The organism is Devosia indica, assembly GCF_003056405.1.
In the GTDB taxonomy this organism is placed as follows: domain Bacteria; phylum Pseudomonadota; class Alphaproteobacteria; order Rhizobiales; family Devosiaceae; genus Devosia; species Devosia indica.
Map to the genome: position 1 here is coordinate 1 of NZ_PYVZ01000014.1, position 115343 is coordinate 115343.

At 60.0% G+C, this 115343-nt stretch carries 108 protein-coding genes, 3 pseudogenes and 1 riboswitch (1 of these 112 running past the window's edge); of the genes and pseudogenes, 51 read left to right on the forward strand and 60 right to left on the reverse strand.

Annotated elements, in window-relative coordinates:
• Window positions 1-410 precede the first annotated feature (410 nt).
• The gene (locus DDE76_RS13665) at window positions 411-1610 is read right to left on the reverse strand and encodes an IS91 family transposase (protein WP_104893630.1); all 1200 of its coding nucleotides are present in this window, start codon (window positions 1608-1610) and stop codon (window positions 411-413) included.
• A gap of 3 nt (window positions 1611-1613) precedes the next feature.
• Window positions 1614-2522 (reverse strand): tyrosine-type recombinase/integrase, encoded by a 909-nt coding sequence (locus DDE76_RS13670; protein ID WP_104891359.1) that lies wholly within the window; start codon window positions 2520-2522, stop codon window positions 1614-1616.
• 439 nt (window positions 2523-2961) lie between these two features.
• Here DDE76_RS13670 and DDE76_RS13675 point away from each other — a divergent pair, with 439 nt between their 5' ends.
• The 9 genes and pseudogenes from DDE76_RS13675 (at window position 2962) to DDE76_RS13710 (ending at window position 21836) form a co-directional block, all read left to right on the forward strand.
• Complete coding sequence (locus DDE76_RS13675; RefSeq protein ID WP_104891360.1) at window positions 2962-3513, forward strand: hypothetical protein; 552 nt, start codon at window positions 2962-2964, stop codon at window positions 3511-3513.
• Window positions 3495-3617: pseudogene (locus DDE76_RS20135) on the forward strand (DUF4037 domain-containing protein); the annotation flags it as partial. The gene DDE76_RS13675 and the pseudogene DDE76_RS20135, both read left to right, overlap by 19 nt.
• A gap of 6 nt (window positions 3618-3623) precedes the next feature.
• A complete protein-coding gene (locus DDE76_RS13680; RefSeq protein ID WP_245891923.1) occupies window positions 3624-4049 on the forward strand; it encodes a DUF4037 domain-containing protein in 426 nt (141 codons plus the stop codon).
• A 396-nt stretch (window positions 4050-4445) separates the two neighbouring features.
• Window positions 4446-9593, forward strand: a complete 5148-nt coding sequence (locus DDE76_RS13685) for a VCBS domain-containing protein (RefSeq protein WP_108463697.1) — start codon at window positions 4446-4448, stop codon at window positions 9591-9593.
• Window positions 9594-9603: 10 nt separating this feature from the next.
• Window positions 9604-11373, forward strand: coding sequence for a type I secretion system permease/ATPase (locus DDE76_RS13690; RefSeq protein ID WP_104891363.1), 1770 nt, complete (start codon window positions 9604-9606; stop codon window positions 11371-11373).
• A gap of 1 nt (window position 11374) precedes the next feature.
• The gene (locus tag DDE76_RS13695; RefSeq protein WP_157955802.1) at window positions 11375-12673 is read left to right on the forward strand and encodes an HlyD family type I secretion periplasmic adaptor subunit; all 1299 of its coding nucleotides are present in this window, start codon (window positions 11375-11377) and stop codon (window positions 12671-12673) included.
• 296 nt (window positions 12674-12969) lie between these two features.
• The gene (locus DDE76_RS13700) at window positions 12970-18969 is read left to right on the forward strand and encodes a DUF4011 domain-containing protein (RefSeq protein WP_158672361.1); all 6000 of its coding nucleotides are present in this window, start codon (window positions 12970-12972) and stop codon (window positions 18967-18969) included.
• A 783-nt stretch (window positions 18970-19752) separates the two neighbouring features.
• A complete protein-coding gene (locus DDE76_RS13705; RefSeq protein WP_104891366.1) occupies window positions 19753-20046 on the forward strand; it encodes a hypothetical protein in 294 nt (97 codons plus the stop codon).
• A gap of 149 nt (window positions 20047-20195) precedes the next feature.
• Entirely contained in the window at window positions 20196-21836 is a 1641-nt protein-coding gene (locus tag DDE76_RS13710) for an ATP-binding response regulator (protein ID WP_245891924.1), read from the forward strand.
• A gap of 11 nt (window positions 21837-21847) precedes the next feature.
• Here DDE76_RS13710 and DDE76_RS13715 read toward each other — a convergent pair whose 3' ends face one another.
• The 4 genes from DDE76_RS13715 to DDE76_RS13730 form a co-directional block, all read right to left on the reverse strand.
• Window positions 21848-22471 carry a LuxR C-terminal-related transcriptional regulator gene (locus DDE76_RS13715; RefSeq protein ID WP_104891367.1) on the reverse strand — a complete coding sequence of 208 codons (624 nt, stop codon included), beginning with the start codon at window positions 22469-22471 and terminating at the stop codon, window positions 21848-21850.
• A gap of 92 nt (window positions 22472-22563) precedes the next feature.
• Window positions 22564-23127, reverse strand: a complete 564-nt coding sequence (locus tag DDE76_RS13720) for a hypothetical protein (protein WP_157955803.1) — start codon at window positions 23125-23127, stop codon at window positions 22564-22566.
• Between the two features lie 57 nt (window positions 23128-23184).
• Window positions 23185-23979: a hypothetical protein gene (locus DDE76_RS13725; RefSeq protein WP_157955804.1), complete on the reverse strand. Its 795-nt coding sequence runs from the start codon at window positions 23977-23979 to the stop codon at window positions 23185-23187.
• 6 nt (window positions 23980-23985) lie between these two features.
• Window positions 23986-26886, reverse strand: coding sequence for an ankyrin repeat domain-containing protein (locus tag DDE76_RS13730; protein WP_104891370.1), 2901 nt, complete (start codon window positions 26884-26886; stop codon window positions 23986-23988).
• A 475-nt stretch (window positions 26887-27361) separates the two neighbouring features.
• On the opposite strand from DDE76_RS13730, the gene hemN reads away from it, so the two are divergent.
• Window positions 27362-28717: an oxygen-independent coproporphyrinogen III oxidase gene (gene hemN, locus DDE76_RS13735; RefSeq protein ID WP_104891371.1), complete on the forward strand. Its 1356-nt coding sequence runs from the start codon at window positions 27362-27364 to the stop codon at window positions 28715-28717.
• Between the two features lie 332 nt (window positions 28718-29049).
• Here hemN and DDE76_RS13740 read toward each other — a convergent pair whose 3' ends face one another.
• Window positions 29050-29718: a helix-turn-helix domain-containing protein gene (locus DDE76_RS13740; RefSeq protein ID WP_158672362.1), complete on the reverse strand. Its 669-nt coding sequence runs from the start codon at window positions 29716-29718 to the stop codon at window positions 29050-29052.
• Between the two features lie 101 nt (window positions 29719-29819).
• On the opposite strand from DDE76_RS13740, the gene DDE76_RS13745 reads away from it, so the two are divergent.
• Entirely contained in the window at window positions 29820-30533 is a 714-nt protein-coding gene (locus DDE76_RS13745) for a response regulator (RefSeq protein ID WP_104891373.1), read from the forward strand.
• Here the strand turns inward: DDE76_RS13745 and DDE76_RS13750 are convergent, their stop codons facing one another.
• Both DDE76_RS13750 and DDE76_RS13755 read right to left on the reverse strand, forming a co-directional pair.
• Entirely contained in the window at window positions 30534-32138 is a 1605-nt protein-coding gene (locus tag DDE76_RS13750) for a PAS domain S-box protein (RefSeq protein WP_157955805.1), read from the reverse strand. It lies immediately after the preceding gene.
• Window positions 32139-32226: 88 nt separating this feature from the next.
• Window positions 32227-32670, reverse strand: coding sequence for a pseudoazurin (locus tag DDE76_RS13755; protein ID WP_104891375.1), 444 nt, complete (start codon window positions 32668-32670; stop codon window positions 32227-32229).
• Window positions 32671-32887: 217 nt separating this feature from the next.
• Here DDE76_RS13755 and nirK point away from each other — a divergent pair, with 217 nt between their 5' ends.
• The 5 genes from nirK (at window position 32888) to DDE76_RS13780 (ending at window position 38036) form a co-directional block, all read left to right on the forward strand.
• Window positions 32888-34015, forward strand: a complete 1128-nt coding sequence (gene nirK, locus DDE76_RS13760) for a copper-containing nitrite reductase (protein ID WP_104891376.1) — start codon at window positions 32888-32890, stop codon at window positions 34013-34015.
• A 90-nt stretch (window positions 34016-34105) separates the two neighbouring features.
• Window positions 34106-34999, forward strand: coding sequence for an SUMF1/EgtB/PvdO family nonheme iron enzyme (locus tag DDE76_RS13765; protein WP_104891377.1), 894 nt, complete (start codon window positions 34106-34108; stop codon window positions 34997-34999).
• Window positions 35000-35107: 108 nt separating this feature from the next.
• A complete protein-coding gene (locus DDE76_RS13770) occupies window positions 35108-35812 on the forward strand; it encodes a Crp/Fnr family transcriptional regulator (protein ID WP_245891926.1) in 705 nt (234 codons plus the stop codon).
• A gap of 182 nt (window positions 35813-35994) precedes the next feature.
• Window positions 35995-36753 (forward strand): Crp/Fnr family transcriptional regulator, encoded by a 759-nt coding sequence (locus DDE76_RS13775; protein ID WP_104891378.1) that lies wholly within the window; start codon window positions 35995-35997, stop codon window positions 36751-36753.
• Window positions 36754-36824: 71 nt separating this feature from the next.
• Entirely contained in the window at window positions 36825-38036 is a 1212-nt protein-coding gene (locus tag DDE76_RS13780) for an NnrS family protein (RefSeq protein ID WP_104891379.1), read from the forward strand.
• 5 nt (window positions 38037-38041) lie between these two features.
• Here DDE76_RS13780 and DDE76_RS13785 read toward each other — a convergent pair whose 3' ends face one another.
• From DDE76_RS13785 to DDE76_RS13800, 4 genes are read right to left on the reverse strand one after another with little or no spacing between them, the layout of a single operon-like run.
• Window positions 38042-38335, reverse strand: coding sequence for a metal-sulfur cluster assembly factor (locus DDE76_RS13785; protein ID WP_245891928.1), 294 nt, complete (start codon window positions 38333-38335; stop codon window positions 38042-38044).
• Between the two features lie 14 nt (window positions 38336-38349).
• The gene (locus tag DDE76_RS13790) at window positions 38350-38859 is read right to left on the reverse strand and encodes a DUF2249 domain-containing protein (protein WP_104891381.1); all 510 of its coding nucleotides are present in this window, start codon (window positions 38857-38859) and stop codon (window positions 38350-38352) included.
• The gene (locus DDE76_RS13795) at window positions 38856-40208 is read right to left on the reverse strand and encodes a hypothetical protein (RefSeq protein WP_104891382.1); all 1353 of its coding nucleotides are present in this window, start codon (window positions 40206-40208) and stop codon (window positions 38856-38858) included. Before DDE76_RS13795 ends, DDE76_RS13790 begins: the two co-directional genes overlap by 4 nt.
• A gap of 48 nt (window positions 40209-40256) precedes the next feature.
• Window positions 40257-40508: a DUF2249 domain-containing protein gene (locus DDE76_RS13800; RefSeq protein WP_104891383.1), complete on the reverse strand. Its 252-nt coding sequence runs from the start codon at window positions 40506-40508 to the stop codon at window positions 40257-40259.
• A 239-nt stretch (window positions 40509-40747) separates the two neighbouring features.
• Between DDE76_RS13800 and ccoN the strand changes: the two genes are divergently transcribed.
• From ccoN to DDE76_RS13850, 10 genes are all read left to right on the forward strand, one after another.
• Window positions 40748-42394: a cytochrome-c oxidase, cbb3-type subunit I gene (gene ccoN, locus DDE76_RS13805; RefSeq protein ID WP_245891930.1), complete on the forward strand. Its 1647-nt coding sequence runs from the start codon at window positions 40748-40750 to the stop codon at window positions 42392-42394.
• A gap of 5 nt (window positions 42395-42399) precedes the next feature.
• Window positions 42400-43131: a cytochrome-c oxidase, cbb3-type subunit II gene (gene ccoO, locus DDE76_RS13810; protein ID WP_104891384.1), complete on the forward strand. Its 732-nt coding sequence runs from the start codon at window positions 42400-42402 to the stop codon at window positions 43129-43131.
• Window positions 43131-43304, forward strand: coding sequence for a cbb3-type cytochrome oxidase subunit 3 (locus DDE76_RS13815; RefSeq protein WP_104891385.1), 174 nt, complete (start codon window positions 43131-43133; stop codon window positions 43302-43304). The genes ccoO and DDE76_RS13815 overlap by 1 nt, the downstream gene beginning before the upstream one ends.
• Window positions 43295-44167, forward strand: coding sequence for a cytochrome-c oxidase, cbb3-type subunit III (ccoP, locus tag DDE76_RS13820; RefSeq protein ID WP_104891386.1), 873 nt, complete (start codon window positions 43295-43297; stop codon window positions 44165-44167). The genes DDE76_RS13815 and ccoP overlap by 10 nt, the downstream gene beginning before the upstream one ends.
• Entirely contained in the window at window positions 44164-44364 is a 201-nt protein-coding gene (locus DDE76_RS13825) for a hypothetical protein (protein ID WP_104891387.1), read from the forward strand. The genes ccoP and DDE76_RS13825 overlap by 4 nt, the downstream gene beginning before the upstream one ends.
• A gap of 16 nt (window positions 44365-44380) precedes the next feature.
• Entirely contained in the window at window positions 44381-45175 is a 795-nt protein-coding gene (locus tag DDE76_RS13830; protein WP_104891388.1) for a DUF2189 domain-containing protein, read from the forward strand.
• Window positions 45176-45338: 163 nt separating this feature from the next.
• Entirely contained in the window at window positions 45339-47579 is a 2241-nt protein-coding gene (locus DDE76_RS13835; RefSeq protein WP_104891389.1) for a heavy metal translocating P-type ATPase, read from the forward strand.
• On the forward strand, window positions 47576-47740 hold the full coding sequence (gene ccoS / locus DDE76_RS13840; RefSeq protein ID WP_104891390.1) for a cbb3-type cytochrome oxidase assembly protein CcoS: 165 nt from the start codon (window positions 47576-47578) through the stop codon (window positions 47738-47740). The genes DDE76_RS13835 and ccoS overlap by 4 nt, the downstream gene beginning before the upstream one ends.
• A gap of 61 nt (window positions 47741-47801) precedes the next feature.
• Window positions 47802-48260, forward strand: a complete 459-nt coding sequence (locus DDE76_RS13845) for a hemerythrin domain-containing protein (RefSeq protein WP_157955806.1) — start codon at window positions 47802-47804, stop codon at window positions 48258-48260.
• Window positions 48257-48943, forward strand: coding sequence for an NnrU family protein (locus DDE76_RS13850; RefSeq protein ID WP_104891391.1), 687 nt, complete (start codon window positions 48257-48259; stop codon window positions 48941-48943). The genes DDE76_RS13845 and DDE76_RS13850 overlap by 4 nt, the downstream gene beginning before the upstream one ends.
• On the opposite strand, the gene DDE76_RS13855 is transcribed toward DDE76_RS13850, so the two are convergent.
• Both DDE76_RS13855 and DDE76_RS13860 read right to left on the reverse strand, forming a co-directional pair.
• Window positions 48940-49521, reverse strand: a complete 582-nt coding sequence (locus DDE76_RS13855) for a UbiX family flavin prenyltransferase (RefSeq protein WP_104891392.1) — start codon at window positions 49519-49521, stop codon at window positions 48940-48942. The two genes, DDE76_RS13850 and DDE76_RS13855, sit on opposite strands and share 4 nt — an antisense overlap.
• A complete protein-coding gene (locus DDE76_RS13860) occupies window positions 49518-51029 on the reverse strand; it encodes a UbiD family decarboxylase (protein ID WP_104894684.1) in 1512 nt (503 codons plus the stop codon). The genes DDE76_RS13855 and DDE76_RS13860 overlap by 4 nt, the downstream gene beginning before the upstream one ends.
• A 109-nt stretch (window positions 51030-51138) precedes the next feature.
• On the opposite strand from DDE76_RS13860, the gene ubiT reads away from it, so the two are divergent.
• The 6 genes from ubiT (at window position 51139) to pdxH (ending at window position 55142) form a co-directional block, all read left to right on the forward strand.
• The gene (gene ubiT / locus DDE76_RS13865; RefSeq protein WP_104891393.1) at window positions 51139-51633 is read left to right on the forward strand and encodes a ubiquinone anaerobic biosynthesis accessory factor UbiT; all 495 of its coding nucleotides are present in this window, start codon (window positions 51139-51141) and stop codon (window positions 51631-51633) included.
• Between the two features lie 2 nt (window positions 51634-51635).
• Window positions 51636-52613 (forward strand): ubiquinone anaerobic biosynthesis protein UbiU, encoded by a 978-nt coding sequence (gene ubiU, locus DDE76_RS13870; RefSeq protein WP_104891394.1) that lies wholly within the window; start codon window positions 51636-51638, stop codon window positions 52611-52613.
• A 2-nt stretch (window positions 52614-52615) separates the two neighbouring features.
• Window positions 52616-53521, forward strand: coding sequence for a ubiquinone anaerobic biosynthesis protein UbiV (ubiV, locus tag DDE76_RS13875; protein ID WP_104891395.1), 906 nt, complete (start codon window positions 52616-52618; stop codon window positions 53519-53521).
• The gene (locus DDE76_RS13880; protein WP_104891396.1) at window positions 53518-53868 is read left to right on the forward strand and encodes a hypothetical protein; all 351 of its coding nucleotides are present in this window, start codon (window positions 53518-53520) and stop codon (window positions 53866-53868) included. The genes ubiV and DDE76_RS13880 overlap by 4 nt, the downstream gene beginning before the upstream one ends.
• A gap of 79 nt (window positions 53869-53947) precedes the next feature.
• Entirely contained in the window at window positions 53948-54244 is a 297-nt protein-coding gene (locus tag DDE76_RS13885) for a YbaN family protein (protein WP_245891951.1), read from the forward strand.
• Between the two features lie 274 nt (window positions 54245-54518).
• Window positions 54519-55142: a pyridoxamine 5'-phosphate oxidase gene (gene pdxH / locus DDE76_RS13890; RefSeq protein WP_245891932.1), complete on the forward strand. Its 624-nt coding sequence runs from the start codon at window positions 54519-54521 to the stop codon at window positions 55140-55142.
• A 67-nt stretch (window positions 55143-55209) separates the two neighbouring features.
• Here the strand turns inward: pdxH and DDE76_RS13895 are convergent, their stop codons facing one another.
• The 4 genes from DDE76_RS13895 to DDE76_RS13910 all read right to left on the reverse strand — a co-directional run bounded on the left by DDE76_RS13895 (window position 55210) and on the right by DDE76_RS13910 (window position 58963).
• Window positions 55210-55461, reverse strand: a complete 252-nt coding sequence (locus DDE76_RS13895; RefSeq protein WP_104891399.1) for a DUF2249 domain-containing protein — start codon at window positions 55459-55461, stop codon at window positions 55210-55212.
• A 131-nt stretch (window positions 55462-55592) separates the two neighbouring features.
• Complete coding sequence (locus DDE76_RS13900; RefSeq protein ID WP_245891936.1) at window positions 55593-57260, reverse strand: NnrS family protein; 1668 nt, start codon at window positions 57258-57260, stop codon at window positions 55593-55595.
• Complete coding sequence (locus DDE76_RS13905; protein WP_104891401.1) at window positions 57143-57955, reverse strand: ABC transporter permease; 813 nt, start codon at window positions 57953-57955, stop codon at window positions 57143-57145. Before DDE76_RS13905 ends, DDE76_RS13900 begins: the two co-directional genes overlap by 118 nt.
• A 15-nt stretch (window positions 57956-57970) precedes the next feature.
• Window positions 57971-58963 carry an ABC transporter substrate-binding protein gene (locus DDE76_RS13910; RefSeq protein ID WP_104891402.1) on the reverse strand — a complete coding sequence of 331 codons (993 nt, stop codon included), beginning with the start codon at window positions 58961-58963 and terminating at the stop codon, window positions 57971-57973.
• A 233-nt stretch (window positions 58964-59196) separates the two neighbouring features.
• Between DDE76_RS13910 and DDE76_RS13915 the strand changes: the two genes are divergently transcribed.
• Both DDE76_RS13915 and DDE76_RS13920 read left to right on the forward strand, forming a co-directional pair.
• The gene (locus DDE76_RS13915) at window positions 59197-59451 is read left to right on the forward strand and encodes a DUF6455 family protein (RefSeq protein ID WP_104891403.1); all 255 of its coding nucleotides are present in this window, start codon (window positions 59197-59199) and stop codon (window positions 59449-59451) included.
• A gap of 106 nt (window positions 59452-59557) precedes the next feature.
• Window positions 59558-59989 (forward strand): hypothetical protein, encoded by a 432-nt coding sequence (locus tag DDE76_RS13920; protein ID WP_104891404.1) that lies wholly within the window; start codon window positions 59558-59560, stop codon window positions 59987-59989.
• Window positions 59990-60016: 27 nt separating this feature from the next.
• Here DDE76_RS13920 and DDE76_RS13925 read toward each other — a convergent pair whose 3' ends face one another.
• The 3 genes from DDE76_RS13925 to ccmI are packed head-to-tail and all read right to left on the reverse strand — an operon-like array spanning window position 60017 to window position 63542.
• Window positions 60017-62014: a heme lyase CcmF/NrfE family subunit gene (locus DDE76_RS13925; RefSeq protein ID WP_104891405.1), complete on the reverse strand. Its 1998-nt coding sequence runs from the start codon at window positions 62012-62014 to the stop codon at window positions 60017-60019.
• Window positions 62011-62484 carry a cytochrome c maturation protein CcmE gene (gene ccmE, locus DDE76_RS13930; protein WP_104891406.1) on the reverse strand — a complete coding sequence of 158 codons (474 nt, stop codon included), beginning with the start codon at window positions 62482-62484 and terminating at the stop codon, window positions 62011-62013. The genes DDE76_RS13925 and ccmE overlap by 4 nt, the downstream gene beginning before the upstream one ends.
• Window positions 62481-63542: a c-type cytochrome biogenesis protein CcmI gene (gene ccmI / locus DDE76_RS13935; protein WP_104891407.1), complete on the reverse strand. Its 1062-nt coding sequence runs from the start codon at window positions 63540-63542 to the stop codon at window positions 62481-62483. Before ccmI ends, ccmE begins: the two co-directional genes overlap by 4 nt.
• Before the next feature lie 244 nt (window positions 63543-63786).
• Between ccmI and napE the strand changes: the two genes are divergently transcribed.
• Genes napE through DDE76_RS13960 form a run of 5 tightly spaced genes read left to right on the forward strand, consistent with a single transcriptional unit; the run spans window position 63787 to window position 67930 of the window.
• Window positions 63787-63981: a periplasmic nitrate reductase, NapE protein gene (gene napE / locus DDE76_RS13940; protein ID WP_104891408.1), complete on the forward strand. Its 195-nt coding sequence runs from the start codon at window positions 63787-63789 to the stop codon at window positions 63979-63981.
• 2 nt (window positions 63982-63983) lie between these two features.
• Entirely contained in the window at window positions 63984-64322 is a 339-nt protein-coding gene (locus DDE76_RS13945) for a chaperone NapD (RefSeq protein WP_245891938.1), read from the forward strand.
• Window positions 64297-66801, forward strand: a complete 2505-nt coding sequence (napA, locus tag DDE76_RS13950) for a periplasmic nitrate reductase subunit alpha (protein ID WP_104891409.1) — start codon at window positions 64297-64299, stop codon at window positions 66799-66801. Before DDE76_RS13945 ends, napA begins: the two co-directional genes overlap by 26 nt.
• Window positions 66802-66809: 8 nt before the next feature.
• Window positions 66810-67250 carry a nitrate reductase cytochrome c-type subunit gene (locus DDE76_RS13955; protein WP_425430635.1) on the forward strand — a complete coding sequence of 147 codons (441 nt, stop codon included), beginning with the start codon at window positions 66810-66812 and terminating at the stop codon, window positions 67248-67250.
• On the forward strand, window positions 67247-67930 hold the full coding sequence (locus DDE76_RS13960; protein ID WP_104891411.1) for a NapC/NirT family cytochrome c: 684 nt from the start codon (window positions 67247-67249) through the stop codon (window positions 67928-67930). The genes DDE76_RS13955 and DDE76_RS13960 overlap by 4 nt, the downstream gene beginning before the upstream one ends.
• A gap of 49 nt (window positions 67931-67979) precedes the next feature.
• Here DDE76_RS13960 and DDE76_RS13965 read toward each other — a convergent pair whose 3' ends face one another.
• The 7 genes from DDE76_RS13965 to DDE76_RS13995 form a co-directional block, all read right to left on the reverse strand.
• Window positions 67980-68819, reverse strand: coding sequence for a DUF6544 family protein (locus tag DDE76_RS13965; protein WP_157955807.1), 840 nt, complete (start codon window positions 68817-68819; stop codon window positions 67980-67982).
• A gap of 75 nt (window positions 68820-68894) precedes the next feature.
• Window positions 68895-69491, reverse strand: a complete 597-nt coding sequence (locus tag DDE76_RS13970) for an SCO family protein (protein WP_104891413.1) — start codon at window positions 69489-69491, stop codon at window positions 68895-68897.
• Window position 69492: 1 nt separating this feature from the next.
• A complete protein-coding gene (locus DDE76_RS13975; protein WP_198650919.1) occupies window positions 69493-70128 on the reverse strand; it encodes a copper chaperone PCu(A)C in 636 nt (211 codons plus the stop codon).
• The gene (locus DDE76_RS13980; protein WP_104894686.1) at window positions 70125-70649 is read right to left on the reverse strand and encodes a YcnI family copper-binding membrane protein; all 525 of its coding nucleotides are present in this window, start codon (window positions 70647-70649) and stop codon (window positions 70125-70127) included. The genes DDE76_RS13975 and DDE76_RS13980 overlap by 4 nt, the downstream gene beginning before the upstream one ends.
• Before the next feature lie 168 nt (window positions 70650-70817).
• Window positions 70818-71516 carry an anaerobic ribonucleoside-triphosphate reductase activating protein gene (locus DDE76_RS13985; protein WP_245891940.1) on the reverse strand — a complete coding sequence of 233 codons (699 nt, stop codon included), beginning with the start codon at window positions 71514-71516 and terminating at the stop codon, window positions 70818-70820.
• Window positions 71464-71658, reverse strand: a complete 195-nt coding sequence (nrdD, locus tag DDE76_RS20055) for an anaerobic ribonucleoside-triphosphate reductase (RefSeq protein ID WP_104891416.1) — start codon at window positions 71656-71658, stop codon at window positions 71464-71466. The genes DDE76_RS13985 and nrdD overlap by 53 nt, the downstream gene beginning before the upstream one ends.
• Before the next feature lie 20 nt (window positions 71659-71678).
• Window positions 71679-73403, reverse strand: a complete 1725-nt coding sequence (locus DDE76_RS13995; RefSeq protein ID WP_198650920.1) for a ribonucleoside triphosphate reductase — start codon at window positions 73401-73403, stop codon at window positions 71679-71681.
• Between the two features lie 422 nt (window positions 73404-73825).
• Window positions 73826-73975: riboswitch (FMN riboswitch) on the forward strand.
• 41 nt (window positions 73976-74016) lie between these two features.
• Here DDE76_RS13995 and ribD point away from each other — a divergent pair.
• Genes ribD through ribH form a run of 4 tightly spaced genes read left to right on the forward strand, consistent with a single transcriptional unit; the run spans window position 74017 to window position 77335 of the window.
• A complete protein-coding gene (ribD, locus tag DDE76_RS14000) occupies window positions 74017-75114 on the forward strand; it encodes a bifunctional diaminohydroxyphosphoribosylaminopyrimidine deaminase/5-amino-6-(5-phosphoribosylamino)uracil reductase RibD (protein ID WP_245891942.1) in 1098 nt (365 codons plus the stop codon).
• The gene (locus DDE76_RS14005) at window positions 75095-75703 is read left to right on the forward strand and encodes a riboflavin synthase (RefSeq protein WP_104891417.1); all 609 of its coding nucleotides are present in this window, start codon (window positions 75095-75097) and stop codon (window positions 75701-75703) included. Before ribD ends, DDE76_RS14005 begins: the two co-directional genes overlap by 20 nt.
• Window positions 75679-76899 (forward strand): 3,4-dihydroxy-2-butanone-4-phosphate synthase, encoded by a 1221-nt coding sequence (ribB, locus tag DDE76_RS14010; protein ID WP_104891418.1) that lies wholly within the window; start codon window positions 75679-75681, stop codon window positions 76897-76899. The genes DDE76_RS14005 and ribB overlap by 25 nt, the downstream gene beginning before the upstream one ends.
• Complete coding sequence (ribH, locus tag DDE76_RS14015; protein ID WP_104891419.1) at window positions 76892-77335, forward strand: 6,7-dimethyl-8-ribityllumazine synthase; 444 nt, start codon at window positions 76892-76894, stop codon at window positions 77333-77335. Before ribB ends, ribH begins: the two co-directional genes overlap by 8 nt.
• A gap of 259 nt (window positions 77336-77594) precedes the next feature.
• Here the strand turns inward: ribH and DDE76_RS14020 are convergent, their stop codons facing one another.
• The 3 genes from DDE76_RS14020 to DDE76_RS14040 all read right to left on the reverse strand — a co-directional run bounded on the left by DDE76_RS14020 (window position 77595) and on the right by DDE76_RS14040 (window position 81891).
• The gene (locus DDE76_RS14020) at window positions 77595-78227 is read right to left on the reverse strand and encodes a tyrosine-type recombinase/integrase (RefSeq protein WP_104894688.1); all 633 of its coding nucleotides are present in this window, start codon (window positions 78225-78227) and stop codon (window positions 77595-77597) included.
• 499 nt (window positions 78228-78726) lie between these two features.
• The gene (locus tag DDE76_RS14025) at window positions 78727-80322 is read right to left on the reverse strand and encodes a serine hydrolase domain-containing protein (RefSeq protein ID WP_157955808.1); all 1596 of its coding nucleotides are present in this window, start codon (window positions 80320-80322) and stop codon (window positions 78727-78729) included.
• Window positions 80323-81063: 741 nt separating this feature from the next.
• Complete coding sequence (locus DDE76_RS14040) at window positions 81064-81891, reverse strand: sensor domain-containing diguanylate cyclase (protein ID WP_104891421.1); 828 nt, start codon at window positions 81889-81891, stop codon at window positions 81064-81066.
• Between the two features lie 452 nt (window positions 81892-82343).
• Here DDE76_RS14040 and DDE76_RS14045 point away from each other — a divergent pair, with 452 nt between their 5' ends.
• Together DDE76_RS14045 and DDE76_RS19580 are read left to right on the forward strand one after the other, a co-directional pair.
• A complete protein-coding gene (locus DDE76_RS14045) occupies window positions 82344-83537 on the forward strand; it encodes a hypothetical protein (RefSeq protein WP_104891422.1) in 1194 nt (397 codons plus the stop codon).
• A 3-nt stretch (window positions 83538-83540) separates the two neighbouring features.
• Window positions 83541-83720 carry a hypothetical protein gene (locus DDE76_RS19580; RefSeq protein WP_157955809.1) on the forward strand — a complete coding sequence of 60 codons (180 nt, stop codon included), beginning with the start codon at window positions 83541-83543 and terminating at the stop codon, window positions 83718-83720.
• A 54-nt stretch (window positions 83721-83774) separates the two neighbouring features.
• Here the strand turns inward: DDE76_RS19580 and DDE76_RS14050 are convergent, their stop codons facing one another.
• The 4 genes from DDE76_RS14050 to DDE76_RS14065 form a co-directional block, all read right to left on the reverse strand.
• Window positions 83775-84734: a sensor histidine kinase gene (locus tag DDE76_RS14050; RefSeq protein ID WP_104891423.1), complete on the reverse strand. Its 960-nt coding sequence runs from the start codon at window positions 84732-84734 to the stop codon at window positions 83775-83777.
• Between the two features lie 75 nt (window positions 84735-84809).
• Window positions 84810-85817 carry a PAS domain S-box protein gene (locus DDE76_RS14055; protein WP_104891424.1) on the reverse strand — a complete coding sequence of 336 codons (1008 nt, stop codon included), beginning with the start codon at window positions 85815-85817 and terminating at the stop codon, window positions 84810-84812.
• 73 nt (window positions 85818-85890) lie between these two features.
• The gene (locus DDE76_RS14060) at window positions 85891-88437 is read right to left on the reverse strand and encodes an EAL domain-containing protein (RefSeq protein ID WP_104891425.1); all 2547 of its coding nucleotides are present in this window, start codon (window positions 88435-88437) and stop codon (window positions 85891-85893) included.
• 240 nt (window positions 88438-88677) lie between these two features.
• Complete coding sequence (locus DDE76_RS14065; protein ID WP_104891426.1) at window positions 88678-89121, reverse strand: DUF305 domain-containing protein; 444 nt, start codon at window positions 89119-89121, stop codon at window positions 88678-88680.
• A 142-nt stretch (window positions 89122-89263) separates the two neighbouring features.
• Here DDE76_RS14065 and DDE76_RS14070 point away from each other — a divergent pair, with 142 nt between their 5' ends.
• Window positions 89264-90424, forward strand: coding sequence for a hypothetical protein (locus DDE76_RS14070; protein WP_245891944.1), 1161 nt, complete (start codon window positions 89264-89266; stop codon window positions 90422-90424).
• A gap of 55 nt (window positions 90425-90479) precedes the next feature.
• On the forward strand, window positions 90480-90941 hold the full coding sequence (locus DDE76_RS14075) for an RrF2 family transcriptional regulator (RefSeq protein WP_104891427.1): 462 nt from the start codon (window positions 90480-90482) through the stop codon (window positions 90939-90941).
• Between the two features lie 39 nt (window positions 90942-90980).
• Here DDE76_RS14075 and DDE76_RS14080 read toward each other — a convergent pair whose 3' ends face one another.
• From DDE76_RS14080 to DDE76_RS14140, 16 genes and pseudogenes are all read right to left on the reverse strand, one after another.
• Entirely contained in the window at window positions 90981-91316 is a 336-nt protein-coding gene (locus tag DDE76_RS14080) for a cupin domain-containing protein (RefSeq protein WP_104894690.1), read from the reverse strand.
• A 4-nt stretch (window positions 91317-91320) separates the two neighbouring features.
• Entirely contained in the window at window positions 91321-92082 is a 762-nt protein-coding gene (gene kduD, locus DDE76_RS14085; protein WP_104891428.1) for a 2-dehydro-3-deoxy-D-gluconate 5-dehydrogenase KduD, read from the reverse strand.
• Window positions 92082-92912, reverse strand: coding sequence for a 5-dehydro-4-deoxy-D-glucuronate isomerase (gene kduI, locus DDE76_RS14090; protein ID WP_104891429.1), 831 nt, complete (start codon window positions 92910-92912; stop codon window positions 92082-92084). The genes kduD and kduI overlap by 1 nt, the downstream gene beginning before the upstream one ends.
• A gap of 3 nt (window positions 92913-92915) precedes the next feature.
• Entirely contained in the window at window positions 92916-93662 is a 747-nt protein-coding gene (locus tag DDE76_RS14095; RefSeq protein ID WP_104891430.1) for a FadR/GntR family transcriptional regulator, read from the reverse strand.
• Between the two features lie 4 nt (window positions 93663-93666).
• Window positions 93667-94947, reverse strand: a complete 1281-nt coding sequence (locus DDE76_RS14100) for a TRAP transporter large permease (protein WP_104891431.1) — start codon at window positions 94945-94947, stop codon at window positions 93667-93669.
• Window positions 94948-94952: 5 nt separating this feature from the next.
• Window positions 94953-95480: a TRAP transporter small permease gene (locus DDE76_RS14105; RefSeq protein WP_104891432.1), complete on the reverse strand. Its 528-nt coding sequence runs from the start codon at window positions 95478-95480 to the stop codon at window positions 94953-94955.
• A 62-nt stretch (window positions 95481-95542) separates the two neighbouring features.
• Window positions 95543-96523 carry a TRAP transporter substrate-binding protein gene (locus DDE76_RS14110; protein WP_104891433.1) on the reverse strand — a complete coding sequence of 327 codons (981 nt, stop codon included), beginning with the start codon at window positions 96521-96523 and terminating at the stop codon, window positions 95543-95545.
• A 397-nt stretch (window positions 96524-96920) separates the two neighbouring features.
• A complete protein-coding gene (ligD, locus tag DDE76_RS20140) occupies window positions 96921-97163 on the reverse strand; it encodes a non-homologous end-joining DNA ligase LigD (RefSeq protein WP_425430636.1) in 243 nt (80 codons plus the stop codon).
• A pseudogene (gene ligD / locus DDE76_RS20145) lies at window positions 97135-97350 on the reverse strand (non-homologous end-joining DNA ligase LigD); the annotation flags it as partial. The pseudogene ligD (DDE76_RS20145) and the gene ligD (DDE76_RS20140), both read right to left, overlap by 29 nt.
• Window positions 97328-97600: a hypothetical protein gene (locus DDE76_RS19825; RefSeq protein ID WP_104891434.1), complete on the reverse strand. Its 273-nt coding sequence runs from the start codon at window positions 97598-97600 to the stop codon at window positions 97328-97330. The pseudogene ligD (DDE76_RS20145) and the gene DDE76_RS19825, both read right to left, overlap by 23 nt.
• Window positions 97601-97620: 20 nt before the next feature.
• A complete protein-coding gene (locus tag DDE76_RS19590; RefSeq protein WP_157955811.1) occupies window positions 97621-97761 on the reverse strand; it encodes a hypothetical protein in 141 nt (46 codons plus the stop codon).
• Window positions 97758-98819 (reverse strand): ABC transporter ATP-binding protein, encoded by a 1062-nt coding sequence (locus DDE76_RS14120; protein WP_104891435.1) that lies wholly within the window; start codon window positions 98817-98819, stop codon window positions 97758-97760. The genes DDE76_RS19590 and DDE76_RS14120 overlap by 4 nt, the downstream gene beginning before the upstream one ends.
• 12 nt (window positions 98820-98831) lie before the next feature.
• A complete protein-coding gene (locus tag DDE76_RS14125) occupies window positions 98832-99716 on the reverse strand; it encodes a carbohydrate ABC transporter permease (protein WP_425430637.1) in 885 nt (294 codons plus the stop codon).
• A gap of 18 nt (window positions 99717-99734) precedes the next feature.
• A complete protein-coding gene (locus tag DDE76_RS14130) occupies window positions 99735-100628 on the reverse strand; it encodes a carbohydrate ABC transporter permease (RefSeq protein ID WP_104894691.1) in 894 nt (297 codons plus the stop codon).
• Window positions 100629-100769: 141 nt separating this feature from the next.
• Entirely contained in the window at window positions 100770-102059 is a 1290-nt protein-coding gene (locus DDE76_RS14135) for an ABC transporter substrate-binding protein (protein ID WP_104891437.1), read from the reverse strand.
• Between the two features lie 126 nt (window positions 102060-102185).
• Window positions 102186-103040 (reverse strand): phytanoyl-CoA dioxygenase family protein, encoded by an 855-nt coding sequence (locus DDE76_RS14140; protein WP_104891438.1) that lies wholly within the window; start codon window positions 103038-103040, stop codon window positions 102186-102188.
• A 592-nt stretch (window positions 103041-103632) separates the two neighbouring features.
• Between DDE76_RS14140 and DDE76_RS14145 the strand changes: the two genes are divergently transcribed.
• Window positions 103633-104595 (forward strand): sensor domain-containing diguanylate cyclase, encoded by a 963-nt coding sequence (locus tag DDE76_RS14145; RefSeq protein ID WP_158672363.1) that lies wholly within the window; start codon window positions 103633-103635, stop codon window positions 104593-104595.
• A gap of 153 nt (window positions 104596-104748) precedes the next feature.
• Here the strand turns inward: DDE76_RS14145 and DDE76_RS19850 are convergent.
• The 6 genes and pseudogenes from DDE76_RS19850 to DDE76_RS14175 all read right to left on the reverse strand — a co-directional run.
• Window positions 104749-104979, reverse strand: a pseudogene (locus DDE76_RS19850) (hypothetical protein); the annotation flags it as partial.
• A 145-nt stretch (window positions 104980-105124) separates the two neighbouring features.
• The gene (locus DDE76_RS14155) at window positions 105125-105616 is read right to left on the reverse strand and encodes a hypothetical protein (protein ID WP_104891440.1); all 492 of its coding nucleotides are present in this window, start codon (window positions 105614-105616) and stop codon (window positions 105125-105127) included.
• 175 nt (window positions 105617-105791) lie between these two features.
• Entirely contained in the window at window positions 105792-106394 is a 603-nt protein-coding gene (locus DDE76_RS14160; RefSeq protein WP_157955812.1) for a hypothetical protein, read from the reverse strand.
• A 461-nt stretch (window positions 106395-106855) separates the two neighbouring features.
• Window positions 106856-107350, reverse strand: coding sequence for a hypothetical protein (locus DDE76_RS14165; RefSeq protein WP_104891442.1), 495 nt, complete (start codon window positions 107348-107350; stop codon window positions 106856-106858).
• A gap of 55 nt (window positions 107351-107405) precedes the next feature.
• Window positions 107406-108509, reverse strand: a complete 1104-nt coding sequence (locus DDE76_RS14170; RefSeq protein ID WP_104891443.1) for a hypothetical protein — start codon at window positions 108507-108509, stop codon at window positions 107406-107408.
• Between the two features lies 1 nt (window position 108510).
• Window positions 108511-108990 (reverse strand): hypothetical protein, encoded by a 480-nt coding sequence (locus DDE76_RS14175; RefSeq protein WP_157955813.1) that lies wholly within the window; start codon window positions 108988-108990, stop codon window positions 108511-108513.
• 461 nt (window positions 108991-109451) lie between these two features.
• Between DDE76_RS14175 and DDE76_RS14180 the strand changes: the two genes are divergently transcribed.
• The 3 genes from DDE76_RS14180 to DDE76_RS14195 all read left to right on the forward strand — a co-directional run bounded on the left by DDE76_RS14180 (window position 109452) and on the right by DDE76_RS14195 (window position 112098).
• Window positions 109452-109865, forward strand: coding sequence for a PAS domain-containing protein (locus tag DDE76_RS14180; protein WP_157955814.1), 414 nt, complete (start codon window positions 109452-109454; stop codon window positions 109863-109865).
• Window positions 109866-110602: 737 nt separating this feature from the next.
• Window positions 110603-110974: a hypothetical protein gene (locus tag DDE76_RS14190; RefSeq protein WP_157955815.1), complete on the forward strand. Its 372-nt coding sequence runs from the start codon at window positions 110603-110605 to the stop codon at window positions 110972-110974.
• A 272-nt stretch (window positions 110975-111246) separates the two neighbouring features.
• Window positions 111247-112098, forward strand: a complete 852-nt coding sequence (locus DDE76_RS14195; protein WP_104891448.1) for a FecR domain-containing protein — start codon at window positions 111247-111249, stop codon at window positions 112096-112098.
• Window positions 112099-113131: 1033 nt separating this feature from the next.
• On the opposite strand, the gene DDE76_RS14200 is transcribed toward DDE76_RS14195, so the two are convergent.
• Entirely contained in the window at window positions 113132-114829 is a 1698-nt protein-coding gene (locus DDE76_RS14200; protein ID WP_245891946.1) for a CocE/NonD family hydrolase, read from the reverse strand.
• Between the two features lie 60 nt (window positions 114830-114889).
• Window positions 114890-115343, reverse strand: the 3' portion of a protein-coding gene (locus DDE76_RS14205; protein WP_104891450.1) for an ABC transporter permease. The gene runs 539 nt beyond the window's last position; the window shows 454 of its 993 coding nt (coding positions 540-993); its start codon lies beyond the right edge, outside the window; it ends in the stop codon at window positions 114890-114892.

The window sequence follows — 115343 nt, forward strand, 5'->3', positions numbered from 1 at the left end:
TAAGGTGGACTGGGTTCGCTCGCGAACCGCGTCGCGCAAACGGACCCGCCAAATGGATCTGCGATACTCAAAGACACCTGACAATGAGTAGGTAAGGCCAATATGCGGTTGACCATCCCCATATAAGAGTTTCGGCTGCCGGCAGGCGCCCGAAAGTCCCCGAAGAACGAACCCGCGAGCCACGGGATGGGGGCTATGGGTTTTTCCCGATTTGGCCAGTCTGGGGGCCGCCCAGATGGTGTGATTGGGCTGCAGCGCCAGGGTTGGACAGGTCAATGTTGCGGCCGTTGAGTTGGAGTCTGCCGCGACAGATAGGGCCGAGCGAGCGGGTGATGACGATCCATGTATGGAGGGGCGCGATGTCTCTCGCAGGCTGCGATGGTGTTATCGCGGTCTGAGCACGCAATCGGTTATGCCGGGTCATGGACGGTCTCCCGGGTTGGTGGTCTCGTGGTTGGCGGCGCCCGGGGCTGGCACCACGCCGCGAAGGTCTCGATGATTACCATGGTGCCGCCGCAGCAGGGACAGGGCGGGCGCGGGTCTGAAGTCTCGGCGGTCGGCGGTTCGTCCGACGCCGGCGCCACCCCCAGCATGTCGCAGGCCTGGGCGAGGCAGTCCTTGCGGGCGGAGCAGGCGAGCAGGCCGTAGTGCCGGATGCGGTGGAACCCACGCGGCAGAGTGTGCAGCAGGAAGCGGCGGATGAACTCGTCGGCGACCAGGGTCATGACCTGCTGCCGGTTGGCGCCGCTGCGGCGATAATCCTTGTACCGGAAGGTGATCTCGCTCCCATCGAACCGGAGCAGGCGGCTGTTGGAGATGGCGACCCGATGGGTGTAGCGGGAGAGATAGGCGAGCACGGCCTCAGGCCCGGCAAAGGGCGCTTTGGCATAGACCACCCAGCGCTTTTTGCGGACCGGTGCAAGGTGACGCTGGAAGGCTCGGCGGTCGCTGAGCCCTGCCAGCTTGCCGAAGAAGACGAGCTTTCCGGCATTATGCAGATCAAGCAGCCGGGTGAGGAACAGGCGGCGGAACAGCGCGCCCAGCACCCGCACCGGCAGCAGGAAGGCCGGGCGCGATGAGATCCACCGACCATCCGGTGTGAGGCCGCCACCGGGCACGATCATGTGGATATGGGGATGGTGGGTCATGGCCGAGCCCCAGGTGTGAAGCACGGCGGTGATGCCGATGCGGGCGCCCAGATGCTTTGGGTCGGCCGCGATGGTCAGCATGGTCTCGGACGCCGCCTTGAACAGCAGGTCATAGACCAGCGCCTTGTTGTGGAAGGCGATGTCGGCGATCTCGGCGGGTAGCGTGAACACGACGTGGAAGTAGCCGACCGGCAGGAGATTGGCCTCCTGGGCCTCCAACCATGTGCGTGCAGCGGCGCCCTGACACCGCGGACAGTGCCGGTTGCGACAGGAGTTGTAGGCGATCCGCTGATGCCCACAGTCGGAACAGGCTTCGACGTGACCGCCGAGAGCCGCGGTGCGACAGGTCTCGATCGCCGACATGACCTTGAGCTGATCCAGGCTCAGATGCCCGGCATGGGCCGCGCGATAGGCAGGACCGGCAGAGCGAAAGATATCGGCGACCTCGATGGTGGCGCGCACCGCTCAGGGGTCGGGTGGTTCCTCCGTCGGAACGAAGATGCCCAGGCGGTCGAGCGGACTGGTCACGGCCCGCACCGTGCGCGTTGCCACCTTGGTGTAGAGGGCGGTGTTCTCCAGCTTGGCGTGACCGAGCAGCGCCTGGATAATGCGGATATCGACGCCATCTTCCAGAAGATGGGTGGCAAAGCTGTGCCGCAGGGTATGCGGGCCGACGCGCCTGGTAATCTCGGCCGCTTGGGCTGCTTCAACGACCACACGATAGAGCTGCCTGGTGCTGATTGGCTTGAGCGCGTGCTGGCCCGGAAACAGCCAGCCGTCGCGGTGCAGCACGCCCTGGCGATGGCCGACCTGCCACCACTGGCGCAGCAGGGTGAGCAGATCGGGCGAGAGCATGGCGTTGCGATATTGCCCGCCTTTGCCGCGCTCGACCCGGATCAGCATGCGTTCGCTGTCGATATCGCGCACCTTGAGCATGGCGACCTCGCCGACGCGCAACCCTGCGCCATAGGCAACCGACAGCGCCGCCTGGTGCTTGAGGCTGGTGGTGGCGTTGAGCAGGCGCGCCACCTCGTCGCGGCTCAGCACTACTGGCAAATTGCGGGGACGGCTCACGCGCACCAGCTTGCGCGCCAGATCGGGCCGATCCAGGGTATTGGTGAAGAAGAACCGCAGCGCCGAGACCACGCTGTTCATGGTGGGTACCGGAACACCGGCCTCGCTCTGAGCGAGTTGGAACTGGCGCACATCCTCGGTGGTCGCGGTATCCGGCGGCCGCCGCAGGAAGCTGGCGAAGCGCGCCACATCACGGATGTAGTTGCGCTGGGTCGCCACCGAGAAGTGGCGCATGTTCATGTCATCGATCAGCTTCTGGCGCAGCGGGCTGACGGGGGTGTTGGGGAGAGGCGTGGTCATCGTTCGGCTCCTGGGTTGAAGGAGCCAAAAGGGAACGCCTGAACCAGGCGATCCTCAATCAAGCCGGGACGCTGGTGCCTTGCCATCACCTCACCGCGCGCACCCTCCCGCGCAGCGGGTTAGTTCTCCGGCCCCGCATAAGGCGCTGGCGCGGAGAATTGTGGGGCAGGGGGCTTCCACAACCCGCCGGGCAGGTGCGCGCCCCATTCCGGCCATTCACAGGACACTTACAATTTTCCGAGAGCAGACCGACCGCTGAAGCCAACGTGCTCGACTGAGGGCCCTGATTGGAGCCGTGCAACATTCCAAGATGGATTACAAGGCGGCCACCCGAGCGTGTTGGCGATGGGGCTGCGCAGATGTTTACGGTAGCTTCCAATGCAGTATGTTCTAGTTCCAAGCCTCTGGCGCGGTCACAATGGCAATCTGACAGGCACACATGAAAAGCGGCATTGGGCTGAGCCTCTCCAGACGCTTCTATGACCAGATCATCAGACCGGTTATGGCAGAGACCGTCCCGAAACTTCCCTACGCTGCTGCTCGGATCGGCCTAGGCTCGGAGGTGCTGGGCTTCGACAGCGCAATGTCGGCCGATCACGATTATGGACCGTGCGTTCAGATCTTTTTGCCAACAGACGCCTTTCCGAAAAAGGCGCACGAGATTATGCGTGCTTTGGACCTCGCCATGCCGACAAGCTTTGAAGGGTTCGCGGTCCGGTATCCCACGGCCACTCGCCCGCCCGGAGCAGCGGTGGAGCACATGTTGGGCTCCGATCATGGTGCGGAACTCTACACCGTAGCCGCCTGGCGAGAACGGTTTCTGGGGCTCGGGTTCGACAGGCCGCTATCCAGTCTGGAGTGGCTATCCTATCCCGAACATCTTTTCCTGATGGTCACAGCAGGCGCTGTATTCCGTGATGACGTGGGCACCTTACTGATCTTTGCGAGTCGTTTCGCTATTATCCAAGGGATGTGTGGCTGTACAAGATAGCGGCGCAGTGGAACCGAATTGCCGAAGAGCGGACTTATATTGGTCGCACCGCAGAGGCTGGTGACGAGATCGGATCAAGAGTTATCGCTGCCAGGATGATCCACAACATAATGCGGCTCGCGCTTTTGCTGGAGCGGCGCTACGCGCCATATCCCAAATGGCTGGGCAGCGCCTTTTCTCAGCTCCCGTGCGCTGTGGAACTGGCACCTCTACTGGAGCGGGCGCTTTCCGCTTCAGACTGGCGGCAGCGTGAGCAGCACATTATGGAAGCGGTTCAGACGCTCGCCGAGGTGCAACTCGGCAAAAACATACCCGGCGCAATCACGCCGGAAGAGGGTGTGTTGCACGATCGTCCATTCCGCTTCATCGACACCGTGAAGTTGTCTGATGCGATAGGCGCTGAGATTGCTGACCAGCAACTCAGGCAACTCCCCCGGTTCGGGGGCGCCGACCAGTTTCTGGGCAGCTTTGTTCTGGCGGTTCCGTCGTGGTCAAGCGCCGCGGCTTCGGCATTGTTCAATGTCGGCCGGCGGTAGGCAGCCAGCCTGCCGCTTATTGGCAAATCCCATTGATGAAGTCGCGCCCGGGCCATGATTAATTAGGGCCAAAAGCTGGTGTGCATGCCCAGTGCCTCAGCTTGGTATCTTTGATCGTGATTACTTTATAAATCAACCTCGGCAAGAGCGTTACATCATACGATCTAGAACCATTGATCAGGATGACGGTCCGGCGAATTACTATTTAAGTGTTGATGTCAATTCTATGAGCAGAATGATCTGATTCATTAGATTTGCTGCCCAGAAAGTAGGCTCTAACGCGATAGAGAGTTCTAGCTTTGCCGATAGTATGAAGATGAGATGATATCATACTGTGCACGCGCCAAAATTCTCCTTCATTAGGCCGACCCCAGGGTGGCCGAAGGAGTGTGCGCTATGGCTCTCGTTCTCAAGGGTAGCAGTAATGACATCATTCAGACTGGATCGGCCAGCGACCTCATCTTTGCCGGCAGTGGCAACGACGTAGTCTCGTCGGGCGGGGGGAATGACACGGTCTACCTCGGCAGCGGTAACGATACGGCCATATTCGTCTGGGAAGAGAACAGGAACAATACGAACACCTTTCGAGGAGAGAGCGGCACCGACACGCTCCGGATCGAATTGACGGCCTCGGAGGCGGCCGATCCAGATGTTTTGCGAGACATTGCGGCTTTCGAAGCCCATCTGGCCAGCGGGTCGAATGCGTCCTTTTTCTTTTCGTCCATTCGCCTGACGGTATCGGACTTCGAGCGACTGGAAATCGTGGCGCCGGTGGTTGCGGCTGATGACGCGGCCGAGGTGAGCGAAGACGGTCCGGCCGTCGTCATCAATGTGCTGGACAATGATCAGGACCTCTTGGCTGCAGACAATAGCGCTCTGCAGATTGTCGGATATGATGCCAGCGACATACCGTCGGGTGCCACTCTGGTTCTCAACTCAGACCAGACCTTTAGCTTCGAACCGGGCACTGCGTTCGATTGGCTGGCCAATGGGCAGCAAACGACGGTTACCTTCACCTATTTAGTGGAAGACAACCAGGGTTTCGAGGCGCTCGGCACGGTAAACTTGACCATCACCGGCAGCAATGACGCGCCGGTGATCACCTCGCAGGCCCAGTCCGGGGCCATCACCGAGATCGCCGATGGCGCCACCGGCGAGAACAGCGCCAGCCACAGCGCGAGCGGCGCGGTGAGCTTTGCCGATGCCGATCTCTCCGACAGCCACAGTGCCGGGTTTGCGGCGCAGGGCAGCGGCTATCTGGGCAGCTTCAGCCTCGATCCGCTCGACCAGGGCAGCGACAGCGTGGGCTGGAGCTTCAGCGTCGATGACGCGGCGCTCGACCATCTTGCCGCCGGCGAGGTGCTGACCCAGAGCTACGAGATCACGATCGATGATGGTGAAGGCGGAACCGCCAGCCAGATCGTCGAGGTCACCATCACCGGCAGCAATGACGCGCCGGTGATCACCTCGCAGGCCCAGTCCGGGGCCATCACCGAGATCGCCGATGGCGCCACCGGCGAGAACAGCGCCAGCCACAGCGCGAGCGGCACGGTGAGCTTTGCCGATGCCGATCTCTCCGACAGCCACAGTGCCGGGTTTGCGGCGCAGGGCAGCGGCTATCTGGGCAGCTTCAGCCTCGACCCGCTCGACCAGGGCAGCGACAGCGTGGGCTGGAGCTTCAGCGTCGATGACGCGGCGCTCGACCATCTTGCCGCCGGCGAGGTGCTGACCCAGAGCTACGAGATCACGATCGATGATGGTGAAGGCGGAACCGCCAGCCAGATCGTCGAGGTCACCATCACCGGCAGCAATGATGGTCCGACCCTTTCTGCGGGCCTCGCGGTCGCCACGGAGGACGGGCCGGCAGTCGTTGTCGATCTGTCGGCGCTGGGCGATGATGTCGACAGCGACGATGATGGCACAAGCCTGGGCTACACCATTCTGACCCAACCTGCGGAGGGCTCCGCCTCGATCAGCGGCACGACGCTCACCTTCGCTCCGGGCGCGGCATTCCAGGACCTGGCGGATGGAGAAACGCGCGATGTCACCATTGAGGTCCAAGCGTCCGACGCCCATGGTGCTTCCGCCACCAGCCTGGTCACGGTGACGCTAACCGGTACCAATGATACTCCAGCCAACCTCTCGCTGTCCGGCACACAAGCACCGGAAAATGTGCCTTCTGCTGTCGTTGGCATTCTCTCCGCCGATGATCCGGACACTGGAGATTCACTGACTTACTCGATCCTGCCCGGCGGCGATTCCAATGCCTTCGTCATAGTCGGAAACGAGTTGCGCGTCGGGGCCACCGCACTCGATTACGAAACAAAACCAACATACTCGCTGACCATTCGTGCAACCGACCAATATGGCGCCCATGTCGACCATGTCTTCCAGCTCGAGGTGGTCGACAGTGACGAACAGACCTTGACGACCGGAACCGATGTCATAACGCCGGGCGCAGGAAACACGCAGGTGCTCGGCAACGCGCAAACCCTTAATGCCAACGACAATCTTGATGGTGGCGGCGGTATCGATGAACTCGTTCTCTATGGGTCTGGAACCTTTGACCTCAACAGCTTGGCCGGATTTGCAAACTTCGAGGGCATCAGGCTCGTCAATTTGAACTCAAGTTCATCGACGACACTAACTCTGAAGAACGGCATCTCGTCGAATGTGACGACGAGCGGACTGGGCACGAACACGATCAATGTCAACGGCTCCACGACCGTCAACGCAATCAATGGGGGTGACGGCCGCGAAATCATTAGGCTGGCTGACAGCGCACATGTAGCAGAAATCAATCTCGGCAATGGAAGTTCCCAGCAGGTTTATCTCTTCAACGCTGCTTCAACCGGGACGATCAATGGCGGGTCGTCGACTGATTCCATCTATTTGCAAGGTCAAGGTACGGTTGATGCGGTGAACCTCGGTGCCGGCAGCGACACCGTGTATGTTTTCTCTAGTGCGGCTTGGAATCCGGCGCTTTCGATGGATGGAGGTTTGGGTAACGACGAGCTTTATTTCAGCGCCGGGGTGGGCACGTTCGACCTGCGGTCGGCGTCTCTGGAAAATGTGGAATGGCTCACTGTCTTCAATGCTGAACTTATTGTCGACGACGACGTGCTTGCCGGCGTGAATCTGTTGCGGGGCGGGGTTGGTTCCAGCTTTAGAACCGACGATGCCACGCTCGATCTCACGGGCATCTCTGTCCAAAACGCACAAGTCACCAGCAATAACGCGGCAGGAACGACATTCGCTGTTAATAGCAAGCCAACGGCTTTCCAGGTCTATGGCGGTGGCGGCTTCGACACTATTGAAACGGCCACGTTCGCCTTTACGACCGATGAACGCGCATTTATCTTCAACAGCTCGTCGATCGAACAGATCATAGACACCAGCGGCGTTTACCACGCCCCGCCTCTCCCGCCTGAAACCTACAAACTCACTGTCGGCAGTGACACGTTGGCACTCGGTGCGACGAACGATACCGTAAACGCCAATGCACAGACCCTGAACAGCACTGACAATCTCGATGCCGGTGCCGGGGACGATATCCTTGCTCTCTATGGCAGCGGTTCGTTTAACCTGAACAGTCTGGCGGCCTTTGCGGGCTTTGAAACGGTTAGGTATAGCAGTGACAGCAGTTCCAATCAGATTTATCTCCGAAATGGAACGACGGTTGATGTCGAGACCAGCGGCATCGGGTCCAAAACGATATACACGGGAGCAACGGCTGCTATTGGCAGCTTTACCGGTAGCGATGGCTCGGAAAGCGTCTGGCTCGATGGCACAGGATCGATAGACAGCTTCATCGGCGGGGCCTCGTCTGACGTCCTCTATGTCAGGACAACGTCCTCCTGGAACGATAACCTGTCGATGGATGGTGGAACTGGCTCGGATACACTTTACTTCTACTTCGCCAGCGGGACGTTCGATCTTCGCGGTGCGACGCTCCAAAGCGTCGAAACGATCCGCGCAATTGGAACGGTCACACTACTGGTTGACGACGCGACATTGTCCGATGTGAGCGCGATCCTTGGTAGCTCGGCCCTTGCCATACAGACTGATGCCAGCAGCCTCGACCTGAGCGGCATCACGGTCCAAAATGCACAAGTGACCAGCGCAAATGCGTCTGGCACGGTATTTACCATCAACAGCAAGCCTACAGCCTTTCAGGTCTTCGGCGGTGCGGGCCAGGACGCGATCACCACATCTGCTTTTGCGTTCACGAGCGATGAGAGAGAAATCATCTTCGCAAGTTCTTCGGTGGAGCAGATTACCGATGCCAGCGGCACCTACAACGCCCCACCTCCCGCCGCAAACACATACGTCCTCACGACCTCTGCAGACACGCTTGCGCTCGGCGGCACTGACGATACGGTCAATGCCAACGCCCAAACGCTTAACAGCACCGACGATCTGGATGCTGGAGCCGGCAATGACGTTCTGGCGCTCTATGGAAACGGGTCATACAACCTGAACGGCCTGACAGGTTTCGCCAACTTCGAGGAGGTCCGCGTCACGACGGTTTCTGGCTCGAACTCCAGTCTCTATTTGCGCAATGGAACGACCAGTGACGTCACCCACACCGGGGACGGAACGCTTACACTGTACGTGCAGGGCACGGCCGCAATTGATCAATTCATCGGTGGCACCAGTTCAGCGTATCTCTATTTTTATGACAGTTCGAGCTTCTCCAGTCTCGACATGGGAAGCGCGAGCAACAGCATCACTGTCCAGGACGCCACTGCATGGAATCCGAACAGCAGTATCAACGGGGGCGCGTCGGTCGATCGTCTCTATTTCAGCGCGGCCAACACAACGTTCGACGTTCGCAATGCGTCCCTCGACAGCGTTGAACAAATTTACGCCAACGGAACGAACAGCGTGGTGGTCGTCGATACCGATGCGCTGGATGACGTGTCCGTACTGAGCGGAGGCACGACCGGGCGCTTTCGTTTCGAGGAAACGGAAGTGGATCTGTCTGGCATCAGCATATCCAATGTTCGTGTCGAGAGCGGCGCTGTGTCTGGCACGTCTTTCGCGGTCAACAGCAAACAGGCCGCCTACCAGATCCAAGGCGGTATTGGTCAGGACGCCGTCAAAACGGCGAGCTTCGCTTTCACTGCAACCGAGCGCGACTTCATCTTCAACGCCAGTTCAATAGAGGTCATCCAGGACACCACCGGCATTTACGGCAATGGCGTCTCCAATAGCCTCCAGGCTGAGGCCGGGGGAAGCATCATGTCGGCCGGAGGCGGAGATGATGAGCTTATCAGTGGCGCAGGCAATGATACCATGACTGGCGGCGCAGGTGCCGACCAGTTCGTCTTTGCGCAGAACTCCGGCAATGACACCATCACCGACTTCGAGCTGGGCGTTGACGGGCTTGTTCTGGAGGCGGGCGTGACGATCGCATCGCTGACCGAGACCAATACCGGCGGCAGCAGCAGTCTTGATACGGTCGTCGAGTTGTCGACCGGCGACACGGTGGTGCTGCTTGATGTCAGCAACATCACCGACCCCAACAATCTGGTGGTCTAGCGGAGCGGTCATGGTTCAGTCCCCCTCGCTCGGCGCTGTCTTGAACCGTTCGTCAACGCCGTTCGGGCAGGCTGAGGCGCGCTTTCTGCCCGTCCTGGTGCTGACGGTCGTCTTCAGCTTTTTCGTCAACCTGCTGCTGTTTGTCGGCCCGCTCTACATGTTGCAAATCTATGATCGTGTGCTGCAGAGTCGAAGCGAGAGCACGCTGTTCATGCTGACTGTACTGGCAGGCGGGTTGCTCACCGCATATGGAGCAATGGATTTCATTCGCTCCCGGCTTATTTTCAGCGCTGCCATGCGTTTCGACACCGATCTCGCGGGCCCGGCCTTTGACAGGCTCATGGCGCGCGGCGCTGTGGCCTCTGCAGATGAAAACCGCGCCACCCTTGTCGAGATCGACAGGTTGCGCGACTTCCTTTCCGGACAGGCGCTGCTCACGCTCTGCGATGTCCCATGGGCGCCGGTCTTCCTGATCGTCTGTTTCCTTTTCCATCCCCTGTTGGGTGTCATCGCCAGTGTTGGCGCAGCGCTGCTCTTCATTCTGGCACTGGTTAATGCCGGCAGCACCAAAAGGACACTGGCCGAAGCGAATGCCGGCAATCGGCGAGCCGGTGAGTTCGTCGCTGCCGCCCTGAACAATATGGAGCTGATCTCGGCACTTGGGATGCAGTCGAAAATGAAATCGCTCTGGCTGCAGCAGCGCCAGGAGGCGCTCGGTTGGCATGGAACGGCGGCGGGTCGAGGGACAGCAGCACTTTCACTGTCGCGCTTCCTGCGCGCCGCGCTGCAAGTGGCCATTCTGGGCGCAGGCGCCTATCTGGTCCTTGGTGGAGAGATTACGCCGGGCGTAATGATCGCGGCCTCGATCATGATGGGCCGGGCGATGGCGCCGGTGGAGCAGTCGGTGGTGCACTGGCGTAGCTACGAGGGGGGTCGACAGGCCCGCAAGCGCCTCCGTACCCTATTCGAAGACAACGCGCCGCCAATTCTAAGAACAACACTGCCCGAGCCAAAGGGGCACCTCAATGTGTCCGGCCTCATTGGTCAAGTACCACACACCGGGTTGGCCGTGCTGGCGGGCATCAATTTCGAACTGGAACCGGGTGAGACATTGGTGGTGCTTGGTACCAGTGGCGCGGGGAAGTCGTCCCTCGCCCGGCTCATCGTCGGCTTCTGGCGTCCGCGTGCAGGGCAGATCCGCCTCGATGGTGCCGATCTGCGGCATTGGAGCCCGGATCAGCTAGGTCCCAAGATGGGCTATCTGCCTCAGGACGTCGAACTGTTCGAGGGCACGGTTGCCCGCAATATTGCGCGCTTCGGCGAGGTCGACAACGCGGCCATTCTCGCGGCTGCCCAAAGGGCCGGTGCACATGACATGATCCTGGGTTTGCCGGAGGGTTATGAGACCCAATTGGGGCCCAATGGCTCCTATGTTTCGGCTGGGCAACGACAACGGATCGGCCTGGCCCGCGCCCTCTATGGTAACCCCTGCCTGATCATTCTGGACGAGCCGAACTCCAATCTGGACAGCGAGGGGGACGCGGCCCTGGCAGAGGCTGTTCGGGGCATGAAGGCGGACAAAAGGACGCTCGTTCTGATCACGCACAAATCCAACCTGCTACCGCTTGCAGACAAGGCGCTTGTCCTCAGTGCAGGCAAGCAGCAGGGATTCGGACCAGCCTCCGAACTGCTCCAACCAGCACTGGCGCGGGGCAGTTCCACTGTGTACAGGTCTGCCAATACGCTGCCGGACAAGTCAGACACAATGGAAGGGGTATAGAGTGGCAAACGCGCCCCCACCTCTTCCCTCGCCGCTGCGATATGCCATCGCGGGCACGCTTGTCCTGGCCGTCTGCCTGGTCGGCACGGGCGCCTGGGCGCTTCGCGCACCATTGGCCAGCGCGATCATTGCGCCAGGGGTCGTGGCGGTCGAAGGCAATCGCAAGGTCATCCAGCATCTTGAGGGTGGCATCGTCGATCGCATCGCCGTCCAGGAAGCTCAGGCAGTCGAGACGGGTGATATTCTGCTCGAGCTCAGCCCGGTCGCAGCTGTGGGGGGGTTGAAAATGCTGGAGGCGCGTCTTCTGGCAGCGCGAGCAACCGAGGCTCGCTTGCTCGCCGAGCAATCCGGACAGGATCAATTTTACCTTGATTTCCCCCACAGCCTGCCTCAGGCCCTGCTGGAAGAGGCCATAAAGGCAGAGCAGCTCATCTTCGAAGACCGACGCACGGTTCTGGCTTCTCAGATCGCCCTCCTCAGAAATCGCATGGACCAAATCGACGAACAAGTTTTCGGACTTGAAAGTCGAAAGCGAGCTCTCGCCACCCAGGAACAACTATTGTCCGACGAGGTCGAACGCCTGAGGGGCGGGGCCGCGGATGGAGCGATTGCCAAGAACCATCTCGCGGCAATGGAACGCGAACTCGCATCGATCCAGGGCGATGTGGGTGCCGTCCTGGCGGAAGGGGCTCGCGCCAGCCAATTGCTTGCAGAGACCGAGCTAGAGATCGTTCAGCTCGGTCATCAGTTTCGGGAACGCGCAGCATCGGAGTTGAAAGACGTCCGAAGCGAAAGAAACCAGCTTCAACTGCAAGTCGATATTGCCGCGGACGCCGCAAAAAGAACGATCATAAGATCGCCCATCGACGGAATCGTGCAAAATCTTGCGGTTCACACAAGTGGTGGCGTTCTGCGCGCCGGAGACCCGGCCATGGAAATTGTACCGGTGGACGATACATTGGTCGTCAATGCCAGGATCAGGCCTATCGATATTGACAGTGTTCGGCTTGGCGCGGTTGCGGAAGTCAGGTTCTCTGCCTTTCAACTCAAAGATATGCCCATCATCAAAGGGACAGTCGCGTTCGCGTCGCCAGATATCCTGGAAGACAATCAGAGTGGCGAAACCTTCTACCTGGCTCGGATTGTCGTGGACGCCAGGTCATATCCGCCCGAAGAGCACCTCCAGCTTTTGCCTGGTATGCCGGCCGAGGTCCTGATCCCGGTACACGAGCGCTCGGTCTTTGAGTATCTCACCGAGCCTATCCTGCACGCTGTCCGCACCGGGATGCGGGAACAGTAACCCAATGAGTCCAGCGCAGAGCGCGGTCTTCTGTTTGTTGGCTCTCAGAGACACGACCCGACCGTCCGAAAACGGCCCCGTTCTGGGGTCCGCGCGCCCAAAGCAATTGCAGAGCTCCCTGCGCCCCTTCCTCTGCGTATGATGCCCGGGGCCTAAAGGCATGGCGTTTGTCTATTTTGCCATTAAGATGTTGATCGTGAGCGAAATACGTCCTTCTAGGGGGCCGGCCGCTCGGGTTAGAATTGCGTTTAAACCGGGCTAGCTAATAAGCCAGGCGGACTGAGGGGAACGTGGGAGTGAGTGGCATAGATCTTGGGGAACTGATCCAGACGCGGATCGAGAACCTTCGACCGAAACTCCTGGATTTGGGTCGTCGCAACCCCTTGATATCGACGAAGCTCACCCCTCGCTCCAGCACGTTGGTTAGGGTGGTGGACTCACTTCCAGAGGTCACGCGCTACAACCTCACCAATCAGGTGCCGGTTCGGTTTTCTGCCCTTCCACCCTTAGAGGATGATCCTCTCGACGAGCAGACACCGCCGTTTCAAGACGCGGTATCAACCGCGCGCCTTCGTGATGAGGACTATCGGCAGGCACTCGACGCTGTTGACCCCCATGCTGAAGACAGCGGCGACACTGTTCTGAAAATCGAACGTGATCTTAAGGATCGTGTCAGGGCGGCGCTCGATATGCCGCCTCGGCAGAAAAAATCCGAACTCTCGCTTCAAGAACATGCCCTGATGAATGGCATTAGGCCGAGTTGGGAGCTGCCCACACCTGAGACCACCTCCGACGAGGAGTATACCACGCCGGACTTGCAGACTTTGCTGCTCCCAGAAGATCTCGAGCGCAAGTTGAACGGCCTTATGGACAAGTTCCGTTCCTGGGAGCAGGAAACCGGCATCAACGTCCTTCATATTGCGTTCGGCTTTCTGGAATGGCGTGAGCCAAACGGGTCCGAATCGTCCTTTGCGCCGCTGGCCCTGCTCCCCGTCAAGTTGGAGAAGAAAAAGACCAAGGAAGGTGCCGAGTACTGGCTGCGTTCAGAAGGGGACGAGACCGAGACGAACTTCGTCCTGGGGGAGAAGTTGCGACGCGAGTTCAGCGTCGACCTTCCCAGATATTCGGGTGGTTCCATAGAGGACTATTTCGCCGAGGTCGCGGAGGCGGCTCCATCGACGATGTTCTGGCGGGTTCGTCGCCAAATGGTCGTCGGAATTTTCCCATCTGCCAGAATGGCGATGTACGTCGATCTGGATACGCAGAAGCGAAGCTTTTCCGAGAACGAGGTCGTGGCCAGTCTGTTTGGCGGCTCTGGTTCGGGTGGCGACACTCCGTTCGCCGACGAGCACAATGTCGATGATCCGGCAATCGAAGCGAAGGCGCCGTACCTTGTCCTAGACGCAGACTCTTCGCAGTTCAGCACGATTGTTGACGTGGCCGATGGCAAAAATCTCGCCGTCGAAGGGCCGCCGGGGACCGGTAAGTCGCAGACCATCGTGAACACGATCGCCAATGCGCTGGCGCAGGGGAAGAAGATCCTCTTCGTCGCGGAAAAGATGGCGGCCTTGGAGGTGGTAAAAGCTCGTCTCGAAGCCATCGGTCTCGGCGAGTTCCTGCTACCGCTGCAGGCAGAACGTTCCTCGCGTGAGCAGGTCGTTGAGTCGGTGCGCGCACGCATCGAACTCTATGACACCACTGGCCCTCGGGACTACGACAGCCGCCTGGATAAGTTCCGGGAGGTGCGGAAGGAGATCGGCGAGTACATTGAGGCCATCTCGTCGCAGTTCGGGAAGACCGGCTTGAAGGTCTACGACATCCTCGGAAAAGGCATAGCCACAAACGAACTTCTGCAGAAAGCGCCTCGGAGGTTGCAGAGCCCGTCGTTCCCGAACGTGGAGGCGATGAACGTCGTCCAAATCGAGTCGGCATTGGAGCGTGCCAGATCGTTGGCAGCCGCGTGGCATGAAACCGGCGAGGTCGGAGATTACTGGGCCGGGCTCGAATGCATTCCTGCTGATAGGTTCGTGGCTATGGAACTGGTTCGGATGGCTCAGGACGCTTCTGCGCTATTCTCGGATTTTGCTACCAACCAGCAAACATTGGCTGAGCTTGGATTCGAGGCTGACCTCAGCAGTGATCGGTTGGTCGAGGTCGGCTCACTGCTTGAAGAGTTAGCCTCGCTTTCCGATCACGCCGATCCGGAGCTCGTTTGCTCGGTTCTTGACCAAGACAAGAACTCTCAACTTTTGGAATTCCTGGCCGAATGCGAGACCGCCAGAGGCTACCGCGAGGGTCTCGAGAAAGCAGTTCGCGAGCCTGACTCGTCCAGCACGATAGATGCGTTGGCCAAGCTACAGGATTTTTGTTCCTCAAATGGCGTCACCACCTTGGACGTGGAAGCGCTTCGCGAAGAGGTATCGCGGCTGAAGGCGGGCCTCTCTGGCCTGTTGGAAGCGCATGGGAAGCTCGCCGAATTCGCCCGCTACTGGACACCTGCCACATCACTGCCCGTCGACATTATTTCCCGTGCCGGCGTGATGGTCCGGGCAACAGATGCGGGCGCCCTCGCCGTTCGAAGCGAGCTTACTGCGGGGCCTGTCGGTGCTGGCCTTCTCGATCAGCTTTGCCGCCAAGGTCGGGACCTTCAAACCGAGCGCGAAGCACTATCAAGGCGGCTAAATACGTCTACCACCCTCGATGCAAACGAACTACGCATGCATGCGAGTGTGCTCTCGAAGGCCGGACCTTTGGCATGGGTTTCGGCCCCTTTCCGCAGTGCCAAGCGGGCCTATCTGACTTTGAACCCTAGGACGGAGTTCGACAAAGAGGAAGCTTCGCAGTCGCTCTTGGCATTGGCGAAATGGAAGGAAGACGCCAAGGCATTCGGGGATGACATACAGGCCCGAAACATATTCGGGCTTCAGTTCCGCGGCATTGATACCGATTTCTTTGCATTCGAGCTGCTCGGGAATTTCTACAAGGCAGTCGACGCGGCCTTTCCCGGTCCAGCTTTTCGAGAAATTCGGGCGCTTCTCAAGACTGGCGACTTGGATCTGATCGCGACCATACCCGAAGTAAGTCTGGACGATCGGTCGCTCACATTCGAACATCTCGACCTTGAAGTCTCAAACAAGCGGAAGGAAATCGACCGTCTGGGCCAGATCACAGAGCAATTGGCCGGTCTCGTTGGAGTTCTAAGGTCTCCCAGCAGCATTTCGCCAGCCGCATTGTCCCCATTGTTGGAGTCGGCACGTCAATCGTCAGGCACTCTTCGTCGCCTAGACGAACGCGAGGACATGTCGAAGCTGCTCGGTCAACGATTCAAAGGCTATCGGACGAGCCGCGATGCCCTGACGGCCGAATTGTCGATGATCTCTTCGGTGAGCAGTGCCACGGTCGGGCGGCAAGGCACAATCGCAGCAATCCGTCAGCGCCGCCTCCAAGAGGTGCGCGACACAGTGCGATTGGCCATTGCTTCCGAAAGCAAGGCCCGTGCCGCGTTGTCCCTTCTGCTGGCCAAGGCTGGACGTACACTCGCCGAGGACATTGCCGAGCTTGGACCAAAAGAGCTGGCTCAGTATCTCGAAGAGGCCTCACAGGACGAAGAAGGCATCTACGTGCATTCCCGGTTTGGCGTCGCGTGTGACGAGATGGACAAACTTGGCCTTGGCTGGGTCGTCGACGAACTCGATGAGAACGGCATACCCTTGACCGAATTGCCGGGAATACTGGAAGCGGTGATTTACCGCGCCATGGCCATGAGGGTTTACGACCTCCATGGCTCCAGGCTCGCGAAGTATCCCGGTAAGAAGCTGGACGAACTCAGGGCCACTCTGGCGCGGCTGGATACTGAGATAATCAAACTTACGCGTCGCCAACTTCGAGCGAACATAGCTCGATCGGCTCATCCTCCCGCCGGCAACAGCCTTGGGAGAAAGTCCGATTTGACCGAGATGGCGCTGCTCCACAACGAAATGTCGAAGAAGCAGAAGTTCCTGCCCGTGAGGGATCTGACCCGCCGCGCGGGCCGCGCGCTGCTGGAACTCAAGCCTTGTTGGATGATGTCCCCATTGGCAGTGGCACAATATCTTCCGCGTGATGCAGTTTTTGACCTCTGCGTCATCGACGAAGCGTCACAGATGCCACCCGAAGATGCAGTGGGCGCGTTGTCTCGATCCAAGCAGGCCATGGTCGTGGGCGACACCAACCAGCTGCCGCCTACCAGCTTCTTCCGCAAGATGATCGAGGACGAGGATCTGGACGAGGACGAAGCCGTGCTCGATGAGTCCATACTGGAAATGGCCAATGGCGTTTTCCGGCCTGCTCGACGCCTGCGGTGGCACTATCGATCGAAGCACTCGGCGCTGATCCAGTTCTCAAACCAGCACATCTACGACAACGATCTCATCGTCTTCCCGTCGCCAGCAGAGGGTCGTGACGACCTTGGCGTCTCCTTGGTACCGGTGAGGGGGAACTACAAATCAGGGGTCAATCCTGATGAGGCCAAGGCCATGATAGATGCCGCGCTACGTTTCATGCGGCAATACCCTGATCGGTCGCTGGGCCTAGTCACCTTGAATCAGAAGCAACGCGATCTACTGCTAGAGGAGTGGGCGCACCGCTTGGAGAAAGACGACTCCGCGGCGGCCTACGTGGACGCGTGGGAGGATAGGAACGACGGGCTCGAGCGCTTCTTCATCAAGAACCTAGAAAACGTGCAGGGCGATGAGCGCGACGTGATCTTCATTGGAACGGTCTACGGGCCGGAGAAGGTCGGCGGGCCGGTGATGCAACGGTTTGGTCCGATTTCCGGATTAGCCGGTCGGCGCCGTCTCAATGTTCTCTTCTCCCGCGCGAAGCAGCAGATAGTAACCTTTTCCTCAATGACCTCCGCGGACATACGCGCGGACGAAAACTCAAATCCCGGCGCGTTCATGCTCAAGCGTTGGCTCGAGTATTCCGCGACTGGAGTTCTGCACGCTGGAGAGAACCAGGGGCTGGAGCCGGACTCCGAATTCGAGGTGTTCGTAATCAAGCAGTTGCGTTCGATGGGCTTCGTGCCTGTGCCTCAGGTCGGGGTCGCTGGCTTCAGAATCGACATCGGCATCAAACATCCCACGTGGCCGCACGGCTACATCATGGGCGTGGAGTGCGATGGTGCGGCCTATCACTCATCTCGCTCCGCGAGAGACCGCGACCGCCTTCGTGAGCAGGTCTTGAACGGCTTGGGGTGGAAGCTGCACCGCATTTGGTCGACCGATTGGTTCAACGACCCTGCCAAAGAGGCTGAGAGGCTGAGGCAGGCTGTCACGGCAAGACTGGATGATCTCAAGCAGAAGGCCTCTGGTGAGGCATCGCGGCTACAGGACCTGTTCAATGCAGTGCCTTCTTCATCAGTCGATGAAGATGCTGATCTACCCGCCATGCCCGATCGCGAGCCAGTCATTGGACAGCTCGGGGTGTTGCCACCACAGACAAGGGTCGCCTCCGAGGTCGTCGAAGTAGGTGACACTGTCGAGGTCATCTACCTACAAGGCGATAGAAACGCGCGCGAAGTCACGTTGAGCAAGTCCAGGAATGCCCCGGATCTTGGCATCGTCCACATTAGTGAACCACTGGGCATGGCTCTGTTGGGCGCCGAAAAGGATGATGAGATCGAGCTCCTGGTCCGCGGCGGCATTCGGTTGGCCAAAGTTGGTGCAATCCGCAAGGGGAACAGCTCAATAGCCAGCGACACGGAGAGGGAACAGCAGGCGACCGCTCCAACCGCAAACGGGGCTGGTTCCAATGTGAGTCATGCTACCCAAGGTGCGCAAAACCTTGACCCGTCTCGTTTCCACGAAGCCAGCTATCGACGCGTCCTCCAGCCATTCGCGTTGGGATTGATCGATAGTCTGGGGCCGGTCACGTTCCGGCACCTGAGTGAGATTATTGCAAGAGCTCACGGGTTCCAGAGAACAGGTTCGCAGATCAAGCAACAGGTATGGGCATCTGTCTCGAAGCACAGAAAGACATCGCGAGATTCCAGCGGTGAGACCACTTTCTGGCCGGCAGGCCATGGACCAGTGGAGCTGGTGCCATTCCGAGGCTCCAAACTAGGCGAGCAATCCCGCGAGTGGGAACACGTGCCTCAATCCGAAAAACTAGGGTTGGCCATGGACGTAATAAGTAGTGGTGGCAGAGGCGACTTGGCAGCGGACATGGCGTCTCGCATTGGGTTTTCGCGACTCAAACAAGCCACAAGAGTTGAGCTCGAAGCGCTTCTCAAAGAGGCCAAGGAAATGCGGCAGTGAGCGGAACACGCGGCAATATTACTCGGGGCCTCGCTCGATTGTCCTCCCACGCCGGCAGAAACATCGCGACCTTGAATGCAAAATCGACCTCGGCATCGCCTTGCTCGGCTATCACCGTTTCCTAGACGATGGCATGGTGGTAGCTGCACGTCACTGAGCACTGGCTGATCAGCGTGTGCCCGGCATTTCGGAACCGCGAGAGTTGAGTGATCGGTTGACTTGGCTTTGGTGGACAGTCCGCACCCAGCATCGCGTCCCCCAGTTGCGCTCCAGCGCAAAACCGCCATGAGTACTTCTGGCATTGCACGCGGTTGAACAAACTTAACTCTGCCAAATCGATGTCCGCTTCCGTCGATCGACAACCAAAACCTGCCTGTCCGCGTCCGGCCCCTACCCTGCCCTTCCAGGTGTCCAAACTAATGACTTGAATGGGGCCGCTTGCGGCCTGTCCGGTTCTGGCACCAGCTGTCGCATACCAGACATAGAGAGCTGGAGGTTGGGTTGCCAGAGGATATGCTCCGCCAGTTGTCCTGCTTGCAAGCACAAGCCCTAGGGAGGCAGGACCCACCGAGACACTCTCTGGACGTCGCACGGCAGTTCTGCGGCGGGTGCTGTACAAAGGACGGCAGACGGTCTTTGCGCCTGGAGCATCTCCCTAGAACGCATGGACCAAGTGTGGTCGGCAACCAAAGATGGCGCCGCTAGTACACCTGTACGAATAGTTCTCCACCATCACCCCCTCTAGGACTTTAGCATCGCTAATACCCCAAGGAGGGACAGGAGATGTTCAAGAGTGTCAAATCGGCAGTCATAGCCACTAGCCTGGTGCTAGCCACGGCCAATGCGGCGATGGCAGCGGACGAGTATCATTTGAGATGCGAGTCGGAAGCCGGTCCGACTATGCGGGCGTCTGCAAGCCCGCAAGAGTTCCAAAATTTAGAGCTCACCGTGTGCGGTTATACTATGTATATCTCCCAAGGCACGGACGAGCATATTCTTTACTGCCTTGATCAAGGCGAGGAGCTTATTTTCTACCGGCACGATAATTACAATCAGCGGCTCTGCACGGTGTCTTGATCCGACTTCTATCCGCCTGCAATATCGGCCATAGTTCAACGAAGGTCCGAATATTGCCGCCCCTGACACAGTCCTTCCGCACAGAACCCTGGCAGCTTCGCTATCTGTTCGATCTGGGGTTTCAGGGATGGCTGGTCCATATCGGGGTTGTGCTGCTCACCGGGTCGCTGCTGGTCGGCGCCAATCCGGGGGCGGCATGGCCCTTTTTCTGGACGGGCGTTATGCTTGTCCTTTCCGTTACTATGGCGGCGCTGTCTAAAGCGCACTCCACGGCATCACCCCATAGCGATTATGAATACATCCGCGCCGGCTGGGGGCATACGATCCTGACGACGCTTGTTGGCCTGACTTGGGGGTATGGGGCCATTGTCGTTTCGCTACGCAGCGACTTCAACCTGTTGGCCATCTATTCGCTCGCCTTGGGCGGCACGGCGCTTGGCGCTGTTTCTTCGCAGCACGGGGTGCCGCGCTCTGCATTCGTCAGCATCTGGACCTCGGTTCCACTATTGGCCGCGGCGCATGTCATGGAGGCCCGAAGCCCAGCAATGGGTGTGATGGTTCTGCTCTATGCGCTGATCCTGTCCATGCTCACGGTGCGCATGCACCGATTTTTGGCAACCAACTACAACCTTGCACAATCGCTGGATGGAAAAGTTGTCGAGCTCACAAAGACTTCGTCTGAGCTGGTCAAGGCACGTGAGGAGGCCGAGGACGCCAATCAAGCTAAGTCGCGCTTTCTCGCGCAAGCCAGCCATGATCTGCGCCAGCCGATCCACGCAATCGGGCTGCTAACAGCATCGCTCAAAGACACCCGGCTGAGCCGGGAGCAGCGGCAGATGGTCGACAGCATCGAATCCTCGGTGGATTCGGTCACCAGCCTGTTCGGGTCTCTGCTTGATATTTCGCGTCTTGATGTAGGTGGGGTGACGCCAAACCCGGTCCCGCTGGACCTGGGCGCATTTCTGAGCCAGGTGGCGGCGCAGAACCGCGAATTGGCCGCAAAGAGTGGGTGCGGCCTCTCCCTGGTGCATAGCGCCGCATGGGTAAAGACTGATGGCAATCTGCTTTTCACCATGGTTCAGAACGTGCTCGGCAACGCCTTCAAATACGCGCCCGGCAGTCGTGTCCTGATCGGTCCGCGTCGGATCGGCGACAAGCTGGCGCTGCAGATATGCGATACCGGCCCCGGCATCGACTCAGCACAGATCGAAGCGGTGTTCAGTGAATTCTATCGCTTGGAGTCTGCCGCGGCGGGTGGCACCGTCGAGGGCATGGGACTCGGTCTGGCCATTGTGCGTGGCCTCGGGGACCTGCTTGATCTTGAGGTCCGAATGGCCTCTGTGCCTGGTCGCGGCACCTCTGTCGTCATTGCCGGCCTCGAGACCGCTAAGCCGGAGAAAGTGCCCCCTGCCAGAAAGGGGCGGGCACACCCGCTATCGGGCAAGCGCATCTGTGTGATTGATGACGATGAGACCGTGCGCAAGGCGGCGGCTGGATTATTGGAGCGTTGGGGCTGCATTGTCGAACACGGCGCGGGAGTGGGGGACATCGCAGGCGCGTGCGACGCTATTCTCGCCGACCTCCAATTGGGCGACGGTGCAAGCGGCCTCGACGCCATCGACGCTATCCGCCGCCGGTCAGGAAGGGCAATTCCCGCCGTCATCCTAACCGGGCATAGCGATGTGGATACAAGAGAGAAGATTGCTGCAGCCAACCTGCCCGTTCTGAGCAAGCCGGTGCGGCCGGCCGAACTCAGGGCCGTCCTGACCCGCCTGTGCCTTGGTCTTTGAGGTGTCCGCGCCTAAAACCCGAAGTCCTTTGCAGCGGCCACAGCGGCTGCGCGCGATTTCACGCCGAGCAGCCTGAACAGCGTAGAGACATGGACCCTGACAGTGAAGGGCGAAATCTCTAGCTCCCGTGCAATTTCCTTATTGCTGTGCCCAAGCACGAGTTGGTGCAGGATCTGCTTCTGGCGCGGCGAAAGCTGAGCAAGCTCATTTCCATCCGTTTCGATGTGTGATGCGGCAGCCGCCTTGGCATCCACCACAACAATGTCGCCTTCATTCACGCTGGCAATGGCACTCCCGATCGCGGAAGGGCTGGCGGCCTTGGATACGAACCCGTCCGCGCCCTGGCCCATGACCCGCTCGATCGTTTCGTCCTCGTCGTCCATCGAGACAACCAGGATCGAACTGGCGGGATAGTCGCGGCGCAATGCGAATATGGAAGTTTCGAGTGCAAAGCCCGGGAAATGCAAATCGAGTACGAACAGGCTCGGTGCGTCTCTGTTGGCAAGCTCAATCACCCGGGGGAAGTTGTCGGCCTCCAGTACATGCGACCCTGGCAGCGCCCGCAGCAAGAGGCGGCGCAGGCCGTCCCGAAAGATCGGATGATCGTCTGCCAGAATGATGCGGGTGGCCGTCATGTCGCCTCGTTGCACAGCGCCCGATCTTATATCAGTCCGACTTGCGCGCGCCCATTAGTACACCCGTCCTAATAGCAAAAGCGGCTTGATATTCATGCCTCACTAGTGTCGTTAAGTTGCGGCATCACGCGCTCGTTTGGCCCTGTCTTGCCATCGGTTCCAAGCGCCGCAATTGCGAGACTGCGGAGATCCCGCGGCGGGTTCGGCCAGCGCTTGAGCGCTTCACACCGAGCATATTCCATGATCCCTGCAAGATCATCTCCGGCATATGGCAGGCTGTTGGTCAGACCGACAATCCTCTTGCTTTTGTCATCGGCAGCATAGGCGAAACGCACGGTGGCAATGCCCGATTGCGTGATGATCGGGTCGCCAAAAGTATGTGTACTGAAGCCTTCAACTCTATCCCAGCAGAAGAATTCTGCTGGGCCCGAGGGTGGTGTAAGCGTGAAACCGTGCCGTTCCAGCGCCAGCTTACCATTGTCGGCATATATACCACGCAGCCCATAAAAGCTGATAAGGGCCGGAAAGGAGAAGATGAGCAGATAGCCCAGGGCACTGACTTCTCCGACGGCGAACCGCCACAGGGCATAGACGCCACCGGCGAAAGCCCAAATCAACAGGAGCACAAGCCACAAGCCACCTTTGGATGGCTTCATGAGGACCTGCCATTCGCCCCCTTCCGCCGCCGTCGCGTTCGTCACTTCCCGCCCCTGTCAGTTCTGATCTGCAATGAAGGCGGCATAGGCAGCAGCCAGGTCTGGTTCGGACCCATCACTGTGGTCATGCTCCATCATGGCCATGACCGGTGCCATCTTGAGCAGATTGCCGCGGACCCCCTCCACCAGGCCGGTATAGACGATGTCTGTGCCCGGTACCGTGAGAGCGGCGTCCAGGAAATAGCGCGCTGCGGGATCGGGCGTGGCGCGATAGCTCAGTTCATCGAAAGCCTCATAGATCGCGTCACGCCAGTCTGGCATATCGGCAGACCGTGCCGGCGCATCATCCATGGTTTGACGCTTCGCCTGCGCCAGTTCGATGAGAAAACCGAACATGTCGGGATGCCCCCCGTAGAAGGGTCTTCGGGACGGGTCGGCGCCGATCCGCAAGTCGTCCTTGAACAGCACCCCCTCACGCCCTTCAGTCCAGACCCAGATGTCGAGATTGCGTTGTAAGTCCCGATGGGCTTGTCCCAGCTCGTTCAGTTCGAGCGCCTTGGCCAAGGGCGCGAAAGTCTCCTCATCAGGTTCATTCACCCCCGACAAGACGATGACAATTTCGCGCAAGGCACCGTTCCAGTAGACCTCTTCGGGCTCCATGGCGAGCTTGTCATGGGCGACGTCCAGAGCGACTTCGAAAAGGCTCTGGGTGACCGGCTCATCGTCCCAGACCAATTGTTCAACTGCCTGAACATCCAACGAACGGATAGCGTCGATCATGTTATCCAGACTGGCCTGTACGGGCGTACAAAACGCCGCCAGCAACACTGCTCCAATGCCCCTTCTACGCATGTCGTTTCATCCCCTGCAGTTGATGGTCTCGCCAGCTTCGGACACGAAGACGATCCGGCGGTCGCCAAGAATACGGACCGCGTTGCGCACCTGGTTGAATTCTGCGCCGGAGCCCGCTCCTGAATCTGGATAATGGACCGCAAAATAGAGCGTATGCCCGCAGACATTGATCGGCTGATCGTAGTCAACCTGTTGCGACCAGTATTCGGTGCAAGGGCCATATGCGGCCGAGCCCTGAATCCAGTCGGTCGGCGCGATGTCGACGGTCACGTTGGTGAGGCGGCCGTTGCACTGCCCCAAATCCGGGCCGCCGATTGGATCCAGTTCCGGCGCTCCCCAGGTTTCGACATCTTTTGACCCGAGGGTGAAGACCTCCGGCATCGCCCAGGCGTCGAGAACGAACGCCTCTGATTCCTGCTGACTTTCTGCCCAGCCAGAGAACGTGCCGGGCTCGGCCGCCTGCTGGTCCACCAGCCGCTGGTTCAAACCCACCATGAATTCATTCCAGTCGAACTCAGGCTCGGTAGCGCGATCCTCATAGCCCTGGGCCTCGTCATAGCCGAGGCTGAGAGCCAATTGCAGATCCCGGTATCCCCAATAAGAGAACCAGCCCGGCGTATGCCCCTCGGCATCTTCCGTGATGAGCGCACCTGCATTGCGCAACAGACCAATGATCTCCCGATTGTTGTTGGCCGCCGCGTGATGCAGTGGTGTCATGCCCTCGCTCACCGAGCCCAGATTGGGGTCGGCGCCTGCTGTCAGCAGCGTGTTGACAATTGCTGTCTGATTGTCGCCGACGGCATAAAGCAGAACCGATCCGCCGTTGCTGCCTGTCGCGTTGGGGTTGGCACCAGCAGCAAGCAGCTTGGCCACGTTGTCCCATTTCCAAGCCCTGGCCGCATTGAACAGGATGGGCGCTCCACTACTTGAGCGATAGTCCGGATCCGCGCCCCATTCCAATGCCCAATCGAGCAGTGCGCTATCGTCGGTGGCGGCTATGTGATAGGCCAAGAAGCCGCTGAGACGGGCATCGCAATTTGGGTGAATTCCGCGCACGCAACCATAACGCATGATCTCGCTCATCCAGGTCGGGTCGTTGCCCAAAGTCCTGTCGAGCTCGGAGATTTCTGAGATGGTTCTGCGAATTTGCTGTGTGTCGAAGGCCTTGGCCGCCTCCACCAGAAGTGCGCGATACCGCCCTGCGCTTTGCCCAACGTGAATGATTTCCTCAACCGTGGCGGACTGGCGTGCCGCATCACTGACCCGGATGCGTAGCGTTGCAGGCCCCTCCGTCATTCCAGCGTGGATATAAGAGTCGATGTACAGCCTCTTATCGTCCGGCGCGCCGCTGTCATAGACGCGGTCGTCTGTGAAACCCTGCTCGAAAGTGACCCTGCCTGCAGGCACCGTCTCAACGGAAAAGGTCAGGGGCCGTTGCCAATGGCCGTCCATTGTCAGGCCAAAGCGCTCTCCGGTATCCGGCATTAGCAGTTCGGGGGCACTTGCAATGACGGTGCCTACCGCCATCGTTTCCGCCAACCCGTCCAGGTATTCTGCAACCGCGATCTGGTCATAGTTTCGGGCAAGCTGTGCGGCTGTGGCACCGCCAATCATGGCTTCAATGTCTGCGCCCGCTTCGATCAGCATGCGCACGATCTTCTGGTGGCCGGCCCGCGCGGCCAGATGGAGTGCCGTTGCCCCCTGATCGGTCGTAACGTCTAGATCGGCGCGCGCATCAATTAGCGCTTGCACGATTTCGGTATGCCCATGCGTCGCCGCATAGTGCAGAGCCGGGCTTTCCTGCTGCCCTGCAAAATCGGGGTCTATGCCCCGATCGAGAATGGCGGTCACGACCTCGGTCATGCCAAGTCGTGCCGCCTCGGCCAAAAGTGACCGGCCATTGGCGAAAACGAAATCGACCGGGTACCCAAGATGAATCAGTGCAAAGGCCGCCCTGGCATTCTCCTTGCGCACGGCGAACACGACCGGGCTTGGTACGCCAGCCCAGCTCACTTTTGTCTTCGCGCCGCCCTGAATGAGTTGCAGTATGCCAGACTGCATTTGTGGATTTTCGATCATTTCGATGCCGAAGAAATACATCAGAGGCATCTGCTCGACGCCCGGATCGTAGTCCGGCGGCTCGTTGGCATTGAACCCGGCCAGCACATAGTCGCGCACCTTCGCAGCATCCCCCGCCAGCAGGGCATCGAAGACGTCGTCTGAACTGATCGTGGCAGATGAGCTGCTCACTTCAGGCGGGCTTACAACCGGGTCGACGGCTAGGATCCCAGGCCCCTCCAGTGCCAGAATACGCGGCACCTCCGGCAGTTGCCCGCCCTGGTTTGAGGGCGCCGGAGACTGCGCCTGGCTCGCCTTCCATTGTGCAATCGTTATACCCTGGTGGCACAGGGCACGCATCGCCTTCTCAGCCTTGCGCGATCCTTTCATGGAAAATCGGGCGACTTCCTGGCTGTTCATGTTCAAGACACGCATAGTGGATGCGCCGCCAAAGGAATCAAGCACACCGGGCTCGAAATACAACGATCCCGTCCATGCCCGGTCAGGTGCAAAGTACCAGACATCGGCCCAGCCATCGGCGGCAAAATCCTTGCCGGTCCCGTCGAACCTGAAAATCAGTTGGGTTTCGCCATCGTCAGTATTGTCGAGGTAGGGAAAATCGTCGGCTACAATAGTGAGCTGGAAAACGTCGGGATCGTCACCGGCATCGCATTGCAGGCTGATATGAAACCCGTTCTCCCGGGCGCTCCCCGTTATCCGTGCACCGCCATCCGGACTTGCGCCTATATCGTATTCCCAATCGGCAGAGGCGCTGTGCGTTGAAGCCATAAACGTTGAAGCCATAAAAAGGCACGCTGCGAGCCAGATATGGCGAAGACGTAGGATCATGGCGGCTCCTCAAAGCTCTCAGCGATCCTGCCCGAGGATAGTCGCTTTGGCCACTAGTACAGATCGACTAGCGGGCGTCTGCCGGTAGCAGGTGATGGTCCTTGCTGCGAGGATGCCCAAGTCCAGCGATCATGCAAAATCCAATGCGCCTGACGACCAAGGGGCTGTAGCTTGCGGCAGCTTCCGGCAAATTTGATGCGAAGCAGCAATGACCAGAATGGTGAAGATCCTATGGGGGTGGTACCCGCGAACACGGTGGGCCGGTCGAATTGAGCAAATAGCCACGGACGGGTCGCCACACGAACGCTCACGCCGACCATATGCCTCTAATATGGCTGTTCCGCAGGGATACCGCCTCAGGCCAAACTCTAGGAACGAGGACTATCAAAATGCCCACCTGGTTGATCGGGGACAACTTGGCCTTCTCGTAGACTGCTATAGCGGCAAGGCCAGATCTAGATGATAGGCCCGAAGCATGGACGACAAAACGAGGGACCTGATCGAGCGCTATTCCCAACCGGTTCCGCGCTACACCAGCTATCCCACCGCACCTCATTTCCATTCTGGTGTTGATTCGCGGACATATGCTCGTTGGCTGGGCGACCTGCCCGAACATGGTAGTATTTCGCTCTACCTGCACATTCCCTATTGCGACCGTCTCTGCTGGTTCTGCGGATGCCATACGAAGCACACCCTGCGCTATGAGCCGATCACCGCTTATCTCAGGGCATTATTCGCCGAGATCGACTGGGTATCCACCAAGCTCGGGGGGGGCGGTCGCGTGACAGCAATCCACCTGGGCGGCGGATCTCCCACCCTGCTGACCCCAGAGGACCTCCTAGGCCTCAAGGCGAAGCTTGCCGCCAGCTTCCACATTGCTGACGACGTGCAGATTAGCATTGAGATCGACCCGAATGATCTCAACGAGGGGCGGTATGATGCCATGGCGCAGTTCGGTCTCACGCGAGCAAGTATTGGCGTACAGGATTTCAACCCCCGGGTGCAGAAGGCCATCAACCGGATACAAAGCTTCGAGCAGACACGCGCCGTCGTGGAGGCGATGCGGTCTCGCGGGATATCGTCCGTCAATCTGGACTTGCTCTATGGCCTGCCATTCCAGACCCAATCAGGCCTGGAGCGCACGGTTGAGCTGGCCCTAGGCCTGGACCCAGACCGTGTAGCGCTGTTCGGCTATGCACACGTGCCTTGGATGAAGCCCCACCAGAAGATGATCCCCGAGGAAGCGCTTCCGGACAAGCATGAGAGGTTCCTCCAAGCACAAGCAGCTGCGGAATTGTTGACCCACGCCGGCTTGGAGGCCATTGGGTTCGATCATTTCGCCAAGCCCACGGACGGCTTGGCGCAGGCAGCGCGAATGGGGCGCCTGCGTCGTAATTTCCAGGGTTATACGGACGACAAGGCCGACGCCCTTATTGGCCTGGGAGCGTCATCGATCGGTCAATTGCCACAAGGCTATGTGCAGAACATCACGGCAACCGGCGAATACAGCAAGACCGTTCTTGACGGCAACGGAGCAACGACACGTGGATATGCCCTCGCCCCAGCCGACAAGCTTCGGGCGCTGGCGATTTCGACTTTGCTGTGCTCTTTCAGATTGACCGAACGCGACGTTTCTGGCTTCGGCGCAGCTGGAAGGGCCTTGATGAGTGAAGCAGAAGCCATTGCCCTGACCGATGACGACAATTTGGTAGAGATGCGCGACGGCGTTTTCAGCGTCACGGAACGAGGACGTCCCTTCGTTCGAACGATTGCTGCCCGCTTCGACAGCTATTTGGGACAGGGAGCCGCTCGTCATTCATCCGCTGTATAAGGCCGTTGTGCTTCGCACGCCATACCATGGAAATTGCAGCGGCAGTGGCAATGACACTGATTTCCGACGAAGCAGTCTATTCTGCTTCACCACACTCCGCATCGTGCACGTGGACGCGGATGGCCTCGCTGGATAACAACACCTCGAGCAAGGCTCGCTCGACCGAGGCACTCAGATCGATCTCCAATCGATATGCCTCTGGGTGCGAGCTAGAGTCGATGCTGACAGGGAGAGGATGTCCTCCGCGTTCCAGCAACGCCCGGTGTGCGCGTTCTGCCGCGGGTTTCTCGGTGAAGCGCGCTATTGCGACACGTCGACGCGACATGATGGCCTCAATGCACCGGCGTCTCGCATTCGGCGAGGTTCTGCAGCCGGGGCAGGTCGCGAATGACGAAACAGCCGCGATCAGGCAGATCGATAATGCCACGAGTCTTCAGCTTGGTCATGTTCCGGCTGACCGTTTCAATGGTGAGGCCAAGATGGTCCGCGATGTCGGCGCGGCACATCGGCAGGCACACTCGCTGGTCATTCGCCTTCTTGCCGGTGCGAACAGCCAACGACACCAAGAAGCCAGCAATACGCTCCACAGCTGACTTCCTGCAAAGAAGAACTGATAGATCGTGCATGGAGGCGACTTCCGCTGCCGCCAGGTTGATCAATTTCTCTCCCAATTCGGGACGCGCTCGCATGGCGTCCTTCAGCTCGCCCCGGGCCGTCACTTGCACCCGTGCTGGCGTCAGGGCGTCGCAATCGAACCGATACGTATCGCCATGACCAAAGCCGATGATGTCTCCGGGGTAGGCGAAGGCCACGACCTGCCGGCGACCGTCAGAGAAAACCTTGGTCGCACGGAACACGCCACTGACGACCTCGTAGAACGAGTCGGCGTCGTCGCCTTCGTGGAAAAGGATGGTCGTGGCACCAATCACCCGTCCAACCTCGCAAGACGCCGATCGAACAGCATTGCGGCCTTCGGGGGCGGTAAGGGGGAAGACGTACATTGATTGGCTCCGCTCTGGTGACGAGACGGAATTGACCATGGCAATGTAATCGGCCTATCCGATGATTGTAACAGATTGTAACGGCGGACGGCCCCAGCCGCATGAGCAACCAGCATATTCTAATCGTCGATGACGACCCTCAGGTCCGTCGAATGCTTCGCCGCTGCTTTGAGGGCGAAGGCTATGACGTCACCGAGGCTGCGACCGGGGATAGGATCGAGACCGCGGTGAACAAGGCAGATCTCGTGACGTTGGATCTCAACCTAGGACGAGAGGACGGCTTGGAAGTTGCCAGGCGAGTTCGACAAGTGTCAGACGTGCCCATCATCATGATCACCGGCAAGGGCGACATGATCGATCGCATCGTCGGGCTCGAAGTCGGCGCCGACGATTATATTCCCAAACCTTTTCACCTGCGCGAGGTGCTGGCTCGTGTTCGCAGCGTTCTTAGACGCAGTGGTAGTGGCAAGCCCAACAGTTTTGAAGATTCGACGGCGATTCCGATTCGCTTCGATGGTTTCGAACTTGATCCCGCGCGTCGAAGCCTCCGGGCACCGGGCGGGGAAGAACTCCCTCTGACCACCGGCGAATTCGACCTCCTCGTTGTCTTCGCCAATCATCCTCATGCTGTTCTGGACCGGGACCGCATAATGGACCTGATGAAAGGTCACGACTGGGCCCCCAACGACCGCAGCATTGACAATCAAGTCGCGCGGCTACGCAAACTGATCGAGTCCGACACCCGCCACCCACGACTGATCAGGACTGTCCGGGGTGCTGGCTACAGCTTTACCCCAAGCCGACTAGAACGATAGTCAATCTCGTTCCAGTGCGTTTGCGATTGCCTTGGCAAGATCAGCTTGCCTGTAGGGCTTGCTCAATACCTTGAGATGAGAGATGGCATCGGCATCGCGCCGCACCAGTTCGTCTGCATAGCCCGATGTCAGGAGCACGGGGAGATCGGGCCATTGCGTGGCGACCCGATGCGCCAGCTCGTAGCCGGAAAGGCCACCGGGCATCACGAGATCTGTGAAGACCAGATCGAGGGCCGCGCCACTGCTCAGGATGGCCAGCGCCTCATGCGCATCCCCTGCCACCAACGTCGCGTATCCCAATGTCTCCAGACGATTGACGGTCAGTCGGCGCACCCGGGAGTCGTCCTCCACCACAAGGATGGTCTTGCCGACCAGGGCGGGCTCGACGTCATCGATGGCATCGACCTGTTGTTCCGCAGAACCGTGACGGGGCAGGTAGATGTTGACGGTGGTCCCACGGCCGGGCTCGCTGTAGATCGTGGCGTGACCGCCCGATTGCTTTGCGAACCCATAGATCATGGAGAGCCCGAGTCCAGTCCCGCGACCTGTCTCCTTCGTCGTGAAGAACGGTTCGAATGCCCGCTCGCGCACTTCTGGCGGCATTCCCTGCCCCGTATCCGCCACCGATAGACGAACATAGTCGCCGGGAGCTAAGCCATCGAGATCTTCGCTCATCGGCGCATCGACGGTCACATTGCTCGTCTCAATGATCAAGCGACCGCCGCCGGGCATCGCATCTCTGGCGTTGACCGAAAGGTTGACCAGAGCGCTTTCCACCTGAGACGGGTCAATGCGCGTCGACCACAGGCGCGGCGTCAGAGCATTGGAGAGTGAGATGGTCGACCCCATGGTGCGGTGCAGCATGTCGGTCAGGCCGAGCACGAAATCGTTCAGATTGACGACTTCTGGCTCAAGATGCGAGCGACGGGCGAAAGCCAGCAGGCGGGCCGTCAACCGCGCACCGAGATCCGCCGCCTCCAATGCTTCCGTCGCCAACTCCCGCTGACCCGTCGTCGTGAGCTTGGCCTCCAGCATCTCCAGATTGCCGATGATGACAGTCAGCAGGTTATTGAAGTCATGGGCAATGCCACCAGTGAGCTGACCCATTGCTTCCATCTTGTTCGCATGACGCAAAGCTTGTTCAGTCGCCTTCTGGTTCGAAAGGTCGTGAATTACGCCCGTGAAGTGCATTCGGCCGTCCATTTCGAACTCGCTGACCGCAAGATGCATCGGGAAGGTCGAGCCGTCCTGCCGTCGCCCCGTGACCTCCCGCCCGATTCCGATGATCTTGCGCGCTCCTGTGCTCCGGTAGTTGGCGATATAGCCATCATGAGCAGAGTGATACGGCTCGGGCATCAGGAAGTGCACGTTCCGCCCAAGGAATTCGCTTTCTGGATAGCCAAAAAGGCGAGCTGCTGCCGGATTCACTGTGGTTATGATGCCCGCGCCATCAATAGTGATGATGGCGTCGACGGCCGATTCAAGCATTGCCTGGAGCTTGCGGGCCTGACCGAGAAGGGCGGTGTGGTCTGGATCAGAAGAAATCACGGTGCTTTCGAGCCAACAAATTCGATAGGTCCAGCCTACCCTGTTTCGCTCGATCACCAATAGTGTCGGGCACAAAAATGCCCTTTCACCCGGAGGCGAAAGGGCATTCGAATATTTCCGACTCTAGACTATCGTCGGGCGTCGCTCAGATGCCGAGCCCGGCATAGGCGGCGTCGAGACGCTCCTGCGCCTTATTTGGCACCTTGACCCCCTTGGCAGCATCAAGATTTGGGAGCTCGTCGCCCACGGCGATCGCACCAACCATGCCCATGGCGAAGTGCGGGGTGCACTTGAAGCCATAGAGGCCGGGAACGTCGAAGGTCACCTTGAACTCTTCGTTGACCTTGCTCTTGAAGGCCTCGACGCCCTCCGGGAGCATGTCCTTGATGTTCTCGACATTGTGGCTCTTGTCGGTGGGGATGAAGGTCACCGTGTCTCCGGGCTGGATAGCGAGGAAATTCGGCTCGAAGACCATGGTCCCGGCCTCGCCCTTGTTCAACATGTGGATCTCGTAGTCCGCGGCGAAGGCAGGGGCCGCCAGGCCTCCCAGAGCGACCAGGGTCATGAGGGTGGTAGCAATTGCGCGCATCGGGGTTCTCCTTGGCAAATGGGTCGGCTGACCCGTTGGCGTCGTTCTAGGCGCACCAGGATTTGCGGTCTTTGATCCGGGTCAAATATTGCGGGCCGCGCCTGCGACAAAAACTCCCACCGCTTATTTGTCCTCGATCAATGAAGGCTGGTCAGGACAGGCGTAGACCCAGCAGCGACGGAACAAGACATGTTGTTCCTGACCATGGAGAAGAACAATGACCAAAAACACCATGCTTTCGCGGCGCGCTTTACTTGCTGGCGCAGCAGCCATTGGTGCAACCGCACAGTTGACGGCCATGGTTGCCACGACTGCACAAGAAGTCGCCGCAGCGATTCCGGCAGTTGACGTCAACACGTTGGAAAGGGTCAAGGTCGACCTGGTCGCTCCGCCTTTCGTTCATGCGCATGAGCAGGTCGCAGCCGGCGCCCCCAAGATCGTCGAATTCACAATGACGATCGAAGAGAAGCGGCACGAGGTCGAGGATGGTGTCGAACTCTGGGCGATGACCTTCGACGGCTCGGTGCCCGGACCGATGATGGTGGTGCACGAGGGCGACTATGTCGAATTGACCCTGATCAATCCTGACACCAATCTCATGCCGCACAACATCGACTTCCACTCGGCCACCGGTGCATTGGGCGGCGCTGCCCTCACCAACGTCAATCCGGGCGAGAAAGCGGTCTTGCGCTTCAAGGCCACCAAGGCAGGCGTTTTCGTCTACCATTGCGCACCGGAAGGGATGGTGCCATGGCACGTGACCTCGGGCATGAACGGGGCCATCATGGTCCTGCCACGCGAGGGCCTCAAGGACGGCAAGGGCAATCCGATCGTCTATGATCGTGCATACTACGTCGGCGAGCAGGACTTCTATGTCCCCAAGGATGCGGACGGCAACTACAAGACGTACGAGAGCATTGGCGACGGCTACGCAGACGCCGTGGAAGCCATGCGCACGCTCGTCCCGAGCCACATCGTCTTCAACGGCAAGGTGGGTGCGCTCACCGGAGACAACGCTCTAAAGGCAAACGTGGGGGAAACGGTTCTGATCCTGCATTCGCAGGCCAACCGCGACACGCGCCCGCACCTGATCGGCGGTCATGGCGATTTCGTCTGGCCCACCGGGAAGTTCCACACGCCGCCCGATGTCGACCAGGAGACCTGGTTCATCCCCGGCGGCACGGCGGGCGCGGCGGTCTATACGTTCCACCAGCCCGGCGTCTACGCCTACGTCAACCACAACCTGATCGAGGCCTTCGAGTTCGGCGCGGCCGGACACCTGGTGGTCGAGGGCGAGTGGAATGATGACCTGATGACCAGTGTCCTGGCACCCACGCCGCTGTGACAACGGATCAAGCGAAGCGGCAAATGCCGCTTCGCATACCCCTTGCCGGTTCCTAACCCCCTTAGCACCGGCACCGTCCTGGAGGCGAAAATGACTGTCCATGCTGTCCAACCAAAGGACCTGACACCACTCATCCTGCCGGCGGCACTGCTCGCATTGGCACTGAGTACCCTGGCCGTTCAACTCGCACCAACACTGCCAGATGTGTTCCGTTCCAGCGGCATCATACTCCCTGCCACGGTCACTCTGCCTCCGGGACACCTTACCTACCGCGCCGAGGGGCATTTCCTCCGGGACAATGTCCCGATGGACGCGCCAATCACGACGGTGGCCTTCGCGCGGCCGCTCGAAATCATGCAGTATCAGGTGAGCGTCGAGGACTATGCACGCTGCGTGGCCGACAATGCCTGTGCTCCTGCCCTGAACCCCGGTCTCGATGGTACGCCCGTTACCGGTGTGAGTTATCAGGACGCCGTCGACTATGCGACTTGGATGAGCACGGTCACGAATGAAACGTGGGCCCTCCCAACCGACGCCGAATGGGCCTACGCCGCAGCCGAGCGCTTCGAGGATGACGCCGTCGGACTTGCGGACAACCCCGCTAATCCCGCCCTTCGCTGGATAGCCAACTACCGGGCCGAAGCGGCGCGCAACCGCACCGCCGACCCGGACCCTCGCCCACTGGGTGGGTTCGGAGCCAACAGCAACGGCATCATGGACATGTCGGGCAATGTATGGGAATGGACCGACACGTGCCACCGCAGAGTTCATGTCGATGCTGCAGGAAACGTCGTCAGCGAACAACCCGCCTGCACGATCCGTGTGCTCGAAGGCAAACATCGGGCTGCGACCAGCTTTTTCATCCGGGACGCCAAGAGCGGCGGTTGCTCGGTGGGCATTCCTCCCGACAACCTGGGTTTTCGCCTGGTCAGGCGCCCGAGTTGGCACGAAAGCCTGATTCGGCGCTTCTTTCCCAACCAATAGTTTCGGGTCAACAGGGTCCAGCCCGAGCCTCGGGTGCGACACCGGAACGGTATCGTCCATTGGCGTTTTGTTGTATGCCCAGCCTATCGCCAATCGGGAAACAGTATCGTGGCCGATATCGACCGAAGTCTGGTTCGGAGCCTGCCGCTATTTGCGAATATGGCAGATGCAGAACTCGATCGCCTGCTCGCTCGCGCCAGCATGCGCCGCGTCACCATAGGCGAAGCCGTATTCGAACAGGGGCAAAAGGCCAGCCAATTCTATCTGTTATTGCACGGACGCCTCAAGGTCACCCAGGTCACGCCCGAAGGGCAGCAGATTATTGTGCGCGTCGTGCATCCTGGCGACCTGTTCGGCTTTGCCCAAGCCCTGCAACGTGATGACTACCCCGGAACACCCATCGCCGCTGCCGAAAGTGTGGTCATGTGCTGGCCCAATGAGGTTTGGGGCAATATCGTCGAGCAGAATCCACATCTCGCGGTTAACGCGATGCGCACCATTGGGCAGCGTCTTCAGGAGGCCCACACGCGTATACGCGAAATGTCCACCGAGGAAGTTGAACGCCGCGTCGCCCATGCGGTGCTGCGCCTCATGGAACAGGCGGGACGCCGGGAGGAGGACGGAATCCACATCGACTTTCCATTAAGCCGCCAGGATGTGGCTGAGTTGACCGGCACGACACTTCACACCGTGTCTCGCCTGTTCAGCGCATGGGAAAGCCGGGGAATCGTCAAGGGTGGTCGGCAAAAGTTGCTGGTCCGAGACAAGGCACGGCTTGAAGCCATGGCCGACGGCAACGCTGCCGACAACTGACGCTGGTTTGCTCGACCGCAAGGAATGAGCATTTTGGGCCGGATACGGTATGGGTCGACCTGCTGAGGAGCCAGCGAGGAACCAGATGTCAACACCCGTAGGTTCGGCCATTGTGACGTTGCCATATTGGTTCAGCTGCACGTCCGGCCAGGAGGTGTCTGGGGACAGCATGGCTCATTCCGATGACCTTTGACGAATTCGTCGGGCAGTTGGAATGGAGCGACAGCGCACTGGTCGGCATCGACTGGCAACAGATACGAACCTTGCCACTCTTCGCCGAAATGCCCACTCTCGAACTAGAGCAACTCCTGATGTCCGGAAGTGTGCGCCAGATTTACACCGGTCAGAAGGTTTTCCGTCAGGGGCAGGTTGCAGAAGAGTTCTTTCTGCTCATCGATGGCCGATTAAAGGTAACGCAGACAACTGCCGAAGGACGGCACATACTTGTCCGCGTCGTTCATCCCGGCGACCTTTTTGGCTTCGCGCCTGCGCTGCAAAGGCATGATTATCCGGGAACATCAGTAGCAGCCGCCAAAAGCCTCATCCTGTGCTGGCCCAATGCGGTTTGGACCAGCATGATCGAAACGAATGCACGCCTCGCCACCAACGCAATGAAAGCCATCGGTCAACGCCTGCAGGAAGCCCATGCCCGCATCCGCGAAATATCGACCGAAAATGTCGAGCGGCGCCTTGCCCATGCGATCCTTCGTCTGGCCGAACAGGCGGGGCAGGAAGATGGCAACGGAATTCGGCTCGACCTGATTCTCACGCGACTGGACCTTGCTGCCCTGACTTCCACAACACAACATTCGGTATCGCGCCTGTTAAGTGCGTGGGAGAGCCAAGGCATCGTGGAAAGTGGGCGCCAAAAACTGCGCGTGCTCGACAAGGCGCGCCTACAGGCGCTTGCCGACGGCCAGAGCTGGGACAATTCGGATTAATTGCGCCAGAACAATGATGGGGCGCTCTCGGATCGGTAAGCGGAACGGATCGACTTGCTCCATGGTGCCACATGAATGAAACACATCCAATCAAGCGCACGCCCGTACCACGCGGAATAGCGCATACTGGACCAGTGATTCTGGCCTATGGTTTCCGCCCCTTTTTCTTGGCAGCCGGCATCTGGGCCGTCGTGGCCATGGGTCTTTGGATCGTGTGCCTCATGACCGGTTTCCCGATAGGGTCCGGCTATGGTGGTGCTGCCTGGCATGCCCATGAAATGCTCTTTGGTTACACGAGCGCAGCCCTGGCCGGGTTCTTGCTGACCGCCATTCCCAACTGGACCGGAAGATTGCCGGTCTCCGGAACTCCGCTAGCTATCCTGTTCGCCGTCTGGTTGGCAGGCCGATTTGTCCTCATCCGGCCGGATCTCTTCGGGGTGGGATGGGCAGTCGGTGTCGACATTCTGTTTCTGCCCCTCCTCTTTGCAATCTGTCTGCGCGAGGTGATTGCCGGCCGCAAGTGGCGCGATCTCAAGGTTTTGGCGGCCGTCCTTGCCTTGGCAGTCGCCAATGCCAGCTACCACGCCTTGATTGTTTGGAGCGCTGATACCGGGCTTGCCAACCGCCTGGCGGTCGCTGCCTATATCATGCTGATTGGCATTATCGGGGGGCGAGTCGTGCCCAGCTTCACCCGCAACTGGCTGGCCAGGCGGCATGTCATAAATCTGCCTGCCCCCTATGATCGCCTCGACTCTCTGGCGCTCCTGACCGCGCTTGCAGGCTTGGGTCTTTGGGTTGTTTGGCCGACCCACCTTGTAACGGTGATTGTCTGCATCGTGGCGGGCGCGCTTCATGCGATGCGTCTGGCACGCTGGCAGAGCTGGCAGACCGCCGAAGAGCGATTGGTCCTTGTGCTGCATCTGGCATACGCTGCTGTCCCTCTTGGCTTCTTCGCCATAGCCCTGGCACCCTCGGGACTGCTCGACGCCACATCCGCCCTTCATGTCTTCACCGTTGGCGCGATCGGCCTGATGACACTGGCGATCATGAGCCGGGCGACGCGTGGCCATACCGGCATGCCCCTAACAGCACCGCCGCTCACCGCCGCCAGCTATGGCTTTCTTGTCATCGGTGCGGTACTGCGGCCTGGCGCCATGCTGGTTCCGGATCACTACATGACCCTTGTCGCCATCAGCGGCCTGTGCTGGATGGCGGCCTTCCTGCTCTATCTGGTCGAATACGCCCCTGCTCTGCTGACGCGTCGCAAGCCACGGCCCGAATAGGCGTTTCAGAACCGGATGGCGATCTCTGGCGCCATACGATCCGGCGTCCAAGGCGGATCGTAGGTTAGTTCAACTTCAACCTTTTCCACGCCGTCAACGGTGCCAGCCGCGGCTGCGACTGCTTCCTGCAGGAACGCGCTGGCCGGGCAGAATCGGGCCGTGGTTGTCATCAGAATGTCTACCTTCCCGGCGTCCCCGACATCAATATCGTACACCATGCCCAGGTCGACGATGTTGTGTCCCAGTTCTGGGTCGATGACCGTCCGCAATGCAGCGCGTATATCGGCTTCGATGTGCATTCTTGGGGTTGGCGTCATGATCGTGGGCCTGCCCTCACCATCAGCCGGTAGGCCGTCCCCTCGGCATCAAAATCGCCTGCCCAGGCGTGGCCGCGCACTTGTAGCTCTGGAAACAGGAACACTGGCTCGCGCCCGAGCAACGAGAACATGACCTCTCCTTCGGACATGGACTCAAGCCTAGCCAGGATTTGCACCATCGGTTCGGGCGGATCCATTTCGGTGCAGTCAAGATAGTGGATGGGATCGGCCCAACTATCTGGATCTTCCGGCCTTGAAGTCGGTGCGCCTTCAGATTGTGCATTGGGCACAAACATTACCTCCCAGTCACCATCATTCAGCCGTGTCGCCTCATAGCCGAAGCCCTTGGCCGCCATTACGGTGAATAGAGGGTCAGGACGAAACGTTGCGAAAAGCTTCAGGCTCTGGCCGGGCGCAAGGGCATTGACTGCACCCATGATAGCACCAAACGGTTCGCCGCCATTGCGCAGGATTGGACGGACATCGAGTTCAAACGCTTCAGTCATACGACACTCCTTTTTCTGGTTGCCGGCAAGATCAGGCGGGGTCTGGGGTGGTTTTTCCAGGCTGTCGGCAGATCGGCCAGACGCCTGGCCCGAACATATTGAACAACAAGACCAACCGCACCCAACAGCTGCAGCATGGTCGTCAATTGGAAGACATGCTCAACTTTGAGCAAAAGTGCCGCGGCGCCGGCAAGCTCAGCCGCAAAATAGAGAACGAACCAAGGGACGGCACGGCCTTCGTTGACCAGATCCTGCACGCGCGGGGTCGTGATACGGCCCATAAGGGGCGCAAAGCATTCAAGCCAGGTTAGAAAGGGAACGATCTTGTAGAGCATGGCAAGCCCCAGGCCTCCCAGCCATCCAAGGGCAAGCACGTGCATGGAGGCAGCCAGTGCGCTCTCAATGCCTGACCAGAGCGCCCAAGTCAGGAGCGAAGCGCCCAGACCCAGCATGCCCATAGCCGCCACCGCCCCTGCCATGTGCAGCTCCAGCGTCGCGCGGCGTCGCGTTCTGTAGAGCGCTGCGATATCGATCAGATAGGCCCCGACCGCGAGTATCGCCGCAATGCCGGTCAGTGCGAGACCCAGAGACCAGGACGTGTTTGTCGCGACCAGCGCAAAAAGGGCACCTACCAACGCGCCCAATGCGACTGCCGCGCTCCAGAACGCCAAAGCGGTCAGCGCACCTTTGCGCTCGGGTGCGACCAGGAACATCGAGACAAGTCGATAGCTGACCCCCATGGCAGCAAGGGTCAACCAGCCGCCCAATCCGAACGCGGCGTGCAGCCCCACCCCGTGCTCGACCAACGCTACTGAAAAATCTCCGCCAACCAGTCCCGCAAGCACGGACGCAAGCGTTTCGCCGAGCATGGCCGTCACCAGCATGCTGATCAGACCAAGCACCACGAAGCCGGCCGGCAGCGGGAGAGAACTGGCTCGCAGCAGCGTTGTGAACAGGATCGCGGCAGCAAGGCAAAACCCACTCAAGAGGATCAGGCCGCCAAATGGCAAGATGTCAGCCGACAGGCCATGCAAGCCGTCCAGCGCAAGAAATCCGCACAATAGCAGTACAAGACCGATGAGAAGAAGGGTGAGGACGACCGGGGGCAGCCTGGGCCAGACAAGTTCACGTCCGATCAAGACCGGCAGGAATTGTAAAAGAGCACCAAGCATGAGCAGACTCAGCCAGCCGATGGTCACCAGATGCACAACAACCAGCGTGCGGGGCGCCATCAGGCCGTCATTGGGATAACCGAACCCCGCCGCCATCAGTCCAAGTGCACAAAGCAGCCCGATGAGTGCGCAGCTGAAATAAGCCAGCGTCCACCGCGATATTGTTGCCATATGCATGATCACGCTCCAGAAAAGGGGCAGCCGGCAAGGCCGCCCCAGCCCGGTTCAGGCTTTGAGCTGTCGACCGAGCTGCACCCGCCAGACATCCGGGCCGTTTTCGAGATAGGTCCAGGAGAATTGACCAGGGTACTCGGCCTGCAACTGATAGTGCAGCGGACGCGGGTCATGATCGTTGATGATCACGAAACTCTCTCCAACAGTCAGGGCATTGGCCATGGCGAAGATTTTCGGGTGCCGCTCGCGGGGCTGAATGGTGCGCACGTCGATAAAGGGGAGATCTGCCGTTTGCTCTGTCATTTCACTGTCCGGGTCGCAAAAACCAATTGACCGGACGGCGACCAAACGCCCGGATGATCGCAGGCTAATCAGCGATGATCCCGTGCACTTTGTCGCAGCGCAAATTGTATCGCGCTCGGCGTGTCAGTCGAAAAAGAATGTGATCTTTGATCCAGCGCAAAGAAGGCACGCCCGCTCACTCTAGGGGTAAACCTCGCACGCCTGCACGCAGGCGTTCGCTTGACCAAGGGAGCCCGGCAGTGTTTTCAGACTTTTCCCGCGATGAGAGGATCTTCTCATTCATCATCCTTGGCGGCCTGGTCGTCGCAGGGCTGGCGATGGCCATTGCCGGTCGCGGCGATTTGCTGAGCACTCATGGCTGGCTGATATTCGGACTTTCGCTGCTTGCTTTTTTCGCCGCCGTAAGACAGTTCGACCGGCCCGAGCCATCCGCCGAACGCCTGTCTGAATACTACGACGCCCCAACGCGCGCTGGCCTTGTCCTGACCCTGATCTGGGGCGTGATTGGCATGGGCGTGGGGTTCTGGGTCGCAGCGCTCCTTGCCTGGCCAGACCTTACTTTCGACGTGGCCTGGCTCAGCTTCGGTCGCCTGCGCCCCGTTCACACCAGTGGTGTCATCTTCGGCTTTGGCGGCAATGCGCTGATCGCCACATCCTTCCACGTCCTCCAACGCACGACCCGCGCCCGCCTTCCAGACGCAATCAGCCCCTGGTTCGTGCTCCTCGGCTACAATCTGTTCTGCATCGTGGCAGCCAGCGGCTATCTGATGGGCCTGACCCAGTCCAAGGAATATGCCGAGCCCGAATGGTATGCCGACATATGGCTGGTCGTGGTCTGGGTGGTCTATTTCGCCATCTACATGCGCACCCTGGCCCGCCGCAAGGAGCCGCATATCTACGTGGCCAATTGGTACTATATGGCCTTCATCCTGGTTGTGGCGATCCTGCATATCGTCAACAACCTTGCGGTGCCGGTGTCGTTTGGCTCGGCCAAATCCTATTCCCTGTTCGCCGGCGTCCAGGATGCCATGACCCAATGGTGGTACGGCCACAATGCCGTGGCCTTCTTCCTCACCGCCGGATTCCTGGGCATGATGTACTATTACCTGCCCAAACGCGCCAATCGCCCGATCTTCTCCTACCGGATGTCGATCATCAGCTTCTGGGGCATCACCTTCATGTATATGTGGGCCGGCTCGCACCACCTGCATTACACGGCCCTGCCCCATTGGGTGCAAACCCTTGGCATGGCCTTCTCGGTCGTGCTGCTGGTCCCCAGCTGGGCCTCGGCAGGCAATGCGCTGCTGACGCTCAATGGTGCCTGGCACAAGGTCCGTGACGACGCCGTTCTCCGCTTCATGGCGCTAGCTGCCATCTTCTACGGCATCACCACGTTCGAAGGCTCCTTCATGGCCATTCGCGCGGTCAATTCGCTCAGCCACTACACGGACTGGACCATCGGCCACGTCCATGCTGGCGCCCTGGGGTGGGTTGCCATGATCACCTTTGGTTCGCTCTACTCGTTGGTTCCCAGCATGTTCAAGCGCGAGCGCATTTACTCGAACAAGCTTGTCGAAATGCACTTCTGGCTCGCCCTTGCCGGCACTGTCATCTACGTCTTCGCAATGTGGAATTCGGGCGTTATCCAGGGCCTGATGTGGCGCACCTATGACGAGGCCGGCACGCTGAGCTACTCCTTTCTGGAGAGCCTCGATGCCATGCATCCTTACTATATTATCAGGGCTTTTGGTGGACTGCTGTTCCTGCTCGGTGCCATCACCGCGCTGTTCAACGTCGTGATGACCATCCGCATGCCGGCAATGGAGGCAACGCCCGACCGGGGCCGCGACCTGCCCGCCGAACCTGCCCTGCAGGCCGGAGAATAACGCTCATGTTCAAGTTCCACTATCGCCTCGAACGCAGCGCCCTGGGCCTGGTCGGCTTCATCATCCTGGTCGCCTCCATTGGCGGCTTCATCGAAATCGCCCCGCTCTTCACCATCGATGAGACGGTCGAGGAGGCGCAGGACATGCGAGTCTATACCCCGCTCGAAGTGGCCGGGCGCAATATCTATATCCGCGAAGGATGCTACGCCTGCCACAGCCAGATGATCCGGACCCTACGCGACGAAGTCGATCGCTATGGCCCCTATTCGCTGGCCGTCGAAAGCCAGTACGACCATCCCCAGCTCTGGGGTTCCAAACGCACCGGGCCGGACCTGGCACGGTTGGGCAACAAATACTCCGACGCCTGGCATACGGCACATCTGTACAATCCGAGAGATCTCGTCCCGCAGTCCAAGATGCCGGCCTATCGCTGGCTACTGCGCGACCAGCTCCGCACGGATGATCTCGGCCAGCATCTCGCCGCCCTGCGCGCAGTCGGCGTGCCTTATACAGACGAGCAGATCGCCAATGCAACCCAGGACGCCTATGGGCAGGCCAATCCGGACAGCCTTGAGGCGAGCGGCGTGACCGAGCGCTACGGCGAGGCCACCAATATTCGATCCTTCGATGGACAGAGGGGCAGGCTGACTGACATGGACGCGCTGGTCGCCTACCTGCAAATGCTCGGCGCGTTAACGGATGCCGCCCACACAACCGAAACGGCGGAGGCCGAATAATGCCTTTCGACCACGACACAGTCGTCGGGTTCTCCAAGAGCTTCGGCCTGATCTACCTAGTCGTCCTGAGCCTCATCTGTCTGGCATGGACTTATTGGCCCAGTAACAAGAAGGGGTTCGATGAGGCTGCCAGAGTCCCCGTGCTCGACGAGGAGGATCGGCCATGGCGCTGAAGGAACGCGACGAATTCTCCGGGCAGATGACCACGGGCCACGAGTGGAACGGCATCAAGGAACTGAACACGCCGGTTCCGCGCCTGCTATGGGCCTTTCTAGCGACCCTTTCCCTTTTCGCAATAGGCTGGACCGTCCTGATGCCGTCCTGGCCCGGCGTAAACGACTATTTCCGTGGACTTCTGGGCGCAGACCAGCATCAGGCCGTGCGCCAGTCCCTGGCAGAGGCCGATGTCGCCAAGGCCAGCTGGAGCGAGCGCCTTGCCACCGAGGATTTTGCGACATTGGCGGGAGACGATGCGATCATGACCGTCGTCCGGCAAACCGGGCCAGCCCTGTTTGGCGACAATTGCGCGGGCTGCCATGGCTATGATGCCGGGGGCAATCCGGGCTACCCAAACATCGCTGAGGCTCCCATGATGTGGGGAGGTGACGTCGAAACCGTAGCCGAGACCATTCGCGTTGGCATCAACTCTAACCACCCCGAAACCCGATACGGGCAGATGTTGGCCTTTGGTCGCGATCAGATGCTGGCAAGCGCTGAGATCAGCGCCTTGGCCGATTATCTGGTCTCGCTGCAGGGTCAGAAGTCGCTGTCGGCCGAGGAAACCGAAAGTGCGAAAACGCTCTTCGCCGACAACTGTGCTGGCTGCCATGGCGAGGACGGCACGGGCATGGTGGAGACCGGTGCGCCCAATCTGACCGACGCCTTCTGGACCTACGGAGCCGATCGCAGCACGATTCGCCACTCCATCTATGACGGTCGCCAAGGCACCATGCCCTCGTGGGAGGGCCGCCTCAGCTCGACCCAGATCCGCTTGCTGGCACTGTACGTTATGGACCTGCGAGGCGCGACGCCATGAGCGCCCAAGACGGTACGTCCCTCAGGTGGCGTCTGCCGCTGGGTTGGTTGGTCGGAACCGGCATTGTTGCCGTTCTCCTGCTCGCCAACGCCCATCTGGTCTACGTCGCATTCACCTCGCAACCAAGCTGCGTCAGTCACCTCAAGGTGCCTGATGGCAGCACCGATCACTTCCGCGCCGCGAAGTCCGGCTGCTAATTCTGAGGAGCCCGCCATGAACGAGACGGTCGACATCCTGCCTCCCCATGAACCGGCCCTGCCCCGTGCGGTCGATCACAACCGCCAGCTGTCCGCCAAAGCACCACTGGAATGGCTAGGGGCGGGTTGGCGAGACCTCTGGCGGAGACCTGACCTGAGTATCGCTTATGGTCTCGGCGTCGCGCTGGTTTCCTACATGATCATCTATGCCATGTTCGTCATAGACTGGGCACAGATCCTGTTTCCCGCGCTAGCGGGTTTCCTGGTGATCGGTCCGCTGCTGGCAACAGGTCTTTACGTCAAGAGCCAAAGACTCGCATCGGGACAGAGGCTGTCCTTCCGCAGCATGCTGTTTCCCCGCGGCGGCATGCATCTGTTCTTCGTCGGTGCGGTCCTTATGACCCTGATGCTAATCTGGGTTCGCGCCGCGGTGCTTCTCTACGCGCTGTTCTTTGGCTGGCGCCCCTTTCCGGGCTTTGACCAGGTGACGACCATGCTCCTCACTACCCCTGAGGGCATTTCGATGCTGTTGGTCGGCACGGCTATCGGCGGCCTGTTCGCCGCCTTCTCGTTCGCCATCGGGGCCTTCTCCATTCCACTCGTTCTCGACCGGCACCACGACGCCTTCTCGGCAATGGGTCTCTCAATGTCTTTCGTCACGAACAACATGCCTGCAACCTTGGTATGGGCCGCTCTCGTCGTTGGCCTTGTGCTGGTTAGTCTCGCCACCGGTCTGCTCGGCCTCATCATCATATTTCCTCTTCTGGGTCACGCGACTTGGCACGCCTATCTGGCGGTGCGAGGAGAATAGGGCAGACGATGCGACCTTGGAGCTGGTTTCACACGTTCCGCAAACACCGTAACGCTCTCGGGCTTGCCCCGAGGGCAAGCGAGGATTCGATCCGGAATTCCGCGCTCTGGGAGGATCGCTCTCGGGGCAAGCCCGAGAGTGTTATGGTAAGGGGGGGCCGCGCATGAGCTGCTGCGTCCCCCCTGCAGCATTCGTGGAGTCGTTGGCGGGCGGCCCCAACCGCGGACCGTCAGACAACGAAGTCCGGCTGGCCAGCCGCGCTTTGGGCGATGGCCTCAGGCAATCCGAGTTCTCGGTGCCTTCCATACATTGCGGTGCCTGCATCCGGACAATCGAAACGGCCCTCGACAGCATGCCCGGCATCGTCTCCAGCCGCGTCAACCTTTCAGGAAAGCGCGTCACCGTCAGGTGGCGGGACGGCGAGAGCCCGCCGCCGATGGTGCATCGCATGGTCGAGCTGGGCTACGAACCCAACATCTTCTCGCTCGAACAAGCCGGCCGGGACAGCAGCTTCACGGGCCTCGTCCGCGCACTCGCCGTCGCTGCATTTTGCTCGATGAACATCATGATGTTCTCCGGCTCGGTCTGGGCGGGCGCCGATGGCCCCACCCGCGATCTGCTCCACTGGATCTGCGCGGCGCTGACTTTGCCAGCCTTGCTCTATTCGGGGCGCGTCTTCTACCAATCCGCCTGGGGCGCGCTTCGATCAGGCCGGACCAACATGGATGTTCCGGTAACCATCGGCATCGTCATGGCATTTACCTTGAGCGTCTACGATACCGGCGTCTCGGGCGAACAGGTCTATTTCGATGCCGTCGCTTCGCTGATCTTTTTCCTGCTCATCGGTCGGACGCTGGACCACGCGATGCGCGAGCGCGCCCGCAATGCGGTAAAGGGCCTCGCGCGCCTCGCGCCCACCGGCGCCCTTGTCATAGACGAAGTCCACGGCCCCGCCTTCATGCCATTGGCCGAAATTGCACCCGGCTCAATGATCGCCGTAGCCATTGGGGAGCGCATCCCCCTCGATGGCGAAGTCGTGACCGGTTTGAGCGCTCTGGACAAAAGTCTGCTGACCGGTGAGAGTCTCGCCGAGCCTGTAGGGCCGGGCCAGCCCGTTCCAGCCGGCGCCCTCAACGTCTCCGGTGCGCTGACCATTCGCTCCACGGCGGACGAAACAGGCTCGACCCTCAGTCGCCTTGTCACCCTGCTTGAGGATGCCGAGGCCGGCCGCAATCGCTATCGTCGCATCTCCGACCGGGCCGCTGCCTGGTACTCGCCAGTCGTTCATTTGGCTGCTGCAATGGCCTTCCTCGGATGGATGATAGCCAACGGCGATTTGCACAATGCAGCAACGATCGCCATTGCGGTGCTCATCATAACTTGTCCCTGCGCCCTCGGCCTCGCCGTTCCTATGGTGCAGGTCATGGCCGCCCGGCGTCTCTTCGAGGCCGGCATCATGGTCCGAGACGGTGCCGCGCTCGAACGACTTGCGGAGATCGACACCGTGATCTTCGACAAGACCGGCACACTGACCACAGGGCTTGCCGCACCAATTGCATCAAGCGGCAGCGTCGAGGCGCTGACCATGGCTGCAAGCCTGGCGGCCCGCTCGCGTCACCCTTACTCTTTGGCAATAGCCCGCAGCTTCCGCTCGGCACCAGATGTTGCCTGGACCGATGTGGAGGAGAAGCCGGGGCTGGGAATCGAAGCGCGATACAAAGGCCACCTCTATCGGCTGGGACGTGCGAGTTGGTCCAGTCCAGCGGAGGCTGGCGACGCCAGCACCGTGTTCAGCCGGGACGGAGTCTCCCTGGCAGCCTTCACCTTCGCTGATCAGTTCCGCCCCCATGCTGCAGAGAGCGTCAAAACTCTGCTGGACGAAAAACTGCGTGTCGAGATCCTATCGGGCGATCGCGCCGCCTTGGTCGAGGGAATTGGGGCAAAGCTCGGCATCGCCGGACGCGGTAGCCTGCTTCCCGAGGACAAGTTTCATCGCATCGAAGAGCTTGAAGCCGCCGGGCATCGAGTGCTCATGGTCGGCGACGGTCTCAACGACACGCCAGCCATGGCACGCGCGCACGCCTCCATGGCGCCCGGCAGCGCCATCGATATCGGCCGCAATGCCGCCGACCTGGTCTTCATGAAGAATGATCTCAACGCCATCCCAATGGCGATAGCAATCGCCCGGGACGCCAACAAGCTGGTCCGACAGAACCTGGCTCTGGCACTTCTCTACAATGCAGTGGCGCTGCCTGTCGCCATTGCTGGTTTCGTCAACCCCTTCCTTGCCGCCATCGCCATGTCGGCATCTTCGGTCGTGGTCGTGGCGAACGCCTTGCGACTTGGGTGGCGCCCACTTGTCCGCAATGAAGCGGTCTCCGATCTACAGGACCAGACAGCATGACCGACTTCTTCTATCTCATACCGATTTCCATCATCCTTGGCCTTCTAGGTCTCCTCGTCTTTCTATGGACATTGCGAAACGGTCAGTACGACGATCTCGATGGTGCCTCGGAACGCTTGCTCTACGAAGACGATCGGCCACGCAATGATGCGCGGCCTTGATCCAACGCAATGTCGTTTGCTTGGCCAGCTGTCATTGCTAGGCGCTCTTGGAGTACCAAAAATGACGTCTAACGGGGAAGTCGACTTGAACAGTTTGAGAGATCGCTATTCTCGGCTGTTGGACATCTGCAATCTGCTTGAAGGCATTGCTGATGGGCTGCCCAACGACGTCCCGCGAACGCAATGCCAGATGCTGGCCAGCAGTGTGGTCGAACAGTTGAGGGCGACCCATGCGATCGAAGATCGTGTCCTGATGCCACTCCTTCTGGCGTCGGACAATGCTGGTCTGCGAATGGCGGCGGAACGGCTTCGACAAGAGCACGAATTCGATGATCAAGCGGCCATGGAGGTCGAGGAGGCCCTGCATGATCTGCTCCTCGGCCGGAGCATCATGTCTCCCGACGCCACCGGCTATCTTCTGCGCAGCTTCTTCGAGAGCGTTCGACGGCATGTACACGCCGAGCAGGATCTACTCCACTTGCTCGAAGACATCACTCCAAATAATCGATCCCTGCATTGAACACGTTCCTGCTGTCTTTGGCGCTCTTCCTCGCGCTGCACTCCATCCCGGCCATTCCCGCCATTCGACAAAGCCTCGTGGCGATTCTGGGTCGCAAGGTGTACTTGGCGCTTTACTCCCTTGTCTCCATCGCCGCGTTGGCGTGGGTCTTCCACGCCGCACTTGCGCTTGACTACGTGGAACTCTGGGCTCCCGCCGCATGGCAGGCCTGGATCGCGATCTGCCTTGTGCCGATCGCCCTGTTCTTCCTCGTGGCCGGGCTCATAAGTCCGAACCCGCTCTCGATAAGCTTTCGCCGCGGCGAGCAGGAAGCAGGCGCCATCGTCGCCATTACGCGACATCCCGTGCTTTGGGGCTTTCTTCTTTGGGCCCTTGGACACTTCATTGCGAATGGCGATGTGCGAAGCGTCATGCTGTTCGGAGCCTTGGGCATTTTCTCCATCGTTGGAATGGCCACGACCGAGCGCCGCAATCGTCGCCGGCTGGGTGCAACATGGAATACCATGACCTTGGGCAGTTCCGTCTTCCCGTTCGCTGCCATGATCGGGGGGCGAGCGCCGCTCAGAATTGATCGGCCGATGACCATCGCTCTGGTGGTGGCTGCGCTCATAACCGTCTGGTTGCTTGCAGGTGGCCATGCCGGACTGTTCGGAGCCGACCCCTTAGCCGTGGCGACCTCCTAGGCCTTACCATCCCATTCGACAGCTGACCCTGCCCCCGGCAGACGGAGCATGTCTATGGCGCGGGCAGCTAGGTGATCAATCACGTCGGCCAGGCTTTGCGGCCTTTGATAGAAGGCGGGCACGGGGGGCATGACGATGGCCCCCATTTCGGTCACCGCGACCATATTGCGCAGATGACCCAGGTGAAGCGGCGTCTCCCGCGCCAACAACAGAAGACGCCGCCTTTCCTTGAGATGCACGTCCGCGGTGCGCGTGATCAGGTTATCGGATAGCCCGGTGGCGATGGCGGCCAGGGTCCGCATCGAGCATGGGGCGACGATCATGCCGGCCGTCCGGAACGAGCCGCTCGCGATCGTGCTGCCAATGTCGCCGGCCTGGTGGACCGTGTCCGCGCAAGCCGCCAGTCTCTCCCAGGCATCGGGGCCGATCTCGTGCGCCAGGGTGCGCATGGCTGCGTCGGATACGACGAGCTGGGTGGCCACATCACCCCTTCCCGCCAGTCGCTCGGCGATGCGCAGGCCGATGGCGGCCCCGGATGCGCCCGTCAGAGCGAGGACGACGCGACAATGGCTGGTCATGCTACGAGCCCCAGGTCTGGCCACATGGCCTCAACCTTGGCCATGACATCATCCGACATGGAGAGGGGCCTGCCCCATTCGCGGGCGGTTTCGGACCCGATCTTGTTGGTCGCATCCAGCCCAAGCTTGCCACCCAGCCCCGGCCGGGGCGATGCGAAGTCGAGATAGTCGATGGGCGTGTCCGGAATGACGACCAGGTCCCGCGTCGCATCGAATCGCGTTGCTAGGGCCCACATGACATCGGACCAGTCTCGGACGTTGATGTCCGGATCGACCGCGATGATCAGCTTGGTCATGGAGAATTGCGGCAGCATTGACCACAGGCCCATCATGACCCGTCGCGCCTGTCCGGGATAGCGCTTGTCGATGGACACGACCATGGCGCGGTATGAACAGGCCTCGGGAGGCAACCAGAGATCGTTGATCTCGGGGAACTGCTGGCGCGCTAGGGGCACGAAGAGCGGTGTCATCGCCTCTCCCAACCGCGACGGCTCATCCGGCGGGCGCCCGGTGTAGGTGGACAGGTATATCGGATCTCGACGCATTGTAATGGTATTGAGCGTCACCACCGGAAACGGTTCGACCGAATTGTAGTATCCCGTGTGGTCGCCATACGGTCCTTCGGGGGCGGTCTCTGTTGCACTCACGGTACCTTCGAGAACGATCTCGGCCTCTGAAGGCACCGGCAGGCCCACGCTAATGGCGCGCGCGACGCGACTCTGTCGCCGGCGCAGCACTCCTGCGAACGCCATTTCATTCAAACCGTCTGGCAGAGGCATGACGGCCGCGAGGAGTGTCGCGGGGTCGGCACCCATGGCAATGGCGATGGGCATGTCCGCGGCGCGATCGCTCCACAGTCGATGGTGGCGCGCTCCGCCTCGGCTCGGCAGCCAACGTACGATGGCGCGATCAGGACCTAGCACCTGCATTCTATAGACACCGACATTGATGTCCGTGGGATCGTCGGGCGAGCGTGTGATGACCAGCGGCCAGGTGATGAGCGGCGAGGGTTCTCCGGGCCAGCAGGTCTGGATCGGTAGACGACCTAGATCGACCTGATCACCGCGCCAGACGACTTCCTGACAAGGGGATCTGCCGACCGGCTTGGTGCGCAAGCTCAGCGCTGCGCGCACCATGTCCCGCTGCGCCCAGGCCGAACGAAGATCGCGCGGTGGCCTTGGGGACCGCAGTTGGGCCAGGCCTGCTCCTAAGGCGTCGAGGTCCCCGACATCCAGCCCCATGCCCAAGGCTATCCGCTCGATCGTACCGAACACGTTGACCAGCACCGGTATGGTCGATGGCGTTCCGTCCTCGCGGACAGGGCATTCGATCAGCAGCGCCGGTCCGTTGGCCTCGAGTACACGCCGGTGGATCTCGGTGATCTCATGTCTCATCGAGACCGGAACCCGGATGCGTCGGAGCAGCCCGCGCTCTTCGAGCTGATGTACGAATGCTCCCAAAGACTGGGCAATAGGATAGCGCGGCGTAGGCAGAAGTCGGTGGCTCATGGTCAAGCCATGCCAGATACACATCGGACTTTCCTTGCGCTGCATCAAAGTCCTGCTTGCGGCAGCCCGCTAAGACATTTCCCGCGTCCCACTCAACAGGAGCCGCCACATGCTGCTGCCGCGCCCGCTCTCCTTGACCATCGACAAACTGCCCGTTGCCTTGGTGCAGCGCGTCGTGAACCAGGCGTTCCACCGGGCGCTGCAGCAGCACCCTGACCTTTTTGATCGCCTCGGGAACGAAGCCAACAAGCGCTTCTGCTTCGCACCTACCGATCTCGACTTCGTCTTCCTTGTGCATCCGGAAAGCAAGTTCATACACACCTTCCGCAAGGCAGCCCAGCCGCGTGCCGACGCCTCCATCGCGGGGCCGATGCTGACCCTGCTGGCTCTTCTGGAAGGCCGGATCGATGGCGATGCGGTGTTCTTTTCGCGCAGCCTGTCGGTAACGGGGGACATGGAGGCGATGCTGGCCTTGCGCAATGCCCTCGATGATTGCAGCTTCGACCTTCCCAGAGATCTGGCCGCCATGGCTGGTCCGCTGGCACTGCCATTCCGGCGGATTGCAGAGGTCATTCGCCATCGCGCTCTCAAGGGGATGGCCTAGTCATGGAATTGATCTGCCCAGCCGGCACTCCCGCTGCATTTCGCGAGGCCGTCGAGGCCGGTGCCGACGCGGTGTATTGCGGTTTTCGCGACGAGACCAACGCGCGCAATTTCCCCGGCCTCAACTTCACCCGAGAGGAATTGCGCCAGGCCGTTGCACATGGCCATGCCCAAGGGGTGCATACCTATGTGGCACTCAATACATTCATGCGGGCGGGACACGAGGACCTCTGGTACCGTGCCGCCGATGACGCTGTCGCAGCTGGCGCCGATGCCGTCATTCTCGCCGACATGGCGCTGATGGACTATGTCTCTAGCACCTATCCCGACCAGCGCCTTCACGTATCGGTGCAGGCCTCGGCCTCCAATGTCGACGCGATCGCCCTCCTGGTGGAGAGCTTTGGCGCCAAGCGGCTTGTCCTGCCCCGCGTGCTGACCGTTCCCGAGATTGCCAATCTGGCGCGAAACGTCGATTGCGAATTGGAGGTCTTCGCCTTCGGCGGCCTCTGCGTCATGGCCGAGGGGCGCTGCTCGCTCTCCTCCTATGTCACGGGGCAATCGCCGAACATGCAGGGCGTCTGCTCGCCCGCCAGCCATGTCCGCTACCGCGAGGACGGACCTGACATGGTCTCGGAACTTGCTGGCTTCACCATTAACCGCTTCGGCAAGGATGAGCCGGCGGGCTATCCAACCCTGTGCAAGGGGCGATTCCATATTGCCGACGATGATGGATACGCTTTCGAAGATCCCGTCAGTCTCGATGTCATGGAGCACCTCGATGCCTTGCGATCGGCTGGCGTCACCGCCCTCAAGATCGAAGGTCGCCAGCGCGGCAAGGCATATGTTGCGCAGGTCGTTTCAAGCCTGCGTGCGGCCCTCGAAGCGCCCAAGGAAGCGCGCGCCCAGAAATTGACGCAGTTGCACCGCCTGAGCGAGGGCCAACGCACCACGGCGGGCGCCTATGAAAAGAAGTGGCGCTGACTATGCCAACACCTTCTTCTCTCAAGATTACCATGGGTCCGGTTCCCTATTTGTGGTCCGGCGAGAAATGGCGCGATTTCTATTACCGCATCGCAGAGTCGGGGCATGTCGATGCGGTGACGCTGGGTGAGGTGGTCTGTTCCAAGCGAGACCACTTCACCCGGCCCTTCCTTCCCCAAGTCATCGAACGGTTGACCGCAGCCGGGAAGTCCGTCGCGGTGGCCTCGCTGGCCCTGGTGACACTCGAGCGCGAAGCTGCTCAGACGAGACGGCTTGCGGACGTGCCGCAACTGGCCGAAGCGAACGACCTTTCCGCGCTGCGTGTCTTAGCGGGCAAGCCGCATCTCGTCGGACCTTTCGTGAATGTCTACAATGGTGCGACCGCTCGGCTGCTGGCCAAGCGTGGTGCCATCCGGATCTGTCTTGGCCCGGAACTCCCGGCTGCCTCTATCGCATCGATCATCTCGGGTGCGCCAGGGATCGAATTTGAAATCATCGCGTTCGGACGCCTTCCACTGGCGATATCGGCACGCTGCGCTCATGCCCGAGCCAAGGGCAACACCAAGGACAATTGCCAGTTCGTCTGCGGCGATGAACCTGATGGGCTGGACGTCGATACGCTCGATGGTCAGCCGTTCCTGACCGTCAATGGCGTGCAAACCATGTCGAGGCACTGCCAGGTGCTTCTCGGTGATTTGCCCGCCCTGGTCGAACTTGGGGTGACGCACCTGCGCCTTTCGCCGCAGGATTGCGACATGGCTGCGGTGGCCGAGATCTTTGCCGAAGTGCGCGATGGACGGGTGTGCCCCGAGGAAGGCATCGCGAAGCTGAAGATCGTCTACTCGGCGGCGCCCTATTCGAACGGCTTCCTGCATGGAGCTCCCGGCATGAATTGGGTCGCCGCATGAACCATCAGTCTCCCATTCGCAGCACCCCCGATCCGGACATTCTAGTCGAACGCATCCGTTCGATCATCGGCACGGTCGCGTTGGATTGCGACTGCAGGCAGAGGGTAAACGACGCCCTTGGTCGCTTCGTCGAGATGGAGCAGCAGCGAGAGGTTCGCCGACACCTTTTGTCCTCGCGACATCATCGGGCCGCCATCGCCGCCTTGATCGATCTACTGGCTGAACTGGACGACATCAGTTGGGTGGAAGCGGATCGCGGCGTGTTCGTGGAATTCGCTCATCTGTTCGAGGACATCTCCGAACACGCCTTGAACGGCGCCGCAGACCTTCGTCGAATGGGAGGCTAGAAACATGAGTGGCAGCATAATTCGGCCGGTGTTGACCTTCGGTGGCTTTGCATTCCTGGCCTTGGGTGGACTAGGAGTCATGCTACCGGTAGTTCCAACTACGCCGTTCATCCTGCTGGCCGCAGCCTGCTTCTCTCGTTCATCGCCACGTTTCGAGCAGTGGCTGATCGATCATCCAAGAATGGGACATCATATCTTGGCATGGCGGAAGAACCGGGCAATTCCAACGCGGGCGAAGATCGCGGCAGTCGCATCCATGGCTTGTAGCTTCTTGATATTGCTGGTCGCCGGCGATGCATCTGCCGCACTGAACATTTGCGTTGCGACAATACTCGTTGCGTGTGCTGCCTATATAGCCACCCGTCCAGCACACTAGCTGCTGGCAAGGAAGTCTGTCGAGCAATCGGAGAGAATGGCCATGGTTCCGTTCATAACGTGCGTGTTCCTGATTGGATCAGGTCTCTGGCTTGCCGCCAGGTGCCTATCCCAGCGACTTCCCAACGCGGGGGAGCAAGACCAAATCGTCGCTCCATCTTCATCACGTCACCTCGACGCCGTTCTGCTTGAAGTGGTATGGCGCGGAGACAGCTTTCGATAGCGCACGTGTCGACTGCGTAGGCCCAAAGAGAATCTAACTCACGATGAAAACCATGGCCACTGACATCATCTTTGATCCTTCAACTGACATTGAAAACCTTGAGCCTCTCGGCATCTTTGGGCGTTGGCTCGAAGAAGCCAAAAATGCATCAGGATTCATGGCTACCGCAATGTCCTTGGCTACGGTTAGCCGCAATGGCACCCCGGACGTGCGAATGGTCCTGCTTCAAGCTGTGTCAGCCGGCGGTCTGGTGTTCTTCACCAATCTCAAGAGTGCCAAGGGCCAACATCTGCAGATCAACAGCAGCGCTGCCGTGTGCTTTCATTGGCCGGTCAAGGGTCAACAGGTTCGCTTGCGTGGGCCGGTTGAATGCGTGACCGATAGTTATGCCGATGATTATTTTGCGAACCGACCGCGAGGAGCACAGATCGGCGCGCACGCATCCGCGCAGTCCGCCCCGATACCTGGTCGTGCTACGCTTGAGGCGCGTCTGCGCGAACTGGACAAGCAATTCGTCAGTGGCCCGGTCCCTCGCCCCGAGCACTGGACTGGCCTGCGTTTGATACCGGATGAGATAGAGTTCTGGGAGGATGGCTCCAACCGGCTCCATGACCGACTCCTGTTCACGCGCAAAGCGGAAGACGACGGCTGGACTGCACAGCGATTGTCACCATGACTGCCACGGGAGGGCAGAGCAGAACGCCGACGCCAAGGAGACGTCGGCGTCGACCAACAACGGATGGTTAGGCAGCCCGGCGCGTCACTCGCACCTGCCAGACTTCCGGGCCCTGTGCCTCGTAGGCCCAGTCGACCTGGTCCGGATATTCTGCGGCGAACTGGTATTGCAGAGGGCGTGGGTCATGATCGTTGATGATGATGAAGGCTTCCCCGGAACCTAGGTTCTCGAAGGCAGTGAAGATCATTGGATGTCGAAGACGTGGGGCAATCATACGCACGTCAATGACTGTATCGGTAGGCTGGCAATCGCCACACATGGTCTGGGTCCTTGCTATAAGCGTGGATGGGCACCTGGCCCGAAAGGTCCATGACAGCGCTTCGGTCCCGGCAGCCGGCTCATAGCCACGGAGAGAGGCTCCGTCCTTGAGCCGGCGCAAACAATCGAACGTCAGCAGGTCGGCTCGTCCGTTTGCAGACGCGGCAACGATGGCCAGTAGTCATATAGCCACGCGATGAAGGCCAATGCCCAGAAGCAACTGGCGAGCAGATGGAGCGGACCCGGCGGCAAAGACAGCAGGCCCATCTCGGGCATTGCGCGCAGCGTCGTCCCGACTATGACCATGATGAAGGCCGCCTTCGTCGGCCAATTGAGACCGAGGCCCTGCCCCGTATGAAATCGCCCGGCAATCGACAGCACCGCCAGCACGGCCAGTCCCAAACCGCCCATGAGCGCAATATGGACGCCGGGCGCCTCCCCCCAAGAGGCGCCGAGGCGCGAAGCGCCAACGGTCAGCAGGCCCAGTCCGGAAAGAGCGCTTGCCCCCGCGAGCACGGCAATTTCCGCGCGAAACGCCTCGCGCCCCACAAAGCACTCGGCGACACGATCGAGGAAGCCGGCGCCAGCTGCGATCCAGAGATAGCCGCTCACGGCCGGGGATAGCCCGAAACAGTCGCCGGCTATGGCCAGTGCGACAAGTCCGGGTGCAAGGTTCTGACGTCCGGGATGTGGTCGATAGGGTGCCGTTTCCTCGCGGGGATCTAGAACGTGATTGGTCACAGGCACAGTGATGCGCGCCAGAGCGAGACCCAGAAGACCAAGAAAGATGTGGCCAGAAGCGAGGGAAGCATTACGGCTGAACCCGAAGTCGCCCATGAACATTCCGGCGCGAGCGGCTACGATGGCCACTGCGAGCGCTGCTAGCCATATGATGAATGCGACGAGGCGATCGGTGCGGCGCTGAATGGAGATCTGGCAAAGGTAGAGGATCAGGGCCAGCAACCAGCTCAGATCTGCCAAAGCAGCAACGATGAGCAACTGTTCGCTGGCCAGGAAGCCAACAATTCTGGCTAGCCCCCATGACGCCGCCAATAGCCAGAGCGCCCGACCGCGCAGGCGGGCAGTATGGTGCATGACGAGGATACGATGGGCCACCCGGATCGCCTCCATAAGGTCATGCGTGATGAAGAGTGCGGCGAACCGGTTTTGCTGCGCGGCTGCGATCACCAGATCTTGCATGCGTCGCTTGAGGGCGACATCGAGCGCTGTGAAGGGTTCGTCGAAGAAGACAAAGTCAGGTTCGATGGCTAGGGCGCGGGCAATGGCGACGCGCTGGCGCATGCCCCCGGACAACTCCACCGGAAACTTGTCCAGATCCTGATCCTCGAGCTGGACCATGCGCGCGGACTGACGGACGCGCAGGTCCCTCTCCCGACGCGACATGCCCGACAGTTCCAGCGGATATGCGATGTTCCCCGCCGCGCCCCGCCACGGCAACAGGCGCGGATCCTGAAACACCATGGCGTGGCGGCGATAGTGGTTGGCCACCCTGCCCTCCCTGGCGCTGATCAGGCCCGCAGCTATGTGCGCGAGTGTCGATTTCCCGCATCCGGATGGACCAACAAGCGCCACTACCTCGCCGCGCCGAATCGAGAGCGATACCCGGGACAGCACCGTTCGTCCGAAGAAGGCATGCCCGACGCCAGTTAACGTGAGTGCCGTCATCGCTTCACTCCCCAGGGCTGTGCAGCCTCGCGCCAGCGCTCCAATTCGGCGCGAACGGGTCTGATGAGACCATACTCGACGACCACCAGGGCCACCACCGACAGCATCACCCATGCCAGGGCACCGGTTATGTCGAGCATTGCACGCATGCGAGCAAGCGCGCCGCCGACGCCGCCGGCATTGGCCAGCAGCTCAGCCATGACCGCCACCTTGAAGCTCGTGCCCAGAGCCAGGGCCAGGGCCGGCAGCAGGTGGGCGCACACTTGCCGCAGACCGACGCTCAGGAAGCGCCGGATCGGACCTGCGCCGAAGACCTCGGCCATGGCATCGAGGCCCCTGTCGCGTGTCATGACTCCCTCGGCCCCAGCCACGAACACCATCGGTGTGGCCGATACCAGGATCGTTGCGGCGACAGTGGCGTCGGAAGCGCCGAACCAAATCATCGTCAGGACGATCCAGGCGATGGGCGGCACACCAAGGACCACCGTCAGCAGAGGTCGCGACAGCCGCATCATGGCCGGCGCATAGCCGACCATGACACCCAGCAGTGCTCCCAGAGTCCCGGCAAGGAAAAAGCCCGACAGCGCGCGTCGCATGGTGATGAGCAACAGGGTCCAATTCTCGGGTGCAGCCAACAATCCAATGGCGGCGGTCGCCGTGGCCATCGGGCTAGGCAGGATGAAGTCGCCATAGGCCTCATGCCCTGCCTGCCACACCGCGGCAAGCAGGGCGACAGCGGCAAGTCCCGACCAGCCTGACCAGGCGAACCGGCCCAAGCGGCCAAGACGATCACCCGCGAAGCCCAACAAGCCGCGCCTCACTTGCTAGAGCGCATAGAAACCATCGTCGGGCAGGCTGCCGCCGATGACTGCCGGGTCGCTTTCCGCCATCAGCGAGAACATGGCCTCCAGCGCTGGCCGCGCTTCTGATGCCGGCGTTGCCGTCAAATTGCAGTGCGGGATGGATTGCGCCAGCACGGGAGCGGGTTGCTCCAATGGGACGGAGGCTTGCTCGGCTGCCTCGACGGGAGCGCCGAGCACCTGGGCCGTGGCTTGTGCCAGGAGGGCCTGAAGCGGCGCAATAAGGTCGCCATGGTCCTCGCTGAAGCGCTTGGTCAAGGCCAGACCGGCCTGCGGAACGACCGGTCCCAGGCCCGTGACCCGCCCCCATTCCTCCTGAAGGTTAATCGCGCGCACAAGGCTGCTGCGGGCTTCACGGCTACGGATGCCAATCACAGTCGCGACCGGCTCGGACAGGACAGCCGCATCGATGCGACCGGTCAAGAGCAGTTGGGCCGCTTCCATGGGGGAGCCTGCCGGCGTCAGCTCGACGCTGTCGGCGATGCCGTGCCTGGCCAGCAAGGCACGCACGATGAAATCCGGGGTGTCGTTGGGGAATGGCACGGCCAGGCGCTTGCCGGCGAGATCGGCAAAGCCGTTGAGCATCTGTTCGGGCGCGACGACATAGAGCAGGCCGTTGGTCATCACATTGACCAGCCTTACGCCCATGCCGCGATTGTAGAGCGTCGCCGCCGCCTGGGCGGGCACCACGGAAAGGTCGATGGTTCCAGAGGTCAGCCCGGCACGCAGCTCATCCGGATTTCGCCAAACGGTCAGGCTGACATCTTGCGCGATCTCGCCCAGCGATCCTGTCGCCACCGCATGGGCAAGGGTAATGGTCGGCCCAGCCGGCGGGCCGTAGAGCGCCAGCCGCGCGGCAGGTGCTGCCCGCAAAAGAGCAGGTGTGGCAAGAGTAATGGCAGTGCCCGCAAGGCCAACCAGGGCTGTGCGACGCGTGATCTTTAAGGAAGTGCTCAAGGCTATGTCCTGCGTTCGTCGAGTTGCTACTCGGGTTGCTCACCGGGGCCAGGATGAGAGCGGGCGACACGCCCGCTTAAATCGAGTTTTCTAGTCATGTTTTCTTTTGGATGTTTGCGGCAGATCAAACAGCAATGCGATTGGCCACTGCCTGCAGAACGCTGGTTTGCTCTGGATCAAGGACGTTGACCGGCGCTGTGCTATTGTGCACTGAACCACTGGAGGACTGACCGATGTCATTTATTGGAAGCATGTTCGCCCGCACCGACCGCATGTTCGACATGGCCGTCGCCATGAACCGCGATCTCTCCGCGCACGTACCTGGCAGTATCTATGCCGCGCAGGAATTGCGTGGCGCCGTCAATAGGTGCATGTTCTGCACCAACGCCAATGAATGTGCCAATCTCGTGAAAACCGAAGTCCACCTGACGTCCGCCCCCGAGTATTGTCGCAATCGGGAATTCCTGCAGCGCTTGCCGACCCTCTAGACGACAACTGGTCTCGCATCGCCGGTGTAGTCGGTCGTTTGCTCCACAACAAAGACCGCTCCGATCCTGGCCCTATGCTCGACCTGACCATTGGTGGGAGCAAGAGATGAAGCTGGAACCGATTTCACCGCATTGCGAGGCTCTGCTGCGCAGCGACGGCAATGCAATCGCTGTCGAGGAGCTGATAGCGGTTCTGCTGGCGAACCTGAAACAGCATCCGCACTACGGCAACGTGCTTCATCACGTAGCCGGTGGCGACTGGGAAGCCGTATCCAACTCCATGCGGGAAATCCTCCTGGAGCGCGCTCCGGTCTCTAATTCCTCCGCGCTGACTCGCAACCTCTACCGCGCGCTCAGTGGCAGAGGGCCAAGCAATCTGCGGTCGTTCCAAAAGTGGTTTCTGGACCTCGTTGAGCTTGAGAGCTCGTCCTTGTTCGCTCGGCTGCTGGCGCGGCGGATCGATGCGGCAAACGCGGACCTCGTCTTGCAAAGGCCGAGATTCAGAGCGTCAGCCCTGCGGATTCTAAACAGCCGGTAGGCTCAGCAGCCACCCCCCATAGAGCCGTCACGCAATGCCGGACGGGGAGCTCGGGCCTCGAGCAACGCTTGACCTATGACGAGTTGCAGCGGGCACGCCAACGCGTCGGCGACGGTCCAGCAGCGAATAGCTCCCAGCACCGGCCATGATCAGGGCCCCGATCCAGATGAGAAGGATGTTCGGCTTGTACCAGGCCCGAACGACATGCGTGTCGGACTGAGGTTCGCCGAGCTGAAGATAGAACTGCGACAAGCCATCCGTCCTGAGTGCCGCCTCGGTAGTGGGCATTCCGCTGGCAAAATAGGTTCGTCGCTCGGGCACCAGCACCGACTGCGCACCGGACGGTGCTGTGATGGTGAAGCGGCCACTATCCACGAGGTAGTTCATCCCTCGTCCTTGATCGAAACTGTCGAACTCGATGCGGTAGCCGGAGAGCGTCGCTTCTTGCCCGGGGTTGAGCGTAGTGACCAGTTCCGTCTCCCACGCCGTCACCGAAACGATCCCCAATACTGTAAGCCCCACACCGCAATGGGCCGCAGCGGTCGACCAGATGGAGGGTGGCAGACCCTTGAGCCTGCGAAGGCTCTCGCCAACGGCGATGCGACCCAGTTTGCTACGTTCGATCAGCTCCGCGAACGAACCCAGCATCACCCAGAATCCGAGCAGAAGCCCGACTGGCACCAGCGAAACGGACACACCACGCAGTGCCATCACGACTACGACGAGGCCCACCGTCAGGACCGCCACGCCCAGAAGCCGCTGGCCGGCTGCGACCAGATCCGCACGTTTCCATGCCAGCAGCGGGCCGAAGGGCAGAACGATCAACAGCGGAGCCATCAGCGTCCCGAAAGTCAGGTTGAAAAAGGGAGCGCCGACCGAGATGGTGGTCCCGGTGATTGCGTCGAGCACCAGGGGATACAGAGTTCCGATCAGGACGGCACCTACGGCGGTCGCGAGGAAGAGGTTGTTGAGAATCAGGGCCCCTTCGCGGCTGATGGGTGCGAACAGTCCACCTTGGCGCAACGCTGGCGCGCGGATCGCGAACAGCAGGAACGCGCTGCCTATCAACATCGCCAACATTGTCAGGATCACAAGTCCGCGCGTCGGATCGCTGGCGAATGTATGGACCGAGGTCAGGATGCCAGAGCGCACGAGAAACGTGCCCAGAAGCGAGAGGGAGAAGGTTATGATGGCGAGAAAGATGGTCCAGATCTTGAGAGCGTTCCGCTTCTCCATCACCAGCGCCGAATGGAGCAAAGCGGTACCCGCCAGCCACGGCATGAAGCTGGCATTCTCCACTGGGTCCCAGAACCACCAGCCTCCCCAGCCGAGTTCGTAGTAGGCCCAATACGATCCCATGGCGATGCCAAGGGTGAGAAAGGTCCAGCTCAGCATGGTCCAGGGTCGAACCCAGCGCGCCCAGGCCTGATCGATGCGCCCCGATACCAGGGCGGCGATGGCAAAGGAAAAGCAGATCGAGAATCCAACATAGCCCGCGTACAGCAGTGGTGGATGCACCGCGAGCCCAAAGTCCTGCAATATTGGGTTCAGATCATTGCCTTCGATCGGAGGCAATTCCAAGCGCTCGAATGGGTTGGAAGTGAACAGCAGGAATCCGGCAAACGCTGCCGTGAGAAGGCTCTGCGTTCCCAGCACCAAATTGCATAGATCGGACGGAAGCCGCCTGCCCAGTGCCGCGACCAGCGCACCGAACAGCACCAGGATCAGGACCCAAAGCAGCATTGATCCCTCATGATTGCCCCAGACACCAGAGATCTTGAAAATGAGGGGCTTGAGGGAATGGGAATGACTCGCGGCCAAGCGCAATGAAAAATCCGACACCACGAACGCTTGCACTATGGTGACGAAAGACACAGCGACCAAGATGAATTGCAGAAGGGCGGCGCGCCGCATGACCGCAGCGAGGCGGGCGCCACCGCGCCATAAAAATAGTCCACCCATCGCGGCCACGGTGGCGACAGACGCTGCCAGGAACAATGCGAAATGTCCGATCTCGATGCTCACGGCTCTGCACTCTCCGCGCGCCATTCTCCTTGCGCTTTCAGAGCTTCGACGACTTCCTTTGGCACATAGTTCTCATCATGCTTGGCGAGAACATCGCTCGCCTCGAAACGACCATCAGCGGCGATGGCGCCCTCGGCGACAACGCCTTGTCCTTCCCGGAAGAGATCTGGGAGGATTCCGGTGAACCGGGTCGATATTTCTTGTGCACCATCGGTTATGACGAAAACATTCTCCTGGCCACTGCGGGACCAACTGCCCTCTTTGACCAAGTCCCCGAGTCGGATCGGTTGACTAGGCGCGACCTCACGGGTCGAGAGATCGCTCGGCGCATAGAAGAAGACGATTTGATCGCGCAACGCCGTCAGCACCAGGGCGGTGGAGATGGCCGACACAACTGCCAAGCCTGCAATGATCACAAGCCGCTTCTGCTTTCGAGTGAAGCCCTTCCGGCCACTGGCCCCGCTGGTCATTCGCCTTCTCCTTCCGTTGCGAGGCCGGCACCCGACGCGAGCGCGTCAAGATCCTGCCGCGCGGAGGCCATTGGATAGGCCAACACAGCGGCGTCGTAGGATCGTTGAGCGCTCGCTGGATCGTTCAATACGAGATACGACCTGACCAACTGCGTCCACTCCTCCACGCTGCCCCCATCGGCGAACAACCTTGCTTGCAGCCCTTCGACCATGCCGGAAATCATCTCGGTCTCGTCGATCAGCGTTGCATCGCCACCTCCCCGGGCCACGGCGAGCCCCTGTCGAGCGGCTTCCAGCCAGGGTTCATCTCCGACTGCCATTTCCATCGCTTGTTGCCAAAGCTGTATCGCTTCGTCTTTCTCACCGGCACGCGTCAGCTCCGATGCGAGATAGAGCCTGGACCGAATGTGGGTCTCGTCCGACGTGGCGGCGGAGCGCAAGAGTTCCAAGGCTTCCGCGCGGGCAGCGTCGCTACCAAGGAATAGAAGAGCCTCCGCCAGATCCGTCTGCCCATCGGGCGTTGCAGGCCCTATCTCCAGTGCCGTGCGATATACCTCCGCAGCTTGCTCGAATGCACCCATTTCCATTCTCAGGGTCGCAAGTGCACGCCATCCGTCCGCATCATCGGGATCACGAAGTAGGTGGGACTCGATGCGCTTCGCTAGGCTCTCATAGCCTGTCGCCTCCGTTCGTTCGGCCAGGGGCTGTCTGGGCAAATGAGGGCTTCCGTGGGTCGCGTAGCCCCCGACAGTCAAACCAAGGATCAGCAGTGCACCTGTCACCATCATCCCCAGCCCGAAGGACTGTTTCGGTGAGGTCTGGACTTCGCGCCGAGCCCGGAGCACTTCACGAGCGAGTTCCGCTTTTGCGACTTCCGCTTCATTGACCGACAGCTTTCCTGAAACTGTGTCGGCCTCTATCTCCGTGAGCACATCCCGGAAAGGCGCTGTTGGCCCATCTTCAGGTGTCACGTCGCCCGAGGCGTTCCAGTAGGACTGCAGCAACCAGCCCAGGACCAACAGCGCTCCCACCAGCGCCACTAACCAAACCGAAATCATGCGAAGTATTTGCTGATTAGGATGATCATGTTTTTGAGTCCGCGACTATTCTCGCAGCGAAATTGATCATCGACTTAGCAACAAGATCAATGGGCATCTCTGCGAAAGCGCAAATTTCCATGACGGAAAGACGACCATCTTTCTTGTCACGATCACAATATCGGCAAATTCTGGGTTGACCATCAAGATGGCGACTCTAAGCTCTTCGAGAGTTTGGGCGGATGAAGATCGGGCTGGTTGAGGCATGACCGAACATCCTGAAGTAGGCGTCACGACGCCAGCGCCATCAAGGCGGCGCTCAGAAATCATCGCATTCCTGGTGCTGGCCTTCGGCATCTGGCCGATCGTTGCTGTCGGCTTCGTCGGCAGCTATGGCCTGGTTGTTTGGATCTGGCAGATGATCTTCGGCCCACCCGGTCCACCTACGGGGGGTCATTGATCATGGCCAATGACAAAGCATTAACCCGCCGGGACGTCATGCTGGGCCGGATCAGCGCGAACAGGACATCCCGGCACCATATATCCAGTGCGATCGTACGTGCGCTTCCGTCGCTCGTTCCCGACCTGTCCCAGCGCCTGGCGGAAATGCCGGGTGTGGAAGTGGTCGCAAGTGGCGAGGGCAAGATCGTCCTTGTGCTCGAGGGAAGCGGACCTGGCGAACTGGGCGAGAAGCTGACCACGATAAACCTGATGGGCGGAGTACTTGCCGCCAGCATGGTGTTCGAACAAGCCGACGTTGAGGAGGAGATGCGTCATGACACTGGAGCTCAACCGGCGTGACGTCCTGAAGGCGCAAGCCGCTGCGGTCGCGGCGGCAGCTGCCGGCATAGCCTTGCCCGCGGCCGCGCAGCCGGTCGCCGGCGGCGTCGAGACGCTCGAGATAAAGTGGTCGAAGGCACCTTGCCGTTTCTGCGGCACGGGCTGCGGCGTGATGGTCGGGGTCAAGGACGGACATGTGGTCGCTACCCACGGCGACATGCAGGCCGAGGTGAACCGTGGCCTGAACTGCGTGAAAGGCTACTTTCTCTCCAAGATCATGTACGGCGAGGACCGCCTCACGACCCCTTTGATGCGTCGGACCGGCGGCGTTTACGACAAGAATGGCGAGCTGGAACCCGTCAGCTGGGACGAGGCCTTCATGGTGATGTCCGACAAGGTCAAGCAGGTGCTGCGCGAGAAGGGTCCGAAGGCGCTTGGCATGTTCGGCTCCGGACAGTGGACGATCTTCGAAGGCTATGCCGCAACCAAGCTGATGCGCGCCGGCTTCCGCTCCAACAATCTCGACCCCAATGCGCGGCACTGCATGGCCTCGGCCGCCACCGCGTTCATGCGTACTTTTGGCATCGACGAGCCGATGGGATGCTACGACGACTTCGAGCATGCCGACGCCTTCGTGCTCTGGGGCTCGAACATGGCCGAGATGCATCCGATCCTCTGGACGCGCCTCGCCGATCGACGCCTCGGCAATCCCCATGTGCGCTGCGCGGTGCTTTCGACTTTCACCCATCGAAGCATGGATCTGGCCGACGTCCCGATCATCTTCAAGCCAGGAACGGATCTGGCGATCCTGAACTACATCGCCAACCACATCATCACGACCGGTCGCGTCAACGAGGATTTCGTCAACAAGCATACCAAGTTCATGCGCGGCATGACCGACATCGGCTATGGATTGCGTCCCGAGCATCCTCTGGAACAAGCGGCCACTGGCGCCGCGACGGCCGGCCAGATGGACCCGATCGATTTCGAGGCCTTCAGTGAGCTTGTCTCGGAATACACGTTGGAGCGCGCTTCGGAGATCAGCGGCGTGGAACATGGGTTCCTCGAGGAATTGGCCGAGCTCTACGCAGATCCCTCCACGAAAGTCATGTCGCTCTGGACCATGGGATTCAACCAGCATGTCCGTGGCGTCTGGGCCAACCAGATGGTCTACAATCTGCACCTCCTGACCGGCAAGATCTCCGAACCGGGCAATAGTCCCTTCTCGCTGACGGGTCAGCCATCGGCCTGCGGGACGGCGCGCGAGGTCGGCACGTTTGCCCATCGCCTGCCAGCGGACATGGTGGTGACCAATGACGAGCACCGGCGCCATGCCGAGGAGATTTGGCGGCTGCCCGCTGGGCTCTTGCCGGCCGAGCCGGGCTATCATGCCGTTGAGCAGGACCGGCGTCTCAAGGACGGCGACCTGAATTTTTACTGGATACAGGTCAACAACAACCTTCAGGCCGCGCCGAACAACAGCAATGAAACCTATCCGGGCTATCGAAACCCGGACAATCTGATCATCGTCTCGGACGCCTATCCGACCATCACTGCAAGCGCCGCGGACATCGTCCTGCCAGCAGCCATGTGGGTCGAGAAAGAAGGCGCGTATGGGAACGCAGAGCGCCGCACCCACGTCTGGCACCAATTGGTCGATGCGCCAGGCGATGCCAGGTCCGATCTCTGGCAGCTGATGGAGTTCTCAAAGTACTTCACCACTGATGAGGTGTGGCCCGCCGAGGTGCTGGACGCAAACCCGGATTATAGAGGCAAGACCCTGTTCGACGTCCTCTACCGCAATGGAAAGGTCGACAAGTTCTCGGAGGCGGAGGTCAGCTCCGAGTACGCCAATCGGGAGGCCGCCGCATTCGGCTTCTATCCGCAGAAGGGCCTCTTCGAGGAGTATGCCGAGTTCGGCCGTGGACACGGGCATGATCTCGCCCCCTACGACACCTATCACGAGGTTCGTGGTCTTCGCTGGCCCGTCGTCGACGGCGAGGAAACGCTTTGGCGCTTCCGCGAGGGCTACGACCCCTACGTGACACCCGGTTCGGAAGTCGAATTCTACGGGCAGGCGGACAAGCGCGCCGTCATTCTCGCGGTCCCCTACGAGCCGCCCGCCGAGTCGCCTGACGACGAATACGACCTCTGGCTGGTGACTGGCCGGGTGCTGGAGCACTGGCACTCCGGATCGATGACCATGCGCGTTCCAGAACTGTACAAGGCGTTCCCGGGAGCGGTTTGTTTCATGAACGCCGCTGATGCCCGCGAAAGGGGTTTCAATCAGGGAATGGAAGTGCGCATCGTATCGAGGCGAGGCGAGATCCGTTGTCGCATTGAAACCCAAGGGCGCAATCGCATGCCCAGCGGAGTGATTTTCGTTCCCTGGTTCGATGCCAGCAGGTTGATCAACAAGGTCACCTTGGACGCCACCGATCCGATTTCCAAGCAGACGGATTTCAAGAAATGCGCGGTAAAGATCATTCCCGTCGCCTGACGGTTCTCATGAGCGTCATCCTCGCAGTCGGTATCCTCGCCGGCAGCGCGCTGGCGCAGTTCGCGCCCGAATTGCGTGGCCCGGCGGACCCGATGTCCAATGTCGAGGCCGACCCAATTCCGCGTTGGGTCACGGACGACGTGCGGCAGATGCGGGCCTACCCCGAACAGCCACCGGTGATCCCTCATTCGATCCAGGGCTACCAGCTGTCGGTGAACACCAACCGCTGCATGTCGTGCCACAATAGGGAGTTCACGCAAGGGTCCGGAGCTCCCATGATCAGCATCACCCATTTCATGACTCGCGAGGGACAGATGCTGGCCGACGTATCGCCCCGCAGATACTTCTGCACGGCCTGCCATGTGCCGCAGGCCGACGTCGCTCCCCTGGTCGAGAACGACTTCGTGGACATGATCGATCTCGGCGCCAAACCTGTGGGCTCGGAATGAAACTGTTCGGTTGGATAAAATCGGTCGTCCTTTGGGCCTGGAAGATACTGATCACGCCGGCCGGCACCATGGGCTTGGGCGTGCTGACTCTCGGCGGGTTCATGGGAGGCGTCCTGTTCTGGGGCGGCTTCAACACAGCGATGGAATTCACCAATCGCGAGGAGTTCTGCATTTCCTGTCACGAGATGGAGGCCAACGTCTTCGAGGAATTGACTCGCACCGTGCATTTCGCAAACCGTTCGGGCGTCCGGGCAACCTGCCCTGATTGCCACGTGCCGCACGATTGGACGGACAAGATCGCGCGCAAGATGCAGGCATCGAAAGAAGTCTGGGGACATATCTTTGGCTCCATCGATACGCGTCAGAAATTCCTTGAGCATCGCCTCGAGCTCGCCCAGCACGAATGGGCTCGGCTGAAGGCGAATGACAGTCTTGAATGCCGCAATTGTCATTCGGCCGTGGCGATGGACTTGTCGCGACAGGCACCGCGCGCTGCTGAGATCCACAGCCAGTACCTGCTGACCGGGGAAGCAACCTGCATCGACTGCCACAAAGGCATTGCGCACGAGTTGCCGGATATGACTGGTGTCGACCCGGGCTGGAAAGTGCCACCGGCTCTGCAGGGTGAGGAGTTGCCGGAGGCACCGCTCGCGGTAGAGGCCGCTGCCGAGCCGCATTAGGCCGAGATGGCAACTGAGCAGCGGACACGATGCCGATGTCAGGCTCTCTCTAGTAGAACTCGGCCTCGTCCATTTCCGCTTGGAAGAAGGGAATGTACTCACTGGTACCATAGTGATTGCCCATTTTCACTGAGCGGGGAATCGTGAACCCGCCATATCGCGCCTCCGCCTCGACAGTCCCACCAAAGGGTTGGAGCCGGAATTGCCTGTCGGGATTCTCGGCACTCCATCGCATAGACAAGACTTCGACAACAGAACCATCGTGAGCAAGCGTGAGCTCGATCGGTTCTATGCCGGTGGGAAAAGTCACGCGAGCCGAATTCGGACCTGTTTGCAGCCATTGCGCGCCGTTGGACGGCAAGAGGCTGGCAGGTGCCCAGATCGACTCCATTGCTGCGCGTGTCAGCGCCAACCGATTGAGATCCGATGAACCATGCTCGTTGACGACCGGGACGAGGGAGTTGATCCAGAAGCGCGTCCAAGCGTGGCCCCGCACCAAGGCATCGGAACCGGTTATCCGCAACGGACCCGAGGCCATGGTGGGGACCCATACGAATTCTGCCGGAGGCGACAGAACCTGGCGGGCCGACATTTGGTAGGTTTGCTGGTTCTGCCTATCGCCCAAAAGGAAGACCCCGCGCATCCGGAGCCGAACGGTGGTGCGAAGAGGCGTTCCTGGCTCGATGGCATTATCGAAATACCGTCTGGCCACTTCCGGCAGACCCGACACCATGACCGGATCGTAGACGCCAAGCGATGGTTTGGCACGTGAAACGAGCTCAGCAAAAGCGAGGTCAGTTTGCGAAGTCGAATGGCGATAGGCCCAGTAAGCGCCTAGAGTTGACGCAAAGATTGCCACGCATGCCAGAGCAAAGAGAACCTTCCACATGGTTCTACTTCCTCCTGTGCGAGTTCAGGTTTGGAGCCCCCGCCTTGGCGTCGCCGCTCGGCTCATGCTCCTTTGCTAGCGAGGTTGGGCCAAGAGCGACCTAAGCTTGGTCACTGCCGACTCCATTGGTTCGCGATAATTGATTGTCCCGGCGAATTCCCCTTGAGCATCGACCAGGAAAACCGATGCGGTGTGGTCGATGGTGTAGTTGCCGCCATCAAGTGGCACCTCTTGGTAGTAGACGCCCCAAGAGGCAGCGGCTTTGGCGACTTCCACCTCGGTTCCGGTGACGCCCACGACCCGCTCGGTCCAGCCGACATAATCTTGGATCAACTTAATCGTGTCGCGGGCTGGATCTACCGAGATGAACCAGGCATCCAGACCATCGCCCTCGGCACCCAATGACTCATACCACGCCGTCATTTCGGCCAACGATGTTGGACAGACCTCCGGGCAGTGGGTGAACCCGAAGAAGAGCATGGAGGGCCTGCCGACGAGAGTGTCTGCCGTAAAGGCTTCGCCCTGCGTGGTCAGGAGGGCGTAGTCTCCCCGTCCCAGTGTCGACGCCGTGCTATGGGCAGGTTCTGTCTCGAAGAAGTTGTGAACCATCGCCACGAGGCCAACGGCAACCACCGAGATCCATAGCGCCACGGTCCAGCCATGGGTTCGCATGCTAATGCCCCGGCATCTGATTTGCCGCCTTGTCAGCGGCCGCCCCGCCGGCGATCAATTCCACCCGGATCTCGCCGGCCTTCTCGAATACCAATGTGACAGGAACACGTTCGCCTTCGATGATGGGCTGCAACAACGACATGAACATCAGATGATAACCACCGGGAGCCAGCACGACCTCGCCTCCGGCGGGAATCTCGAGACCATCAGCGAGCTGGCGCATTTTCATCACGCCTGACTCCACCGCCATTTCATGGATTTGCGTCTCGCCGGAAATGGCCGCATGGGCAGAGACCAGACGGTCGACCTCGTCGCCGCTATTGACGATGGAGAGGAAGCCTCCCGCCACGGGTGCATTTGGCAATGTCGCTCGAGTGAAAGGTCCGAAGATCGAAATGTCGCCCACAACGACCGCTGGAACGCGATCGACAGTTTGCATGGCACGTTCCTGGGACAGGACCGGAACCGGTACCTGCATTGCGAGGGCGAGCGCCAAGCCCGCGAAAAATAGCTTGAGGGTCATTTGACTTCTCCGCAATTGAGGGTTTGATCCTCCGGTGCGAACATCGGAGGATCTTCGTTCTTTCGGTGCTTTCAATGAGGCGGCGGCCCACTGCTTGTCTGCACCACAACTCAATGGCTGTGGTGTTCTCCTTCGACCAGTTCCAGGCTCGGCGCCGGCATTTCGGCGTCCTCGGACCCTGTCGTGTCAATCCAGGCCTCCTCGCCATTGGCGCATTCCTGGATGGAGGGGAAGTAGAAGAGGCCGGGCTCGAGCGTGTCTGCAAAGGTGCCGCGGAAGACGAATTCGTCATACCACTCATTGGGCAGGTTGCCTTCCGACCAGACGATTTCCTTGACGCCCTCGGTCACTTCGGTGCCGTGGTTCATATAGGTTTTTTCATAGGGGCCGGTGACGGTCTCGAGCTTCCAACCGGCCTTGGGCATAGGCTTCACATTGTAGAAGCCTTCCGGAATTTGCACCCGCACGGTGTGGGTGGCTTCGGTGCCGCAGCCATGGGGCATGCGCTGCACGGCCTTGTAGCCGGCGCCGAGGCTGGCTTCCTGGACTTCCAAGGTCGAATGGGCAAATGACGGAGCAGTGTTTGCAATTAGAGAGGTGACGGCCACTATCGCAGGCAGGTAAAGGCGCTTCATCGTGGTCTCCATTTGAACACGCCGACACGAATACGCCTTCCAACCGGCCGCTCATTGACGCCGATCAACAAACCTGTCGCTTCGGAGTGTTGACCAAGTGAGCGGCGCTAACGGAATGAACTCCAGGACACCTTGTCGCATCACCTCCGCCAAGTAGCGGCAAGAATTCTATCTCTGTCCACTGTCACCGGAAACCAGGTTCAGGCTGTTAACAAGGTCGATATCGGCGCACCCATCTGGCCTGAACTTCTGGATGCGATGATCCTTGCCGCCGGCGTCGCTGACCTCGGCGGCGAGCTCGAGCAACTCTTCTTTACTCAGTAGATCCGGATGCACGGTGGTGCGCAGGTCATAGGCAACCCCGCTATCGAGCAACAGACGAAGGCTTCGCATGGCCTTGTTGCCACTGTGCCGCGCGCCCGTGATCCGATCGTATGCCTTCTTCGGAGCCTTGATATCAAACCCGACCCAATCCACCAGGGGAAGGATCTGCGCCAGACGCCCAGGATAGGGACCACCGGTATGCAGGCCGATGCGAAAGCCCATTGCCTTGACCTGCTTGATGGCGCTTTCCAGGTGTGGCTGGAGCGTAGGCTCGCCACCGGAGAACACAACGCCATCCAGGAGACCGCAGCGGCCCTTCAAAAAGGTCAACACTGTCTGCCAGTCGATCTGGGTATCGCCATTGGCGGGAATGAGATGAGGGTTGTGGCAATAGCGGCAGGCCCAAGGGCAGCCCTGGCAGAATATGGTGGCGACCAATTGGCCCGGCCAGTCGCAGGACGACAGCCGAGCCAATCCGCCGACGCGGATCTCAGTCAAGCTTCGCACTCGCTTCGCGGAAATAGCGACGTTCGCGGAACTCACCCTTCTTGCCCCGGTTGAACGAGGAGACTGGGCGATGATAGCCCATCACGCGGGTCCAGACCTCGCAGGGCTGGCGCTCGCTGTCGAGCAGGAGCGGTTCGTGGGAGCGGTTGGCGACGAGATCGGTTGGGTGGATGCTCATGACAGGTTCCTTTCGTGAGCTCAGTTGACGAGGGCGGAGCGTTTCTTGGCGATGCGCTCCTCATCGCATTTCGGGCAGAACTGGTGTTCGCCGGAAAGGTAGCCATGCGTCGGACATATCGAGAATGTCGGCGTGATGGTGATGTAGGGCAGCCGGAAGTTCTCCAGCGCGCGCCGGACCAGCTTGCGGCAGGCATCGCCGCTGGATAGCGCTTCGGTCATGTAGAGATGCAGAACCGTGCCACCGGTGTACTTGCACTGCAGCTCGTCCTGCATGGTCAGCGCCTCGAACGGATCGTCGGTGTAGCCGACCGGCAGCTGCGAGGAGTTGGTGTAGTAGGGATTCTCGTCCGTGCCAGCCTGCAGGATTCCCGGAAATCGCTTTCGGTCCTCCTTGGCGAAACGATAGGTTGTGCCTTCCGCAGGCGTCGCCTCGAGATTGTACAGATGGCCGGTTTCCTCCTGGTAGCCGGTGATGCGGCTGCGCACGTGGTCGAGAAGCCGGATTGCCAGCGCTCGTCCAGCATCCGTGGTGATGTCGTCCACATCCCAGGAGAAGTTGCGGACCATTTCGTTGAGGCCGTTCACACCGATCGTCGAGAAGTGGTTCTTCAGATCACCTAGATAGCGTTTGGTATACGGATACAGCCCGCCGTCGATGTGGCCCTGTATGACCTTGCGCTTTATCTCGAGGCTGTCGCGCGCCAGGTCCATCAGGTCGTCGAGCTGGGCAATGAGACCAGCTTCGTCGCCGGCATGAACGTATCCGAGCCTACCGCAATTGACCGTCACGACGCCCAGCGACCCCGTCTGCTCAGCGCTGCCGAACAGGCCGTTGCCGCGCTTGAGCAACTCGGTCAGATCGAGCTGCAGCCGGCAGCACATGGAGCGCACCATGTGCGGCTCGAGATCGGAATTGACGAAGTTCTGGAAATAGGGAAGCCCGTATTTTGCCGTCATCGCGAACAGTCGGTCGGCATTCGGACTGTCCCAGATGAAGTCGGGCGTGATGTTGTAGGTCGGGATAGGGAACGTGAAGACGCGCCCCATCGCGTCGCCCGTGGTCATCACGTCGATATAGGCCCGATTGATCATGTCCATCTCGGCCTGGAGCTCACCGTAGGTGAAATCCATGTCCTCCCCGCCAATGAAGGGAACCTGGTCCCGCAAATCCTGCGGGCAGGTCCAGTCGAAGGTCAGGTTGGTGAAGGGCGCCTGCGTGCCCCAGCGGGCCGGCACGTTGAGATTGTAGACCAATTCCTGGATGGACTGGCGGACCTGGGCGTAGTCGAGCCCATCCTTGCGGATGAAGGGCGCCATATAAGTGTCGAAAGAACTGAAGGCTTGCGCGCCGGCCCATTCGTTTTGGAGGGTGCCAAGGAAATTCACGATCTGCCCGACCGCGCTCGAGAAATGCTTCGGCGGACCCGATTCGACTTTTCCCGGGATGCCGTTCAGTCCCTCCTCGAGCAGCATCCGGAGGGACCAGCCGGCGCAATATCCCGAGAGCATGTCGAGGTCATGGATGTGGATGTCGGCATCGCGATGCGCCTTCCCGATCGCCTCGGGGTAGACATGGGAGAGCCAGTAGTTGGCGACGACCTTGCCGGCCGTGTTCAGGATCAAGCCTCCTAGGGAGTAGCCCTGATTGGCATTGGCATTCACCCGCCAGTCGGACTGGTCGAGGTATTCGTCGATGCTTGCGCGGATATCGATGTGAGGAAGGGTGGCAGTGGCTGAGGTCATGAATCGATTCCAAGTTGCGGTCTTGATCTACATCATGTGCCTCGATTTCAGAATGGATCAACATCTGGTGCCCACTCTTCGTAATCAACTTGGTATTTGATTGACGCAGATCAAACAGCGTCGCGAGGTTGCCACTTCGGTTGCGTTCCACGACCAATCATCTTGGGCGTTCCGTCGAAAGACCCCGACTTTGCAACCCAAGTGCACGTTTGCTCTACGAGCCGCCGGTCCGCTCCGAGTAGGGCATCCCGATCAGCGAACGTCTGAACAGGGGCGCCTTGCTGATCGGCGGGGCAGTTATCGTGCCGCTTTGCAGTCACAACCCGAATTCCACCTATAGCAAGCACAGGTGACAGGGCCTCACTGGTTACGCCTTTGTGCCCACTTGATCTTGCGGCCCGCGCTCCCTATTCAATGCGGATGAGTGTTCTCAGGGCGGGGTGCAATTCCCCACCGGCGGTAATTGTGTCTTTGTGCACATCAGCCCGCGAGCGCCCATCCTTCGGGATGGGGTCAGCAGACCCGGTGTAATTCCGGGGCCGACGGTATAGTCCGGATGGAAGAGAACCGATGATCGTCGACGCGCGCTTTCCGTTCACCGGACAGCGCGTGCTTGTCGTCATTTGCCCTGGAACGCGTCTTTGGTGACGACGGGACGGGCATGGACGAAAGCGCAGTTTACCCCAATCCAGACTTTCCGCCGCAGCCGATCCTGCGCGCCTTTGCGCGTGCCTTGGATCTGGCGCGGGCCCATGAAGGCGCAACCGCGCCAAATCCGCCGGTCGGTTGCGTGCTGCTTGACGCCAATGGGCGGGAACTGGCTACCGGCGCACATCGGCGGGCAGGCATGCCTCATGCCGAGGCTGACGCCATCAACAAGGCTCGCGCCGCCGGGCTTGCCGATAAAATCGACAGTGTCGTGGTGACGCTCGAACCCTGTAATCACCGCGGCCGCACGCCACCCTGCGCTGAGGCCATTCTGAGCACAGGCGCACGCCAGGTCTGGATTGCCTGCTGTGACCCCAATCCCAGGGTCACGGGCGGAGGCGCCGAACGCCTGCGCGCAGCGGGGCTCGATGTGCATATCTTGTCCGATCTGCACCACCCCCAGGCCGCTGTGCTGTTTGGAGAAGCCAACCGGCTGCTCGCGCCATTCGCAAAACGCGTCCGGACCGGACTGCCTTTCATCACCATCAAGCAGGCCATTTCCGCGTCGGGAAGCATGGTGCCGGCTGCCGGGCGCAAGACCTTTACCAGCGCTGCATCGCTGGACCTGGCCCATCGTCTGCGGCGCCGGGCCGATGCCATCCTGACCGGCTCGGGGACAGTGCTGGCCGACAACCCTCTCTTTACCGTGCGGCGGGTGCCAGACCATCCGGAAAAGCAACGCATGCTGGCCATTCTGGACCGGCGCCGGCGGGTCACCGAGACCTATCTGGATGCTGCCCGAGAGCGCGGCTTTGCCCTGCACCTGGCCGATGACGTGCACCACGCCTTGCAAGCGATTGGCATGGCGGGCGGCATGGAAGTGCTGGTCGAAGCTGGTCCGACCCTGACCGCGCATCTGCTCACAAGCGGCCTCTGGGACGAGCATGTCCTGATCGAACAGGCCGCCAATCCCGACGGGACCGACCGGGTAACCGTTCGGCACAACCCGGCTTCCCAAGCTTATTCACACGGAAAGGAAAACGATGTTCTCGGGCATCATTGAAAAACGCGCACGCGTCTCTCTGGCCGCGCCCAATGGCGGCTCGCAGGAGATCGAACTTGAGAGCGGCTGGCCGGACTTGTCGCTGGGCGAGAGCATTGCAGTCAATGGCGTGTGCCTGACGGTCACCCAATTCGATGGCGCCGGCCGCGCCCGTTTCTTCATCAGCCCCGAAACGCTGGCGCGCACCAATCTGGGTGGCCTCGCCGTCGGACAATACGCCAATCTGGAACGTGCGGTAACGCTCGACACGCGGCTTTCCGGCCATCTGGTGCAGGGTCATGTCGACGGACTGGCGCGACTGGTGGAGCGGGTCGAGGCCGATGGCGCCTACAAGCATGTCTTTGTGCTGCCCGACGCCCTTGGACGCTATTGCGTCGAAAAAGGCTCCATCGCCCTCAATGGCATCAGCCTCACTATCAATGACCTAGACCAGCGGGACGGGGGCGTTGCCGTGCTGGTGACCATCATCCCCCACACCTGGGAGCACACCAATCTCAACACCCTCGCCATTGGCGACGATGTCAATGTCGAGGTCGACGTCATGGCCAAATATGTGGAGCGCCTATGTCTGCCCTATCTCAAGCCCTGAGCCAGTTGCGCAATGGCGGCATGGTGATCCTGGTCGATGACGAGGATCGCGAAAATGAAGGCGATCTGGTCATTGCAGCCGACTTCGCGACACCTGAGGCGATCAACTTCATGGCCCGGTTCGGGCGTGGCCTGATCTGCCTGGCACTCACCGGCGAGCAGGTCGACCGGCTGGGCCTGCCCCAGATGGTGGCCGACAACCGGGCCCGTCGTTCCACCGCCTTCACCGTGTCCATCGAGGCCGTCGAGGGGATCACCACGGGCATATCAGCACATGACCGGGCCAGAACGGTTGCGGTTGCCGCCGATCCCGAGGTACGGCCCGCCGATATCGCCTCTCCGGGACATGTTTTTCCCCTGCGGGCCGCCGACAATGGCGTGTTGGCGCGCGATGGCCATACCGAAGGGGCGATCGACCTCATGCGGTTGGCCGGACTGCGGCCCGCCGGCGTGATCTGCGAGGTCATGCGGGACGACGGGCAGATGGCGCGGCGGCCCGATCTCGAGGTCTTTGCCCGGGAGCACAATCTTCCCATCCTCACCATAAGGGACATCATTGCCCATCGCCTCGCCAACGAGACCTGGGTGGACGAGGTGGCGCGGTCCGAATTGCCCACCGAACACTCGCCGGTCCCACTGGAGGTGCGCGCCTTCCGCAGCCGGTTGGACGGCACCGAGCATCTGGCACTAATCCGCAACCCCCTGGGGCGCACGCCGCTGGTTCGTTTGCATTCGGAGTGCCTGACAGGTGATGCACTGGGTTCGCTCAGATGCGATTGCGGACCGCAATTGCAAGAGGCCCTGCGCCAGATCGCCACTGGTGATGGCGGCGCCCTCATTTATCTACGCGGGCAGGAAGGGCGTGGCATCGGCCTTGCAAACAAGATCCGCGCCTATGCCCTGCAGGACCAGGGCCACGACACGGTGGAGGCCAACACGGCTCTGGGTTTTGCACCCGATGCCCGCGACTACGGGATTGCCGGGCAGATCCTGCGCGCGCTCGGTATCGAAAGCCTGCGGCTCCTGTCGAACAATCCGGACAAGGCCTTGTCGCTCGAACAGTTCGGCATCGATGTCACCAAGCGCGTGCCGCTCGAAATCCCGGCCAATCCCCATAACTGGCGCTATCTCGCGACCAAGCGGGACAAGTTCGGCCACACCTTCACCCATCAGGAACATGAGAACCAGAATGTCTGAAAGCACATATCGCCTTGCCCTTGTCGTCAGCCAGTTCAATCCCGAGGTCACCCACGGCCTGCGCGACGGTGCACTGGCCCATCTCGCCGAAAACGGCGTTTCGATTGCACCGGACCACGTCTATTCGGCGCCTGGCGCCTTCGAAATTCCACTCATCGCCAAGCGGCTGGCGCAATCGGGCTTCGACGGCGTGATTTGCCTCGGCTGCGTCATCAAGGGCGATACGGCCCATTTCGAATATATTAGCGAGGCAACTGCCCATGGCTTGATACAGGCCGGACTTGAGACCGGCAAACCCATCACCTTTGGCATTTTGACCACCTATACGGACGAACAGGCCATCCTGCGCAGCCGAATGGATGAGCACAACAAGGGCCGGGAAGCCGCAGCTGCCTGTCTGGAGGCTCTCCATACGATTGCGACCATCGCTCGATAGGCGGTCACCCATGATCGACCAGCGCCCTTTCCACCGCTCCGGTCTAGGTTATGTGAGGTGATAGCCGTCAGTCCGCTGGCGGGCACTTGCTAATGCCGGATAAATGGCAGGAATGGGCGCATCGGCGATGGTCCGGATGTGCTCATTGGAAGAGACGCGATCACGGAATTGCTGACTGTCCGGTTGCCGGTTTCGAGCCGGGATCGTGAGCCGCCGGCTTCATCTCGTGCGGCCTCACCTGCGGTGGGGCCGCTGATCGTCAGACTTCTGTGTGCTCCGCCAGTTCCAGTGCGTCTTCAACATCGACGCCCAGATACCGAACCGTATTTTCGATCTTGGTATGACCAAGAAGGATCTGCACAGCGCGGAGATTGCCGGTCGCCTTGTAGATGAGCGAGGCCTTGGTGCGCCGGAGCGAGTGTGTGCCATACTCCTCCTTGCGAAGACCGATTGCGGTCACCCACTCGTCCACCAGTCGAGCATATTGTCTTGTGCTCAAATGATCGTTCGGATCCGCCCGGCTGGGAAACGCGAAGTCTTCTACCGAGCCCCCTCGCCTTTCGAGCCACGCCAGCAAACTTGTTCTGGCGTCCGTTGTGATCTCGAACTGCACCGGTCGACCGGTCTTCTGCTGAATCACCATCGCCCGGGCGCGAATGTCATGACCTGTCACCAGTGTGCCGATCTTGAGCTTGACCAGATCGCAACCGCGCAACTTGCTGTCGATGGCCAGATCAAACAGTGCTCGGTCGCGCATCCGGCCCTCTCGATCCAGGAAGAACCAGATTGCCCAGATCTGCCGGACCTTGAGCGCCCGCTTGGCGCCGACTTGCCGACCGGCGTTCCACGCCGGCCGACCTCTGGCGGCGGGGTCATATTGTGAGATACCCATTTTCATTCTCCTTTGGCCAACATCGGCCAATCAGAGAACGATTAAGGCGAACAGTTAGTCGGCCAGCGCCGTTCAGCCTCGGGAGAACTACCCCCTGCCGCACAATTCTCCTCGGTAGCGCCTCCAGCGGGGCCGGAAGCGGATTGGCGGGTTTTCTAATGCCCAAGCGACTAAGCGGACATTAGCGCATACCGGATGAACCGGCGCCCTCGACCCTAACTAGACCTTGGATTCCTGCCCAGCGGAAGACAACTTTGAGCCCACACCTGCCGTGACTGTGGTCACTGTACGAGAAATCACATCACTTAACTGGCCGTCGTTGGCACCGAGCAAACCTGGGTTGGCAACTGCTTCACTCGAACGCCACGGGTTCCCGGTCTTGTCTCGGCGATCGCCCGAACTTTCGGGAGTACTCCCTCGAAAATCGCGCTCCATTCCGTGCCTGCAAGTTAGAGACGAAGCGGCCTACAACGCCGGGGTTATTTGTATTCTCTGACGACTACGGCCTGCGCGTCCACAGGCCTTGTCTGTAGCCATTGAGGTACTCGACTACGAACGATGCCGGCTCTCCTTGTACCTCTTCGAAGGTAAGAGAGGAGATGGAGCCATCCGGGGCGTTTTCATTTTGGGGTGCGACCGCAAAGCGATTCGGACCCCACGGCGTCATGGCTAGGGTGACCTCGGCGGGACCAAAGACGAATTCCAATCCGGACTCGACCTGTCTTATCTCCGCACCACCAAAATAAGGATTGTCGTAAGCGCCAACATACTCGCTCAATGTGCGCCCAACATCGAGATCCTCGGGCGGTGTTTGGCCAACGAGGTCGCCAACGGGAGTGAGATAGTTGGCGAGGATAGAATTGTAGCCGCCGAACCAGTCCCGGGTCACCTCACCGTACTGAACCAGCTCCAAAAATTGCGTGCTTATTGCCTCGGCGGCCCCAATGGGCGCCCCATTCGTAAGTACGACAATGCCGATATTGGCTGAGGGGATGAAACGCATATTGGTTCCCGCCCCCAGGACAAACGCGCCCGAATGGCTGAACGATGTACGGCCGTTGGCTTCTGTCCCCACATTGAATCCATAGCCGTAGAAGCTCGGCCGCGCAGTGATCAAGTGCGGCTGAGCGCTAAAAGCCTGGGGGCTCACTGCCGGAAGGAAACTGGCCTGGGTGAAGATTTCGACGCCGCCATATTGACCATTTGCAAGGAGCAGCTGCAGCCATTCGGCGAGGTCATTTGCGCTTGATGATGCACCACCGGCAGGAGCCTGCGCATCCGCGTCCCGCTCATAGAGCGGCTGGAATCTGCCTTCGACATACGCATGGAGGGCGGCGCGATTTTCCCGCGCAAGGAAGTCGCTGTAGCGGAAGCTTGATGAAGTCATACCCAAAGGTTGGAAAAGGACCTCGTCCGCCAACGTCTCCCAATCCTGGCCCGCTGCGGCTGCGATTGCCTCGGCGCCGATCGTGATTCCAAAATTCGCGTAGTGGTAAGAGGTTCTGAAGGCATCAAGGGACAAGAAACGGAGGCGGGAGATAATTTCGTCGCGCGAGTAACCGATATCCTCAAGATCGTCCCCAGCGGCCATTGGCAAGCCACTGCGGTGTGCAAAAAAGTCGCCGATGGTCGCGTGGCTCGTAACATAGTCGTCGGCCAGCCGTAGCGAAGGAAGATAATCCGTCGCTTTGTCGTCCCAGCCCACACGCCCAGAGCTAACCTCAATCGCCCCCACCGTTCCTGAGAGCGGTTTGGAGAGCGATGCAATCTGAAAGACTGTGTCTGCTGTCACAAGTTGGGGCTTGCCCAACTCTCGCACCCCGAAACCCTGTGAAAAGACTGTCTCGCCCCCGTGGACAACTGCAACTGCTGCACCGGGCACACCGCTGCGCTCCAGTATGTCTTCAACCAGTTCGGGCAGAGAAGAAAGTGCGAGGTCCAATCCATCGGCCGAAAGCGCAATCACATCTTCGGATGGAGAGTTTCCGACAACCAGCTGAACGGCCTGGGCTTGAGCTGGCAGGGATGCAAACGAAATCATCCATCCTAGGCCTATCGTTGCGCCAACCGCGATCATACGAAATGTATTGGTCATAGAAATCTGCTCCCACAAGGATTTACGTCTGAAGTTTGAACCACAAAGCATATCGTTCCTGGCGACAATCAACACTCTCGATCCAGAAAGAACCGGATTGCCCAGATCTGCCGGAACTTGAGCGCTCGCTTGGCGCCGACTTGCCGACCGGCGTACCACGCCGGCCGACCTCTGGCGGCGGGGTCATATTGTGAGATACCCATTTTCATTCTCCTTTGGCCAACATCGGCCAATCGGAGAACGATTAAGGCGAACGGTTCGTCGGCCAGCGCCGTGCAGCCCCTGGAGAACTACCCCGCCGGGCAATTCTCCTCGGCAACGCCTCCAGCGGGGGCGTCTGCGGTTGGTCAGGCTCTATCCTTCGAATTAGGTAGCTTCTGCCCTGACATTAGCCCCACCGCTGGGATGCCAGCACGCGCCCCTTACAACAGCATTTTTAGTGCTGCCGGATTACCCTGGTGAGCGAGCAAATCGGTTGCTGAAGCGGCACCAAAATAAAGGAAGAGTGCAGCACTGGCCCTTGACCGGCTCGGACCATCCTTGGCGACCATCAGCGCTGCACTCGAATGACACGTAATCAGGACGGTCGCTACTTACAATACGAAAGATAATCGCAATTCGTTGCCGCTGAGGACAGGAGAAAAAGCTCGGCCTTTTCAGACTGCAACCCGGTCTCGGCCTTCCTCCTTCGCTCTGTACAGGAGCTCATCAGCGCGTTTGAGCGACTGTTCAATGTCATGATCACCTGAAACTTCGAGAAGACCTGCTGAGAATGAATAACGCAGATCCGGGCGATCTGGGATCGGTCGGGAATTGCGGATAGTCGAGGCGATGTCTGATATGCGGGCGCTCAGCCTCATTCAGACCGCAGTGCGGCATAAACAAAATGAACTCCTCGCCCCCGATGCGCCCGAAAAGGTCGTTCAAGCGGATCTTTTTCAAGAATACTTCACAGAAGGCGACAAGTATTTTGTCGCCAATCTCGTGTCCATGAGTATCGTTGATTGGTTTGAAACGGTCGATGTCAATCAGTGCGATGCATGCTTGATCTCTGTCATTACTCCGAGCACGAGTCTCGCGCCATTCCTCAAGCTGCATCAGAACATACCGGCGATTGGGAACATCTGTTAGTTCATCAGTAAATGATGCTCGCAGGGCCATGTCACGTTGCTGGCGAAGAGAGCGCGTTCCCGGTCTCAGACGTGAAATGTCAGCGGCGATAAGCAACATCTGGCCATCGGGATACATCGTCTCTGTGATCCAAAGCCAGACACCGCCGTGCAGTTCGACTTCAAAAGCGCGATAAAGATCCGTTCCACGACGGGACTCGGCCGCTTTCAGCCACGATTCGATGTCGTCCGTCTCGATAACTGGACCTCGGTTATGCTTGAAATTGTCTCGCATGATTTCGGACCAGTGCACGCCCACACCACTGACGAAAAATGCCTCGCGAAAAGCGCAGTTCGCGTAGATCAAGCAGTCCTGCTTATCAAAAACGGCCACGCAATTTGGGGTGTTCTCGACGATCCCGGCAAAATCGAAGCCAACCAGATCTCCGTCCATCGACATTGTGCCAAGCTCCAATCGGTCGAAGAGGTGCTTTGATACCGCGGGAACCGTTTCGACTTCGTTAGAACGCGGAGTGACACTGCTCACAATTGGCGCGCGATCCGCCCGCCGAGGACCCTCTTGGCTGGAAAAAGGGGGTAGCCTCGGCAGGTTCCACAACCCGCGGTCGCGACTGACCGAGGCGACAAGCCACTAGGTTATTCGACGTCCGGGCTGCACGAAGGCCGGCCTGGCAACTTTTCTGCTAACCATTTCAGCACCCGACGCAGGTTTCCCAAACAACATACCCCTCGTTTCCCGGAGCCAATTGGTCGCGACTATCGCGTCAGAGTGCCGCCCAAGTCGTGAGCTGCGCGTGGGCGGGGCGATGAATGGCCGTCACTCAATCTTTCGCTCGCTGAATTGAAGTTTGGCGATTATGCTTTTTTCGAGTGGGGGGAGTTCAGAATCCGATGATCGTAGCGCTGCGAAATTCCGTCGCTGCCACGGGTTTGTCCATTGCCGTGTTGACGTCCCTGTCAACTGCGTCCACCGCAGACCAGGACTGGCGACAAATCTGCACGCCTGACGCCGAAGTGGAAATCCTTATCGGCGGTTCCTGGTATCGCGGTACCGTAGCCGGACCCGACATAAATGGGGAGGCCTATTGCGACGTTCTCAATACGAGCTACACCGGGCGAGACATGCACTTTTCCATGGCACCTGACCGCATGCGTGCTGTGCAGCTGATGGACGTTGCCGGCCCGGCCATTGGCCCGGCACCGACCATATCCGATGCCCTAAGTCCGGACTGGCATGACCTCTGCATTCCTGGTGACGAGGTCGAAATACTTGTTGGCAGTGCATGGTACAAGGGGATCGTCTCGGGCCCAGACGCCTTCGAGGATGAAGCCTGTGGTGTTCTCAACATCAGCTATAGTGGGCGGGAGATGCTTTTCTCAATGGCGCCCGACCGCATGCGTGCCGTTCACTCTTCCGCTGTCGACGCGGGCGGCAAGACCAAAGCTCTACCTCGCGCCTCGCAGACACTTGAGGCCAATCTCGCCCAGATTGGGGAGGCGTACCGAACAAACGTTGCCGCAGCCCGTCAACGTTATGAAGGGCTGACAGTGACCTTGTCTGGCACCCTTGAACGCGTGGGATCCGACTATGTCAGATTAACAGACGGGCCCTTCGGCGTAGCGATGTGCACTTTCAATGAAGCCGACAGGCACCAGCTTGCAGAACTGGTCCCCGGGTCGATGCTGACCGTACACGGCGACGACAGTTCATGGGGCTGGGATACTTTTCATTTGGTGGGATGCCGGGTCATCGGCGAGCAAGCGATGTCGTCACCGCAAGGCGCGGAACCCGCACCCACCTATGGCGGACTGCCAGTTGGTCGTTATGTCTGTCGCCAGTACATGACAACGATAGGCTGGATTGACCTGAATGAAGGGGTCTACGTCGTCAATGGTGTGGAGGGGACCTATTCGTTCGACACGGGTACTGGAGCTATTGTGTGGCAGGATGGCGCATATCGAGGTTGGCCCGCTCGGTTCGAATATTCACCAGCCGGCTCTGGGCACGCGCATGACGAGTACATCATTCGAATGACAGACGAGACAGACACGCTCCGCATCGATTGCTTCCTGACCTCGGAATAAGCGATGATCTGGCTCAAGGTTCTCTCGGTGACGGCGCTGATCGCCAGCGTTTGGCAAAGGTATCGCAAGCTGGGGCAGCCCATCATCCGCGGTGGAAAACGGTGGTGGCGACAACCAGACGGTCGCTACGCGCCCTGGCACGGCATTGTCCTCAAACGAGAAGAGGAATTGCCCCCAGAATAGAGCTCAGGATCTGGCCCTGCCCTGTTCAGACCGTGGCTGTTGGCGCCACAGCGCCTAGCGGCCTACCGCGGGACCGCGAACATTGAGGCTCCACAAAACACCATTTGGTCGAAACTCGAGTTTCACCTCGCCATCAAGCGCCCGCTCAACCATATCGACCATGACCACATGGCCGAAACCCTTGCGCTCCGGCGGGACGAGCCCTGAGGGCAGCGATTCATCCCATTCCAGTTTCCAGTTGGCATTGGACGCACCGGCCCAGACGATGCGCAGTCGGCCCTCGGGATGAGCCAGAGCACCATGTTTCAGACTATTTGTCGCCAGTTCATGCAACGCCATCCCGATCACCTGGGCATGCTGCGGGCAGACAAGAAAGGGCGCCCCTTCTACAACCACCCGGACATCCTCATCGGCGCCGATCGTCCGCAGCTGGCCCATGACAAGGTCTTCAAGATGAACCGAGGACCAATCCTGCGCCACCAGCAGATCGTTGCTGGCGGCCAGTCCACCCAGTCGCGCGGCAAACGTATCCAGAAATGACTCGGGTAAAGTTGATCGCGCTGTGCTCCGGGCAATGGCCTGCACCACGGCAAGCAGGTTCTTGGTGCGGTGGTTCAGTTCGCCCATCAGATAGCGCGACTGCTCTTCGGCAGACCGCTGGTCGGTGACATCGGTATTGACGCCAGTCATTCCCAGGAAGCGCCCGGTCTCGTCAAAGCGCGGATTGGCTTGGGTGCGCATAATTCGAAAGGTACCGTCGGCACGTCGATACCGTGCTTCCACAGTGAAAGGGGCGTGATCCTGCATGGCTTGGGCAAAGGGAGCTTGAAGCATCTCGACGTCATCGGGATGCAGGGTGGCGAACCAGTCAAAGGACCCCAGGTCTTCTGGATCCACGCCCCAGAATTTTCGGAGAGCCCGGTTCAAGAACAGGCAGCGACCGTTCTCGTCGCCCATCCACAACATGGCGGGCGTTGTCTCGGCAACAGCAATTGCGAGTTCATCATCATGCATTTGGAGGTTCGCCCGCCGCTGGACTGTCAATGCTTAAATCACATTATTCCGCGCTGCGGCAAGCTCAGAACAAGTCTAACGTCCCTGCGAGCCCAAAGGGTCGACAATCTGGGGCCCGAACGCGACATCGGAGGTGGTCGACACCGACCACTGCCACCCCGCGTCTGTAATCGCCAAAGTTGCAACGCCATTCAGGGAGAGCGGCGACACCTTGCTCAGTACGTCGCGGGCAAAGTCGTCGAGTTCATCCTTGTCGGAATGGAGGGCTTCTGACCACGAGAACTGAAGTGACTGATCGGCCTGATCGCCTACCCAGGTTACGACCACCTCACCACCCGCCACGTCTCTCAGTCGAAGCGCCGACCCCTCAAAAAGTTCATGGAGCGCCAGACCCAGAGCCTGGGCGGCGTTGGGCGATATCCGGAGCCTAGGCCCAGCGATGCTGTACCGCGCCTGGATCGGGGGTGGTACGATAGCCGCGTGCGCCAGAACCAGCTCGTTGAGATCGACACCCAGCCAATCGCCGCGCACGATCAGGTCCTGTGTGCGAGAGAGTGCCGCTATTCGCGCGGAAACCCTGCGAGCAAACTCAGCCGGCGGGGTTCTGGTGACCGATCGCCTGACCATAGCCTCAACGACGGCGAGCAGGTTCTTTGATCGATGATTGACCTCCCGCATGAGGAGCCGTTGTGTCTCACGCCCCCGACGCTCTTCCGTAATGTCTCGGGCAATCTTGGACACGCCCAGAATATTGCCTGCCTCGTCCTTGATCGGGGACACCGTGAGCGCGATGTCGATCAGCGTGCCATCCTTGCGTCGACGCCTGGTTTCGAAGTGGTCCAGGCGCTCGCCGCGCCGAATGCACCCAAGGATCAACTCTTCCTCGTCGTAGCGCTCGAGCGGGATGATTTTGAGGATGGATTGCCCGATCATCTCGTCGGCCGTGTAGCCGAAGGTGCGCTCGGCACTGGCGTTCCAGGAGGTCACAATACCGTCAAGAGTCTTTGAGATGATCGCATCATTGCTGCTCTCAACGAGGGCGGCGAGCCACGCCTCGTTGTTGATCGATGAGAACTTGGTCATGCTGGCCCAAAGGATTGGCGTGATCGCGCCCGATTTCGGACAATTCCTGGGCGCGCCATAGGTTCCGGTTGACCTAACGCGCCACCGCACTCCTCAGGTTGGTCGGGCCCAAGACCAGCTGTTTGGCTTCTTCGAATGGCATTGGTCGAGCGAAGAGATAGCCCTGACCATAGTCACACCCCCAGGCTGAAAGCTTCAGCGCCTCCCCCTGCGTCTCTATGCCTTCGGCGACAGTTTTCAGCCCAAGCGTTTTCGCCAGGCCAAGCATCGCCTGCACGATTTCCCCGCGGTTGGCATCTGTACCAAGGCCCGAGACGAAGGAGCGATCGATCTTGATCTCATCGACGGGTAGGGCCTGCAGATGAACCAGTGACGCATAGCCGGTGCCAAAATCGTCGAGCGATATGCCAACGCCACTTTGGCGCAGCTTTTCGAGATTGCCTATGACTGCGTCCCCCAATTCGTCCATCAGAACGCGCTCGGTGATCTCCAGCTTGATCGCCTCCCTTGGCAGAGCTCGCTTGTCCATCATCGCTAGGAGTTCAGATACGAACGCTGTGTTGACGAGGTTCTCAGTCGCAAGATTGATCGAAATCTGGCCACATAGGATGCCTGCGGCGGCGCAATTGGCCATATTCTCAATCACCAGCTGGGCCATGCGAATGCCAATGGCGTCAGCTAACCTGGGATCATCGAGTGCGTCCTTGATCGCGATAGGTGAGAGCAACCCGCGGTCCGGATGCCGGATACGGAGCAACGCCTCGAACCCTCGGACATGCTGCGTTTTGAGGTCGATCAAGGGCTGATAGAATGGCTCGATCCAATTGTCCCGCAGTGCGGACCTGGCCAGTTCCAGGGCCTCGCTTCGCCTGGAGGCGGCGCTTCGAATAGTGGGATCAAAGAGCTTAGTTCTGTTTTTCCCTGCGGCCTTGGCAGCATAGAGGGCAAGGTCGGCGCGTTTGAAGACCTCATCGGGGCTCTCGTCCCGCTTGCCCATGGCACAGCCAATGCTGGGGCGGCAGTTACGAGTCTTGTTGTTAGACTTCAAATAGGTGTCGAGCTTGGCTTCAATGGAATGGGCACGGTCGAGCAGGCAGTGTTCGTCGGAGATATGACGGCAGATGATTGCGAACTCGTCTCCACCGAGGCGTGCGACAAATTCATTGGGTTCAACAGTGCGCTGGAGATAGCGAGCAAACAGCCGGAGGACAGCGTCACCTGTCAAGTGCCCGTATCGATCATTGATCAGTTTGAAGTCGTCCATATCGAGTACCATCAACCCTATGGGTTCGGTGGTAGTGGTCAGGCGCCGCTTCAGCTCCTCCACAAATCGACGACGGTTCGGCAACTCCGTTAACTCGTCCTGGTAGGCCTGACGCTTGAGTTTTTCATCGGCCAGATACTGCTCGTGCACGTCTTCCACAGTGCCATACCAGAGCATGATTTTGCCCTGGGCGTCCCGACGTGGTGTGGCTCGTGCTCGGGCCCAACGATGTTGGCCGTCCTTCAGTCGAATACGATAATTGATGTCGACGGGGTTCCCTGTAGAAAGGCCCTCTTCCCAGCTTTCGATGGTCGGCCCCATGTCCTCTGGGTGCAGTGCCTGAAGCCAGCCATTCCCCAGGGCATCCGCCTGAGAAATTCCAGTCAACTCCGTCCAGCGAGATGACACGCTCAGAATGCGCCCTTGTGGGTCCGAGGTCCATGGAATCTGAGGATTCTGCTCAACGGTGTAGCGATAATGCTCTTCGCTCTCGCGCAGGGCATCGAGCATGCGGACGCGCTCAATTGCTAGCGACGCAAGGCCGCGCAGCCGGGTAAGCTCCTGATGTTCGACCGCTGTCGGCGAACGCCTGTCTCGAAAGTAGAACCCAAAAGAGGCAATAACTTCTCCACTCGAAGCAAAAACCGGTTTCGACCAGCAGGCCTGATAGCCGAGAGGCAAGACCAGGTCTCGCCAGCTGTCCCACAGGGGGTCATTGGCGATATCGGAACTGATCACATCGCGCCTCTCAAAGGCGGCCGTGCCACAGGATCCGACGCCGGTGCCGATCTTAATGCTAGGCACCGCGCTCATCATGGTTTGAGGCATGTTCGGCGCAATCCCTTCCAGGAATACGCCCTTTTGCTGATCTACCAGCAGTATGCTGCACGTTGCACCTGGTATCTGTCGTTCCGCTGCACGGCACAATTCGGAAAGCAGTTGGGGCAGCTCTACGCCGGAGATAACCATCTCCAGAATATTGCCTTGAGTGGCATCGCGGAGCTCCGTCGTTAGCCACTCATGGGCATCAATCGCGCACCCCACCCATTTGCCCTCCCCCACGTGCCGGACATTGAGGAGATGCCTATGGTAGGTGCCGTCGTGATGACGAACGCGCATTTCAGCCTGGACGTTTTCTGGCCCCATTGGGGACAGCGGAAGTTGAGCCCGGAATGCCGCTGCGTCGGCAGGATGGATACTGTCCAACCAGCCTTGTCCCAGCCCATTCTCCTGCGGGAGCCCCGTGAATGTCGACCACTGCGCATTGTTGAACTCAACGTTGCCGAGCGCGTCGCAAACCCAGACCAGGCCTGGAACTGCAAGAGTGAGGGTTCTGAAGAGTTCGCTATCGTTCATGGCTGTTCACGCATAACCGATGTAAATAGACCCCATTGCGGGAATTAAAACCCTCGTAGTAGCCGCCAAGTATCTACAAGTCCCAAAAGCAAGCAGTTAAAATGCGCTGAATTGCCGTCGGGATTTAGGTGGGATTTTTGTCAGGCTCAGAGCAAAGCGACCATTTTTCACCCGCGCTTTCACACGTCGGCCTGCTGAGCCAAGGAACTTGCGTACAACTGGCTCGCGATGTCTCCATGATTATGGGTCCCGGCGCGCTAGCCAGGCCTGCATTTCGGCGATCTCAACCTGTTGCGCGCTGATGATCTCCTGGGCGAACATCTGGATCCATGGGTCTGTCGCATAGGTCTGCGCGACTTGCGCCATTTCCACGGCGCCCTGGTGGTGCGGGATCATGGAACAGACAAAGGCGGTCTGAAAATCGGCAGCGGTCATGCCGCGCATCATGTCGGAATGCATCGGCTCCATCGTCTGGATCAGGGCCGCAAGCTCCTCGCTTTGCCCCTCCGCCATGACGTCGAGATGCTCTTGCATGGAAACACCGCCATGGTCGGAATGCAGGTCGCCGCAGACGGACGGCAACGGCAGGGCAGCAACTTCGCTCGCCGGCTGGTCCCGTACCAGAAGCGCACCGGCGAAAGCGACTGCCAGCAGAGCTGCCGTACCGAGCTTCAAGACATCCATCACTTAATCCTTCTCGCAGGTGTGTCGACCGGACGTTGCCTCAACACGGAAATCGTCGACTTGATCGAGATCAAAGATGCAGCAGAAATGAATGTTTAGAAGGCTCCCATTTGCAGCACGCACAGATCAAACGGAGCTTGACGTGGCAGACAATAATGAGCACCGGGGCCGCACACCCATACGGACGGCTCTGGGCCTTTCCTTCACCGCCTTGATTGTGACCCTCATGGCCGCAGGCCCGGCCCATGCCCATGTGAAGTGGTTCGCGCCCTATGTGGTGGGCGCTGCACCCGCCCCCATTACCGACACCCTCACCAATGGCTGGTTCTGGGCAGGGATTGCGCTGGTTCTGGTGTTTTTCGCCGCCACCGTTCTGGTGGAACGCAGCCCCACTGCGGCCCCAGTCAACGGTATGCTTGACCGCCTGACCCTGCCGCTTTGGCGGCGCGGCGACGATTTCATGCGGGCGGTCATCGGCGCATTCTTCGTGGCCATCTTCGCGGTGGGCGGCGTTTATCTCACGCCCGATCTTCAGACCCCGAACGAATGGGTGTCGTGGCTGCAGCTCCTGATTGCGCTGCTCGTGTTTTCGCGGCGCACCATGCCACTGGCTGCAGCCGGTATCATCGGGCTCTGGGTGATCGCGCTGCGGGACTATGACTTCTTCCATCTGCTCGACTATCTGGCCCTCGGCATCGGTATTGCGGGCTATCTCGCGCTTGCTGCAGATCCTGAGAGCAAGTGGTACCAGCACCGCTTCACCGTGTTGCGCTGGGGCGTTGCCATCGCGCTGATGTGGTCGAGCCTTGAAAAGTTCGCCTATGCCGAATGGTTCTACCCGCTCGTTGAAGAGCGGCCGTTCCTGACCTTCGGCATGCCACGCGACATGTTCATTCCGATGGCCGGTGTTGCCGAGTTCACCATGGGATTTGGCCTGCTCTGGACCCCGCTCATTCGCCGGCTGTCGGCGGTCGCACTGATCGTCATCTTTACAGCTGCGGTCTATCCCTTCGGTCGCATAGACCTGGTGGGGCACGCCCTGATCATGGGCACGCTGTTTCTGATTGCGGCCGATCCAACGCCATCGGGCCTCAAACTGCCAAGACTGGCCCTGGCCATCGGCAGCGTTCCTGCAGGTTTGCTTGCTGCAATGGTGCTCATCGCCGGCGCCTACTGGGGATTGCATGGCACTTTTTACGACTATCAGGACCAGGGTCCGACGGTGGCCGCCGAAGGGCAGTTGCTAACCCATCGGCCCAACGCCGAGCACCCGCACGCAGAAAGCGCAACCACGGCCCAATAGTGCTTACCGACGGCAGCCTCCCAATGCGGAGGCTGCCTTGCTATCAGGAGCAAGCATGCGTCTCACCCAGTTCTCCGACTATGCCTGGCGCCTTCTGATGCATGTGGCTGACCAAGATGGTCAGCGCACCACGATCGCCGAGGCTGCCAAGGCAAACGACATCTCACGCAGTCATCTGATGAAAGTCGCCCAGCGCCTTGCTCAGGGAGGGCTTCTCAAACCGGCCAGAGGCCGCAAGGGTGGCCTGATGCTGGGCAAGCCGCCCGAGGCTATCACCCTGGGCGACGTGTTGAGGGTCACGGAACCCGACTTTGCCCTGGTTGGCTGCATGGCAGGAGAATGGTGCCTGTTTTCAGATCGCTGCCAAGTGCCTTCTGCACTGGACAGAGCGCTCGAGGCCTTCATTGAGGTCGCAGACCAACAAACGCTGGCCAACGCACTTCCATCGAACAAGGCGGTCCGTGCGGATCGGCCAGCAAGTGTCCGCCCGGCTGCTCGCTCGTCCTTTGCAGGCTGAGAATGCCTTTCATGAAGCATTTTGAAGAGGTAGACTTTATCAAACAAAGTCCGTCCGCATCGGCGTGAAGACGTCGACCAGCCGGCCCTTTTCCAGTGCAACGACGCTATGCATCAGCCCGGATGGCACGATGAAACTGCCACCCTGGCCGACCACGTCCGTCTTGCCGTCGATCGTCACCTCGAAGCGGCCCTCGGAGACATAGCTGACCTGGATATGGGGGTGACTGTGCGGAGCGCCGACCGCACCCCTTTCGAAGCCGAACTCCACCTGCATCAAGTCGGGCGTGTGGATCAGCACCCTTCGAGTATTGCCGGGCGCCAGCTCGGTCCATTCGGTGGCGTCGGGTTGCGCAAAAAGCTTCTGTTCAGTCATCTCATCACCTCGCCAGCCAGCCGCCATCCACCGGAATGACGGCGCCGTGCATGTAGTTGGAAGCGGGCGCCAGAAGGAACACTGCCGCATCGCCAATGTCGGATGGCACGCCCCAGCGCCCGGCGGGAATGCGCCCGAGAATGGCAGCGGACCGGTCCGGATCGTTGCGCAGGGCTTCGGTATTGTTGGTTTCGATATAGCCGGGCGCCACCGCGTTCACATTGATGCCCCTAGCCGCCCATTCATTGGCCAGCAGGCGGGTAATGCCCAGTACCCCGCTTTTGGACGCGGTGTAGCTCGCCACCCGAATGCCACCCTGAAAGCTCAGCATCGAGGCGATATTGACGATCCGCGCCTCGCGCTCCGCCTCAATGGCCTTGCGCCCCAGGGATTGACTGAGAAAGAACATCGTCTTGAGATTGATGTCCATCACGCTGTCCCAGTCCTCCTCGGTGAGATCCACCGCATCGACACGTTTGATGATCCCGGCATTATTGACCAGCCCATCAATCGGCCCGTGCCTGTCCCAGACCGCCTCGAACATGGCCTGGGCGTCAGTGGTTGAGCCCAGATCCGCCTGCACGGCAACCAGTTCGGCACCGATGGAGGTCATCAGCTCCGTCGTCTCGTCCATGGTGGACCGGCCAACGCCAATCACCCGGCCACCGGCCCGGCCGATGCTGAGCGCAATGCCCTGCCCGATGCCGGTATTGGCACCGGTGACCATGATTGTCTTACCTGCAAGGGAGAAGGCGCTGAGATCCATCAGCGCAGATCCTCCATTGCCACCTTCTCGACGTCGGTATAGTCGACATTGTCGCCAGCCATGGCCCAGATAAAGGTGTAGGCGCCGGTGCCTGCGCCGCAATGGATTGACCAGGGTGGGGAGAGGATCACCTGTTCATTACGCACGATCAGGTGCCGGCTTTCGTCTGGCTCGCCCATCAGGTGCACGACGAAGGCATCGGGCTTGAGGTCGAAATAAAGATAGGCCTCCATGCGCCGGTCATGCACATGGGCAGGCATGGTGTTCCACACCGAGCCCGGCGCGAACTGGGTGAGGCCCACGACCAGCTGGCAGGTCTTCACGCTGTCGGCATTCACATACTGGAAGATCGAGCGTTCATTGGCCGTTTCATTGCTGCCCAGATCGAGCCGCTTAGCGCCCGATTTCTGCAGCAGCGTCGTGGGATGGCTGGCATGGGCCGGGGCGCTCAACAGGTAGAACTTGGCGCCCTCGCCGGCGAAGCGCACATCCCTGGCGCCCATGCCGATATAGAGCATGTCGCGCGGCCCCACCGCATGATCGTTGCCATCGACCGAAATCGTGCCGGCTTCGCCGATATTAACGGCAATCAGCTCGCGCCGGTCGAGGAAATTGGCCGTGCCGGTCGGCTTGATCGCTTCGAGCGCCAACGCACCGCCATTGGGCACGGCCCCGCCAACCGCCATGCGGTCATAATGGGTGTAGGTCCAGCGCACCTCGCCTGCGGCAAACAGATCGTCGATCAGGAAGTTCTCGCGCAGCTCATCGGTCCCCATGGCCGCTGCCGTGGAGGGGTCGATGGCAAAGCGAATGTCGAAATCGGTGCTCATGGTCTAGTCCTGTTTGCTGGTGCCTTGTTCAGCCAGGCGGGCGCGATAGCGGTCCTGGCTGCGCGAGAGATGATCCCGCATCGCCTCGCGTGCACCATCGGCGTCGCGGGCGGAGATCGCATCGAGAATGCGGCGATGTTCTTCGTGCAGGCCGACCTGATATTCATAGGTCAGCACGCTCTCCGTGCCCCAGGGCGACGCCACATCGCACGGAATGGTGCGGCTGCCCAGAGCATCGAGCACCTCGAGATAGAAGGGGTTATTGGTCGCCGCCGCAATGGCGCGGTGAAAGGCAAAATCGGTCTTACCGGTCGGATTGCCTTCGGCCAGCAGCCGCCCGAATTCATTCCAGGCCTCCTGGATGGCCGCCACCTGACTGGTGCTGTGGCGCTGTGCGGCAAGGCCGGCGGACTCGATCTCGATGCCCATGCGCACTTCGAGCACGTTGAGCGCCACCGAAATCTTGTTCGAACGTTCGCCTGCAATGGCGCTGAAGGCCGAGCTGGCCTGCGCCATGACAAACACACCGGCGCCCTGGCGGGGCTGTACCATGCCGTCGGCGGCCAGCGCGGCGATTGCCTCGCGCACCACAGTCCGGCTAACCCCGAAATGGGTGGTCAACTGGACTTCGGTGGGCAGCTTTTCGCCGGGCCCGAACTCGCCGGCGCCGATGCGCTTGCGCAGCGCATCGACCACCATCTGGGCCAGCTTGGGCTTGCGGGCGGGTACGGATACTTCAATCAAGGCCATCAGATCACCGGAAAAGGCTGGGCAGCCACAAGGACAGCGCCGGAATATAGGTCACCAGCCCCAGCACAATGATGCCCGCAATGTAGAACGGCCAGACGCTGCGCATGGCGGCCCAGATCGAAATCTTGCCAACCGCCGCCGCCACGAATTGCACCGGTCCCAAAGGCGGCGTGTTGAGCCCGATCCCCAGATTAAGGATCATGATGACGCCGAAATGCACCGGATCGACGCCGAAGCTGGAAACCATGGGCAGGAAGATCGGCGTTGTGATGATGATCAGCGGGCCCATGTCCATGAAGGTGCCCAGCAGCAACAGCAGCACATTGATCAGCAACAGCACCATCAAGGGGTCGCTGGTGAGCTGCGTTACCATCTCGGTCAACATCGGCGCCACGCGCATATAGGCCATCAGCCACCCGAAGGATGCCGCTGCGCCGATAATGAACAGGACCATGGCGGTCGTCCGCACGGCGCCGATGACGCAGTGAACGAAGTTCGACCAATCCATGGAGCGATAGACCAGCAGGGTCACCAGGAATGCGTAGATCACCGCAATGCAGGAGCTTTCCGTGGCCGTGAAAATGCCCGAACGCACACCACCAAAGATGATCGCGATCAGCATCAGGCCCGGTATGGAAATTACGAAAAACTGCGCGGCCCTCGCAAAGCCGGGGAATGGCTCGGTGGGATAGCCACGCTTGCGTGCCACGATATAGGCGGTGATCATCAATGCCAGGGCGAGCAGCAGGCCCGGAATGATCCCGGCCGTGAACAGGTCGGCAATCGATATGCGCCCGCCGCCCGAAAGCGAATAGATGATCATGTTGTGGCTGGGCGGCAGCAACAGCGCGATCAGCGCCGCCATCGAGGTGACGTTGACCGCATAGTCGGCGCCATAGCCGCGCTCTTTCATTTGCGGGATCATAATCCCGCCCACCGCGGCCGCCTCGGCCACAGCTGAGCCTGAAATGCCGCCGAACAGGGTCGAGGCAACAATATTGACCTGCCCCAGGCCGCCGCGGACATGCCCGATGATCGAGCCGGCAAACGCGATGATCCGCGCTGCAATGCCGCCCCGCATCATCAGGTCACCGGCAAAGATGAAGAAGGGAATGGCCATCAGCGTAAAGGCTGACACACCCGAATTGAGCTGCTGGAAGACCACCACCGGCGGGCGCCCCAGATAGATGATCGTGGCCAGGCTGGCGATGCCAAGGCAGAAGGCGATGGGCGTGCCGACAAACATCAGGCCGCCGAAAACTCCGAATAGTACCCAGTATTCCATCGAAATCAGACCTCGGAAATGGCGCGTTCAGTGGTTTCGGCATCGACCGGTTCGCCGGCTAAGCGCAGGGTCATGCGCTCCAGGACGAACAGGCATATCAGCGCGCCTGAAACCACGATGGGCAGGTAGGTGATGGTCTGGGGCATGCCCAGCACCGGGATGCGCACGCTCGCACCGCGGATGGCCAGTTCGCCCCCGAACCAGACCATGCCGAAACCGAAGCCGAATATGGCGACATCGCTGACGCTGCGCAGCCAGGGCCGGGCGCTGTCCGGTAGCGCATAGAGCAGCACATCGAAGCCCATGTGAAATTTTTCACGCACCCCGACCGCCGCGCCAAGAAAGATGAACCAGCTCATGATCTGAATCGATGCCGCCTCGGTCCATGACGGCGACGAGTTGATCACGTAGCGCATAAAGACCTGGTAGGCGACGAGCGAGGTCATGGCGACAAGGCCCACACCGGCGAGCCACAAGGCGGCAGTCGAAATCGCGCCGAACGCGCGGCTGGCTGCCAGGAGGCCGTTCTTCATCGGCTCACTCTCCCAAGAAGCTTATCGCCGGACCGGCATGACAGCCGGCCCGGCAGGATGCATCAGCCCTCAGTGGCCTGAATGCGGGCGACCAGATCCTGCAGCATCGGATCGGTGACGTACTTCTCGTAAACCGGCTTCATCGCCTCGATGAAGGGGGCCTTGTCGACTTCGTTGATCGTGACGCCGAGCGCTTCCACAGCGGCCTTGGATTCAACTTCCTTGGCGGCCCAGAGTTCGCGTTGATAGGCGACCGATTCCTTGGCGGCTTCGCGCATGGCGGCCTGATCCTCAGGGGTCATGCCGTCCCAGACGATCTTGGAGACCACCAGCACTTCGGGCACCATCAGGTGCTCGTTGAGCGAGTAATACTGGGCAACTTCGGCGTGCCCGGCAGTATCAAAGCTCGGGTAGTTGTTTTCGGCGCCATCAATGACGCCGGTCTGGATGCCCGAATAGACTTCACCATAGGGCATGGGCGTGGCATTGCCGCCCAGGGCCGCGACCATGTCGACAAACACGTCCGAACCCATGACACGGAACTTCATGCCTTCCATGTCGGCCAGCGTGTTGATCGGCTTCTGGCTGTTGTAAAACGAGCGCGCGCCACCGTCGTAATAGGCCAATGCGATGACATCCACCGCCTCAAAGGCGGCCAGGATTTCCTCGCCGATCGGGCCATCCAGCACATTGTGGAAGTGCTCGGTCGAGCGGAAGATGTAGGGAAGCTGGGTCACGGTCGCCGCAGGCACCTGGGTGCCGAAAGCGCCGATGGAGATTCGATTAAGATCGATCACACCAAACTGGGTCTGCTCGATCGTATCGGCTTCCTGGCCGAGCTGGGCCGAGTGGAACACTTCCACCGAATAACGACCATCGGTCTTGTCCGAAAGCAATTCACCGAAGCGCTTGACGGCCTCGACGGTCGGATAGCCATCCGGATGGGTATCGGATGAGCGCAGCACCGTCTGGGCGCTGGCGGCCGAAACCATAAGTGTGGATGCGACGACGGCAGCAGCCGCCATCCTAGGCAGATGAAACATGGTTTTCCTCCCAATGTACTTAATGGCCGGGTCTCTGTTCCCTCCCGGCCGCAGCGGCAGATCGCCTGCCGCCGGCCCGTCGTTTCGTGTTGTCGATCGGCAGGCCTTGTGCAAACTGGTATGGAAGTTGAAAAGACAAGTCAACATACAATAATTCGTATGTTGTATGATGAATATACGAGGAGCGCCCCATGGTGCCCGGGCTGATTGCAGAAGGTTCAATTTGGTTGGTAGCCTCGCAGAGGGGGCAAACTTACGTCGAACTATCCGCAAGTACGATCTGACAATAGCGTCGACTGGGGAATCCATGTATGTTTTCGGCCGTTAGTTGGCCTTAAGAAGCTGCGGCGCAGCTGCTCGCCCACAGAACGATTTCCACATAGCGGGCCACGACAGACTACGACTGCAATCTGTTACCGATCATGACCAGGTTTATCCGAAGATCAACAGCGCCTCGATGGCAGAATGGTGCTTCTGGCATAGTACCTGCCACCAGCCCGGCCAGATCCTCGACATAAAAATATTCCTGCCTGTCGCCGTCCTTTTCCACAACGGACCGGGAGCGCAATTGTTCTGGAAAGCCGCCCGTATCGTGCTTCTGGAAAAAGCACTGTTTGGTTCGCCCCTGCGGGCACCGCACCAGGGCTCAGCGGTCGACCCTTGATATGGGGGAGCATGGCACTGGCCACATCCTCGTAATAGGCGACGAGCTGCGACTTGGTGATCACTTGCCCGGGATAGACCACCCGGTCCGGCGACGTCAGGCGAACGCCCAGCTTTTCGGCGACGGCCTCGCCATCATCGTCAAGGCTCTGGCTCTTTTCCATGCGCACCTCCTTGGCGGGCTTGTCGCCGCGCAGGCTGATGAAGCTGGGATATGGGAAAAGTCCGTGGTCGCGCTGACACTACGAAAAACCCGATTTGGCCACCTTCACCACCGAAGGGCAGAAACCGCTTCAAGATTTCGGCATTGTTGGTGCCGGTGCTGTCGAGCCAGCAGTCATGATAGATGCCGCCTTCATGCAGGATCGGCGTGTCGTTCGCTGCCGGCGCGATGCAGTCGAACAGCTCGCGCACGGCGTCCTAGTAACGGTTGGTCAGCCGATCAGCGCTCGAAACAAAACGGACCCCGGGCGCTGCCATTCGGCCAGCAGCGCGGCATCGGCTGGTTTGGCGAGCGGACCGATTTTTTCGGCCAGGTCCAGCGCCCGCAAGCGGTCAAGCAATGGGTGGCTCACGCAGACGCCTCGATCCGCAGCCCTTCGGCATCGAAGAAATGCGCGTCGCCCGCCTTGAAGCCGAGCGAGACCGTGTCGCCGCGCTTGAACTGGGCGTTGCCGGGCGCCTGGGCCAGCAGGCTCTGTCCATCGGCCAGCGCCACATAGACGAACAGCTCGCTGCCCAGATATTCGACCAGGGTGATGGTGCCTTCAACCGCGAGATCACCGGGCTGGTTGAGCCCCAGATGCTCGGGCCGGATCCCCACCGTCACCGGACCACTGGTGCCCGGTCGCGCCGACAGCGTGCCCAATCCGCCCAGATCGACCCCCAGCCCCGATGCATTGCCCTTAAGCAGGTTCATCTTTGGCGAGCCGATAAAGCTGGCGACGAACAGGTTGCGCGGATTGTTATAGAGTTCGAACGGGGTGCCCACCTGTTCGAGGTTGCCCTTGTTGAGCACGGCGATGCGCGTGGCCATGGTCATGGCTTCGGTCTGGTCGTGCGTCACATAGATCATGGTGGTGCCCAGGCGATTGTAGAGTCCGGCCAGTTCGACGCGCATCTGCACCCGCAATTCGGCATCGAGATTGGACAGCGGCTCGTCGAACAGGAAGAGCTGGGGTTCGCGCACGATGGCCCGGCCAATGGCCACGCGCTGTTTCTGTCCGCCCGAGAGCTGGCGCGGCTTGCGCTCCATCAGCTCCCCGATCTGCAATATGCGGGCCGCATCGGCAACGCGGCGCTCGATTTCGTCCTTGGGCATGCGCAGATTGGACAGGCCGAAGGCCAGGTTCTTGCGCACGCTCATATGCGGATAAAGCGCATAGGACTGGAACACCATCGAGAGGTTTCGCTGGCTGGCCGGCAGGTCGTTGACCACGCGATCGCCGATAGAAACCGTGCCGTCGGTGATCTCTTCGAGCCCTGCAATCATGCGCAGCAACGTGGACTTGCCACAGCCCGAGGGGCCAACCAGTACCAGGAACTCGCCCGACTGCACTTCCAGATTGATGCCGTGGATGACCTCCATGCTGGAATAGGCCTTGCGGACTTCGGAAAGGGTAACAGATGCCATGTTGGTCGCTTCTTACTTGAGGCCGCTCATCGCGATCCCGCGGATGATGAGCCGCTGGAAGATGATGAAGAACAGGAGGATGGGCAGGATGGAGAGGATCGACATGGCGAACATCGGGCCATACTGGCTGACGCCATCGGTGCTGATGAAGCTGCGCAGCGCCAGGGGCACCGTGTAGTCCTTCATGTCATTGAGATAGACCAGCGGCCCCAGGAAATCCTCCCAGGTCCAGATAAACGAGAAGATCGCGGCCGTCGCCATGGCCGGCAGGCTCAGGGGCATGATGATGGCCCAGTAGATCTTGAAGGGCGAGCAGCCATCGATCATCGCCGCCTCGTCCAGTTCGCGCGGCAATTGGCGGAAAAACTGGATCATCAGGAAGATGAAGAAGGCGTCGCCGGCAAGGAATTTGGGCACGATCAGCGGCAGATAGCTGTCCACCCAACCCAGGTTGAGAAACAGGATATATTGGGGGATGAGCACCACGTGATAGGGGATCATCAGCGTCATCATCATCAGCGCGAACCAGATGGTCTTGCCGGAGAATTCGAGCCGCGCAAACGCATAGGCCGCAAACGAGCAGGAGATGACATTGCCGAGCACCGAGAGCACGGTGACGACGGTCGAGTTCCAGAAAAAGGTCGTGAAGCTCACCGGCAGGGCGTTCCAGCCCTCGGAATAGTTCTCCCACTGAAATTCGCTCGGCCATAGACCCAGATCGCCGAAGATCTGATTGTCAGGCTTGAGCGAAGCGGCAAACATCCAGATTAGCGGGTAGATCATCACCAGCGAGGTGAGGATCAGGAAGATGTGCTTGAGCACGGCGGAGCGCTTGGCGCGCTTGGCCCTTTCCTGACGATAGGCATGGGCAATGTCGGCGGTGGTCTGGGCGGGCATGGTGGATGCGCTCATGGCTCAGCCCCTCTCGTTCTCGTAGTGGACCCAGTATTTGGAGGTCCAGAAGGCAATGGCGGTGAACAGCGCGATAATCAGCAACAGCACCCAGGCCAGCGCCGAGGCATAGCCCATGCGCAGGAAGCTGAAAGCCTCGTTGTAGAGATAGACGGTGAAGAACAGCAGGCTATCGAGCGGCGCGCCCGAGCCGCCGGAGATGATGAAGGCGCCCGAAAAGCTCTTGAAGGCCTCGATCATCTGCAGCACCAGGTTGAAGAAGATGACTGGCGCTAGCAGCGGCACGGTGATGGCGAAGAATTTCTTCACCGGTCCGGCCGCGTCGATTTCCGCCGCCTCATACAGCTCCTGCGGAATGGCCCGAAGCCCGGCAAGGAAGATCAGCATGGGCGAGCCGAACTGCCAGATGGCCAGCACGATCAGCGTCCAGAGCGAATATTTCGGATCGGCCAGCCAATAGGGTCCCTCTGCGCCGAACAGGCGCAGGATCAAATTGATCACCCCGTCATAGTTGAAGAGCTGGCGCCACAGGATGGCCACGGCAATCGAACCGCCCAGAATGGAGGGCAGATAGAATAGCGCCCGGTACCAGCCGATGGCGCGGATGCCCTTGTCGAGCGCCATCGCCACCCCAAGGGCGAAGATCAGCTTGAGCGGCACCGAGATGACCACGAACTGGAACGTGACCTGTAGTGCCTTCCAGAAGCGCTGGTCGTATTGAAACATATGGACATAGTGGTCGAGCCCGAGCCATTGCGGCGGGCGCACCACATTATACTTGGTGAAGCTGAGATAGAGCGAGGCCAGGATTGGCCCGATCGCCAGCAGGAAGAAGCCCACCAGCCACGGGGACAGAAAGGCGTATCCGGCAAAGTTGCGGCGGAAGAATTTTTGCACGCGCGGCTCCAGTCTCAACTGTTCCCGTTGATCGAAACATTGCGGGAGGCAACGCCTGCCACGACAAGGCAGGCGCCGCCTCTTCCCGAGGAGATATCCGCCGCCCCACGGGAGAAAGGGCGGCGGACCGGGTATTCTGACCTAGGCGCGGGCCAGGATGGCGCGGGTCTGGTTGAGGAAGTCCGATGCCACGTCGGGAATGGGACGTTCGCCAAGCAGAACGTTGACAGCCAAACGCTCGAAAGTCTGTTCGACCTCGTTCGAACCGCTGGGAGGCGGCGGCGGCAGCACGGCCGTCTTGCCCTGGATCTTGTCGAAGAACTCGACCGAGCGGGCCTCGACATCGGTCAGGTCGGGCTGCAGGGCCGCGCGCACATCGCTCTGGCTCGGAATGCCGCGTTCCAGTCCCAGCACCTTGGTCATGTCGAGATCGTTGACGAAGGCGCTCATATAGGTGGTGGCGGCTTCGGGGTTGGCGCTGTCGCGCGTTAGGCAGACGAACTGGCTGGGCTGCACGATCGAGCCCGGCACCATGTCCGGCGTATTGGGATACATGGCCGCGCCCAAGGTGTCCTGCATCAGGCTTTGCACGCCCACCAACTGGTTGGACCAGAGATAGGTCATGGCCGTCTTGCCGGTGACCACGCCCATTTGGCTCAGCTCCGACACACCGGCGAGACCGGCGCTTTCCGGGCCCGGCGGAGTGCCGCCGGCATTGCGGATCTTTTCCCAGGTTGCCCAGTATTCCTCGACGATTTCCTGGTTTGGACCGTAGGAGCCGTCCTCGTTGAACAGCATGGCGCCCTTCTGCACCACGAAGTCGGAGAAATTCTGATAGTCCGCCGTATTGTCGTCGGTACCAGCAACGCCCGTGGCCTCCTTGACAGCGGCGGCGAATTCGGCCAGCTCGTCATAGGTATAGCCATAGGGGTCGAAGTCCTCGCCCGGGACGATCCCTGCTTCCTCGAACAGTCGCGAGTTGTACATCGCCATATGGCTGTTGGCGCCGATGGAGAGCGCATAGAACTTGCCGTCCACGGTGCCGGCATCGATGGCGCTCTGGTCCATCTTGGAGATATCGAGGGTCTTGCCCACATAATCGTCCAGCGGTACGATGGCGCCATTGGCGATATATTCGAACAGCACGCCATAACCCTGCTGGATCACGTCGGGCATGTTGCCGCCGGCGATCTGGGTGGTCAGCTTGGTGAAATAGTCACCAAAACCAAGGGTTTCGCCGGTGACGTTGATGTCGGGGTGCTTGCCATTGAAAATGTCGATCACTTCGAACGTGCGGCGATCGCGCTCCGGATTGCCCCACCAGAAATGGCGGATTTCCGCCGTCTGCGCGAAGGCGGGGCGCCCCATGGCCGCCAGCGCCAGCACGGAGCCGGATGCACCCAGAAAAGTTCTTCTTGTCAGTCTGCTCATTGTGTTCCTCCCTTGAGCCTTCCTGTTCCAACCAGGGCCGGGTCCTCAGCCGGCGCTGGCCGTTTGCATTGCTGACTTACGTACCTCTAGGTACGGGTCAGCAAATTCTGTGCCCCTCTTGCCCACCTAAGCGTCGGCGGACATGGGCAATTTGTGTGGCATGACGATCCGGCGCCGCTCGGGTGTCAGTCGCGCCAGAAGGTCCTGGCTGGGCACCATGTCATGCCTGAAATAACCCCAGCTCGGGCCGTAGCGATAAACCGTCATGCGGCGCTGGCCCGGATTGGTGCGCCGGGCCGAGCCATGCATGATGGCGTCGACGAACATCAGCGCGTCGCCGGCCTTGAGATGGACTTCCACCGCACCGGCAATGCCATCCACCGAGGTCTGCTCATCGCGCTTGTCGAGAGTGACCGCCTGGGGATGGCGCAGATTGGATTTGTGGCTGCCTGGAATGACCATGGTCGCGCCATCGCCAGGACCGATATCGTTCAGCGCAATCAACACATTGACCTGGCCGCAGTGAAACCGTCCGGCGTGAAAGCGATACTGGGTACGAATGGTGCCAACATGACCGCCCGAATGCAGGCGTAGCGCCTGACCCGGCCCGCGCACCGAAGCAAAGCATTCATCGATAAAGGCAGGGCCATGGTGACCGTCGAAATTTTCCGGATCGTCGGCACCGATGAAGTGGACAGCCGTGGCAAACCAGGACGGATGATCGATCAATCGCTCCCAGGCAGGACCGGCCTCATAGACCTGCTGCAGGATCAGGCCCTCCTGGCGGTCAGGCCGATTGATGAGCCGCACATGGTCGTCCCAGCCATCGCCAACGAAATCCTGATGCTGGTCGAGCGTGGCGTTACAAGCCGCCAGCTCTTCGGCCGACAGCGCGGCGGGAATGACCAGATATCCGTTGAGATCGAACAGATAGCGTTCGAGTTCGGTGCATGCAGCACCAGGTGCCAACCCTGCGTCCATCCCTTGCTCCCGCCATGCCCCGTTTCGGGGTCAATTCTGCGCGGTGCTGCTGGGAGGGTTCATCCCGCCAACCGCGACCGCACGGTTGAAATCATTTTGCGGGCAACTCAGAAGGTCGATACAAGCAACTGTCCGTGGGTAAACGTCGGTCAGACAGCAGAAGTACCGCGTAGCTCACGCTTTACCACATACCCTGGCTGGACCCTTGGGCCCATGACGTGTCTCCGGCCGTTCCTGAGAGGTTGTTCCCACTCAGATTGGGCTAAAGATCACCACATCTTCCATACAAGTCAAGTGGGCTTTGTGCCTCCTCCTTCTCCTTTTAGCGTCCGCTGTCGCCTGTCCGCGGATGCCAGGAGATATGCTTGGCCCGGTTGTGGCGCATCGCCAGCTTCACCGGGTCTGCCTTCCACCCGTCAACTGGGCAAGCAGATGGAGTCAAGCAGTGCCTGCCGGCCTCCTCGTTCTGTACCTTCATTCACGCCCGTTGCACACGTAAACATAGCCAAAAATTTAGACTATTCGGCTAACTGTCATGCCCAGTGCGAGAGGCACACGTGTCTCGCAATACACAATCGAAGGGGCGAGAACGGTGAGCAGCGAAGACGAAGAGTTACGACTGAGGAAGCTCCATCAGTACAATCTTCTCGATACGCCAAAGGAGGATGCCTTTGATCGTATTACGCGTCTTGTATCCGCACTGCTCGATGTTCCCATTGCCACGATAACGCTCGTTGATCGTGATCGACAATGGTTCAAGTCCGAACAGGGATTGGGCGTTGAGGAGACACCGCGTAGTCAGTCTTTCTGTGCCCATACGATGATTGGCGAAGGGCCGATGGTGGTCCAAGACGCTTCCCTGGACGCGCGCTTCGTTGATAATCCGTTGGTCACCGGTCACCCTGCTATCCGGTTTTACGCTGGCGTCCCGCTTCACGCTGCGGACGGGACCTCGCTTGGCGCCCTTTGCGCCATTGATTCCAGTCCACGGCATATCGAACCCCAACAGTTGAAGCTGCTTGCAGATCTCGCCAACCTCACCATGGAGCAATTCGAACTGCGGCTTCTGGCGACACTCGACGGACTGACCGGCGCAATGCGCCGCTCGTCCTTTCTGGCGACCGCCGAGCGCGATATGGTCCTGGCTGCAAAAAAAGGATCGCCCCTCTCATGCCTGATGATCGACGCGGACAACTTCAAAAGTCTGAATGACCAGTTCGGTCATGCCGTTGGCGATGAAGCTCTGGTGGCGATTGCCAAAGCCATCAGCGACCAGCTCCGTCGCGGTGATAGCCTCGGCAGAATGGGCGGTGAAGAATTCTGCGTGTCCTTGCCTGGTACAGAACTCAGTGGTGCGCTATCCGTCGCAGAACGGATGCGAGAGGTCATCGCAGCCATCCGTCTGCAGACGGACACAGGGGTGGTCAGCATTACGGCCAGTTTCGGCGCCGCTGCATTGTTGTCTTCCGACTCCAGTCCGTCCGATCTGATCCACCGCGCCGATGTCGCCCTCTACGAGGCCAAGAACTCGGGACGAAACCGAGTGGCAGCTTGAAGACGTCTGGCTCTACCCCGGCAGCCCAATAGCCGACCGGCGGATATGGGGCCGGATTCCCAAACGAGCGAATGGCTGATTAGGGCACATTCCCACCGTCACCGGGCCACTGGTGCCCGGTCGCGCCGACGGCGTGCCCAATCCGCCCAGATCGCCCCCCTGCCCCGATGCATTGCCCTTAAGCAGGTTCATCTTTGGCGAGCCGATAAAGCTGGCGACGAACAGGTTGCGCGGATTGTTATAGAGTTCGAACGGGGTGCCCACCTGTTCGAGGTTGCCCTTGTTGAGCACGGCGATGCGCGTGGCCATGGTCATGGCTTCGGTCTGGTCGTGCGTCACATAGATCATGGTGGTGCCCAGGCGATTATACAGGGTAGTCACGTCGGGGTTGGTACGCGGGGGCGTCCCTTACTTCTTCGGCGTAGTTCCACCCGGCACGAAACACACCCGCCCACCTAAAGCAAAAAGATGCCGTCTTATAGGCTGCTAGCGATGTGATCAGGCACAGCGATGGGTACGCCTGCCCGCCCTACTCCGCTGATGCGCAAAATGGCGTAATAAGCCGAAACGCACCCTGTTCGGAAACTTCAGCCAGACCGTCGGCGATCAGTTCTTCGCCGATAGCGCGGAACTCATCATCGCTGAGCGCGAGACCGTCGAGGATCTCGTTGATGTTTGAACGATCTAAAACACAACCGGCGTTCTCGATCGCGGCAACTGTACGATCTTTCGGGGTCCCTGCATGTGTATTGAGGGGTACAGAGGGGCAATTTGGCGAGGTAAGCCGGAACACGCCCATCTCCGAAACATCGGCCGAACCTTCGGCGACGAGTTCCTCGCCGATAGCGCGGAACTCATCATCGCTGAGCCCGAGACCGCCGAGGACCTCGTTCATGTTCGAGGCCTCGAGAACACAACCGGCTTCTTCGATGGCGGCAACCGTGCGGTCCTTCGGGGTCTCGGCATGAGCGGCGATGGGCACAAACATGCAGACTGCGAGCAGGATACGCGAACGTTTCATCGTCGGGTGCTCCTTCCTATGGGCCTTGGTTGAAATTTCTCCTCTCGCCATTTCGCGAGGGCATTTCTCACCTTTCGTGCAGAAGCCTGTAGCACTGCGCTAGGCCCTCCGCCCCGTTCGTTCAAACGGTCTGAAGCCGAGAGCAATTGAAAAGCGTTCCCGGCCACCCTCGGGATCAGGGGAAAGCTGCCGGTGGTGTGCTGTCGAGGCAGGCCGTTAGCCGGAAGATACCCCTTGGCATGGGGTCACGTTCGGCTCCTGGATCGTCGGTCAATGCAGGCAAGTGATACCAAAGCGCGGTGTTCAGCTCCGGTATCAGCAGCCAAGCTGGGGCCGGCTGCCCCTGTTGCGGCTGCGCCAAGGTAAAGCCCAGCTCTGCATCCAACGCATAGAAGCGCAGCAGTGACAGCAGTTCGTCCATCGGGGCATCTGGCCAGCGGGAACGAAAGGCCTCGATGGTGTTTGCCGGACCGGTTTCACGCGCTTCGGGGGCATACGGATCGCCGACCGGGCCGAGTGTTATGTTTCCCTGCGATGCGGCGACCTCGAATACAAACCAATAGTCGCGTTGGGGCGTCGTGAGCCGCAGATAGAGGTCCGAGGAAAACCCGGCGCGCGTCCGTGCCGGAATAAGCGTGATGGCAAACTCGTCGCCCTCGGTCACCAATGTATATTCAGAGCGTTCTGCTGGACAGTCCGCCAATGCGACCTCAGGTTGAGCCTCTGCAGCGGCGGGGGAGATCAACGCAGCCAACAGAGTGACGACATACCGTTTCATACTTGGCTCCTATTGGCTGGCCTGGTTCAGTGAGCCCACATGCAGCGCGACGTCATACTGGCCCTGGGCCGCGCTCTCGATCTAAAGTATGGCGCAGATCCTGGTGGTATCGACGGCAGCAGGTTTATGTCCATGACCGCGCCCGCCATGGCTAAATGGCTTTGACCGATGAGCTGGGGCTTATCCTCCTGATCGCAGTCTCCGGCCCACACCAATAAGGCTTCGCCAGGCGTCAGTGCCGGCTCGGCGATCTCGGGAGAGGGTGCCAACCATCGGCTCGGTCACCCTCGCACGACAGTCCAAGAGCGGGGTATCCGTTTTCGTCATCGAGCCGCAGTTCGAGAAAACTTGTGATCCTATCGGCCACCATCACCATCAACCGCATGTAACCGATGCCCGATGGATCCTCCGGCGGTTCGACAAGAATGCGCAGAACGCAGTTGGGGAAAACGTCGCAGTCCTCACTGCAATAGGCTCAAAACGGCTTCGAACGTGAGGTTTACGCTGAGAGTGTCGTCGGGCTCTGGATTGCGAAGGGCAATCCGGTCCATACTCGTTAGTACACCTTCCACTTGGCCCGCTATTGCCAGCAAACCGCCTTGGTATGAGGCGCTCGTAATTGTCAGGGAGAGTGCATCGTTCAGGTCCGCACGATAGCTATGATATGGATCGGTATCGAGAATTGGAACGTCGATTTCCGCGGAAAGGAAGTCGCCATCGAGATCGCCGATCCACTCTGCGCCGAGGGACAAGTTTCCCAGGCCGCGCTCTCTCAATGCGGACGCTCGAAAGTAAATCGAAAAGCTCGAAGACGTGTAATCGGACTGCTCCGTCCAGACCGACAGTTCAATCTCTTCGCCTGCGATCGTCCCTGACGCTGCTCCCCCCGGCTCCGCAGCCGCGACGGGTATGGCAACGGCGAGGAAGCCGAATGCAGTGATGGCTGATCTAAGCATAGTGGTGACTTCTCCAGATTTCTTGAAATTTCCGTAGATCGTTCGCCGAGCGTGATCATCGCGCGTCCGAGAACGTTCTGGCTTTAAAGGTCGAGAAACTGCCCTTGGTATTGTCCAGGGTTGTTCGGGAGCTTGAATGCCGTTTCGTTTTCGTCCCCCACGCGATGGACTGCAATCTAGGCAGAGTTGGGCGTATCGCTCGTGCCCGCACCACGCGCTGGTTGGCATCGACAGTCTCGGTTGTCGACGATATGCTGTTGATTTCGTCCGACCTTGCTGCACCGCGAACCACGAACCCGGCACCCACGTCTATCTGCGCGTACGCCGCCGCCACCTCGAGAGTTCGTCGGGACATAACCCGTTCGCTATGATTAAAATGGTTGCAGGTTTCATAGGTGCCGGGCTCCGCGGATGCAGTGAACGTGGCCTGATCTTTGATCTGAATCCGGCGATAGCCACTTGCCTCTCCTTCGGGTGTGCCGCTGGGAACAATGGCCATGTGGCCCCGCGGAGCCAGACCCTCACCTTCCCAGCTCACCTTGAACGCGGACTCAACCAAGGGCTGTGCAGGGCCGAAGCCCTGGGCGGTTGGCTGATGCGACGAGATGGGCGGGAAAATGGCATGGAGATTGCGCGCGCTGTACAACGCCAGACTTGCCTCGGTCTGCGAGAAGTCGTCCTGCGCCGTCGAATGGACAGTCACAATGTAATCGCCGAACGGCAGCTCCGTGGTAAAAGGGTTCGCGGTGCCGGTCTGCACCATGTTGAACGAAGTATCTGATATCTCCCAGATCACCTCGCCGGACAAAAGCGGCAACTGCAGTGGCTCTGCTGGCCGCTCCCAGACGGTCTCGTCGCCAATCTCCCCGCCTCCGAGATTTGCGGTAAAGGTAAAACTCCCCGAAGCAGGCGCGGCCGTACGGTTCCGATCATAGACGATCTCGAAGGTGCTCTCCTGAACGCCCATGGCCACACTTGTCCCGATGGCGGCCTCGGTCCAAGTTCCCGCATACAGCGGACCAATCTGTCGTAGGTCAAGATTACCCGCTCGGTGGACATCAGAGTTGCAGACCGGGTTGGACCGGTCACCGGCCAGTGCTGATGTCGCCGTAGCGATCAGCAGCAGGATCGCAATTCGGACAAGGGCCGGTCCAGCCATCTCAGTCAAGCTCTTCAAGCAGTGTGTCGAAGCTGAAGGTGACAGGCCGGGTTTCGGATGAGGGGCCACCGCTGACTTGCCCCATAAGCGTACCCTTCAAGGTGACGATCCCGTCGCCCGGCGTGAATTCCTCCAGGGTCAGTGTCAGGCTGTCCTGACCGCCGGTCCAATTCCGCCCCACGTCGCGCGCGAAGGTGATCGTCAGCACCATTTCGTCGGGCGCGGGCAATTCGCCATTGATCGTCAGTTCCAGGTCAACCGGCCCCTGTTCGCCCTCCGTCTGTGTGGCAAGCAAGAAGGCGTCAGCATAGTTGCCGACGATCGTCGCGCCGGCCAATTCGGAAGCAACCTTTAGCTCCAACGGCTGGTCGGCAAAGCTGCCAGTAACCAGCCCTCCAGGCTCGTTGGCCAGCGCTGGCAACGTCAGCAGGCAGACTAGAACAGTTGTGGCCGACCTTCGCATGGTCGAGAAGAAAGTCACGAGCAATTTCTCCCGCTGATCGACGCTAAGTCTAGTTCTTCTCAAGGCTGGCCGCCCCGTTCGTTTGAACGGGGTGCGCGGCTGCCTGTCTCAACGACAATCAACCAGCTGATTTCCAGCCCGATTTCACCGGAAATTCGATCCGTACAGGTGAGAAATTCGTCCTGCCGCGCCGATGGCAATTGCCCGAGTTCGGCGAGCATGGAGTGCGCTTGCGGGTGATAAATTCCCGCCTTTGGGGCAAGAACTCTTCGGGGTCAGCAATTTGGACTTTGAGAGCCATCAATAGCTGTAGGTTCCGGGCACCGAACCGAAACAGTGCGCCGTAACTACGCCGGCTATCCGCCCGCATCTGTGTTATCATGACAATATTGATAGCCAAACCTTCGAACCGCTTGCATCAGATCTACAGGACAATGACGCTCATAAGGCACGCCCACTCTAGGCCCGAAATTTCTGACTTGGAGCTCGATCCTGCGATCCAGGCTTTGACGTTGTCCGACGTTCGCATGGCTGGTGCACCGCTCGTCTACGTGAACCGCGGCTTTGAAAAAATGACAGGTTATGAGCGTGGCGAAATCATCGGAAAAAATTGTCGCTTTCTTCAAGGGCCTGATACGAGCTCAGACGCCATCGCGGAAATGCGGGCTGCAATCGCGAGGGGCGCCCCCTTGATCGTGGACGTGCTGAACTACCGAAAGGACGGCACTCCATTCTGGAACCGGCTGTCGCTGACGCCGGTCAAGGATCCTCTGGGCAGAGCAACGCACTATATCGGCATCCAGAGTGACATTACGCGAATGCGTTTCTTGCAAGAGCGTCTCCAATCGATTGCCCTTGATCTTGCAGCAACCGATAAGCATGAGCTCGACTGAAGCGTAATTTTTGAGTTCGGCGCGGTGCCATGTTCCGCTACTGCTGGATACAGTGTTTGGGCAAGAAAGAACGGTCCCTCAAAACGCGCGTATTTCGAATCTGGACTTCGTCCGATCACGCGGTACCGCGCCTCCAACCAACCAGCAGCCGAATCGCCATGGCCCCGAAGAGTACCCTCTGTGGCATTGGCCATGGGCTGGAGAACCAGATCGCGCCCAAGACGAGGAACAAAAGGGCGATCAAAACAAAATGTCCGCCAATCAGCAGAGCGACTGGCAGCCTCGAGCCCGACCATGGGGCGCGCTTGGAACCTTACTCTCGCCGCTAGATCGCAGCCCAATCAATAACTCTTGCCACAGAATTTAGTTTTCGCTAGCGCTGTGCCGCAGCGAAAAAGGGGCCATTTCAAGGGTGATTGTGAGATCGACCAGTGCCGTTGGGGTCGGGCGCCCTGCCGTCTATGTGAATGCGGCCCATATTGTATCTTTCATCGACCAGACTGGCGGATGCCAAATCCGGGTTTCCGGCGGCAACAACGTCATTGCGGTGACCGAGAGCGCGGAAAAGGTAGCGCAGCTCATAGCTGTAGCGGTTCAGAGCTGAGCTACTGACTCTAGCAGAACGAGCTGGCGCCGCCTCTGTTCGGAAACCAAACTCTGCCGTATTTGACTAAGCATTCACGCAAGCTGTTAATTTGGCTTCGCCATGGTGCCGTCAATTATCAATGGAGCGCCTCATGATCCGCCTTTCCATCGCGACCATTGCCCTGTTGGGCCTGGCCTCTGTCGTTACCACCGCTCAGGAGGTGGAATTGCCGGCCGAATGCGAGCCAACCACTCTGTTTGAGGCCTTTGGTATCGATCCGGTTGAGGGCTGCGAGGCTGACGACCAGACCGATAGCACTGCAGATGGCAGTGAGGAGGATGCGAATAGCAATCCAGTCTCCGTGGCAGCAAAACTGCCCGGCAGCAATCGGGAAGCTGCCTTGGCCCACGCGAATGAGAAAAGCGGCGGCGCGGTCGAGAGAGCCCATTCGAAACACAGCGAGAGTGCATCCGAGAGCCGCGAAAACGGTGGTGGCAACGGCAACGGCAACGGTAAGAAGTAGTCGTCTCAATAAAGAACGCCGCGCCCTCCGGGCTGGTTATTCTCATGGCCGGAGACGGCCCCCAATCTTGGGCTACTGGCCCTGGCAATCGACTTGGTTGCTCGGGCCTTTCGACTATGGGGACCTTCACAACTTGAAGCAAATGCAAACGACATCTTGGGTTTATTGGCAATGATGTCTGCAAAGAAGGTGACTGCTCCCTGGCGTCCATAAAGACTCTGTAAAGCCCCGGGGGCGCTGGCTGCCTGGGATTTATCACGTTGGGGGAACCCATGCTCAAGCTCGGCACAATTGTCTTTACCAGTCTTCTACTCGCCACGGTTTCGCCAGCATCCGCGGAAGATTGGATCGCGGATCGGTTACGGGGCCAGGTAGAGATATTCGCTGACGGCGATTGGACCCCGCTGGTGCGCGGTGACAGTATCCAGGACGCAGCAAAAGTCCGCACCGCGAGCGCTGGCCGGGTGGAGTTCCACCGGGGCGAGGAAACCATATCGCTCGGCGGCAACACCGAAATAATCCTCAACCAGGTAGAGACCCAGCGGATGACACGGATCGTTCAAGTTTGGGGAACGGTGACTGTCGAGGCGGAGAAGCGAAACGTTCAGCACTTCTCGGTTCAGACGCCAGTGATGGCTGCAATTGTCAAGGGCACGCAGTTCACCGTCACTTACCGGAATGGCCTGACGAAGGTCGATGTCGAAGAAGGCATCGTCGAGATCCGCGACTTCGCCACAAACACATCGGTGGACTTGCGCCCCGGGCAGAGTGCAGCCGCGAGCCAAATGAGGCCGGTCAAGGTGTCAGGGCCGGGCTCTGAGGACGTTATCTACGTCATCGATGGACAAGCTGTTGCTGCTGCTGCCAGAGAGGCCGCCTTTGAGAGGCGGGCCAACAGGCAAATGCAGGACAATGCCAGCGCCAACGGTGTCGAACACCGCGCGAGCCCGAATGTCAGCAACCCAGGCCAGAGCACGGAACGACGTGCGGGAGCCTCAGACGGCAGAAATCAAGCAGCAGATAACGCTGCGTCCAATGGCGCGAGTGGTGCTGCCGCCAATAGGCCATCAGGCGGCCAGGGAAGCCAAAGTGCCCAGAGCGGACACGGGAACGGTCGCCCCTGACTACAGCACCGGGAGGCGACTACGGGTCTAGCTTTGTGCTGGCAGATGCCGGTCCGCTCAAAACTCCGGTTTCCGCAACATGGCGCTGATAGCGTTGACTTGAGCCTGGCGATTTCGAAATCATAGCCGATAGCCGCCACAAGAGTGGACAAATTCAAGTAGGCCTCTATCCCGCACGGCTTGGGAGCCTTCAGCCCCCGGTGGTGCCTCTCGTAGTGAATGAAACCCCTCCACTTCTCGTGCATCGCCCTTTCCACTGTTGGGGGAATCGATGCCGGTGGCACATCACGGCGTACCTGGCATTTGTCCCGATTGTATCTGGTGCTGTTGACCAAAGGCGGGTTTAGCGCGCGCGGGGCATACGCCAAGCTTTGCCAGCAGCACCATCGCTTCAGGTAGATCAAGATCAACGACTAACTCAGCCAGCTCCTGCGGTATTGGCCTTTTCGGCCACAAGGCTGGCACTTTAAGCATAGTGGCCTTGAGCCTATCTGCTTGCGGGAATTGGCGGGCATACGAAGAGGTCAGAACTGATACTCCTGTTATGTTCAGGCGTGATCGGAGTTCGAGTCGAGGCAACAAAGCGCGGCCACGTGTCAAAGTTGAAGGGTGTCATGACCAAAGGCTGTTAGCTTCACTCGTCGTGGAGGGTTCGGTTTTCCGCGGCGAAACTCGTCAGTCTGCGAACCACTCTGTTGTCGCCACCACGATTGAGTAAGCGGACCGGCAGTTCTCGGGAGATCGTGATCGTAGCCTGAACGGCCGAATTGGGGCGCTCTGCTGCCTTGAACAGTCGCAGCACCTGCTTGGAATTCGTCCACGCTCACGTTTGGAACGAGTCCGATTGCAGAGGACCCGATTGTCTCAGCACGCCAGCCAATATGCCGAGCCCCTGCACGCTGCGCTTACCCGCCGACGGGCATCGTTCGTCGTTCATTTGGCGCGGGGACAATTGCCACCATGTCGCCCCTTCCAAGGCAGCGAGTTGAACAACAACATGACCCGTAACTGGCTTTACGCTGGTGGCGCGGCCTCAAAGCGGCATCGATGAGTCCCGGTCAGCTTGCCGGCGGAGGCCGGCGCAGACCGGAAAAGCATTGGGAATGATGCGTAAGCGCAGACAACTGGAAGCCTGCTCCCCTCCATGCAACACATTGGTCGCCACGACAAGCTCGCCAGGGCCCGCTGTCGTCGGACAAAACCCAGTTTGCGGATTGCGGTCGAAGCGAGGGAAGTTCGACGATGAAATCTGCAGACGAATACTGTCCCCACTTTTGAACAGATGACTGACGTGGCCCACGCGAATCTGGATTTCGGTCAACTCCCCGTCTGCATGAACGGACCGGGCGACTCCATCAACCAGTCCGACACTTCGCCCCGTCCAGTCAACCGCACACAGACGTGCGTTCCAGTCGGTAGAGCGTGCGGAAGATGACACCCAGAGGTTTGCTTCGACAAGCCCTGTGACTTCCAGGTCCTGTTCAAGAGGGGGGGAGGTGAAGATCAGCACATCACTCCGGCTTTCGACCGCGAACTGGTCCTTGGGTCCAGAATTTCTGGCTTGAAGCAGGCCTGGAAGAAAGTTGGCGCCACCGACAGTTGGCACCGGACGGTTGGGGTCTGACTGATATACCCGTTGCCACCGTTCGGAGATAGGATCATCTGACAGTCCACTTTCGGAAAGAAAGAGAGTCTTTTCTACAGTGCCCGGCAGCGGCCAATCCGGGGCAGCGTGCCATGTGTTTGATCCTGACCGGAAATAGCGCACCATGGGTGTTTCGGGCAGCCTGCCAGCTCGGGCATCATCGAAGAAGCTCAACTGCTCTTCGCACAAACCCGCCGTCGACGCCGCATATCCAAGCCAAGAATCGCCTTGCCAGTCCGACGGATTGCCATGGGACCAAGGGCCGATGATCAGGCGATCTGGCACGCTCTCAGCATTGTGCCACCGCTGCCGCGCTGTCTCGAACAGCTCAATCGAGCCTTCCACAAACAGATCATTCCAACCACAACTGACCAGCATGGGGAGGCGCGAAACGGCCAGCCTATCAAGGGCTTCTTGGTCGTTGGCCGCCGCTTCTGCCGACTTGCTGTCAAACCAGCGTCGAGCATAGGGCGCCAGGGCGACTATGCTGTCGTCAAGTATCGGCAGACGCTCATAGGCCTGCTGAGGGTTTTCCAGCATTTGCGCCAGGACTCTTTGAGCCTGTTCGGCCGCATCCGGCGGAAGCCCGGGCAGGCGCCTGCGAAGGTCTTCGGGGCCCAGTGACTCGATAATCCAAAGCAGCAAGAACCCCAGCTCGATGGCACCGGACCGATAGGTCCAGGTTTCACCATGACGCGCTGTTGTCAGATGCGGGGATATGGCGACGAGGCCCATGGGATCCTGGGCGGCCAGCAATACCTGCGTGGCCCCGACATAGGAGGCGCCGAACGTGACCACCTGACCGTTGCAGAAGTCCTGCTGTCGCAGCCAGTCCAGCGTATCGGCACCATCCTGGCCTTCATGGACAAAGGGGGCGAAGTCGCCGTCCGAGCCATAGCGGCCGCGCGTATCCTGGATCACGATGGCATAGCCACGCCGCAGTGCCGCCATGAACTCCATGCCCGAAATATACTGGGTGCCGAAGGCATCCTCTTTCCGATATGGCGTGCGCTGCAACAGCACCGGCCAGGGGCCATCTCCCTCAGGCAGCAAGATGTCGGCCCGCAGGAGGATGCCGTCGCGCATAGGCATCTCGACATTATCGAGTAGGCGAAATTCCCTTGAGACGAGCATGGTCAATCCCGCCTAACTGCGAATGAAGCGCTGGCGGATCTGGTCGAAGGATACGGCCAGGATCAGCAGCATGCCTGCGGCCACCTGTTGCCAGGTGGAGTTGATGTTCATCAGCGTCATGCCATTGTTCAGCACGCCGACAATGAGCAGGCCCAGAATGGTGCCGAACATGCTGCCCGTGCCACCCTTGAGGGAAGTGCCCCCCAGGATGATGGCCGTCACCACGGCAAGCTCCAGGCCAACGCCGGTCGTGCCCGAGGTGGAGCCCAGTTGCGAAGCGCTGACGAGACCGGTTGCCGCCATGCAGAGCCCCGAAATCACAAAGGCGAAAAACAAGGTGCGCTTGGTGCGGATGCCGACCAGGCGGGCTGCGTTCTCGTTAGCGCCGATAGCATAGATGGTCCTGCCGAATATGGTCCGCGACAACACAACGGCCACGACCAGCGCAATGAGCAGGAAGACGATC

Coding starts and splice junctions, on each gene's coding strand:
- DDE76_RS13755 (WP_104891375.1), bottom strand. CDS start 32,670: ATGCGCGCAATTGCTACCACCCTCATGACCCTGGTCGCTCTGGGAGGC.
- DDE76_RS14190 (WP_157955815.1), top strand. CDS start 110,603: ATGATCCGCCTTTCCATCGCGACCATTGCCCTGTTGGGCCTGGCCTCT.
- ccoP (WP_104891386.1), top strand. CDS start 43,295: ATGGCGCTGAAGGAACGCGACGAATTCTCCGGGCAGATGACCACGGGC.
- DDE76_RS14140 (WP_104891438.1), bottom strand. CDS start 103,040: ATGGACGCAGGGTTGGCACCTGGTGCTGCATGCACCGAACTCGAACGC.
- DDE76_RS13900 (WP_245891936.1), bottom strand. CDS start 57,260: ATGGGTGATGCTGTCGGTGGTGGCCCTGGTGGTCGTCGAGTATGGTCT.
- DDE76_RS14055 (WP_104891424.1), bottom strand. CDS start 85,817: ATGACCAAGTTCTCATCGATCAACAACGAGGCGTGGCTCGCCGCCCTC.
- DDE76_RS13815 (WP_104891385.1), top strand. CDS start 43,131: ATGCCTTTCGACCACGACACAGTCGTCGGGTTCTCCAAGAGCTTCGGC.
- DDE76_RS14195 (WP_104891448.1), top strand. CDS start 111,247: ATGCTCAAGCTCGGCACAATTGTCTTTACCAGTCTTCTACTCGCCACG.
- hemN (WP_104891371.1), top strand. CDS start 27,362: ATGGACGACAAAACGAGGGACCTGATCGAGCGCTATTCCCAACCGGTT.
- DDE76_RS14120 (WP_104891435.1), bottom strand. CDS start 98,819: ATGGCATCTGTTACCCTTTCCGAAGTCCGCAAGGCCTATTCCAGCATG.
- ccmI (WP_104891407.1), bottom strand. CDS start 63,542: ATGATTTCGGTTTGGTTAGTGGCGCTGGTGGGAGCGCTGTTGGTCCTG.
- DDE76_RS13680 (WP_245891923.1), top strand. CDS start 3,624: ATGCGGCTCGCGCTTTTGCTGGAGCGGCGCTACGCGCCATATCCCAAA.
- DDE76_RS14100 (WP_104891431.1), bottom strand. CDS start 94,947: ATGGAATACTGGGTACTATTCGGAGTTTTCGGCGGCCTGATGTTTGTC.
- DDE76_RS13885 (WP_245891951.1), top strand. CDS start 53,948: ATGCTACCGGTAGTTCCAACTACGCCGTTCATCCTGCTGGCCGCAGCC.
- DDE76_RS13980 (WP_104894686.1), bottom strand. CDS start 70,649: ATGAAGCGCCTTTACCTGCCTGCGATAGTGGCCGTCACCTCTCTAATT.
- DDE76_RS13775 (WP_104891378.1), top strand. CDS start 35,995: ATGACCTTTGACGAATTCGTCGGGCAGTTGGAATGGAGCGACAGCGCA.
- DDE76_RS13685 (WP_108463697.1), top strand. CDS start 4,446: ATGGCTCTCGTTCTCAAGGGTAGCAGTAATGACATCATTCAGACTGGA.
- nrdD (WP_104891416.1), bottom strand. CDS start 71,658: ATGAGCATCCACCCAACCGATCTCGTCGCCAACCGCTCCCACGAACCG.
- DDE76_RS14040 (WP_104891421.1), bottom strand. CDS start 81,891: ATGTCGATGGACGGAGATCTGGTTGGCTTCGATTTTGCCGGGATCGTC.
- DDE76_RS13895 (WP_104891399.1), bottom strand. CDS start 55,461: ATGTGTGGCGATTGCCAGCCTACCGATACAGTCATTGACGTGCGTATG.
- ubiV (WP_104891395.1), top strand. CDS start 52,616: ATGCCAACACCTTCTTCTCTCAAGATTACCATGGGTCCGGTTCCCTAT.
- DDE76_RS14125 (WP_425430637.1), bottom strand. CDS start 99,716: ATGCCCGCCCAGACCACCGCCGACATTGCCCATGCCTATCGTCAGGAA.
- DDE76_RS19580 (WP_157955809.1), top strand. CDS start 83,541: ATGATCTGGCTCAAGGTTCTCTCGGTGACGGCGCTGATCGCCAGCGTT.
- ubiU (WP_104891394.1), top strand. CDS start 51,636: ATGGAATTGATCTGCCCAGCCGGCACTCCCGCTGCATTTCGCGAGGCC.
- napA (WP_104891409.1), top strand. CDS start 64,297: ATGACACTGGAGCTCAACCGGCGTGACGTCCTGAAGGCGCAAGCCGCT.
- DDE76_RS13670 (WP_104891359.1), bottom strand. CDS start 2,522: ATGACCACGCCTCTCCCCAACACCCCCGTCAGCCCGCTGCGCCAGAAG.
- DDE76_RS13855 (WP_104891392.1), bottom strand. CDS start 49,521: ATGACCAGCCATTGTCGCGTCGTCCTCGCTCTGACGGGCGCATCCGGG.
- DDE76_RS14020 (WP_104894688.1), bottom strand. CDS start 78,227: ATGGGTATCTCACAATATGACCCCGCCGCCAGAGGTCGGCCGGCGTGG.
- DDE76_RS13845 (WP_157955806.1), top strand. CDS start 47,802: ATGACGTCTAACGGGGAAGTCGACTTGAACAGTTTGAGAGATCGCTAT.
- DDE76_RS13970 (WP_104891413.1), bottom strand. CDS start 69,491: ATGCGAACCCATGGCTGGACCGTGGCGCTATGGATCTCGGTGGTTGCC.
- nirK (WP_104891376.1), top strand. CDS start 32,888: ATGACCAAAAACACCATGCTTTCGCGGCGCGCTTTACTTGCTGGCGCA.
- ccoO (WP_104891384.1), top strand. CDS start 42,400: ATGTTCAAGTTCCACTATCGCCTCGAACGCAGCGCCCTGGGCCTGGTC.
- DDE76_RS13730 (WP_104891370.1), bottom strand. CDS start 26,886: ATGATCCTACGTCTTCGCCATATCTGGCTCGCAGCGTGCCTTTTTATG.
- kduD (WP_104891428.1), bottom strand. CDS start 92,082: ATGGATCTCAGCGCCTTCTCCCTTGCAGGTAAGACAATCATGGTCACC.
- ribB (WP_104891418.1), top strand. CDS start 75,679: ATGTCTGCCCTATCTCAAGCCCTGAGCCAGTTGCGCAATGGCGGCATG.
- DDE76_RS14160 (WP_157955812.1), bottom strand. CDS start 106,394: ATGAAACGGTATGTCGTCACTCTGTTGGCTGCGTTGATCTCCCCCGCC.
- DDE76_RS13830 (WP_104891388.1), top strand. CDS start 44,381: ATGAACGAGACGGTCGACATCCTGCCTCCCCATGAACCGGCCCTGCCC.
- DDE76_RS14065 (WP_104891426.1), bottom strand. CDS start 89,121: ATGGATGTCTTGAAGCTCGGTACGGCAGCTCTGCTGGCAGTCGCTTTC.
- DDE76_RS13745 (WP_104891373.1), top strand. CDS start 29,820: ATGAGCAACCAGCATATTCTAATCGTCGATGACGACCCTCAGGTCCGT.
- DDE76_RS13880 (WP_104891396.1), top strand. CDS start 53,518: ATGAACCATCAGTCTCCCATTCGCAGCACCCCCGATCCGGACATTCTA.
- DDE76_RS13915 (WP_104891403.1), top strand. CDS start 59,197: ATGTCATTTATTGGAAGCATGTTCGCCCGCACCGACCGCATGTTCGAC.
- DDE76_RS13720 (WP_157955803.1), bottom strand. CDS start 23,127: ATGAAGCCATCCAAAGGTGGCTTGTGGCTTGTGCTCCTGTTGATTTGG.
- DDE76_RS13675 (WP_104891360.1), top strand. CDS start 2,962: ATGAAAAGCGGCATTGGGCTGAGCCTCTCCAGACGCTTCTATGACCAG.
- DDE76_RS13795 (WP_104891382.1), bottom strand. CDS start 40,208: ATGCATATGGCAACAATATCGCGGTGGACGCTGGCTTATTTCAGCTGC.
- DDE76_RS14110 (WP_104891433.1), bottom strand. CDS start 96,523: ATGTTTCATCTGCCTAGGATGGCGGCTGCTGCCGTCGTCGCATCCACA.
- DDE76_RS14050 (WP_104891423.1), bottom strand. CDS start 84,734: ATGCATGATGATGAACTCGCAATTGCTGTTGCCGAGACAACGCCCGCC.
- DDE76_RS14155 (WP_104891440.1), bottom strand. CDS start 105,616: ATGAAACGTTCGCGTATCCTGCTCGCAGTCTGCATGTTTGTGCCCATC.
- DDE76_RS14165 (WP_104891442.1), bottom strand. CDS start 107,350: ATGCTTAGATCAGCCATCACTGCATTCGGCTTCCTCGCCGTTGCCATA.
- DDE76_RS13965 (WP_157955807.1), bottom strand. CDS start 68,819: ATGTGGAAGGTTCTCTTTGCTCTGGCATGCGTGGCAATCTTTGCGTCA.
- DDE76_RS13825 (WP_104891387.1), top strand. CDS start 44,164: ATGAGCGCCCAAGACGGTACGTCCCTCAGGTGGCGTCTGCCGCTGGGT.
- DDE76_RS14005 (WP_104891417.1), top strand. CDS start 75,095: ATGTTCTCGGGCATCATTGAAAAACGCGCACGCGTCTCTCTGGCCGCG.
- DDE76_RS14105 (WP_104891432.1), bottom strand. CDS start 95,480: ATGAAGAACGGCCTCCTGGCAGCCAGCCGCGCGTTCGGCGCGATTTCG.
- DDE76_RS13715 (WP_104891367.1), bottom strand. CDS start 22,471: ATGACGGCCACCCGCATCATTCTGGCAGACGATCATCCGATCTTTCGG.
- DDE76_RS13920 (WP_104891404.1), top strand. CDS start 59,558: ATGAAGCTGGAACCGATTTCACCGCATTGCGAGGCTCTGCTGCGCAGC.
- DDE76_RS14200 (WP_245891946.1), bottom strand. CDS start 114,829: ATGCGCGACGGCATCCTCCTGCGGGCCGACATCTTGCTGCCTGAGGGA.
- DDE76_RS13835 (WP_104891389.1), top strand. CDS start 45,339: ATGAGCTGCTGCGTCCCCCCTGCAGCATTCGTGGAGTCGTTGGCGGGC.
- DDE76_RS13860 (WP_104894684.1), bottom strand. CDS start 51,029: ATGAGCCACCGACTTCTGCCTACGCCGCGCTATCCTATTGCCCAGTCT.
- DDE76_RS14075 (WP_104891427.1), top strand. CDS start 90,480: ATGCGTCTCACCCAGTTCTCCGACTATGCCTGGCGCCTTCTGATGCAT.
- DDE76_RS13960 (WP_104891411.1), top strand. CDS start 67,247: ATGAAACTGTTCGGTTGGATAAAATCGGTCGTCCTTTGGGCCTGGAAG.
- DDE76_RS13995 (WP_198650920.1), bottom strand. CDS start 73,403: ATGACCTCAGCCACTGCCACCCTTCCTCACATCGATATCCGCGCAAGC.
- DDE76_RS13765 (WP_104891377.1), top strand. CDS start 34,106: ATGACTGTCCATGCTGTCCAACCAAAGGACCTGACACCACTCATCCTG.
- ribH (WP_104891419.1), top strand. CDS start 76,892: ATGTCTGAAAGCACATATCGCCTTGCCCTTGTCGTCAGCCAGTTCAAT.
- DDE76_RS13800 (WP_104891383.1), bottom strand. CDS start 40,508: ATGACAGAGCAAACGGCAGATCTCCCCTTTATCGACGTGCGCACCATT.
- DDE76_RS13955 (WP_425430635.1), top strand. CDS start 66,810: ATGAGCGTCATCCTCGCAGTCGGTATCCTCGCCGGCAGCGCGCTGGCG.
- pdxH (WP_245891932.1), top strand. CDS start 54,519: ATGGCCACTGACATCATCTTTGATCCTTCAACTGACATTGAAAACCTT.
- DDE76_RS13790 (WP_104891381.1), bottom strand. CDS start 38,859: ATGACTGAAGCGTTTGAACTCGATGTCCGTCCAATCCTGCGCAATGGC.
- ubiT (WP_104891393.1), top strand. CDS start 51,139: ATGCTGCTGCCGCGCCCGCTCTCCTTGACCATCGACAAACTGCCCGTT.
- DDE76_RS13945 (WP_245891938.1), top strand. CDS start 63,984: ATGGCCAATGACAAAGCATTAACCCGCCGGGACGTCATGCTGGGCCGG.
- DDE76_RS13785 (WP_245891928.1), bottom strand. CDS start 38,335: ATGCACATCGAAGCCGATATACGCGCTGCATTGCGGACGGTCATCGAC.
- DDE76_RS14045 (WP_104891422.1), top strand. CDS start 82,344: ATGATCGTAGCGCTGCGAAATTCCGTCGCTGCCACGGGTTTGTCCATT.
- DDE76_RS13740 (WP_158672362.1), bottom strand. CDS start 29,718: ATGTACGTCTTCCCCCTTACCGCCCCCGAAGGCCGCAATGCTGTTCGA.
- DDE76_RS14060 (WP_104891425.1), bottom strand. CDS start 88,437: ATGAACGATAGCGAACTCTTCAGAACCCTCACTCTTGCAGTTCCAGGC.
- DDE76_RS14080 (WP_104894690.1), bottom strand. CDS start 91,316: ATGACTGAACAGAAGCTTTTTGCGCAACCCGACGCCACCGAATGGACC.
- DDE76_RS13705 (WP_104891366.1), top strand. CDS start 19,753: ATGTTCAAGAGTGTCAAATCGGCAGTCATAGCCACTAGCCTGGTGCTA.
- DDE76_RS14095 (WP_104891430.1), bottom strand. CDS start 93,662: ATGGCCTTGATTGAAGTATCCGTACCCGCCCGCAAGCCCAAGCTGGCC.
- kduI (WP_104891429.1), bottom strand. CDS start 92,912: ATGAGCACCGATTTCGACATTCGCTTTGCCATCGACCCCTCCACGGCA.
- DDE76_RS14025 (WP_157955808.1), bottom strand. CDS start 80,322: ATGACCAATACATTTCGTATGATCGCGGTTGGCGCAACGATAGGCCTA.
- DDE76_RS14135 (WP_104891437.1), bottom strand. CDS start 102,059: ATGAGCAGACTGACAAGAAGAACTTTTCTGGGTGCATCCGGCTCCGTG.
- DDE76_RS13690 (WP_104891363.1), top strand. CDS start 9,604: ATGGTTCAGTCCCCCTCGCTCGGCGCTGTCTTGAACCGTTCGTCAACG.
- DDE76_RS13725 (WP_157955804.1), bottom strand. CDS start 23,979: ATGCGTAGAAGGGGCATTGGAGCAGTGTTGCTGGCGGCGTTTTGTACG.
- DDE76_RS13780 (WP_104891379.1), top strand. CDS start 36,825: ATGAATGAAACACATCCAATCAAGCGCACGCCCGTACCACGCGGAATA.
- ccoS (WP_104891390.1), top strand. CDS start 47,576: ATGACCGACTTCTTCTATCTCATACCGATTTCCATCATCCTTGGCCTT.
- napE (WP_104891408.1), top strand. CDS start 63,787: ATGACCGAACATCCTGAAGTAGGCGTCACGACGCCAGCGCCATCAAGG.
- ccmE (WP_104891406.1), bottom strand. CDS start 62,484: ATGACCAGCGGGGCCAGTGGCCGGAAGGGCTTCACTCGAAAGCAGAAG.
- DDE76_RS14170 (WP_104891443.1), bottom strand. CDS start 108,509: ATGGCTGGACCGGCCCTTGTCCGAATTGCGATCCTGCTGCTGATCGCT.